At 34.1% G+C, this 115,343-nt stretch carries 96 protein-coding genes and 2 riboswitches (1 of these 98 running past the window's edge); of the genes, 38 read left to right on the forward strand and 58 right to left on the reverse strand.

Annotated elements, in window-relative coordinates:
- Positions 1-543: 543 nt before the first annotated feature.
- Positions 544-1,770: an ABC transporter permease gene (locus QLS65_RS09785; protein WP_282717699.1), complete on the reverse strand. Its 1,227-nt coding sequence runs from the start codon at positions 1,768-1,770 to the stop codon at positions 544-546.
- 112 nt (positions 1,771-1,882) lie between these two features.
- Between QLS65_RS09785 and QLS65_RS09790 the strand changes: the two genes are divergently transcribed.
- Positions 1,883-3,100, forward strand: a complete 1,218-nt coding sequence (locus tag QLS65_RS09790) for an exo-beta-N-acetylmuramidase NamZ family protein (protein WP_282717187.1) — start codon at positions 1,883-1,885, stop codon at positions 3,098-3,100.
- Between the two features lie 41 nt (positions 3,101-3,141).
- Here the strand turns inward: QLS65_RS09790 and QLS65_RS09795 are convergent, their stop codons facing one another.
- Positions 3,142-3,636, reverse strand: a complete 495-nt coding sequence (locus tag QLS65_RS09795) for a YkgJ family cysteine cluster protein (protein WP_121343258.1) — start codon at positions 3,634-3,636, stop codon at positions 3,142-3,144.
- Between the two features lie 92 nt (positions 3,637-3,728).
- Between QLS65_RS09795 and QLS65_RS09800 the strand changes: the two genes are divergently transcribed.
- Both QLS65_RS09800 and QLS65_RS09805 read left to right on the forward strand, forming a co-directional pair.
- Positions 3,729-4,445 (forward strand): class I SAM-dependent methyltransferase, encoded by a 717-nt coding sequence (locus tag QLS65_RS09800; protein WP_282717194.1) that lies wholly within the window; start codon positions 3,729-3,731, stop codon positions 4,443-4,445.
- Between the two features lie 16 nt (positions 4,446-4,461).
- Positions 4,462-5,004: a YfiT family bacillithiol transferase gene (locus tag QLS65_RS09805; RefSeq protein ID WP_282713083.1), complete on the forward strand. Its 543-nt coding sequence runs from the start codon at positions 4,462-4,464 to the stop codon at positions 5,002-5,004.
- A 72-nt stretch (positions 5,005-5,076) separates the two neighbouring features.
- Here the strand turns inward: QLS65_RS09805 and QLS65_RS09810 are convergent, their stop codons facing one another.
- The 7 genes from QLS65_RS09810 to QLS65_RS09845 form a co-directional block, all read right to left on the reverse strand.
- Complete coding sequence (locus QLS65_RS09810; RefSeq protein WP_282717195.1) at positions 5,077-5,709, reverse strand: 7-carboxy-7-deazaguanine synthase QueE; 633 nt, start codon at positions 5,707-5,709, stop codon at positions 5,077-5,079.
- A gap of 213 nt (positions 5,710-5,922) precedes the next feature.
- Complete coding sequence (locus tag QLS65_RS09815; protein ID WP_282713085.1) at positions 5,923-7,590, reverse strand: tetratricopeptide repeat protein; 1,668 nt, start codon at positions 7,588-7,590, stop codon at positions 5,923-5,925.
- Between the two features lie 16 nt (positions 7,591-7,606).
- Positions 7,607-8,530: a PstS family phosphate ABC transporter substrate-binding protein gene (locus QLS65_RS09820; RefSeq protein WP_282717198.1), complete on the reverse strand. Its 924-nt coding sequence runs from the start codon at positions 8,528-8,530 to the stop codon at positions 7,607-7,609.
- A 233-nt stretch (positions 8,531-8,763) separates the two neighbouring features.
- Positions 8,764-9,561 carry an energy transducer TonB gene (locus tag QLS65_RS09830; protein WP_282713088.1) on the reverse strand — a complete coding sequence of 266 codons (798 nt, stop codon included), beginning with the start codon at positions 9,559-9,561 and terminating at the stop codon, positions 8,764-8,766.
- 39 nt (positions 9,562-9,600) lie between these two features.
- Positions 9,601-10,149, reverse strand: a complete 549-nt coding sequence (locus tag QLS65_RS09835) for an ExbD/TolR family protein (RefSeq protein ID WP_282713089.1) — start codon at positions 10,147-10,149, stop codon at positions 9,601-9,603.
- Positions 10,150-10,168: 19 nt separating this feature from the next.
- Positions 10,169-10,768, reverse strand: a complete 600-nt coding sequence (locus QLS65_RS09840) for an ExbD/TolR family protein (protein ID WP_428831878.1) — start codon at positions 10,766-10,768, stop codon at positions 10,169-10,171.
- Between the two features lie 90 nt (positions 10,769-10,858).
- A complete protein-coding gene (locus QLS65_RS09845) occupies positions 10,859-11,677 on the reverse strand; it encodes a MotA/TolQ/ExbB proton channel family protein (RefSeq protein ID WP_282713091.1) in 819 nt (272 codons plus the stop codon).
- A 373-nt stretch (positions 11,678-12,050) separates the two neighbouring features.
- Here QLS65_RS09845 and QLS65_RS09850 point away from each other — a divergent pair, with 373 nt between their 5' ends.
- A complete protein-coding gene (locus tag QLS65_RS09850; RefSeq protein WP_282713092.1) occupies positions 12,051-13,571 on the forward strand; it encodes a helicase HerA-like domain-containing protein in 1,521 nt (506 codons plus the stop codon).
- A gap of 62 nt (positions 13,572-13,633) precedes the next feature.
- Positions 13,634-13,996 (forward strand): cupin domain-containing protein, encoded by a 363-nt coding sequence (locus QLS65_RS09855; RefSeq protein ID WP_282717201.1) that lies wholly within the window; start codon positions 13,634-13,636, stop codon positions 13,994-13,996.
- 60 nt (positions 13,997-14,056) lie between these two features.
- Here the strand turns inward: QLS65_RS09855 and QLS65_RS09860 are convergent, their stop codons facing one another.
- Complete coding sequence (locus QLS65_RS09860; RefSeq protein WP_099713560.1) at positions 14,057-15,394, reverse strand: FAD-dependent oxidoreductase; 1,338 nt, start codon at positions 15,392-15,394, stop codon at positions 14,057-14,059.
- A gap of 62 nt (positions 15,395-15,456) precedes the next feature.
- Positions 15,457-17,847 carry a penicillin acylase family protein gene (locus QLS65_RS09865; protein ID WP_282717205.1) on the reverse strand — a complete coding sequence of 797 codons (2,391 nt, stop codon included), beginning with the start codon at positions 17,845-17,847 and terminating at the stop codon, positions 15,457-15,459.
- Positions 17,848-18,009: 162 nt separating this feature from the next.
- Between QLS65_RS09865 and QLS65_RS09870 the strand changes: the two genes are divergently transcribed.
- Positions 18,010-18,651 carry a flavin reductase family protein gene (locus tag QLS65_RS09870; protein ID WP_121340897.1) on the forward strand — a complete coding sequence of 214 codons (642 nt, stop codon included), beginning with the start codon at positions 18,010-18,012 and terminating at the stop codon, positions 18,649-18,651.
- Positions 18,652-18,654: 3 nt separating this feature from the next.
- The gene (locus QLS65_RS09875) at positions 18,655-20,187 is read left to right on the forward strand and encodes a cryptochrome/photolyase family protein (RefSeq protein ID WP_282717207.1); all 1,533 of its coding nucleotides are present in this window, start codon (positions 18,655-18,657) and stop codon (positions 20,185-20,187) included.
- Between the two features lie 77 nt (positions 20,188-20,264).
- Here the strand turns inward: QLS65_RS09875 and QLS65_RS09880 are convergent, their stop codons facing one another.
- Together QLS65_RS09880 and kynU are read right to left on the reverse strand one after the other, a co-directional pair.
- The gene (locus tag QLS65_RS09880) at positions 20,265-20,687 is read right to left on the reverse strand and encodes a YMGG-like glycine zipper-containing protein (RefSeq protein WP_121340895.1); all 423 of its coding nucleotides are present in this window, start codon (positions 20,685-20,687) and stop codon (positions 20,265-20,267) included.
- A 101-nt stretch (positions 20,688-20,788) separates the two neighbouring features.
- Positions 20,789-22,063, reverse strand: a complete 1,275-nt coding sequence (kynU, locus tag QLS65_RS09885) for a kynureninase (RefSeq protein WP_282717209.1) — start codon at positions 22,061-22,063, stop codon at positions 20,789-20,791.
- A 180-nt stretch (positions 22,064-22,243) separates the two neighbouring features.
- On the opposite strand from kynU, the gene QLS65_RS09890 reads away from it, so the two are divergent.
- Entirely contained in the window at positions 22,244-22,978 is a 735-nt protein-coding gene (locus tag QLS65_RS09890; protein WP_282717211.1) for an SIMPL domain-containing protein, read from the forward strand.
- A gap of 325 nt (positions 22,979-23,303) precedes the next feature.
- Here QLS65_RS09890 and queA read toward each other — a convergent pair whose 3' ends face one another.
- The 10 genes from queA to QLS65_RS09940 all read right to left on the reverse strand — a co-directional run bounded on the left by queA (position 23,304) and on the right by QLS65_RS09940 (position 33,701).
- Entirely contained in the window at positions 23,304-24,353 is a 1,050-nt protein-coding gene (queA, locus tag QLS65_RS09895; protein WP_282713097.1) for a tRNA preQ1(34) S-adenosylmethionine ribosyltransferase-isomerase QueA, read from the reverse strand.
- Positions 24,354-24,539: 186 nt separating this feature from the next.
- Entirely contained in the window at positions 24,540-25,769 is a 1,230-nt protein-coding gene (gene aroA, locus QLS65_RS09900) for a 3-phosphoshikimate 1-carboxyvinyltransferase (protein WP_282717218.1), read from the reverse strand.
- 106 nt (positions 25,770-25,875) lie between these two features.
- Positions 25,876-26,202: a nucleotide pyrophosphohydrolase gene (locus QLS65_RS09905; protein ID WP_035668323.1), complete on the reverse strand. Its 327-nt coding sequence runs from the start codon at positions 26,200-26,202 to the stop codon at positions 25,876-25,878.
- A gap of 1 nt (position 26,203) precedes the next feature.
- The gene (gene dtd / locus QLS65_RS09910) at positions 26,204-26,656 is read right to left on the reverse strand and encodes a D-aminoacyl-tRNA deacylase (RefSeq protein WP_282713099.1); all 453 of its coding nucleotides are present in this window, start codon (positions 26,654-26,656) and stop codon (positions 26,204-26,206) included.
- Between the two features lie 36 nt (positions 26,657-26,692).
- A complete protein-coding gene (rsgA, locus tag QLS65_RS09915) occupies positions 26,693-27,670 on the reverse strand; it encodes a ribosome small subunit-dependent GTPase A (protein ID WP_282717225.1) in 978 nt (325 codons plus the stop codon).
- A 275-nt stretch (positions 27,671-27,945) separates the two neighbouring features.
- On the reverse strand, positions 27,946-29,028 hold the full coding sequence (locus QLS65_RS09920; RefSeq protein ID WP_282713100.1) for a bifunctional 3-deoxy-7-phosphoheptulonate synthase/chorismate mutase type II: 1,083 nt from the start codon (positions 29,026-29,028) through the stop codon (positions 27,946-27,948).
- 82 nt (positions 29,029-29,110) lie between these two features.
- Positions 29,111-29,968, reverse strand: coding sequence for a prephenate dehydrogenase (locus QLS65_RS09925; RefSeq protein WP_282717227.1), 858 nt, complete (start codon positions 29,966-29,968; stop codon positions 29,111-29,113).
- 75 nt (positions 29,969-30,043) lie between these two features.
- Positions 30,044-31,189: an aminotransferase class I/II-fold pyridoxal phosphate-dependent enzyme gene (locus tag QLS65_RS09930; RefSeq protein ID WP_282717229.1), complete on the reverse strand. Its 1,146-nt coding sequence runs from the start codon at positions 31,187-31,189 to the stop codon at positions 30,044-30,046.
- On the reverse strand, positions 31,186-32,013 hold the full coding sequence (locus QLS65_RS09935) for a prephenate dehydratase (protein WP_282717231.1): 828 nt from the start codon (positions 32,011-32,013) through the stop codon (positions 31,186-31,188). The genes QLS65_RS09930 and QLS65_RS09935 overlap by 4 nt, the downstream gene beginning before the upstream one ends.
- Before the next feature lie 434 nt (positions 32,014-32,447).
- Complete coding sequence (locus QLS65_RS09940; RefSeq protein ID WP_282717233.1) at positions 32,448-33,701, reverse strand: dicarboxylate/amino acid:cation symporter; 1,254 nt, start codon at positions 33,699-33,701, stop codon at positions 32,448-32,450.
- A gap of 148 nt (positions 33,702-33,849) precedes the next feature.
- On the opposite strand from QLS65_RS09940, the gene gldA reads away from it, so the two are divergent.
- Entirely contained in the window at positions 33,850-34,746 is an 897-nt protein-coding gene (gene gldA / locus QLS65_RS09945; RefSeq protein ID WP_282717235.1) for a gliding motility-associated ABC transporter ATP-binding subunit GldA, read from the forward strand.
- A gap of 69 nt (positions 34,747-34,815) precedes the next feature.
- Here the strand turns inward: gldA and metF are convergent, their stop codons facing one another.
- From metF to QLS65_RS10030, 17 genes are all read right to left on the reverse strand, one after another.
- On the reverse strand, positions 34,816-35,772 hold the full coding sequence (gene metF, locus QLS65_RS09950) for a methylenetetrahydrofolate reductase [NAD(P)H] (RefSeq protein ID WP_282717237.1): 957 nt from the start codon (positions 35,770-35,772) through the stop codon (positions 34,816-34,818).
- Between the two features lie 96 nt (positions 35,773-35,868).
- Entirely contained in the window at positions 35,869-38,547 is a 2,679-nt protein-coding gene (gene metH / locus QLS65_RS09955; RefSeq protein ID WP_282717238.1) for a methionine synthase, read from the reverse strand.
- Between the two features lie 82 nt (positions 38,548-38,629).
- Positions 38,630-39,631 carry a homocysteine S-methyltransferase family protein gene (locus tag QLS65_RS09960; RefSeq protein WP_282717239.1) on the reverse strand — a complete coding sequence of 334 codons (1,002 nt, stop codon included), beginning with the start codon at positions 39,629-39,631 and terminating at the stop codon, positions 38,630-38,632.
- Positions 39,632-39,946: 315 nt separating this feature from the next.
- A riboswitch (SAM riboswitch) is annotated at positions 39,947-40,066 on the reverse strand.
- A 92-nt stretch (positions 40,067-40,158) separates the two neighbouring features.
- Positions 40,159-41,211: an NAD(P)/FAD-dependent oxidoreductase gene (locus tag QLS65_RS09965; RefSeq protein ID WP_099713582.1), complete on the reverse strand. Its 1,053-nt coding sequence runs from the start codon at positions 41,209-41,211 to the stop codon at positions 40,159-40,161.
- A 107-nt stretch (positions 41,212-41,318) separates the two neighbouring features.
- Positions 41,319-41,900 carry a precorrin-2 dehydrogenase/sirohydrochlorin ferrochelatase family protein gene (locus QLS65_RS09970; RefSeq protein ID WP_099713583.1) on the reverse strand — a complete coding sequence of 194 codons (582 nt, stop codon included), beginning with the start codon at positions 41,898-41,900 and terminating at the stop codon, positions 41,319-41,321.
- Positions 41,900-42,676 carry a uroporphyrinogen-III C-methyltransferase gene (gene cobA / locus QLS65_RS09975; protein WP_282717240.1) on the reverse strand — a complete coding sequence of 259 codons (777 nt, stop codon included), beginning with the start codon at positions 42,674-42,676 and terminating at the stop codon, positions 41,900-41,902. Before cobA ends, QLS65_RS09970 begins: the two co-directional genes overlap by 1 nt.
- Complete coding sequence (locus tag QLS65_RS09980; protein ID WP_282717242.1) at positions 42,669-44,759, reverse strand: nitrite reductase; 2,091 nt, start codon at positions 44,757-44,759, stop codon at positions 42,669-42,671. Before QLS65_RS09980 ends, cobA begins: the two co-directional genes overlap by 8 nt.
- A 29-nt stretch (positions 44,760-44,788) precedes the next feature.
- Positions 44,789-46,033: a sulfate adenylyltransferase subunit 1 gene (locus tag QLS65_RS09985; protein WP_121340881.1), complete on the reverse strand. Its 1,245-nt coding sequence runs from the start codon at positions 46,031-46,033 to the stop codon at positions 44,789-44,791.
- Positions 46,034-46,179: 146 nt separating this feature from the next.
- Positions 46,180-47,079 (reverse strand): sulfate adenylyltransferase subunit CysD, encoded by a 900-nt coding sequence (gene cysD / locus QLS65_RS09990; protein WP_282713110.1) that lies wholly within the window; start codon positions 47,077-47,079, stop codon positions 46,180-46,182.
- Between the two features lie 109 nt (positions 47,080-47,188).
- Positions 47,189-47,890 carry a phosphoadenylyl-sulfate reductase gene (locus QLS65_RS09995; protein ID WP_282713111.1) on the reverse strand — a complete coding sequence of 234 codons (702 nt, stop codon included), beginning with the start codon at positions 47,888-47,890 and terminating at the stop codon, positions 47,189-47,191.
- 14 nt (positions 47,891-47,904) lie between these two features.
- Positions 47,905-48,807, reverse strand: coding sequence for a sulfite exporter TauE/SafE family protein (locus tag QLS65_RS10000; RefSeq protein ID WP_282717249.1), 903 nt, complete (start codon positions 48,805-48,807; stop codon positions 47,905-47,907).
- 117 nt (positions 48,808-48,924) lie between these two features.
- Entirely contained in the window at positions 48,925-49,335 is a 411-nt protein-coding gene (locus QLS65_RS10005) for an RrF2 family transcriptional regulator (protein WP_099713589.1), read from the reverse strand.
- A 189-nt stretch (positions 49,336-49,524) separates the two neighbouring features.
- Positions 49,525-50,697 (reverse strand): trans-sulfuration enzyme family protein, encoded by a 1,173-nt coding sequence (locus tag QLS65_RS10010; RefSeq protein ID WP_282717251.1) that lies wholly within the window; start codon positions 50,695-50,697, stop codon positions 49,525-49,527.
- Positions 50,698-50,763: 66 nt separating this feature from the next.
- Positions 50,764-51,189 carry an OsmC family protein gene (locus QLS65_RS10015; protein ID WP_282717253.1) on the reverse strand — a complete coding sequence of 142 codons (426 nt, stop codon included), beginning with the start codon at positions 51,187-51,189 and terminating at the stop codon, positions 50,764-50,766.
- Positions 51,190-51,340: 151 nt separating this feature from the next.
- On the reverse strand, positions 51,341-53,755 hold the full coding sequence (thrA, locus tag QLS65_RS10020) for a bifunctional aspartate kinase/homoserine dehydrogenase I (protein WP_282717255.1): 2,415 nt from the start codon (positions 53,753-53,755) through the stop codon (positions 51,341-51,343).
- A gap of 19 nt (positions 53,756-53,774) precedes the next feature.
- Positions 53,775-54,737, reverse strand: coding sequence for an alpha/beta fold hydrolase (locus tag QLS65_RS10025; RefSeq protein ID WP_282713116.1), 963 nt, complete (start codon positions 54,735-54,737; stop codon positions 53,775-53,777).
- 78 nt (positions 54,738-54,815) lie between these two features.
- Positions 54,816-54,953, reverse strand: a riboswitch (SAM riboswitch).
- 230 nt (positions 54,954-55,183) lie between these two features.
- On the reverse strand, positions 55,184-55,393 hold the full coding sequence (locus QLS65_RS10030) for a hypothetical protein (protein ID WP_282713117.1): 210 nt from the start codon (positions 55,391-55,393) through the stop codon (positions 55,184-55,186).
- Positions 55,394-56,152: 759 nt separating this feature from the next.
- On the opposite strand from QLS65_RS10030, the gene metK reads away from it, so the two are divergent.
- Positions 56,153-57,403 (forward strand): methionine adenosyltransferase, encoded by a 1,251-nt coding sequence (gene metK, locus QLS65_RS10035; RefSeq protein ID WP_121340876.1) that lies wholly within the window; start codon positions 56,153-56,155, stop codon positions 57,401-57,403.
- Between the two features lie 136 nt (positions 57,404-57,539).
- The gene (locus QLS65_RS10040; RefSeq protein ID WP_282717259.1) at positions 57,540-59,312 is read left to right on the forward strand and encodes a DUF4153 domain-containing protein; all 1,773 of its coding nucleotides are present in this window, start codon (positions 57,540-57,542) and stop codon (positions 59,310-59,312) included.
- A 53-nt stretch (positions 59,313-59,365) separates the two neighbouring features.
- On the opposite strand, the gene QLS65_RS10045 is transcribed toward QLS65_RS10040, so the two are convergent.
- Both QLS65_RS10045 and QLS65_RS10050 read right to left on the reverse strand, forming a co-directional pair.
- A complete protein-coding gene (locus QLS65_RS10045; RefSeq protein WP_282717261.1) occupies positions 59,366-62,068 on the reverse strand; it encodes a carboxypeptidase-like regulatory domain-containing protein in 2,703 nt (900 codons plus the stop codon).
- Between the two features lie 57 nt (positions 62,069-62,125).
- A complete protein-coding gene (locus QLS65_RS10050; protein WP_282717263.1) occupies positions 62,126-63,016 on the reverse strand; it encodes a GLPGLI family protein in 891 nt (296 codons plus the stop codon).
- A 114-nt stretch (positions 63,017-63,130) separates the two neighbouring features.
- Here QLS65_RS10050 and QLS65_RS10055 point away from each other — a divergent pair, with 114 nt between their 5' ends.
- Positions 63,131-63,922 carry a hypothetical protein gene (locus QLS65_RS10055; RefSeq protein ID WP_282717265.1) on the forward strand — a complete coding sequence of 264 codons (792 nt, stop codon included), beginning with the start codon at positions 63,131-63,133 and terminating at the stop codon, positions 63,920-63,922.
- The gene (locus QLS65_RS10060; RefSeq protein WP_099713600.1) at positions 63,922-64,536 is read left to right on the forward strand and encodes a deoxynucleoside kinase; all 615 of its coding nucleotides are present in this window, start codon (positions 63,922-63,924) and stop codon (positions 64,534-64,536) included. The genes QLS65_RS10055 and QLS65_RS10060 overlap by 1 nt, the downstream gene beginning before the upstream one ends.
- Positions 64,537-64,604: 68 nt before the next feature.
- On the opposite strand, the gene QLS65_RS10065 is transcribed toward QLS65_RS10060, so the two are convergent.
- The 5 genes from QLS65_RS10065 to QLS65_RS10085 form a co-directional block, all read right to left on the reverse strand.
- Positions 64,605-67,064, reverse strand: coding sequence for a sodium-translocating pyrophosphatase (locus QLS65_RS10065; RefSeq protein WP_282717271.1), 2,460 nt, complete (start codon positions 67,062-67,064; stop codon positions 64,605-64,607).
- 112 nt (positions 67,065-67,176) lie between these two features.
- A complete protein-coding gene (locus QLS65_RS10070) occupies positions 67,177-67,707 on the reverse strand; it encodes an inorganic diphosphatase (protein ID WP_282713125.1) in 531 nt (176 codons plus the stop codon).
- A gap of 106 nt (positions 67,708-67,813) precedes the next feature.
- Positions 67,814-68,416, reverse strand: a complete 603-nt coding sequence (locus tag QLS65_RS10075) for a DNA-3-methyladenine glycosylase family protein (protein WP_282713126.1) — start codon at positions 68,414-68,416, stop codon at positions 67,814-67,816.
- Between the two features lie 98 nt (positions 68,417-68,514).
- Complete coding sequence (locus QLS65_RS10080; RefSeq protein WP_282717277.1) at positions 68,515-71,001, reverse strand: DUF5686 and carboxypeptidase-like regulatory domain-containing protein; 2,487 nt, start codon at positions 70,999-71,001, stop codon at positions 68,515-68,517.
- A 134-nt stretch (positions 71,002-71,135) separates the two neighbouring features.
- Positions 71,136-72,116 carry a pyruvate dehydrogenase complex E1 component subunit beta gene (locus QLS65_RS10085; protein ID WP_091204253.1) on the reverse strand — a complete coding sequence of 327 codons (981 nt, stop codon included), beginning with the start codon at positions 72,114-72,116 and terminating at the stop codon, positions 71,136-71,138.
- Between the two features lie 290 nt (positions 72,117-72,406).
- On the opposite strand from QLS65_RS10085, the gene QLS65_RS10090 reads away from it, so the two are divergent.
- The 5 genes from QLS65_RS10090 (at position 72,407) to QLS65_RS10110 (ending at position 77,259) form a co-directional block, all read left to right on the forward strand.
- Positions 72,407-73,153: an electron transfer flavoprotein subunit beta/FixA family protein gene (locus QLS65_RS10090; protein ID WP_121340868.1), complete on the forward strand. Its 747-nt coding sequence runs from the start codon at positions 72,407-72,409 to the stop codon at positions 73,151-73,153.
- Between the two features lie 103 nt (positions 73,154-73,256).
- Positions 73,257-74,225 (forward strand): electron transfer flavoprotein subunit alpha/FixB family protein, encoded by a 969-nt coding sequence (locus QLS65_RS10095; protein ID WP_282717280.1) that lies wholly within the window; start codon positions 73,257-73,259, stop codon positions 74,223-74,225.
- A 145-nt stretch (positions 74,226-74,370) separates the two neighbouring features.
- Complete coding sequence (locus QLS65_RS10100) at positions 74,371-74,994, forward strand: bifunctional nuclease family protein (RefSeq protein WP_121343254.1); 624 nt, start codon at positions 74,371-74,373, stop codon at positions 74,992-74,994.
- A 125-nt stretch (positions 74,995-75,119) separates the two neighbouring features.
- Entirely contained in the window at positions 75,120-76,403 is a 1,284-nt protein-coding gene (locus QLS65_RS10105) for a metal-dependent hydrolase family protein (RefSeq protein ID WP_282717282.1), read from the forward strand.
- 31 nt (positions 76,404-76,434) lie between these two features.
- Entirely contained in the window at positions 76,435-77,259 is an 825-nt protein-coding gene (locus QLS65_RS10110) for a thymidylate synthase (protein ID WP_282717284.1), read from the forward strand.
- A gap of 25 nt (positions 77,260-77,284) precedes the next feature.
- Here QLS65_RS10110 and QLS65_RS10115 read toward each other — a convergent pair whose 3' ends face one another.
- Complete coding sequence (locus QLS65_RS10115; RefSeq protein WP_282713131.1) at positions 77,285-77,581, reverse strand: isoamylase early set domain-containing protein; 297 nt, start codon at positions 77,579-77,581, stop codon at positions 77,285-77,287.
- 237 nt (positions 77,582-77,818) lie between these two features.
- Between QLS65_RS10115 and QLS65_RS10120 the strand changes: the two genes are divergently transcribed.
- The 4 genes from QLS65_RS10120 to porT all read left to right on the forward strand — a co-directional run bounded on the left by QLS65_RS10120 (position 77,819) and on the right by porT (position 80,679).
- Positions 77,819-78,151 carry a 2TM domain-containing protein gene (locus QLS65_RS10120; RefSeq protein WP_121340865.1) on the forward strand — a complete coding sequence of 111 codons (333 nt, stop codon included), beginning with the start codon at positions 77,819-77,821 and terminating at the stop codon, positions 78,149-78,151.
- Positions 78,152-78,164: 13 nt separating this feature from the next.
- Positions 78,165-78,647, forward strand: a complete 483-nt coding sequence (locus QLS65_RS10125) for a dihydrofolate reductase (RefSeq protein WP_282717286.1) — start codon at positions 78,165-78,167, stop codon at positions 78,645-78,647.
- 573 nt (positions 78,648-79,220) lie between these two features.
- Positions 79,221-79,952 carry a bifunctional demethylmenaquinone methyltransferase/2-methoxy-6-polyprenyl-1,4-benzoquinol methylase UbiE gene (gene ubiE, locus QLS65_RS10130; RefSeq protein ID WP_282717287.1) on the forward strand — a complete coding sequence of 244 codons (732 nt, stop codon included), beginning with the start codon at positions 79,221-79,223 and terminating at the stop codon, positions 79,950-79,952.
- A gap of 22 nt (positions 79,953-79,974) precedes the next feature.
- Positions 79,975-80,679 (forward strand): type IX secretion/gliding motility protein PorT/SprT, encoded by a 705-nt coding sequence (gene porT / locus QLS65_RS10135; protein WP_282717289.1) that lies wholly within the window; start codon positions 79,975-79,977, stop codon positions 80,677-80,679.
- A gap of 4 nt (positions 80,680-80,683) precedes the next feature.
- On the opposite strand, the gene QLS65_RS10140 is transcribed toward porT, so the two are convergent.
- The gene (locus tag QLS65_RS10140) at positions 80,684-81,409 is read right to left on the reverse strand and encodes an RNA methyltransferase (protein WP_282717291.1); all 726 of its coding nucleotides are present in this window, start codon (positions 81,407-81,409) and stop codon (positions 80,684-80,686) included.
- 37 nt (positions 81,410-81,446) lie between these two features.
- Between QLS65_RS10140 and tamL the strand changes: the two genes are divergently transcribed.
- The 3 genes from tamL to accD all read left to right on the forward strand — a co-directional run bounded on the left by tamL (position 81,447) and on the right by accD (position 86,096).
- On the forward strand, positions 81,447-84,014 hold the full coding sequence (tamL, locus tag QLS65_RS10145) for a translocation and assembly module lipoprotein TamL (protein ID WP_282713136.1): 2,568 nt from the start codon (positions 81,447-81,449) through the stop codon (positions 84,012-84,014).
- Between the two features lie 60 nt (positions 84,015-84,074).
- A complete protein-coding gene (gene fbaA / locus QLS65_RS10150; RefSeq protein ID WP_099713613.1) occupies positions 84,075-85,142 on the forward strand; it encodes a class II fructose-bisphosphate aldolase in 1,068 nt (355 codons plus the stop codon).
- A gap of 99 nt (positions 85,143-85,241) precedes the next feature.
- A complete protein-coding gene (accD, locus tag QLS65_RS10155) occupies positions 85,242-86,096 on the forward strand; it encodes an acetyl-CoA carboxylase, carboxyltransferase subunit beta (RefSeq protein WP_099713614.1) in 855 nt (284 codons plus the stop codon).
- Positions 86,097-86,214: 118 nt separating this feature from the next.
- Here the strand turns inward: accD and QLS65_RS10160 are convergent, their stop codons facing one another.
- Entirely contained in the window at positions 86,215-87,465 is a 1,251-nt protein-coding gene (locus tag QLS65_RS10160; protein WP_099713615.1) for an ABC transporter permease, read from the reverse strand.
- A 198-nt stretch (positions 87,466-87,663) separates the two neighbouring features.
- On the opposite strand from QLS65_RS10160, the gene purH reads away from it, so the two are divergent.
- The 6 genes from purH (at position 87,664) to rodA (ending at position 94,886) form a co-directional block, all read left to right on the forward strand.
- Positions 87,664-89,190 carry a bifunctional phosphoribosylaminoimidazolecarboxamide formyltransferase/IMP cyclohydrolase gene (purH, locus tag QLS65_RS10165; protein ID WP_282717294.1) on the forward strand — a complete coding sequence of 509 codons (1,527 nt, stop codon included), beginning with the start codon at positions 87,664-87,666 and terminating at the stop codon, positions 89,188-89,190.
- Positions 89,191-89,243: 53 nt separating this feature from the next.
- Positions 89,244-90,272, forward strand: a complete 1,029-nt coding sequence (locus QLS65_RS10170) for a rod shape-determining protein (protein WP_035668436.1) — start codon at positions 89,244-89,246, stop codon at positions 90,270-90,272.
- A gap of 100 nt (positions 90,273-90,372) precedes the next feature.
- Entirely contained in the window at positions 90,373-91,197 is an 825-nt protein-coding gene (gene mreC / locus QLS65_RS10175; protein ID WP_099713617.1) for a rod shape-determining protein MreC, read from the forward strand.
- On the forward strand, positions 91,190-91,696 hold the full coding sequence (locus QLS65_RS10180; RefSeq protein ID WP_099713618.1) for a rod shape-determining protein MreD: 507 nt from the start codon (positions 91,190-91,192) through the stop codon (positions 91,694-91,696). Before mreC ends, QLS65_RS10180 begins: the two co-directional genes overlap by 8 nt.
- Positions 91,693-93,645 carry a penicillin-binding protein 2 gene (gene mrdA, locus QLS65_RS10185; RefSeq protein ID WP_282717314.1) on the forward strand — a complete coding sequence of 651 codons (1,953 nt, stop codon included), beginning with the start codon at positions 91,693-91,695 and terminating at the stop codon, positions 93,643-93,645. The genes QLS65_RS10180 and mrdA overlap by 4 nt, the downstream gene beginning before the upstream one ends.
- A gap of 5 nt (positions 93,646-93,650) precedes the next feature.
- Positions 93,651-94,886, forward strand: a complete 1,236-nt coding sequence (gene rodA, locus QLS65_RS10190; RefSeq protein ID WP_282717319.1) for a rod shape-determining protein RodA — start codon at positions 93,651-93,653, stop codon at positions 94,884-94,886.
- A gap of 115 nt (positions 94,887-95,001) precedes the next feature.
- Here rodA and QLS65_RS10195 read toward each other — a convergent pair whose 3' ends face one another.
- Both QLS65_RS10195 and QLS65_RS10200 read right to left on the reverse strand, forming a co-directional pair.
- Positions 95,002-95,850: a DNA/RNA non-specific endonuclease gene (locus tag QLS65_RS10195; protein ID WP_282717321.1), complete on the reverse strand. Its 849-nt coding sequence runs from the start codon at positions 95,848-95,850 to the stop codon at positions 95,002-95,004.
- A gap of 195 nt (positions 95,851-96,045) precedes the next feature.
- Positions 96,046-98,223 carry a carboxy terminal-processing peptidase gene (locus QLS65_RS10200; RefSeq protein WP_282717323.1) on the reverse strand — a complete coding sequence of 726 codons (2,178 nt, stop codon included), beginning with the start codon at positions 98,221-98,223 and terminating at the stop codon, positions 96,046-96,048.
- Positions 98,224-98,432: 209 nt separating this feature from the next.
- Here QLS65_RS10200 and surE point away from each other — a divergent pair, with 209 nt between their 5' ends.
- The 5 genes from surE to QLS65_RS10225 all read left to right on the forward strand — a co-directional run bounded on the left by surE (position 98,433) and on the right by QLS65_RS10225 (position 103,374).
- Positions 98,433-99,212, forward strand: a complete 780-nt coding sequence (gene surE, locus QLS65_RS10205; protein ID WP_282717325.1) for a 5'/3'-nucleotidase SurE — start codon at positions 98,433-98,435, stop codon at positions 99,210-99,212.
- Complete coding sequence (locus tag QLS65_RS10210) at positions 99,205-99,477, forward strand: hypothetical protein (RefSeq protein WP_282717327.1); 273 nt, start codon at positions 99,205-99,207, stop codon at positions 99,475-99,477. Before surE ends, QLS65_RS10210 begins: the two co-directional genes overlap by 8 nt.
- Positions 99,478-99,583: 106 nt before the next feature.
- Positions 99,584-100,696, forward strand: a complete 1,113-nt coding sequence (lpxB, locus tag QLS65_RS10215; protein WP_282717329.1) for a lipid-A-disaccharide synthase — start codon at positions 99,584-99,586, stop codon at positions 100,694-100,696.
- Positions 100,697-100,743: 47 nt separating this feature from the next.
- Complete coding sequence (locus QLS65_RS10220) at positions 100,744-101,265, forward strand: C40 family peptidase (protein ID WP_282717331.1); 522 nt, start codon at positions 100,744-100,746, stop codon at positions 101,263-101,265.
- Positions 101,266-101,334: 69 nt separating this feature from the next.
- Positions 101,335-103,374 carry a ComEC/Rec2 family competence protein gene (locus QLS65_RS10225; protein ID WP_282717333.1) on the forward strand — a complete coding sequence of 680 codons (2,040 nt, stop codon included), beginning with the start codon at positions 101,335-101,337 and terminating at the stop codon, positions 103,372-103,374.
- Here the strand turns inward: QLS65_RS10225 and QLS65_RS10230 are convergent, their stop codons facing one another.
- The 4 genes from QLS65_RS10230 to QLS65_RS10245 are packed head-to-tail and all read right to left on the reverse strand — an operon-like array spanning position 103,375 to position 109,419.
- On the reverse strand, positions 103,375-103,836 hold the full coding sequence (locus QLS65_RS10230; protein WP_282717335.1) for a thioredoxin family protein: 462 nt from the start codon (positions 103,834-103,836) through the stop codon (positions 103,375-103,377).
- A 47-nt stretch (positions 103,837-103,883) separates the two neighbouring features.
- Positions 103,884-105,689 (reverse strand): peptide MFS transporter, encoded by a 1,806-nt coding sequence (locus QLS65_RS10235; RefSeq protein WP_099713626.1) that lies wholly within the window; start codon positions 105,687-105,689, stop codon positions 103,884-103,886.
- Between the two features lie 4 nt (positions 105,690-105,693).
- On the reverse strand, positions 105,694-107,238 hold the full coding sequence (locus tag QLS65_RS10240) for a peptide MFS transporter (RefSeq protein WP_282717337.1): 1,545 nt from the start codon (positions 107,236-107,238) through the stop codon (positions 105,694-105,696).
- A 9-nt stretch (positions 107,239-107,247) separates the two neighbouring features.
- On the reverse strand, positions 107,248-109,419 hold the full coding sequence (locus tag QLS65_RS10245) for a S9 family peptidase (RefSeq protein ID WP_282717339.1): 2,172 nt from the start codon (positions 109,417-109,419) through the stop codon (positions 107,248-107,250).
- 179 nt (positions 109,420-109,598) lie between these two features.
- On the opposite strand from QLS65_RS10245, the gene QLS65_RS10250 reads away from it, so the two are divergent.
- Complete coding sequence (locus QLS65_RS10250) at positions 109,599-110,915, forward strand: hydroxymethylglutaryl-CoA reductase, degradative (protein ID WP_282717341.1); 1,317 nt, start codon at positions 109,599-109,601, stop codon at positions 110,913-110,915.
- 52 nt (positions 110,916-110,967) lie between these two features.
- Complete coding sequence (locus QLS65_RS10255) at positions 110,968-111,885, forward strand: GYDIA family GHMP kinase (protein ID WP_282717343.1); 918 nt, start codon at positions 110,968-110,970, stop codon at positions 111,883-111,885.
- Positions 111,886-111,994: 109 nt separating this feature from the next.
- Here QLS65_RS10255 and QLS65_RS10260 read toward each other — a convergent pair whose 3' ends face one another.
- Both QLS65_RS10260 and QLS65_RS10265 read right to left on the reverse strand, forming a co-directional pair.
- On the reverse strand, positions 111,995-114,091 hold the full coding sequence (locus tag QLS65_RS10260) for a peptidylprolyl isomerase (protein ID WP_282717345.1): 2,097 nt from the start codon (positions 114,089-114,091) through the stop codon (positions 111,995-111,997).
- A 108-nt stretch (positions 114,092-114,199) separates the two neighbouring features.
- A protein-coding gene (locus QLS65_RS10265) for a hemolysin family protein (RefSeq protein ID WP_282713151.1) crosses the window boundary here: on the reverse strand, positions 114,200-115,343 show its 3' portion. The gene runs 116 nt beyond the window's last position; 1,144 of the gene's 1,260 nt are visible here — the last part of the coding sequence; the start codon falls outside the window, past its right edge; its stop codon occupies positions 114,200-114,202.

Consider the following 115,343-nt stretch of genomic DNA (forward strand, 5'->3'; position numbering starts at 1 on the left):
TAACCTATCCTTTAACTCGCTGAAAACATGATTCTTGAAACACAAAGTTTTTTATGATAAACTGCCTTTTAACTTCCGATGAATGTGATTTTAAATCAAAACCACCTATTCCAATAAAGATGGGCAACTTTCAACTGCCTTTACCTTCTTTATAAAATCTTGGGGAATTCTGGTTTTTTGTCTTTTCTACAGCTCTTCGATGTGCTTTAATCCTCCAGAGGCTGCTTTCCTTACTAGTACGCTAACAAAAAAACTGCTCTGGATTAATAAAATGGTTTTATGCTATACCTTATATAATAACAAACTTCTCTTTTCTATTCTATCCTATATATTAAGGTCACAAAATATACATCAAAACAACAAAAAGCTCTACTTATCCAAAGTTCGCGTTAGGGATAGCAGCGAAAAGCCCACAGTCCCGCCTTTTTTTGGCGGAACGAGGACTTGTAGCACATAGCCCGACTCCTTAATATATAGAAAGGCGACTCTCCACTAAGAGAATCGCCTTTCTTTATATTAAAGAGGAACGCCAAAAAGAATTTCCTAATCGAAACGTATGGCTTTCACTGGTGATATTTTGGTTATTATATAGGAAGGAATTAATAATACCAAGAAACAAACCATCACCGTAAGCAGATTTAATAAAAGTATGTATCCCCAATTTAAGTATACTGGCGCTTGATTGACGTAATAATTCTCAGGAGGAAGTTGAATTATCCCGAATTGTTGTTGGATTAACAATAATGAAATACCTATTAGATTCCCCCAGAAGAGTCCTCTTACTATAAGGTAGAAGGCGTTGTAGAGAAATATTTTTCGGACTGACCAATTATTGGCCCCTAATGCTTTTAGGATTCCTATCATTTGCGTTCGTTCAAGTATAAGCACTAATAACGCTACTACCATATTTATTGTAGCAACAAGAATCATGACTACTAATATAACGATGATGTTGAAATCAAATAGTTGAAGCCATTCGAATATGTAGCTGTACTTCTCGATTATAGTTTTACTGTCTAATGTTGATGCTGTTTGCGCATATACTTGCTCACCCGTAGATTCTATAGTATTAAAATCGTCAACAAAGACTTCAAAAGCGCCTATTTGATCTGGCGCCCATTTATTGATACGCTGCATGTGACGAATATCTCCTATTATAAAGGTAGCATCGAATTCTTGAAAACCAGAATTAAAAATCCCAACAACATCAAAATTCCTCAAGTTATAACCATTCTCTTTCATAAAGAAAGTATTGAATGCGTCACCAACTTTCAAATTCAATCTATTTGCTATAAACTCAGAAATCACAACTTCTTCATTTAAATTCCCATTGACATTTGGAATTCTACCTTGAACAATGTATTCCTTTATATTATCCCATTTATAATCATTTCCTACTCCTTTGAAAATAATTCCCTCGAAAGCAGTTTCTGTTCTAATAATTCCGGCTTTACTAGCAATAGCCTGAATATGCTCAACTCCTGGAACAGATGTAAACTTTGGATAAAAATCTTGTTTTTTAGAAATGGGTGTGAGCGTAACTTCGGATTGATTGTTGTCGTAATTCGAAATAATGATATGTCCATTAAAGGCTGAAACTTTCTCTCGAATTTTTTGCTGTAGTCCAATTCCGGTTGCTACTGAAACAATCATCATAATCATACCAATGGCAATTGCCGAGATTGCAATTTTTATAATTGGCGCAGATATGCTACTTTTATAATCTTTAGCGGTTATAAGTCGTTTGGCGATGAAATATTCTAAATTCAATTTGATTGCTTTTCTAATTTGGATTTGCATCGCCAGTTTGCGTTGCAAAAGCCAAAAATACAGCTAAAACACGAATTACACTAATTGACATTAATTTTATTTGAACCACTATATGATTCCATTTTTAAGAATATCGATTAGTTTTATATTTTTAACAATCATTTCAACTTCCTGTTCTGCAAGGAAAACAAATGACAGCGAAAATATAAAACCAACTTTAGAAAACACTAAAAACAACCTAACTATCGAAATAAAGACTGGAGCTGATAATTACAACCATTATTTACCATTATTTAAGGATAAGAAAATTGGCGTTGTCACTAATCAAACCGGAATTCTATCCAATAAAACGCATTTAGTAGATTATCTATTAGAAAAAAACATTGCTATCCAAAAAATATTTGCACCAGAACATGGTTTTCGTGGAACTGCAGATGCAGGCGAACATGTAGTTGATGGGAAAGATTCTAAAACTGGACTTTCAATTATTTCGCTTTATGGCGATAACAAAAAACCGAAACCAGAACAACTAGCCGGAATTGACATTATGGTTTTTGATTTACAAGACGTAGGCGCGCGATTTTATACTTATATTTCTTCGTTACATTATATCATGGAAGCCTCTGCCGAAAATAATATTCCGCTTTTAATTCTAGACCGACCAAATCCAAACGTAAGTATTGTAGACGGGCCAATTCTTGAAACTGCAAATACCAGTTTTGTGGGAATGCATCCAATCCCTTTGCTTCACGGAATGACAATTGGCGAATATGCGCAAATGATAAACGGTGAAAAATGGTTAAAGAATGAAGTGCAATGCAAATTGACCGTTATTCCTTGTATTAATTACAATAGAAAAATGAATTATAGTTTACCTGTAAAACCTTCACCAAATCTTCCGAACGATCAAGCAGTGAATCTTTATGCGAGTTTGTGTCTTTTTGAAGGTACAAATGTGAGTGTGGGAAGGGGAACTGAAAAACAATTTCAGATTTATGGCTCTCCTTATTTACCTAAAAGTGACTTTAATTTTATTCCTAAACCAAATTTTGGCGCACAAAATCCTGTTTACAAAGGTATCGAATGTTACGGAGAAGATTTATCTACAGCTAAAAAAGTAAATCGATTAGAATTAAATTGGTTGATTAAAGCCTATCAAACTACAACGGACAAATCTAAATTCTTTAATCCTTTTTTTACCAAACTCGCAGGAACTAAAAAATTACAAGAACAAATAGAAGCTGGGACTTCGGAAGATAAAATCAGAGAAAGCTGGAAAAAAGGGCTAATCGATTTTAAAGAAATGAGATTGAAATATTTGATATATTAAAAGGAATAAAGAAACAAGAAGCAAGACTTGCTAATACTTAGTTACAAGGGCAATTTCTTCTTCATTTCCTCTACAATATTAAAAGCTGCCGGACAAATAGCTACGTTTTTCAACGTTAAATCTGTGATTTGCTGAAACTTTTTTCTATCTGTGTGTGGAAATTCTCTACATGCTTTTGGACGAACATCATAAATCATGCAGGCATTTTCATTATCCAGAAAAGTACACGGCACACTTTGTAACACATAATCTCTGTCTTCGTCAATGCGAAGATATTGCTCGATAAACTGTTGTGGTTTTTGTCTAAGATATTTTGAAACACGCTCAATATCCGCATCCGTAAATAATGGTCCAGTAGTTTTACAACAATTAGCACACGTTAAACAATCCGTTTTCTTGAATTCAGCATCATGCAAATCTTGCATCACGTAATCCAAATTCTTTGGTGTCTTCTTTTTCAGCTTATCGAAATACTTTTTGTTTTCGATATGCTTATCTTTGGCTTCTTTAGGAAGATTGTTTAAAATAGTGTTCATTCGTAGATTTGTTTTTTCGGTTATTCGATAAAACATTCCGCGAAATTACTTAAAACAAACCAACAAATCATCAAATTAACACATCAACTACAATGAAAGACCTTTTTGGCAAAGCCATACTCGATTTTCAAACTAATAATTTCCCGGAAGATTTAATAACGGAAACCTCCATTTCCGAAGAAGATGAAATGAGTGTTGAATATCTATTTCGTACCTATGACGAAATGCCAAAACTAGAGCAGAAAGCATTACAACTTGCGAAGGGAAAAGTTTTGGATGTAGGTTGTGGCGCAGGAAGTCATAGTTTGTGTCTACAAAACGAAAGAAATCTTGACGTTCACTCGATTGATATTTCTAAAAATGCAATTGAGGCCTGTAAATTACGCGGTTTAAAAAATACTAAAGTTCAGAATATTCTTGAAATGGACTCTGATAATCCTGAAAATAAATTTGACACCATTTTATTATTAATGAATGGTACCGGCATTTTTGGAACACTCAAAGAAACTACTATATTTTTACAGAAACTAAGAAGTTTGCTAAACCCAAACGGACAAATTCTAATTGATTCTTCGGATATAATTTATATGTTTGATAATGACGAAGATGGCGGAAAATGGATTCCAAGTAATGGATATTATGGCGAATTAACTTTTACAATACGTTATAAAAACGAAAAAGAAGACGAATTCCCTTGGCTTTATTTAGATTATAACACTTTGCAAAATGCGGCTTTCGCCAATGGATTACAAAGCGAGTTAATTCTTGAAGGGGAACATTATGATTATTTAGCCAAACTTTCAATTTAAAAGAACACATTTTAGCATGGAAAATACAGCATTAGAAAAATTACGTTATCCTATTGGGAAATTTATAGCTCCAGAAACCTATTCCAGCGAATATCTAACTAATAAAATAGCAGAGATAGCCAGTTTCCCTGAACGATTGAAAAAAGAAGTGATTCATTTAACCGAGGAACAACTCGAAACACCGTATCGACAAGATGGCTGGACTATTCGTCAAGTAATTCATCATTGTGCTGATAGTCACCTAAATTGTTTTATTAGAATAAAATGGACGCTGACCGAAGATAATCCAACAATAAAATTCTATCACGAAGATCGTTGGGCTGAATTACATGATAATTTAACTATGCCCATCCAACCTACACTTTCGTTTCTGGAAGGAATACACTTTCGTTTGGCGTATTTAATGAATAATCTATCTGAAGAAGATTTAGAAAAAACATTTATACATCCTGAGCATAACGCAGCATTTCAATTGAAAGAGATAATAGGAACTTATGCTTGGCATGGAAACCACCACTTAGCACATATCACGGAATTAAAGAAACAAAAAGGTTGGTAATTGTACGTTTGCACCATTTTCACCATTGATAAAAAATCCCAAATACAGTTTTCCATTTGGGATTTTTAAATTTTAAGGAATATTCAAATATTTATGTGTTTGTAAAGAAACGCGCCATTTCGGATTGTTCATCACATAATCTACAATCAGCGGAGTCATTTCTTCTTTTTTACTCCATTCAGGTTGTAAAAACAGAATGGCATTACTATTCACTTTTTCAGCTTGCTCTTCAGCAAAAATAAAATCGTGTTTATTATAAATGATAACTTTCAACTCATGTGCATTATCATAAACCGTTTGTGTAGGTAGTTTATTTTTCTTAGGAGACAGACAAATCCAATCCCAATTTCCAGTAAGCGGATACGCTCCTGAAGTTTCAATATGAACTTTTCTATTATTTTCTTTTAGCTTTTGCGTCAGCAAATTCATATCCCACATCAAAGGCTCTCCACCAGTAACAACAACAGTTTCTGAGTATTTGCTTGCATTTGTAACTATTAAATCGATACCTGTCGGAGGATGTAATTCAGCATTCCAACTTTCTTTAACATCACACCAATGACAACCCACATCACATCCTCCAATTCTAATAAAGTATGCAGCTGTCCCAGTATGAAATCCTTCCCCTTGTATAGTATAGAATTCTTCCATTAACGGAAGCATGGCACCTTTATTAACTTCTAATTGTATTTCTTTTGATAACATTATTTTATTTTAAAGTGCAAAGATAGTTAATTTGAAAATGAGTTAATTTGAAAACAGAAACTAAAACAATAAACTTTAAAAACAGAAATCTACGGCTCATAATGATTCTAAAAAAAATCAATACAATTGATAAAATTAAAATTTCAAAATACCATTAAACAAAAAAACCGATAGTTAAAAAACTATCGGTTTATTAAGTAAGAAACAAGTATCTTATTTCAATGTTTTCAATGATTCAGTTGCATAAGCATTAGCCGGATCAAGCGCTAATGTTTTTCTGAAATATTCGATCGCTTTAGCTTTATCAGTATTAGCATAATTAGCAGCGATGTTATTGTATGACTCAATAATTTTAGCTTTTACAGCAGGTTTTGCTGTTTCTTCAGCACCTAAAGCAGTAACTTTAGCTACATAATCCTCATAGTTTTTAGTCATAACATCATCTTTATCAAGCAATCTATTCGTTCTTGCTCTGTAAAGATAAGCTTCATGATATGTTGGCGATGCTACTAATACTCTTTCGAAAGCAGCATCTGCTTTTTGCAAAGCAATAACATCTGGTTTTACATCTTTACTATTATTAGCATAATAATTTGATAAACCATAATAAACATTATCATCAAGATACGTTTTAGAATCTGCAATATTAGCACCAAATTCAAAAATTGAAGCTGCTTCTTTATATAGTTTTTGCGTAAATAATTTTTTACCAACTTCGCTTAAATCTTGAACTGCCAAAGGCTCCATTTCAACTGCCTTTTTAATATCTACTAATCCAGCATTAAAAGCTGTTGCGTCAATTGCTAATCCATCAGCGCTAGTTCCTTTTTTAATTTTGGTTAAACCTAAATATAAATAATCTAGAGCGATAGCTTTATTTCCTGGAGCTGCGATAAAGCTTTCCAATGATTTGATAGCTACATCAACATTTCCGTTTTTATAAGCAGCATATCCTAAATAACGATAGATTCTTGGATTAACTTTATCTAATTCAATCATCTTATTTGCTTCAACTTCAAGAGCTGCATAATCTTCTACCAAGATAAGGAAGTCAGCACGACGCATTCTTGAGTGAATAGAATAATCCGTCAAAGACATATATTTATCATAATATCCCATAGCTGTTTTATAGTTTGCAGCAGCTTGAGAAGGTTTATTACGTGCTATTTTATAATATGTTTCAGCTAATTCTCTATAAACAGGACCATAATTAGGATTTATAGCAATAACTTCATTGTAAGCTTTCAAAGCTTCGTCATAAGACTTAGCACCTTTCAACAAAACACCTAATTGCATTTTAGCTCTCAACAAAGTATTATCAGCTTGAAAAGCACTTCTATAAGCTACATAAGCTTCATTTTGTTTACCATCACCATAATAAGCGTCTCCTAATGCTAGTTGTAATTGAGCATCTTGAGGATTGTTTATCACGGCACGGTTCAAGATAGCAATTGCACTTTTATAATCCGGTTTTGCGACATTCATGTAAGCTCTTGCTATATAAACATACTCTTGTACGTCTTTCTTTTTGATGTCTTTTGTAGCCAAAGCAAATTTAGCTTGTGCTCCAGTCACATCATTTTTATCTAAATCCATTTGACCTAAACCTATGTAATTTAATTTAGCTCCTTCAGATGTATTTAATCCATTTTGAAAATAAATTTTAGCAGAATCCTCTACACTTTGAGTAAGATACACATTCCCTAAAGTAAAGAAAGCTGCGCCATTACTTGGTTTTGCTTTGATAATCGATTTTAATATCGATTTAGCACTTTCAAATTGCTCTGCATCGATAGCCTTTTTTGCTTGATTTATATCTTGTGCTTGACTCGCAAAAGCGGAAGCCAACAATGCAACACTTAAAAATTTAAATTTATTCATTTTAATTGTAGTTAATTTATTTTTTATCATTTTGGTCTTTACCAATTATTGTAAACTTTCTTGTAGGAATACGAACCGGTAGCAATCCAGATTTTAAAATTATTCTTTGTCCGACATCTCCAGCAACAAATGAGGCAAAGCCCATTCCTAAACCAGAAAAACCTTGACAATTGATTATATACAAATCGCGTGCCAAAGGGTATTTTCCTTCTGCTATATTATTTTGTGATGGAATATAATAATTATCCCCTTTGAGTCCTTTTACACTTAAAGTAGTAACATCATCAACGTATTTCTGCATAGCTGGTATTGGTTGTGAAAGCCAATTAACTCCAACTACACCTATCATACCATCGTTTTCAGAGACATATTTTATAACTTCATCATTAGATTTAAATGAGAAAACACCCTTTTCAGGTATCGCTTTTATACCAGCTAAAGAATTCATGTAACGTAATGTACTTGAATTTAGGTTATCAAAAACTAATCCTTTGATTGATGTTACTGGCTTCCCTTGCATAAAACTTATAATATCTTTTAACGCTACTAGAGAATCTTTATTGCTTTTATTAGAGATAAAAGCTACTGCATCAGTAGCAAAAACAGTTATTTTAGGATTGATTTTTCTTTGCTTAAAAATTTTCAATTCTTCAGCAGACAAATTTCTAGACAAAATTGCAATAGCTGCCTTTTCTTTAAATAAAGAGTTGACTGTCTCCGATTCAGATTTAGCAACAAGCGTTACTTTGGCATTGTATTCATTTTCAAATACCGCAACTTGATCTTCAATAATAGGTGCTAAGGTTTCGTCTACATATATGGTAGTCGAACCTTTTAGAATAGTTTCCTTAGCATTTTTATCTGATATTTGATTACAAGCAAAAACCAATACTGCTACTAAAAACAAAATAAAAAGAGAAAGTTTAGAATAATTTTTCATGATCTAGTTGTTATTATCATTAATAATTCGGAAGAATCTAAAAGAAGCATAAACAATAAGCAATACACCAAAAGCTATTCTATAAGTAGGTGTCATTGCTAAAGGAAAATTCTTCATAAAGATAATAAATAAACCTAAAACAAGATAAACTAGAAAAAACAAAATTCCTAAAACAAGAAGAAATCGCTCTTTAAGCGATTTCTTCTTAATATTATTAAGTATGTTATTTAACATTATTCCGCAGATTGAATAGTAATAGGCAACGAATAAAGTACTCTCACTTTTTTACCATTTTGCTCACCTGGAGTCCATTTAGGACATTTTTTCAAAACACGGATAGCTTCTTTTCCTGTTCCATAACCGATATCTCTAATTACTTTAATATCAGTCAAAGAACCATCTTTTTCAACAACAAAAGTAACATAAACTTTACCTTTTAATCCTTCTTCTTCTGGAGTTTGATAGTTATTACCAACAAATTTGTAAAATTTATCGATTCCTCCTGGAAAATCAGGTTTAACCTCGATACCAGCAGTGTTGTAAATTTGGTTATCAACTTCCTCTACTACAGCTGCAGTTCCAGTACCTACCGGTTCAACAGTTAAAACAGCATCTGGATCTCCTTTTATAGTTTCAGCACCTAATTTTTTATCTTTAATTTCGACAGTTTTAGGTGGTTCTTCAGTTACTTCTTCCGCTTTTGCAACAACAGGCTTAACAAATTTTACCTGATCTACTTTTGGTGGAGGTGGAGGTGGAGGTGGAATATTTTTTTTAATTTCTTCTTTCTTAGGTGGCAATTTGATACTAACAATTTTAGTATCTAAAGTGTCATCACCATCTGAAGAATCAGGTAATAAACCTAAAATAAGTGGCATACTAACTGCTATAGCAAAAATAATTGCACCAAAGATAAGCGCTCTAACAGTAGTCTTGTTATTTGATTTTCTTAGCTCGTAAGCGCCATAAGCCTTGTTACGACCTTCGAATACAATATCAAGCCATTGGTTTGTGAATATATCTAATTTCATTTTTCTTAATTATTAGGTTATAGAGTAAATATGAAAATATTATTTACTTTCTAACAATTTTAGTTCTTCAGGAGAAAAATCATTTACGATTGCGTTTGTAGGAACCCCTACAATTGCCATCTCATCAAGTATGTCTACTAAATTACGGTAGTTTGATTTTTTACTTGGTTTTATAATTACAATTAAACCTTTGTCCTTATTTCCAGTGTATTCAACTACTGATTTTTTTCTTTTCAATAATTCCTTACGAATTCCTTCTTTACCATAAGAAATATCCGTAGGTGGTACTTTTGGAGAAGATAACAAACCCATGTAATATACCATCTTATCATTATCGCCTAACATAACCGTCATAGTACGGTTTTCATCAACTTTAATGTCCTTATTTTTAGTATCATCCTCGTCTTTATCTGGCAAACCCAAAGGCATCGATTGTGGTTTAGACAACGTAGTTGTAAGCATAAAGAATGTAATCAATAAGAACGCCAAATCCACCATAGCAGTTAAATCTACTTTTGAATTTGATTTTTTACTTCTTACTTTCCCACCTTTTTTGCCTCCACCGTCGCCAGTATTTAATTCAGCCATTTTAGTGTATTTTTTTTAGTTATTTTTCTGTAGCTCTTAAACCAGTAACTAGGTTAAAGCTATTGATTTTTTGATCTTGTAAAATATCCATCACTTGTTTGATAGCAGGATATTCTTCTTTCGCATCACCTTTTATGGCAATTTGCAATTCTTTATCATTTACATCAATATTTGCAATACGAGAATTGTAAATCCATTCTTTCAATTGATTATCTAGTGAATCCTTAGGAACCCCTGATTGTACACCAGGCTTACTTCTGTCAGCAGTTTTCATAGCAATCAATTGTTTAAGTCCTGAAATTGGAACACCAATACCTTCCATTAAACCAAAAGTTTCAGATTCACTTTCTGTAAATTCAACACCATATTTTTGTCCCATCAACTCAAGAGCTCTTTTTCTAACCTCTCTCCCTTTCAGGTCGTAGAAAACTTTTCCTTTACCAATAGTTATAGTAGCTAAATTATCTTCTGGCAACTTAGATTGAACCGTTGATGCAGGCGTATCTACTGGCAATGCTTCCGGTATCTTAGCCGTTGCTGTCATTACAAAAAACGACAACAAAAGAAAAGCGACATCACACATAGCAGTCATATCGGTAGACCCTGCTTTTTTCTTCATTTTTATAGCCATCAATATTATTTTTTATATTTACAAGAAAATAGGATCTTTCTTTTCAGACCACTATTTTCCTGTAAATTAAATTATTAATTATTTTTGTGTACTTCTGAAGTGTCTGTAAGTATTCACAATTGTATTACCAGCCTCGTCAATAGAGTAAGTCAAGGTATCAATTTTAGAAGTAAAAAAGTTGTAAGCGATAATTGCTAATGCTGAAGTAGAAATTCCTGTAGCTGTATTAATTAATGCTTCAGAAATACCATTTGCAAGCGCAGCTTGATCAGGAGTACCAGCAGCAGATAACGCACTAAATGCTTTAATCATCCCCGTTACTGTTCCTAATAATCCTGCAAGAGTTCCTAAAGATACCATTGTAGAAAGTACAGTCATGTGCTTCTCTAACATTGGCATTTCTAATGAAGTAACCTCTTCTATTTCTTTGTGGATAGTTTCAGCAGCAGCTTCGCTGTCTAAACCTTCTTTTTTTACTTCTTGGTATTTCAATAAAGCTGATTTTATTGGGTTTGCAACAGAACCTTTTTGTTTGTCACATGAAGCAATAGCCCCTTCAATATTACCTGCTTTAATATCTTTTTGTACACTTGTCATGAATTGATCAAGATTTCCTGTACCAGCTGCCTTTGAAATTACAGCATAACGTTCAAATGAGAACACAACAACCATTAACAATAATCCTAACAATACTGGTACTATAGGACCTCCTTTGTAAACCATTGCTAACATATTTCCTGGTAATGGGTGACCTGTATTAACACCGCCCTCGAAATTAGCGCCATTACCCATTATGAAATTCCAAATTAACCATCCAACAAAAATACATGCTACAATAATGATTCCTGAAATCATTCCTCCTCCGTTTGCACCTTTTTCTTTTTTAACGTTTGCCATTTTTTTTAATTTTAATAGTTTTAAATAAATTATCTTAGTTATATTAAACTTGTAGTAGAGCAAATTTATATTTTTAGTTTAAATAAAAAAACTTTTTTTAATTTTATTATAATTAAATTTATTTCAAAAACACATTTGCAATTTACTGCTTTGCATTTATATCAAAATACTCAAATAAATCGACTCTTTTACCAAAAAAAACGTATTTTTTTATGATATATTAGCACAATATTTCAAAAACTAACTCTCTTCTATCAAAACTAATATTTTATATTATTAACAGTAAAAAAGGAGGAAAACTGCAGTATACACTAAAATTTCAGGTTTTGTAAAAAAAATAATACCTTGCAAATGATTTAAATCTAAACTTATTATGAGCAGAAAAGAAGATTTCATACAACAAATTACAGACGGATATAGTTCTAAAAGAGAAAGTATTACTCTTGGCGGAGCCATATTAGACGGAGAAGCTTTACCCAATGCACATGTAAAAATACCGCTAAAAACATTAAACCGTCATGGATTAATTGCAGGGGCTACCGGAACTGGAAAAACCAAAACCATACAAGTACTGTCAGAACAATTATCATCCTTTGGAATCCCTGTATTGATGATGGATATAAAAGGTGATTTTAGTGGTATTGCAAAAGAAGGAGAAGAGAAAGCATTTATTACTGAACGACATGCTAAAATAAACATCCCTTATAATACGGCAAGTTTTCCTGTTGAATTATTGAGTTTATCAGAACAAAATGGCGTTCGTCTTCGCGCAACTATTTCTGAGTTTGGACCAGTTTTATTTTCTCGAATCTTAAATTTAAACGACACACAAGCCGGAGTCGTTTCTGTTATTTTCAAATATTGTGATGACAATAAAATGCCTTTATTGGATTTAAAAGACATCAAAAAAGTAATCAATTATATTACCGAAGAAGGAAAAGACGAAATTGAGGAAAGCTATGGCAAAATCTCCACTTCAACAACGGGCACCATCCTGAGAAAGATAATAGAATTAGAACAACAAGGTGCCGAACTATTTTTTGGCGAAATGTCTTTTGACGTTGACGATTTGATGCGCATTGATGAAAACGGAAAAGGATACATCAACATTTTGAGACTGACTGACATTCAAGACAAACCTAAATTATTTTCAACATTCATGCTAAGTTTATTGGCTGAAATCTATCAGCAAATGCCTGAAAAAGGAGATTCGGATCAGCCAGAATTAGTGATTTTTATTGATGAAGCTCATTTAATTTTCAATGAAGCCAGCAAAGCATTATTAGAACAAATAGAGACTATTGTAAAACTTATTCGTTCCAAGGGAATCGGGATCTACTTCATCACTCAAAACCCAATGGACATTCCAAGTGGTGTTTTGGCACAATTGGGTTTAAAAATCCAACATGCTTTAAGGGCTTTTACTGCCAATGATCGAAAAGCCATCAAACAAACCGCTGATAATTATCCAACATCTGAATTTTATAAAACGGATGAAATTTTAACTAGCTTAGGAATTGGAGAAGCATTAGTCACTGCATTAAACGAAAAAGGGATTCCAACACCACTTGCAGCAACAATGATGCGTGCTCCTATGAGCAGAATGGATATTTTAACTGAGAGTGAGATTCAAGAAATAAATAACAGATCTAAACTGGTAAAAAAATACAGCGAACTTATTGACCGTGAAAGCGCTTATGAAATGCTAAATAAAAAAATTACCATTATTGAAGAAGCAGCTGCAGAACAAGAACAGGAAAAAACATCTGAAAAAGAAGAAAGTAAAGGTCCGAGTACTGCTAGCGTAGTAGGGAAATCCGTTTTAAAAGTATTGACAAGTGCTACTTTTATTAGAGGTGCTTTTGGTGTTTTGACAAAAATGTTTAAAAAATAAAATTCTCCAATACCCTTTTAGAATTAAAACTCTAAAAGGGTATTTTAAAAGTAACATTAAAAATGAAAAAATATTTTATTCAAAAAGCTCCTTTTATAGTTCCAACAACTGACGGTAAACTAATCGAAGAGCATCACGGAATTGCTACCACTAACAATCCCGAAATTTCGATTGCACAAATGATTGCTCCTCCTAAATGGAGCGAACCTTTTCAAACACCTGAATTTGAAGAATACACTTATATCATAAAAGGAAAAAAGCAATTCATCATTGAAAATGAAATTGTGATTCTTGAAGCAGGCCAATCTATAAAAATTGAAAAAAATACTCGAGTGCAATATTCCAATCCTTTTGATGAGCCTTGTGAATATATTGCCATTTGCAAACCTGCATTCGATTTTACTAAAGTACATCGTGAGGAATAAATAGTGGCGATGGAAGTAAAAATCTATCGCAACTATATCGAAGCAAACAACTCGAAAAAATTATTGCAGTAATTCCAAGATTTTATTCTCTACCGTTTCAGTATCCCAAATATTCTCGATGTTTTCCATTTTCAAAACTTCCTCCATAATCGCATTTTGATAATCCCCAATAGCCAAAGCTTCGGCATAAGGACGATCACTAAAAGTTACTCTGCTGTAAAGCGGAATCCATTTTTCGGGATATTTATCTGAGAATGATTTTTCGATTTTCTTTTGCAACAAGAATTTCTCATCAGCTGTTTTAGAACTCATTTCCATAAAATTACGATAGGAAAGTTCCGCAATTGCATCAGCATTGGGTTTACGGGATTTTTGATATTCAGAGAAAATTGTTTTCCAGTCATCTCCGTATTCTTCAATCATTTCATAAAGAATTGAAATGTCCTCAAAACCCGCATTCATTCCTTGCCCGTAAAATGGAACAATTGCATGACAAGCGTCACCAATTAGTGCAATTTTATCTTCATAAGTCCATGGAAAACATTTCATGGTCACCAATGTACTTGTTGGATTTTTAAAGAAATCCTCAGTCAGTTTAGGAATTACATCAATAGTGTCCGGTAAGTTTTTCTCAAAAAAAGTTTCTACCTCTTTTTGGTTTTTCAAAGAAGCAAAAGAATTTTCTCCTTCAAAAGGCATAAATAAAGTACATGTAAAACTACCATCTAAATTAGGCAATGCAATCAACATATATTCTCCACGAGGCCAAATATGGAATGAATTCTTATCTAGTTTATGCGTTGCATCCGAGTTTGCAGGAATGTTTAATTCCTTATATCCAATAGGTAAAAATTCTTGTGAATAATCAAACATACTTTGGCGCTGCATGCGATGACGGATTCTGGAAAAAGCTCCATCGGCACCAAAAACCATATCATATTTCTTTTCTTCCCAAGCACCTCTTTCGGTTTCGCCGATGTGCAAAGTAGCATCATCTAAGGTTACATCCCAGATTTTATGTTCGAAAAAGAATTCTGCTCCTGCGGCTTCCGCCAAATCAATCATTTTTCTATTCAAAGTCCCTCTGGAAATCGAGTAAATAGATTCTCCTTCTTGTCCGTAATTTTGAAAATTAAGTTTATCAACAAGATGAATGGCCCTTTTATCCATTGGGATGGCAATTTCTCGCACGGCATCTCCTACTCCTACGCCATCAAGCGCTTTCCAACCTCGGTTAGACATAGCTAAATTAATAGAACGACCTGAAAACTGAATTTGTCTGATATCTGGGCTTCTATCGAAAACATGAACCGTATGACCCGCTTTGCGAAGATAAATAGCTAATAAAGATCCAACTAATCCAGAACCTACAACCGCTATTTTTTTGGGAATTTGCATTAATTTTTTATAAAAAGTTAAGCAAAATTACTGATTTTATTAGACTAAGAACTTTAAAACTATTAATTTTTACGTGGAATAAAAACCAATTTTGTTGAAGTTCTAACAATCTCCTCCTTATTCAGCATCATTCTTCTAAATTTTCCAGTATTATAAAGCTCCGCTTGATCACTGTAATGCGCACTTAAAGGGTTTCCTGATTGCCCTGTTGGAAGGATGCTCCAGCTGTTTTCGATATCCGAAAAATCAATAATCCTTCTTGTTGACGGACCTCCTTTTACGATATAATTTCCATCATCGGTAAAATCAAAAAACAAATTATTAATGACTTCTGTAGCACCCGAAACTTCAAAAGGTCCTACATTGAAAATCCTTCTTAGCGCAGCCACTTTACCCAATGGATGCTGATGTTCTACCGTATGAACTTTATTCCAAGTCCAATCAGCAACCGTAGTTCCCAATTGTTCTTCTAAAGCTACAATTGATTCTTTAAACGATTGTGATATAATTTTACTTCGGGTTTCTTTTTCATTTTTAGTACTTATATTATCCCACCAAGGCGACGCTGCATTCACAATTTGTTTTGCAATAATTTGTTTCATAATATGTGTTCCTAAAAATTGCTTGAAATGAACTGCACCAAGTTCATCTTCGAAAGTATTTTTTAAATAATTAAAAATCCATTTATTGTAAATTGTTGGTGCAACATCAGCAAGATTATTCGAGCCTTTCCATTCTTTCAAAACAGTCAAAGCTTCTTTCTCGTTTTCAGAAAGTGTTTTCTGATCAACATTTGAGATTAACTGCTTAACCACCTCTGGAGCAACTGATGACGTATTATCAAAAATCATTTCCCCTACCGCAGTTTTATCCCAATTTGATTTTGGTTCTAACAATTGCGTAATTCTTTTTGCTCTGTCCTCAGGAAGGTAATAACCTGGATATAAAAATCCATCTATGGGTTCCGGTTGATTGTTCGCAGAGTACACATAATTCCATTTTGGATTTACTGCCGACGGATTTTTGGAGAAATCCAAATATTCTTTAATATCATCTTTGCCACTGGCACCATCTAAAATAAAATTAGGATTTACGCCCGCATTATGCTTGTATAATTTCCCTGTTGCCCACCAAGCCACATTTCCTTTGGCATCGCCATACATCACATTCAAACCTGGTGCCGCTATTAAACTGACTCCTTTTTGAAAATCTGCTTTACTTTTAGCATGCGAAAGTTGATAAACAGCATCAAGAATTTGTATGGGTTGTTGTGTATAAATCCAGGACATTGCAACAGGTTTGTCTTGCTGCAAACCATCAATCAAGTCATTTACGACCGGGCCGTGGCGAGTCACTTTAATATTCAAAACCACATCAGCAGAATCTTTTACTTTTATAATTTTTTTTCGAATTTCATACGCGCTAAAACCATTTGGTGTCTTGTACATTTTTGCATCATTTGGATTATTCTCCTCTTGATACAAATCGATGTCATCATTTTCAAACATTGTCAAGCCATACGCATAGTCGCGATTGTGTCCCAATAAAGGATATGGAGTCCCAGCCAAATAACATCCGTACAATTCAAAATCTGGCGTTACTACATGTGCTTCATACCAAGTCCCGGGTTGTGAAAACCCAATGTGCGGATCATTAGCAAAAATGACCTTTCCATTTTTCGTTTTCTTTGGTGCAATAACCCAACTGTTACTACCTATAAAAGGAGAAATTGGAGACTGCTCTAAAATCGAAGCTACCGACTTTGAAATAGCAATATATTCTTGAGATGATTCTTTGGCATTTTTAATTCGGGTGGTATTAAACGAACCATCAATCCCAAAATCCTTGAGATACTCCATTCCGTATTTATTTCGAATATCAGTCAATAACGGATCTGATTTTTGAGCCATTGCAAAACTAAAAGACATGTAACCAAAAATATTGTAAACATCTTTAATCGTAAACTTCTCTTTTTTAACTCCCACCAAACTAAACTCTATTGGCGTTGTTCCTTCTTCTAAATATTGATTAATTCCATCCAAATATGCCATGGTCAATTGATAACTTGGGCTGTTTTTATCCAAAGCTGCAATTGCTTTTGCTGAAGCTTCTTCAATTCCAAGTCCTGCAAAGAATTTATCATTTTTTAGTGCCACTGAGCCAAAAATCTCCGATAATCGTCCCGCTGCAATACGACGCATCAATTCCATTTGCCACAATCGATCTTGGGCATGCACATAACCCAAAGCCATCATTGCATCCTTTGAATTTGTTGCATAAATATGTGGAACGCCAAACTCATCAAAATAAACTGTCGTTTCTTTTTGAATATTTTTCAGTTGCAATTTGCCTTCATATTTTGGCTTTAGATAAAATCCATAAATAATTAAAGCCACCACTAAAACTGCCACTACCGAAAGTAAAACGAGAAGAACTATTTTAAGTTTTTTCATATTTAAATAAATTGATAAACAAATATATACGATTTGAAAGTTATTTAAAATAATTTATTTAAACGAGTGTGATTCTGGTAAAATCGATTAAACACCATTATTTGTTTAATTTATTTTTAAATTAATTAAACAAAAAGTATATTTGTTCCAAATTAAAAAGATATGAAACACATTTCTAGAGATGATATTTCTCAAATGGAGAAAGTCGAAAGATTGAATTTAATTAATTCTTGCACCGGTTATAAATCAGCTAATCTTCTGGCTACAAAATCCCTTGATGGAAAATCTAATGTAGCAATTTTTAGCAGCGTGACCCATTTAGGAAGCAATCCGGCACTAATAGGATTTATCATGAGACCAACAACCGTTCCCAGAGATACATATAAAAACATAAGAGAAAATGGTTATTTTACCGTAAATCATATTACTGTAGATATGATTGAAGATGCGCACCATACATCAGCAAATTATGAATTAGGCATTTCTGAATTTGATAAAACTAATTTAGAAGAAGAGTACAAACCTAATATTGAAATCCCTTTTGTAAAAGGGAGCCCAGTTCAATTGTATTGCAAATATGTGAATGAATATTACATCAAGGAAAATGATACGATTCATATAATTGCCTCTATTGAAAATTTATTTTTTGAAGAAGAATTAGAACATAAAGATGGCTGGTTACAAATTGACAAAGGAAATGTTATTGCATTAAATGGTCTTGATGGATATTGTTTACCTAAATTAATAGACCGCTTTCAATACGCAAGAAAAGAACTTCCAACCACTTCCTTTTTTAAAAAATAAAAAATGATAAAACTACGGCTAATCCTTGGTGATCAGTTAAATTTAGAACATTCTTGGTTTCAGGAAAATGATGACAATACTATTTATGTCCTTGCCGAAATGCGTCAGGAAACCGACTATGTAAAACATCATATCCAAAAAGTGGTAGCGTTTTTTCTTTCGATGAGAAATTTTCACACAGCAATACAAGCACTCGGACACCAAGCAGTCTATTTTAAAATTACGGATGCTGAGAATCCACAGGATTTAGAAAAAATCATTGCCGTTTGTATTGAAAAATATAAAATAGAAAAATTTGAATACCAGTTACCTGATGAATATCGGCTGGATCAACAACTAAAAACGATTTGTTCCAATCTAAAAATCGAATTAGAAGCTTTTGACACTGAACATTTTTACACCACGCGTCATGAACTTTCTGATTTTTTTGAGGGAAAGAAATTGTTGTTGATGGAGAATTTTTATCGCAACATGCGTAAAAAACACCACGTTTTAATGGATGGATCAACTCCTTTGGGAAACCAATGGAATTTTGATGCCGATAATCGTAAAAAATACAAAGGTGAAGTTCCTGTGCCATCAGAAAAAAACTTTCACATAAACGTTTCTAAGATTATAAACCAAATCGAAGAAGCCGGCATAATTACTTTTGGAAACATCGATGAACATAATTTCAGTTGGCCTACTTCCCGTCAGCAATCTTTAGAGGTATTAGATTATTTCTGCACTAATCTGCTGAAACATTTTGGGGATTATGAAGATGCAATGCATACTGATGAAAAATTCCTATTCCATTCTCGTTTGTCTTTTGCTATGAACAGTAAAATGCTTTCGCCAAAAGAGGTAATCGAAACTGTCATTGCTTTTTATCATGCCAATGAAACTGAAATAACCCTTTCACAAGTAGAAGGATTTGTGAGACAAATTCTGGGTTGGCGTGAATATATTCGAGGAATTTATTGGAAAGAAATGCCACATTACGCTCAAATGAATGTATTGAAAAACGACAACAAATTACCGAATTTTTTTTGGACGGGTAAAACCAAAATGAATTGCATGAATCACGCTATCAATCAAAGTTTAGACGAAGCTTATGCACATCATATTCAACGGCTCATGGTAATAGGGAATTTTACGCTACTCACACAAATTAATCCTGACGAAGTAGATGCTTGGTATCTGGGCGTTTACATAGATGCTATTGAATGGGTCGAAATGCCTAACACCCGCGGTATGTCACAATATGCAGATGGCGGAATTATTGCCACAAAACCTTATGTTTCCTCAGGAAGTTACATCAATAAAATGAGTAATAATTGTAGCAAATGCCATTACAATGTCAAAGAAAAATTTGGAGAAAAAGCGTGTCCTTTCAATACGCTATATTGGAATTTTCTAGATGAGAAAAAAGAGTATTTTAAAGGAAATCAACGTATGGGAATGATGCTGAATTTATTAAATAAACTAAATCCCGAAGAATTATACAAAATCAAAGTTAAAGCCAATGCCATTATCCAAAATATGGATTCTTATTAAACTGAAACATCCGTAAATAAAAAGAGTGCATAAATTCGATACGAACTTATACACTCTTTTTTATTAAAAGAATAAATCTATTCCTTTTTACTTCCGTCTATAATAGCTCCTGTTCCCGCACCAATACCAGCACCAGCAACACCACCAATTATAGCTCCCTGAACTTTTTTCTTACTTATAATTGCTCCTGTTGCTGCTCCAACTCCAGCTCCAATTACGGCACCTTTAGCAGTACTGCTCCAACCTTTCTTTTGTGTGGTTGTTGTAGTGGTAGTGGTAGCCGATGGTTTATTAACAACGACAACTTCTTTTTGGGTTTCAATTTTGGTTTCCTCAATTTTAGCCATTTCAACCTGCATGGAATCAATAACTCTTTGTTTTTCAATTTCAACTTTCATCGAGTCTACAGTCGCTAGTTTTGCTTTTTCGATTTCCATTTTTCCTTGATTTTGACAAGAAACAACAACTGCAGCTATTAGTATAAAATATAATACTTTCATAATTTTAAGTTTTACGATTAATAATAATACAAAGAAACATTCAAACCTGTTAATATGCTTTATACAATTTAAACTATTTTTTATATAATTCTGTGTCTAAACTATTTTAAAATCCCGGATTTCAATATTTGTCCAAAGTGATACATGTCTTCAAACGAACAATACAATGGAACCGGTGCTAATCGAATAACATTAGGTTCGCGCCAATCCGTAATCACACCATTTTTCATAAGATAATCAAATAAACTACGTCCTTCCCCATGAAGTAACACTGATAATTGCGACGCTCTTTCTAATGGATTTGACGGTGTAATTATTTCGAAAGTACTATCGACTTCTTTGTCTATTTCGTGCAGAATGAATTCTAAATACGACGTAATTGCATCTCTTTTTTCAATTAAAGCGTCCATCCCAATTTCATCAAACATTTCTACAGATGCTAAATATGGCGCCAAAGAAAGTACCGGTAAATTGCTTATTTGCCAACCATCGGCTCCATGAATTGGATCAAAAGTGGGTTCCATCTTGAAACGTCGTTCTTTATTGTGTCCCCACCAACCTGCGAATCTTGGCAACTCCGAATTGTTGTGGTGTTTCTCATGAATGAAACATCCTGAAGCATTTCCAGGACCTGAATTCATGTATTTGTAACTGCACCAAGCTGCAAAATCCACATTCCAATCGTGCAATTCCAGTTTTATATTTCCTGCGGCATGCGCTAAATCCCAACCTACATAAGCGCCCGCTTTATGACCAGCAGCAGTAATGGTTTTCATATCAAAAACTTGTCCTGTGTAATAATTGACACCGCCTATTAAGACCAAAGCCAACTCCTCACCTACTTCTTCAATTTTGGCCAAAACATCTTCTAAACGAATGTTGTGTTCTCCTTCGCGACGCTTGATTTCAACAATCGCATCTTCCGGTTTGTATCCATGAAAATGAACCTGACTTTGAAACATATATTGATCCGAAGGAAATGCTTTTTCTTCGCAAATAATTTTATATCTGCTTTTTGTTGGTCGGTAAAAAGACACCATTAACAAATGAAGATTGACCGTAAGCGTATTCATCACCGTAACTTCACTCGGTAACGCACCTACAATTTTACTCAACGGATTTGCAAATCGTTCGTGGTAATCCCACCACGGTTTTTCACTATAAAAATGACCTTCAACAGCTAAACTTGCCCAATCATTCATCACCTCATCTACATAGTTTTTAGTACGTTTGGGTTGTAATCCCAATGAATTTCCCGTAAAATAAATTACTTTTTTTCCATTTACCCGCGGAAAAATAAATTCATCTTGGTATTTATGTAATTGATCTTGCGAATCGAGTTGTTTTGCAAATTCAAGAGTATTTTCGAATGCCATATTTTGTATTTTGTTTGTAAAAGTAGTAAAAAAAGGCTGATAGAGAAAAGACTTATCGCCGATTGACGACACATAAAATAGTTAAAATTCCGAATAAGAAAAAATAGTTCCCTAATACTATACTGAAATAAAAAACAACTCGTTATTATTAATATTCAATTGAATTTAAAATTCTTACCCATGCTCAAAAACAGTTTGAACGTTATTATTATTGCTATCGCCGTGGTAATCTCCTCGTATTTATTTTCGAATGCTTTTCAGAATCGAAATAAAAGTAATGATACCATAAGTGTTACTGGCTCCGGAAAAAAGGATTTCGTATCGGATTTGATTGTTTGGAACGGTTCTTTTTCTAAAAAAAGTGTGACTTTGAAAGAAGCGTACTCAGCATTGGACTCTGACAGAGAGAAAATAAAAAGCTATTTATCAGGCAAAGGAATTGCTCCGAATGAAATGGTATTCTCAGCAGTTAATTTTAATAAAGATTTTGAAACGACTTATAACGAAAACGGAACTACAAGACAGCAAATTTTCACTGGATTTACCTTAACCCAAAGCGTGAGTATCCAATCTAAGGAAGTAAATAAAATCGAAGAATTATCTAGACAGTCCAGTGAGTTAATTAATTCTGGTGTGGAATTTTATTCTTCTCCTCCTGAATATTACTATACAAAACTTGCCGAATTGAAAATAAAAATGATTGCCGAAGCGACAAAAGACGCGAGTATCAGAGCAAAAAGCATCGCTGAAAATGCAGATGCGAGCTTAGGAAATCTAAAAAAATCAGATATGGGTGTTTTTCAAATTACGGGTCAAAACTCATCGGAAGATTTTTCTTATGGCGGTTCCTTCAATACGCAATCCAAAAACAAAACGGCTAATATTACGGTACGACTGGTGTATCAAGTGAATTAGAATTTAGAATATATGTCAAGTCGAGCGCAGTCGAGACCCAACAAGGAGTCTCGACTGCGCTCGACTTGACAAAAAAACAGCTGTAATAAATTTATTCAGATACAAAATTGAGATGACGTTTTAAATTTATTTTCTCACACAAAAAGTCCTCACCTATCCAAAACGTATTGTGTGAGGGATGGAAGTGGCATCCTTTATTTTCTTTCTTTCAGAAAATAAAGATACAGCGTACAGCCCGACCCTTGGGGCACACCAAAAAAAATCCCGCCATTACTGACGAGATTTTGTTATTTAGAATATGATTATCTCGAAGTTTAGGGACAGATTAGATGATTAACATCGCATCACCGTAAGAATAGAATTTATACTCTTCTTTAATTGCTTCGGCATAGGCTTTTTTCATTAAATCATGTCCGCAGAATGCTGAAACCATCATTAATAAAGTTGATTTTGGCGTATGAAAATTAGTAATCATACACGTTGGAATCGTAAAATCATGTGGAGGAAAAACGAATTTATTTGTCCATCCATCAAAAGGATTCAAGGTGTTTTGTGACGATACTGAGCTTTCAACGGCACGCATAGAAGTAGTTCCTACGGTACATATACGTTTCTTTTTAGCTTTGGCTTCATTCACAATATCACACGCTTCCTGAGTAATTTTTAATTCCTCAGAATCCATTTTGTGTTTTGATAAATCCTCAACCTCAACTGGATTGAAAGTTCCCAAACCTACGTGAAGCGTTACTTCGGCAAATTTAATTCCTTTGATTTCCAGTTTTTTCAATAAATGTTTCGAGAAATGCAATCCTGCAGTTGGCGCTGCAACAGCACCTTCTTCTTTAGCATAAATGGTTTGGTAACGTTCCGCATCTTCCGGAGTTACGTCTCTAGAAATATATTTTGGGATTGGAGTTTCTCCAAGTTCTGTTAATTTATTTCTGAATTCTTCATAAGAACCGTCGTAAAGAAAACGCAATGTTCTTCCACGAGAAGTCGTGTTGTCAATAACCTCAGCTACTAACGAATCGTCATCTCCAAAATATAGTTTGTTACCAATTCTAATTTTACGAGCCGGATCAACTAAAACATCCCAAAGTCTTTGCTCAGAATTTAATTCTCTAAGTAAAAAAACTTCGATTCTTGCTCCTGTTTTTTCTTTGTTTCCATACAAACGCGCTGGAAAAACCTTAGTATTATTCAGAATTAAAACATCTCCGTCATCAAAATAATCGATAACATCTTTGAACATTTTATGCTCTATAGTTCCTTTCTTACGATCAATAACCATTAGACGTGCTTCGTCTCTGTTTTCAGCTGGATATTCAGCAAGAAGTTCTTTTGGTAAATCGAATTGAAAATGTGATAATTTCATTTGATAAAGTTATGAGTTATAGATTATGAGTTATGTCCTTCGTCTGCGCTCAGGATGACAATCTTAATCCGAGTGTGCAAATATACGATTGTGAGATAGGCGTTGTCAAGTGTTTTGCTGTTTAATTTAGTTTCAAAATTGCAAAGTAACAAAGCAGCAAAGCTTTAGCCCCGTAAACATTGAGAATTAAGATGTAATTTCAGATACATTAAAATCTAATTTTTTCATGTCTTCCCAAAAATCAGGGTATGATTTAGAAACTACTTCGGCATTTTCGATAATTATTGGCACTTTTAAAGCTAATGGGGCAAATGCCATAGCCATTCTGTGATCGTTATAGGTAGCGATTTTAATATTGTGATTGATTTCGTTTGAAGTCACAAGCGTCAAGCTATCATTAGTCACTGAAATATTGGCCCCTAATTTTGTTAACTCAATCCTAAGTGCTTCGAGTCTGTCAGTCTCTTTAATCTTCAGGGTATGAAGCCCCGTAAGATGACAGCCAATTCCTAATCCAAGGCAAGTAACTACAATGGTTTGAGCAATATCTGGCGTATTGTTTAATTCTAAGTTTAAATTTTCGGGTTTAAAATCCACTTGTCTTGTAAGCGTCATTTTGTTTCCATCAAAATGCGTTTCAACACCCATTTGTTTGTAGATTTCAACCAAAGCCGAATCGCCTTGCAAACTGGTTTCTTTATAACTTGTCAATGAAATCGTCGCATTTTCTGCCAAAGCTGCTAAACTAAAAAAGTAAGAAGCAGAACTCCAATCGGATTCTACGGTCATTACTTTCGATTCCACTTCTTGTTTTGGATAAACGGTAATTACATTCCCTTCGAAACTGGTTTTAATATCCAAATCATTCAACAAAGCCAATGTCATTTTGATATAAGGAACTGAAGTAATCTCACCTACTAAAGTGATTTCGATACCGTTTTCCAATTTTGGCGCCACTAATAACAATGCCGATATGTATTGACTGCTTACATTTGCAGGAATAGTAACTTTAGAGGCTGTAATTTTTTGTCCTTTGATTCGAATAGGCGGATAACCTGCTTCATTATCGTAGGATATTTTCGCACCTAATTGTTCCAAGGCTTCCACCAAAACTTTTATTGGACGCTCCGTCATTCGCTGAGAACCAGTCAAAACTACTTCTCGACCTTCGTTTACAGCAAAATAAGCCGTTAGAAATCGCATAGCCGTTCCCGCATGATGAATGTCAACTATTTCCTCGTTTCCTTTCAATGCTTTTTGCATTACTTCACTGTCATCAGAGTTGGAAGTATTAGCCAAAGTAATATTTGGAAAAAGTGCTTGTAACAATAATAGTCGGTTGGTTTCGCTTTTTGAACCGGTAACTGCAATTTGAGCTTGTAAATTAGAATGGGAAGTTTGTAACAGTAAATTCATGTTTTTAATTATGAGTTATGAGTTATAGCTTTCGCTTACGACTCAAAAAATTTAAGGACGCAATTTACCACTACTCATTTACAATTCATAATTTACAATTCACAAATTATTTGAGTTTTTCGTTGTTTTTGTGACGGTCTTTGTCTCGAATAGATTTTAAATCCATCTTTTTATCGAAAGCAGCCTGCAAATCGATTCCTGTTTGATTTGCTAAACATAATACTACGAAAACCACATCGGCTAATTCTTCACCTAGATCTTTATTTTTGTCGCTTTCTTTTTCAGATTGTTCGCCGTAACGACGTGCTATGATTCGAGCCACTTCGCCTACTTCTTCTGTAAGCTGTGCCATATTGGTCAATTCGTTAAAGTAACGAACGCCGTGTTCTTTTATCCAAGTATCTACGTCTAATTGGGAATTTTTTAGGTTCATTTTAATCTCTATTTTTACTGTCAATTACTATCGTTACAGGACCTTCATTCAACAAAAGTACTTTCATATCCGCACCAAAGATTCCAGTTTGTACTTTCTTTCCCAATTCCATTTCTATTTTTTTTACAAATTTCTCGTACAATGGGATAGCAACTTCTGGTTTTGAAGCTTTTATATAGGAAGGACGATTGCCTTTTTTGGTAGAAGCATGTAATGTAAATTGGCTTACCACAATAATATCTCCGTCAATATCTTTAACAGATAAATTCATGACATCGTTTTCATCGCCAAAAATGCGGATGTTAGTTATCTTATTAACCAGCCAATCTATATCTTCTTGAGTATCGGCATCTTCAATACCAACTAAAACCAACAGTCCTTTTTGGATATCGGCTACAGTTTTATTATCGATGGTTACGGAGGCGGAGGAAACTCTTTGAAGGACGATTCTCATTTTTGAAATTGAAATTGATTTTTGAAATTGACATTGTTATTCCCTCGTTTTATCACTAATAATTCTATCTTCATTATGGATATCAGTACGATAATGTTCATCGTCTCCTTCCAGAATTTTAAGATAACTTCTATAACGGGACCAAGCGATTTCATCTCTTTCTAATGCTGCTTTAATGGCGCAATGCGGTTCCTCTTTATGCAAGCAATTATTAAATTTACATTGGTCTTTCAATTTGAAAAACTCAGGAAAATAACCACTCACTTCTTCTTTTTCCATATCGACTATTCCAAAACCTTTGATACCCGGCGTATCGATGATTCTGGCATCAAATGATAAATCATACATCTCTGCAAAAGTCGTCGTGTGTTGTCCCTGCTTACTTGCTTCAGAAATTGTTTTTGTTTTTAGATGTAAAGAAGGTTCCATTGCATTTACCAAAGTAGATTTTCCAACACCGGAATGCCCAGAGAACATACTCACTTTTCCAATCATCATTTTTTTCAACTCCTCAATTCCTTTCATTTCAGTCGAAGAAACGCGCAAACATTTGTACCCTATTTCCTGATACACATGCTGCATGTACAATTGTTCGTCAAGCGTGGCATCATCAAAAGTGTCTATTTTATTAAAAACCAGTATCGTTTCAATTCTATATGCTTCGGCTGTAACCAAAAAACGATCAATAAAATTAAAAGTCGTTGGCGGATTATTAATTGTAACTAACAAGAAAACCCGATCAATATTAGACGCAATAATATGCATCTGATGTGATAAATTCACTGATTTACGTACGATGTAATTCTTCCTGTCATGAATTTTATGAATAGTTCCTGTAACTACATCTGATGTTACCTCGAGTTCATAATCCACAATATCACCGACAGCAATAGGATTGGTGCTTTTGATTCCTTTAATTCGGAATTTACCTTTCATACGGCATTCGATAAAATCCCCTTGTTCGGATTTTACGGTGTACCAACTTCCTGTAGATTTGTATACTAGTCCTGTCATTTAGGATTTTTGATTGAAGATTAACGATTTTAGATTTCTGATTTAAAACCTAAGACTTTGCAAAGATAAAGGATTTTTGATTGAAGACTAACGATTTTAGATTTCAGATTTAAAATCTAAGGCTCTGCAAAGATAAAAGATTTTCGATTTTTGACATAAGAAGACTCTAAAAACAAAAAAATCCCAAAACATAACGTCTTGGGACTTCATAAAATTTAAATTCTCATCACCGAAATCTAAAATCAGAAATCGTTAATCTACACTCCTAAATCATTTTAAGCGTTCAATACTTTTTCTTGGTGACCAATACTTTCCTGGTGAATCGCTTTGAACATTTTCAGTACAAACTCTTCCGTCAATCCTTTTTTCTCACCCTCTAAAATCATTTTTCCTAGAATTTCGTTCCAACGATTGTTTTGCAATACAGCAACGTTAGCATCTTTTTTCACCTGACCTATTTCGTCTGCTACTTTCATACGCTTCCCTAATAAATCCAATAAAGTAGCATCTAAAACATCTATATTAGCTCTTAACTTAGCCATTTTTTGAGTAAACTCATCCGATACATCATTTACTTTTCTAACTTTCAAATCAATAAAAATTTGTTTCAAAGCGTCTGGCGTAACTTGTTGTGCAGCATCACTCCAAGCATTGTCCGGATCGTAATGTGTTTCGATAATCATACCATCATAATTCAAATCCAAAGCTTCTTGAGTAACTTCAAGAATCATTTTGCGATCTCCTGTAATATGAGACGGGTCAATGATTAAAGGCAAATCAGGGAATTTATTTTGCAATTCGATAGGGATCTGCCATTCTGGAATATTTCTGTATTTTGTTTTCTCGTAAGTAGAAAAACCTCTATGAATTACTCCTAATTTTTCAATTCCTGCCATGTATAAACGCTCAACACCACCCAACCATAAAGACAAATCTGGATTTACCGGATTCTTAACCAATACGATTTTTTTAGTTCCTACTAAAGCATCTGCAATTTCCTGCATTGCAAATGGATTTACGGTAGTTCTTGCACCAATCCACAATACATCAATATCATACTCCAAAGCTAATTTTACATGAGCAGCATTTGCTACCTCAGTTCCCATTAACAATCCCGTTTGTTCTTTGGCTTTTTTCAACCATTTCAACCCTATTTCTCCTACTCCTTCAAATCCTCCCGGACGTGTTCTAGGTTTCCAAATTCCTGCTCTAAAAACACTTACATCTGAATCTTTCAATTCATGTGCAATTTTCAATACTTGTTCTTCTGTTTCAGCACTGCAAGGTCCTGCGATTACAAATGGATGAGTCAAATTGAATTCATTCAACCAATTTCTCATTTCTTTCTTGTTTTCCATCTTTTTTAATTTTTATTTTTTTATTGTGTTGTTCTTCTTCTTAAAACTGTTTTCTGAGACTGCGCCTGCCCCAAAAAACGGTCTATTTTTTTACATTAATTCCGTTTAATATTTCCTTTATTTTATTGACACTTTGCATTTCATTATAAATCGCATCGTAATCTTCCTTTTCTAATAATTCTTTAAATTTTGATAAATTAGAAATGTATTCATCCAATGTTTTCACAACCTGCTTCCTGTTTTGTTTAAAAATTGGAGTCCACATTGCTGGCGAACTTTTGGCTAAACGAACCGTACTTTCAAAACCGGATCCGGCCATATCAAAAATATCCTGTTCGTCTTTCTCTTTATTGATTACCGTTTTCCCCAACATAAACGCACTGATATGTGACAAATGCGACACATATGCAATGTGTTTATCATGTGATTTCGGGTCCATATAACGGATTCTCATTCCCATAGCGGTAAAAAGCTCCAACGCCTTTTCCTGTAATTTGAAAGTTGTTTTCTCTACTTCACAAATAATATTCGTTTTACCTTGAAACAATCCTTTTATCGCTGCCGAAGGTCCTGAAAACTCCGTTCCTGCAATAGGATGCGTAGCAATAAAATTTCTCCTTTTAGGATGATGGGCAACCGCTTCACAAATAGGAGTTTTTGTTGAACCTACTTCAAAAACAATCGTATTGTCCCCAACGACATCCAATACTTTTGGCAAAACAATCAATGCTACATCAACAGGAACCGAAACGATTACAAAGTCAGCATCAACTAAATCTTCAAATGTTGCCGCTCCATCAACAACTCCTAAAGTTAAGGCTTCCGCCAAATGACTTTCGTTGTTATCAATTCCATAAATTTTGGCTTCCGGATGCAGCGTTTTAATGTCCAATACCATCGAACCGCCAATTAATCCTATTCCTATTACAAATACTTTCATCGTTTTATTTTTATACCTACAATGTTTTAAAAACCTTGAAGGAAAATCTGAAATCTAGAATCGTTAATCAACAATCTAAAATCTATTTATAGCTTCTTGTATTTTTTCTTCTTTTACACAAAGTGCAAATCGAATATATCCTTCTCCATTAGAACCAAAAATGGTCCCCGGTGTAATAAAAATAGATTTGTCATATAAAATTTCATCAATGAATTTCTCTGCCGATGTAATTCCGTCTGGCAACTTTGCCCAAACAAATAATCCAACTCCTTCTTTGTACACTTTACAACCTAATTTCTCAGCTAGTTGTTCGGTAAGAATTCTGCGTTTTCTATAAATCGCATTCATCGATTCAAACCAAGTCTTGTCACTTTTTAAAGCTTCAATTGCTCCTTTTTGAATCCCGTAAAACATTCCGCTATCCATGTTGCTTTTTACTTTTAGAACAGCATCAATACAAGCTGCATTTCCTAAAACCATTCCAACTCTCCAGCCTGCCATGTTAAAAGTCTTACTCAAAGAATTCAATTCTAAAGCCACATCTTTGGCACCTTCCACTTGTAACAAACTCATCGGATTGTCATTTAAAACAAAACTATACGGATTGTCATTGACTAACAAAATGTTATGTTTTTTGGCAAAAGCCACTAATTTTGAAAACAACTCCAAACTTCCTCTTGCTCCTGTTGGCATATGCGGATAACCAATCCACATGATTTTCACTTTAGATAAATTCAGTTTTTCCAAAGCTTCGAAATCAGGTTCCCAATTATTTACTTCTTTTAAGTCATAATAAACAGGCACTGCCCCTACTAAATTCGTCACCGAAGTATACGTTGGATATCCTGGATTTGGAATAAGTACCTGATCTCCTTCATTCAAGAAAGCCAGTGAAATATGCATGATTCCTTCTTTGGAACCCATCAAAGGCAAAATTTCGTTAGCAGGATTCAACGCCACTTGAAAGTTATTCTGATAAAAATCAGCAATACCTTGTCGTAATTCCGGCAATCCTTGATAACTTTGGTATTGATGCGCATTTTCATCTTGCATTGCCATAACAACTGCACCAACAACTGCTTGTGATGGCTGTAAATCCGGACTTCCAATTCCCATATTAATAATTGGTTTCCCCTCAGAAGCCAATTGTCTTACTTCTCGCAGTTTTGAGGAGAAATAGTATTCTTCAATTATATCCAGACGTTTCGCTGTAGTAATCATGGTTTTGTATTTTTATATTCGCCTAAAACCTTAAAGTATTCCGCCATTATGGTCAGTAATGCTTTTGCTTTAGTATAATCTTCGTATTTTTCGAAAGTAACATCCACAAAAAAGGAATATTTCCAAGGCGTTTCTATTTTTGGTAACGATTGTATTTTGGTCAAATTCAATTTACAATCACTCATCACATTTAAAACTGCCGCTAAACTGCCGCGTTTGTGATCCAATTCAAATTTGATGGAAGCTCTGTTTATTTCGTTTTCATCAACAAATGAGTTCTCCTTTTTAAGAATAACAAATCGTGTCATGTTATTATTTATCGTCTGGATTTCCGGAGCCAAAATCTCTAAATCATACATTTCAGAAGCCGTTTTACTCGCAATTGCAGCAATTCCTTTCAACTGATGCTGATGTATTCTTCGTGCCGTTTCGGCAGTATCTTTATCTTCAACTAATTTTATGTCCGGATACTTTTTCAAAAACTCCATACATTGCAATAACGCCATTGGATGTGAATGCACTTCTAAAATATCCTCAATTTGTTGCCCTTTTAGCGCCATTAAATTTTGATGAATATCTAAATAATGCTCTCCAACAATGTGCAAGTTGTTTTTATCAATCAAGGCATAATTCGGAATAATTGGTCCTGCAATAGAGTTTTCTATAGCCATAACCGCCTGATCTGATTTTCCTGAAAGCAAACTATCCACTAACTCTTCAAAAGACAAACACTCATCTACCTCAACATTTTGATAGTAATAATCCTGTGCCACCTGATGATGAAAAGAGCCTTTTATACCTTGTATTGCAATCTTAGTTCTCATTCTAAGTTATTATTTGTTTCTATTTGAAAATGAAATTTTGATTCGTATTCTATCAATTTTCATTTATCTTATTTCAGTTATATTCAAAAAAAAATCCTGATTTTCATCAGGATTGTATATTAGTTTTATTTGTTTGTTTGTTTTCAAATAACCATAGCACAATCCCTTACTTCCTAAAGAAGAAATAATAAGTGTTGCTAAAATAAAAACGGTTATTAGACATTATATGTTCTGTGTTATATTTAATATTTACACTGCAAATGTAGGGCTTATTTCAAACCGACCAAAAAAAAATTATTGTTTTATGTAACAAAAAAAGAATTCTTTGTGAAAGCTGCTTATTATTGCAAAATACCTAAAAAAGAGACTTCTAACCTATCTCTTATTACTGATTTCTAAATGCTTTTTTCAACTAATTCAAACTAAAAAAGCGTTTAAGCTGCTAAATTAGCCGAAAGCCATTTTTTTCCCTCTGCAATTCGGGTAACTACCATCGCTGAAACCAAATCTCCATTTGCATTCAACAGGGTCGCCATAGGATCTACTAAGGTTCCTACAATCATCGCGGCTGGTAAAGCTTGCTCCATAGGAAATCCATAAACGGTTATCGCTAGAATTTCACCTATATAACCTCCATTTGGAATTCCGCCCTCGACTACCGAAACAATTACTGTAATTCCCAATGCCACTAGTAAATTATAAGGATCTGTGAAATCTTTACCAAACATGGCAAAAATAACCGCGATTTTTATAATGGACGACATACTCGAACCGTCTTTGTGCAAAGGTGCGCCAAGTGGAATAACTACATTCCTGATATGACTCGGGATATTCATTTTTTCGGCACCTTCGAGATTCGCCGGAATTGTCGCAATGCTGCTGCAGGTTCCCAATGCCGTTAATGAAGGCGTAATATTGTTTTTCCAAAATACTTTAAATCCTAATTTCCCTCCGGCGATAAAAGCATACAAACTAAAAAATACGACAAAGTAAAAAGCACAAACCGCATAATAAAGCCCTAAAGGTTTTGCGTAAGCGCCAAATAATTGCGGTCCGAAAATCCCAACCTGATACGCAAAATAAGCACCCAAACCTATTGGAGCCGTTTTCATAATCATGTGTAACAATTGCTTCATCACTTCATTTCCTGAATTTAGGAAGCGACTGAAATCTTTCCCTTTTTCTCCCGAATGCAAACTGGCAAATCCTATTAAAAAAGAAAATATAATAAGCGCCAACATATTTTTACGGGACAACAGTTCAAAAAAGTCACTTGCAGTAAGCAACTGGGTAATTTGTGAACCCGTAGAACTTTCCTGAATGGTTTCCAATGGAATTTTGGAAATGATAATATCTTGCTGAACAGGGAATAACAATACGCCAACAATCATCAAAATGGCCGAAATCAATACTGTGCTTAAAAATACGCCAATAACGATTACAAACAACTTCCCCAATTTCTCTGATTTTTCTAAATTGGCAATCGAAGATGCAATCGTAAAAAAAATCAAAGGGATAATTGCCGTGAACAATAAATTCAAAAATATATCGCCCAAAGGTTTAATGACTTCTACTCCTTTTCCAAAAACTAAACCCAATATACTTCCTGCCTGAATCCCGCCAAGTAGCAATAAAATACTTTTGTAGTTTTTCAGAAAACTGCCCGATTGTGTATTTTTCAAATTCATATCTATATAGTTTATGGTAAATATATAAATCTAAAATAGAATATCATCTCGCTTTGTAAAACTTTGACCAAGGACTTTTTAGCTATTGGGCTACAAAAAACAATAAATCAATACTTTTTCTGTTTACTTTTGCAACAAATAAAATTCCATGTCAATAGAAGTTACTAATATATCAAAAAGTTACGGTGCCCAAAAAGCACTGGATAACATTTCATTTTCCATTAATAAAGGAGAAATTGTTGGTTTTTTAGGTCCAAATGGAGCCGGAAAATCGACTTTAATGAAAATATTGACAACGTATATCAATGCCGATGAAGGTACAGCAATCGTAAATGGAAACGATGTAAACACACAGCAAAAAGCCGTTCAGCTTTCTATTGGTTATTTACCAGAACACAATCCGTTGTATTTGGATTTATATGTACGGGAATATTTAGCTTTTAACGCTGATGTCTATAAAGTAGACAAATCCCGAATCGAAGAAGTAATTCAATTGACAGGTTTAAGTACCGAAAGTCATAAAAAAATAGGACAATTATCCAAAGGTTACCGTCAGCGTGTAGGCCTTGCCAATGCTTTATTACACAATCCCGATGTTTTGATTCTTGACGAACCAACAACTGGTTTAGACCCAAATCAATTAATGGAAATTCGTAATGTGATTAAAAACGTAGGAAAAGATAAAACCGTTTTCCTTTCTACGCACATTATGCAGGAAGTTGAAGCCATTTGTGACCGCGTTATTATCATCAATAACGGCAAAATTGTTACCGATAAAAAACTGGACCACTTAATTTCCGAAGACAAGGAGCAAGTTATCGAAGTAGAATTTGATTATAAAATAGAGGAACAAGCTATTGCCAAAATCGAAAATCTAGTTTCTTACAAGAATACACACGACATGATTTGGGAATTGACTTTCAAAGCGGATAAAGACATGCGACCGGCTGTTTTTGATTTCGCTAATGCCAATGGTTTGAAAACACTTCAACTGAATCAGAAAAATAAAAACCTCGAGGCAGTATTTAGAGAGATTACAAAGTAGTTTACAACTAAAAAAGCTCGTTTAAATTTGATTTTAAACGAGCTTTTTTTATAAAATACGATTGGGGAATTAAAAAACCTTACTCGCAATTTGTCTAATATTCTCTGATTTTCCCATAGAATAATAATGCAATACCGGAACTCCTGCAGCTTTCAATTCTAAAGATTGTTGAATTGCCCATTCGATTCCTACTTCCCTGATATCAGTATTATTTTTACATTGGTCAACCGCATGAATTAAATCTTCCGGCAAATCAATTCTGAAAATTTGCGGTAATACTTGCAAATGTCTTTTTACGGCAATTGGTTTAATACCTGGAATAATAGGTACAGTAATTCCCATTTCTCTAGCTTTGGCAACAAATTCAAAGTATTTAGCATTATCAAAGAACATTTGTGTCACCACGTAATCCGCACCGGCATCAACTTTTTCTTTTAACCTTTTTAAATCAGATTGTAAGGATGGAGACTCCAAATGCTTCTCCGGATATCCAGCTACACCAATACAAAAATTGGCTTTATTATCAATATCCATTACATCGTGCAAATATTTTCCGCAATTCAATTGGTTGATTTGTTTCACTAAATCAACCGCAAAATCATTTCCTCCTTGTTTCGGAATAAAATATTGCTCGTCTTTCATCGCATCACCACGTAAAGCCATCACATTATCAATTCCCAGATAATGACAATCGACCAATAAATACTCGGTTTCTTCTTTGGTAAAACCACCGCAAAGCACGTGAGGAACCGTATCTACGTTGTATTTATGCTTTATCGAAGCACAAATCCCAAGCGTTCCCGGACGCATTCTGGTCAGTTTCTTATCTAATAAACCATTGCCTTTATCCACGTAAATATATTCTTCGCGAGAAGTAGTTACATCTATAAATGGTGGTTTGAACTCCATCAACGGATCAATATTATCGTATAATTCCTGAATGCTTTTGCCTTTTTGAGGTGGAATAATTTCGAAAGAGAATAAAGTTTCTCCTTTTGCGTCTTCAATATGTTGTGTTACTTTCATTTTCTTTAGTTTGAAGTTTAAGGTTTAAGGTTTAAGGTTCTCTCGAACAACTTTAAACTTTAAACTTTAAACAAAATTTCAACTTTAAACTATTTTCTAATCTGCTATATTTGGGTTCAGCCATTTCATGGCAACTTCTGTCGATACGCTTCTTCGTTTGGCATAATCTATAACTTGGTCTTCTTTTATTTTTCCAAGTCCAAAATACTTACTTTCCGGGTTTCCAAAATAATATCCAGAAACCGATGAAGCCGGCCACATCGCCATACTTTCCGTTAAAGTCACTCCTATTTCTTGTTCTACATTTAGTAATTTCCAAATCGTTGGCTTTTCTAAATGGTCAGGACAAGCCGGATAACCCGGTGCTGGACGAATTCCTTTATAAACCTCTTCAATCATAGCCTCGGTAGATAAATTTTCATCAGCAGCGTATCCCCAAATTTCCTTTCGGATTTTTTCGTGAAGGTATTCGGCAAAAGCTTCTGCAAAACGATCCGCCAATGCTTTCACCATAATCGAATTGTAATCATCTAAATCTCTTTCAAATTCAGCTGCCCATTCATCAACACCAAAACCGGTCGTTACACAAAACGCACCCATATAATCCGTTTTACCACTGTCTTTCGGAGCAATAAAATCAGATAAAGCGATATTTGGAGCACCTTTCGTTTTTTGTGATTGCTGACGCAGAGTCAAGAATTTCTCTAATACTTTTCCGCTTTCATCGCTCAATTCTATGTCATCATCATTCACTTGATTCGCTGGAAAAATTCCGTAGATTCCTTTTGCTGTCAGTTTCTTTTCTTTCAAAATAACGTCCAACATTTCCTTTGCATCCGCAAAAACTGAAGTAGCTTGTTCACCTACAACATTATCAGTAAGAATCGCCGGATATTTACCGAACAATTCCCATGTTCTAAAAAACGGTGTCCAGTCAATATACGGAACCAAAACATCCAAATCGACTTCGATTGTTTTTGTTCCAATAAAATTAGGTTTCATTGGATTGTAATTTTCCCAATCTAATTTCAGTTTATTGACACGAGCTTGCTCAATAGTCAAGAAATTTTTGTCGCGTGAACGATTCAAAAATGTCTCTCTAAAAGCATCATATTCTGCTCTGATGTCACTTGCATATATTTTTCTCTCACTGTTCAACAAATTTCCGGCAACCGTTACGGCTCTCGAAGCATCATTTACGTGAATAACAGTTTCTCTATATTGTGGTGCAATTTTTACGGCAGTGTGCGCTCGTGAAGTGGTTGCTCCACCAATCATCACTGGAATTTTTATGTTTCTTTTATCTAATTCCTTAGCCAAATACACCATTTCATCAAGTGACGGTGTTATCAATCCGCTTAATCCAATAATATCAACGTTGTGTTCTATAGCTGCAGCGATAATTTTCTCAGGCGCAACCATGACACCTAAATCAATGATTTCATAATTGTTACAAGCCAAAACAACTGAAACAATATTTTTTCCAATATCGTGTACGTCGCCTTTTACCGTTGCCATTAAGATACGACCTGCAAAACTTGAAACACCATCTTTTTCGGCTTCAATGAATGGCAATAAATAAGCTACTGCTTTTTTCATTACACGCGCTGATTTCACCACTTGTGGTAAAAACATTTTTCCCGAACCAAATAAATCTCCAACGACATTCATTCCTGCCATTAGGTTGATTTCGATTACTTCGATAGGTTTTGTTGCTGCCTGTCTCGCTTCTTCTACATCAATTTCTATAAATTCATCGACTCCTTTTACTAACGAGTGTGTCAATCGTTCCTGAATAGTTCCTGAACGCCATTCTTGAACTGCTTTTTCATTACTCTTGACATCTCCTTTTACATTTTCAGCAAAGTCCAACAATCTTTCGGTTGCATCATCGCGACGGTTTAGAATTACATCTTCAACGTGTTCTAATAAATCTTTTGGAATTTCATCGTAAATGGAAAGCATTTCTGGATTCACGATTCCCATAGTCATACCATTTTGAATCGCATGATATAAGAAAACAGAGTGCATCGCTTCACGAACCGTGTCATTTCCTCTAAACGAGAAAGAAACATTACTTACACCACCACTAATATGCGCATGTGGAAGATTCTCTCTAACCCATTTTGTTCCTCTAAAGAAATCCAATGCGTTTAAGCGGTGTTCTTCCATTCCTGTTGCAACAGGAAATATATTCAAATCGAAAATGATGTCTTGTGCAGGAAAACCAACTTTGTTTACCAAAATATCATACGAACGTTGGCAAATCTCAACTCTTCGCTCATAATTATCTGCTTGACCCACCTCATCAAAAGCCATAATAATTGCTGCAGCGCCGTAGCGCTTGATCAATTTAGCATGATGAATAAATTGTTCTTCCCCTTCTTTTAAAGAAATTGAGTTTACAACACTCTTTCCTTGCACTACTTTTAAACCCGCTTCGATAATGTCCCATTTCGAGCTGTCAATCATGATTGGCACTCTGGAAATATCAGGTTCTGCAGCGATTAGATTTAGGAATTTTGTCATAGCATATTCGCCATCGAGCATTCCTTCATCCATATTAATATCGATGATTTGTGCGCCACCTTCTACTTGTTCTTTTGCAATGCTAAGTGCTTCTTCGTATTTTTCTTCCTTGATTAATCGAAGGAATTTTCTAGAACCTGTAACATTGGTACGCTCACCAATATTCACAAATACGCTGTCTGGCGTAATGATTAAAGGCTCTAATCCCGATAATACAAGGTTTTTTCTAGTTTCTGCTTGTGCCATTTTTTATTTTTTTTTGCCCTAAAATCAATAATTACAAAGAATTCCTGGCTATAATTAAGACGCGATACATCGCGTCTCTACGTTACATTGTCGCTGTTGATACTCTAGGTTTATACTCCTTTGCGATATCAGCAATCAACTTGATGTGCTCTGGCGTTGTTCCGCAACAACCGCCTATGATATTTATTAAATTGTCGTCTAAATATTCTTTGATGAAAGCTTGCATCTGTTCTGGCGTTTCATCGTACTCACCAAATGCATTTGGTAATCCTGCATTAGGATGTGCCGAAACATTGAATGACGTATTATGCGCCAAAGTTTGTAGATATGGTTTAAGCAAATCAGCACCCAAAGCACAATTGAAACCTACGCTCAATAATGGAATGTGCGAAACCGAAACCAAAAAAGCTTCTACGGTTTGACCCGAAAGTGTTCTTCCTGATGCATCCGTAATCGTTCCGGAAACCATTATTGGAATATCGATATTGCGTTCGTCTTTGACTTCTTCAATAGCGAAAAGGGCCGCTTTTGCATTTAACGTGTCGAAAATGGTTTCTACCAAAAGCAAATCACTTCCTCCATCAATCAACGCTTCTACTTGTTGTTTGTAAGCAATACGTAAATCATCAAAAGTTACAGCTCTATATCCCGGATCATTTACATCTGGTGACATGCTGGCCGTTCTGTTTGTTGGTCCTATTGAACCGGCTACAAAACGAGGTTTATCCGGATTTTTGGCTGTGAATTCATCGGCTACTTCACGGGCGATTCTTGCTGATTCATAGTTGAGTTCGTATACCAAATCTTCCAGATGATAATCGGCCATTCCGATAGTAGTTCCAGAAAAAGTATTGGTTTCAACAATATCCGCTCCTGCTTCAAAATAAGCTCCGTGAACGGCACGAATCGCTTGTGGTTGCGTTAATGACAATAAATCGTTGTTCCCTTTTAAGGAATGTGGAAAATCTTTGAAACGTTCTCCTCGAAAATCTTCTTCGGAAAAATTGTAGCGTTGCAACATGGTTCCCATAGCTCCATCGAGTATGAGTATGTTTTTTTTAATAGCTTCTTGAATTGTTGACATCTTTTGTTTTATTCTCGCAAAACATTATAGTATTAAGCGCTTATTATTAATTCCAAAAGTTCAATATAATAGCTCTTTAGCCCCGATTACCTCACTTAATTACTATTTTCATAGGAGTTCGATGAACTACGTTTGCAGTGAAAATCCTTTCTCGTCCTGAACTTGTTTCAGGGTGAGAAAGATTGCAACGAAAAGCGGGAACGGTATTGACAAAAAAACGCCAATTGTTCGCTCCTGATACTGAAATAAATTCAGTAAGCTAAATATCGATATGTTGTCAAGAAAGGGTTTGAGAAATACTAAGTGAGTATTCGTGTGTTATCTATCTTAAATACTGAAACTGGTTCTGTATAAAGTAGAATGTAGCACCTTCTTTAAAGATAAAGGGTTGCTAAGGTTTCATTGGGTCTTTCCCTCCGCCTTTCGTGATAACTTTCAATAAATATATGAACAGTGCAAAGTAAAGACATAGCGCTAATACTTGCAAGTATTAGCGCTATATTTTTTAACTAGTTTGTATTATGTTGTTAAACTATGGCTTTCACCACGGCTTTTGGAGCTTCTTTACGGGTTCCGTCAAATCCGTCAACACCAGAAACTGTAGTGTATTTCAATACATATTTCTTACCTGGATTGATGATTTGGTAGGCTGCCTGACACATTAATGTGGCTTCGTGGAAACCACAAAGAATCAATTTCAGTTTTCCCGGATAGGTATTTACGTCACCAATGGCAAAAATTCCCGGAATGTTCGTTTGGTAATCCAAAGCATTATTTACTTTGATGGCATTTTTTTCAATGTCTAATCCCCAGTCTCCGATAGGACCTAATTTTGGTGTTAATCCAAAGAGTGGAATAAAATAATCCGTTGCAATGGTTCTATGTGCGCCATTTTCCTCAATATCAATTGACTCTAAATGTTCAGCTCCATTCAAGCCAACTACTTCTGCAGGCGTAATCATTTTTATTTTTCCTGAGTTCTTCAATTCCTGTACTTTTTCTACAGAATCTAAAGCCCCTCTGAATTCGTTTCTACGGTGAATCAAAGTTACCTCAGAAGCAACATTCGACAAGAAAATACTCCAGTCCAAAGCAGAATCTCCTCCTCCGGCAATCACGACTCTTTTGTCTCTGAATTTTTCCGGATTTTTGATAAAGTATTTAATTCCTTTATCCTCGTAAAATTCGATGTCTTCAATCAATGGTTTTCTTGGTTCAAAACTTCCTAAACCACCTGCAATTGCTACCACAGGAGCATGGAATTTTTTTCCTTTATTTGAAGTAACAATAAAACTTCCGTCTTCTTGTTTTTCAATGGTTTCTGCACGTTCTCCCAGTGTGAATCCTGGTTCGAATTGCTTGATTTGTTCCATTAAATTATCTACTAAATCTCCGGCTAATACTTCCGGAAAACCTGGAATATCATAAATGGGTTTTTTTGGATATAATTCAGATAATTGTCCGCCTGCTTGTGGCAAAGCATCTAAAATATGACATTTCAGTTTTAACAATCCTGCTTCAAAAACTGCAAATAAACCTGTTGGTCCGGCTCCTATTATAAGTATGTCTGTTTTAATCATTTTTTTATTCTTTATGTAATGTAATTATGCTAAACTATTTAATTGCAAATTAACGATTGATTTTTACGACTTTAAATGATAAATATCATTCGTTATTTTGCTCTGATTTATTCTTTATTTTTTAATGCTTCGGTGATTTCATTCATTTTTTGTACTTTTTCTTCGAAATTTCCTTTTAGTGTCTTGCGATATTCATTTAGGTTTTCGACCATTTTATTGATATCGTCTGGAATTATTTCTTCGAAAAACTCCCGTAATCTTTTGGCAGTTGTCGGTGATTTTCCATTAGTTGAAATAGCAATTTTGACATTTCCTTTGGTTACAATTCCACCCAAATAATAATCACACAAATCTGGTGTATCAGCAATATTGCAAATCAAATATCTTTTTCGAGATAAATCAAATACGCGTTTATTGACTTTTAAATCATCTGTACAAGCAATCACCATGTGTCGTTTCTTCAACATTTTTTTCTTGAACTTGGCTTTAGTCAATTTCACCGAAGGATGTCTTTCGACCAATTCTTCCAGTTCCGGCAAAAACCTTGGTGCAACCACCTCAACATTCGCATTCGGACTTGATTTCAACATGAAAGATAATTTTTCTAAACCCACGTTTCCTCCACCTACAATCAACACATTCAGGTTTTGTAGTTTTAAAAAAACAGGATATAATTCATTTCTTTCCATTATAATCGTATTTCGTTTGATAGAAATTCTTCGTAAAATCCTTTCAACTTATTACTTTCTTTGACTACTTCGCCAATAACAATTATTGCTGGCGAACTTAATTTATTCTCTGCCACAACTGCTTGAATTGTGTAAATCGTTCCAACTCCAATTTTTTCCTGTGGAGTAGTTCCGTTTTGAATAATCGCAACTGGAGTTTCTCCTTTGGATTCTTTTTGGAACAAAGAAACAATTTGTGATAATTTGCTCATTCCCATCAAAATAACAACTGTTGCTGACGATTGCGCTGCTAATGCAACATCATTAGACAAATTCCTATCAGAAGTTGAACCTGTAATTACCCAAAAACTTTCTGAAACACCTCTTTTTGTCAAAGAAATTCCTTGGTAAGCGGGAACTGCAATCGAAGATGAAATTCCGGGTACTACAAATGTAGGGATTCCAAAACTTTCTGCGAATTCTATTTCTTCACTTCCACGTCCAAAAATAAATGGATCTCCACCTTTTAATCGGACGACATTTCCGTACGTAAGCGCATTATCAACAATTAACTGATTGATTTGGTCTTGCGTATATTCATGGCAACCTTTTCGTTTACCCACAAATATTTTGATGGCATTTTTTGGCGCATGAATCATTATTTCATCATTGGCCAGCGTATCATACAAAACCACATTTGCTTCAGCAAGAGCTTTTACTCCTTTCAGAGTAAGCAAATCCGGATCGCCAGGACCAGCGCCTACTAAAGTTACTTTGGGTTGTATTGTATTATGCATTAGCTAAATCTTTTGCTCTGTATTTTTCTATGTTTTCAAAAAAGGCAACTCCTTCTTGAATGTATTTTTGTGCAAATTCCGCAGAAGGTTCGTTCGCTCTGATTTGGTATACTAAATCTTTGAACGTTGAATTCAACTCAATTTTATTGCTTTCGATGAAAACCGTGTCAAACAAATCGATAATTCCTGCATGGTGATTTGTTTTTTGGTTTTCAGCAAGTAATAATGCTTTAGCTCCATTTACAAATCCTGCGTATGCTAAATAAATTGCATCAGCCCATTTTCCTTCATCAAAAGCTTCTTGTGCGAAAGTCATTTTGTCTTTGGCTTCTAATATTAAAGTAGCTACTAAATCAATTACAACTCCAGCACATTCTCCTACTCCAACTGCTTTTACGTAGTTGTCAGCATTTCCCCAATCAACAAAATCAGCTTCAGTAAGATTAGTCAAATCGGCTAATGGTTTCAAAAATTCATAGAAGTATTTTTCGCCTTTGGCATCGTAATAATTCAAAAATGATTGTCCGTTTCCGTTTGTTTCAAAATCATTTAAGATGAAACGCAATGCATCAGGTCCTCTTCGGCTTGGAATTTTGATTACTTTATCAGAAAATCTTCCGTTTCCGTTTCCTAAATTTCCTCCACCTAATAAAACTTGTAACGCTGGCGCTACTAATTTTCCTGAATTGATAGACATTCCCTGAAAACCAATTTCGGCCATATTGTGTTGTCCACAAGCATTCATACAACCACTGATTTTAATCGTGATTTCCTTATTGTTGCTGTATTGTGGATATTCTGTTTCTAAAACTCTTTCTAGTTCTACTGCGATTCCGGTACTGCTTGCAATTCCTAAATTACACGTATCTGTTCCCGGACAAGCTGTAATATCTGAAATGGTATTGTAACCCAAAGCCACAAAATCTAATTTGGCTAATTCTTGGTAGAAAAATGGTAGGTTTTCTTCTTTTACGTGACGAATTAAAATATCCTGTCTCAAAGAAAAACGCAATTCATTCGCTGCATAATTTTTGATTAATTCTGCCAATGCTCTTGCTTTATCCGTATAAAAGTCACCCAATAAAACTTTAATTCCAATCGCTACATAACCGGCTTGTTTTTGAGCGATTACATTTGATTTTTTCCAAGCTTCGAAAGCAGCTGCATCTTCGATTACTACTTTTGGAACTTCCAATAAAGGAGCTGGAATTTCACCATCAAAAGCAGTCGTGTCGATTTCAACTGTTTGGTAAGACAAAGCTTTTTTCTCTTCTTCCACCAATCTTAAAAACTCGTCTCTTCCCAAATCTTTGATTAGGAATTTCATACGAGCTTTCAAACGTTTTGCTCTTTCGCCATAGCGGTCAAAAATTCTTAAAACACCTTCAGTTGTTGGGATAATTTGGTTTACCGGAATAAACTCCGATAATAATTCAGCATGACTTGGTTGTGAACCTAATCCTCCACCTAACATTACTTTGAAGCCTCTTTCGCCGTTTACAATTTTTGGAATAAATCCTAAATCATGCAAATAACTCAATCCTGTATCTTTATCTGAAGATGAAAATGACATTTTAAATTTACGTCCCATTTCCTGACAAACTGGGTTTCTCAAGAAAAACTGAAACAAGGCATGCGCATAAGGCGACACATCAAAAGGTTCTTCTCCATCGATTCCTGCCGTTTCACTAGCCGTAATATTTCTCACGGTGTTTCCACAAGCTTCACGAAGTGTAACATCATCTTTCTCTAATTCTGCCCAAAGTTGTGGCGTTCTGTCCAAACTTACATAGTGAATCTGGATATCCTGACGCGTTGTAATGTGCAAACGTCCGGTTGAATATTCATCAGAAACTTTAGTAATTCGCAACAATTGTTCGCTGGTCACTTTACCAAAAGGCAATTTGATACGAATCATTTGTACACCTTCCTGACGCTGACCATAAACTCCTCTCGCCAAACGAAGGCTACGAAAACGTTCGTCATCAATTTTTCCGTCACGGAATAAAGCAATTTTTCTTTCTAAATCGATAATGTCTTTTTGGACAATCGGATTTTCTATTTCGGTTCTAAAACTTTCCATCTGTGTGTTGTTTTTGGCAAAAGTTAGATTTAGTTTATAAATCCAACTCCAGCAGTTGTGTTGGTTGCAGCATCAATTAAAATAAAAGCGCCGTTTGATTTGTTGTCATTATAGGCATCAAAATACAAAGCTTTGCTTAATTTAATATTTACTTCGCCTATTTCATTTATAGCCAATTGAGTCGCTGGTGTAACTCCAGAATAATCTGTAGCGATTACGTTTTTCACGCTTTCAATTTTTGCCAAAACTCTGTTGGTATTGTGTTGTACCAAATATTTTGTTCCTGGAACTAACTTTTTGCTGTCCATCCAACAAATCGTTGTATTGATATCTTTTTCGATTTTAGGCAACTCATCCGATTTTACAATCATGTCTCCTCTTGTAACATTGATATCATTTTCCAATTCTAAAGTAATCGAAGAACCTGCTGTCGCTTCATCAAATTGCTGATCGAAAAAGTGAATATTAGTCACTTTAGATTCTGTCAAAGAAGGAAGAACCGTTACCGCATCACCCACTTTAATATTGTTTCCGTATAATTTTCCGGCATATCCTCTAAAATCATGATACTCTTCCGTTTTTGGTCTGATAACCGTTTGAACTGGGAAACGTGCTTTACCTGTTTCAAAAATATCTTCTGGCTCTAAAGCTTCTAAATGTTCCAAAACCGTTTGTCCTGTGTACCAAGGCATGTTCTCTGATTTATCCGCAACATTTCCTCCATTAATAGCACTCAACGGAATGTAACTTACGTTTTGCTCTTTGAATGAACTTTTGCTGTTCAACGCCTGAAAATCAGCTTTGATTTTATTGTATACTTCTTCCGAATAATCAACCAAATCCATTTTGTTTACCGCAACAATCACTTCTTTTACTCTCAATAAATTATTGATAAAAAAGTGTCTGTACGTTTGCTCAATAACGCCTTTACGAGCATCAATCAAAATAATTGAAACCTGTGAAGTCGAAGCTCCCGTAACCATGTTTCGTGTATATTCTACGTGACCCGGAGTATCGGCAATGATGTAACTTTTCTTGGCTGTCGAAAAATAAATATGAGCCACATCAATCGTGATTCCTTGTTCTCTCTCAGCAACCAAACCATCGGTAGCCAAAGAAAAATCAAGATAATCATATCCTTTTTGCTTGCTGCTTTTTTCTATTGCTTCAATCTTATCTGTAGTCAATGATTTTGTATCGTATAATAATCTTCCGATTAAGGTACTCTTTCCGTCATCTACACTTCCTGCTGTTGCTATTTTTAAAACTTCCATTCCTTGTTTTTTGTTTGAAGTTTAAGGTTTTCAAAACACCTTATGTAAACTTCTAAATTTGATTTTTTTATTTTAAATGTTGAATTATAAATTTTAAATGTCTCGGAACAATTCATAATTTATAATTCATACCTTATAATTGTTTTCTAAAAGTATCCTTGTTGTTTTCTTTTTTCCATTGCGGCTTCAGAACGTTTGTCATCAATTCTGGCTCCTCTTTCTGAAATAGTCGAAGATCTGATTTCGCCTACTACTTCTTGAATTGTTGCTGCGTAAGAATCAACAGCTGCCGTACAACTCATATCTCCAACGGTTCTAAAACGAACAATTCTTTCTTCGATTTCTTCATCTTCTTCTTGGTATACAAATGGAGAATGCGACCAAATCATACCATCTCTCAAGAATACTTTACGTTTGTGTGAAAAGTAAATCGATGGGATTTCGATTTGCTCTTGCTCAATATAACTCCACACATCTAGTTCAGTCCAGTTAGAAATTGGGAAAACACGAACGTTTTGACCATTTTCAATTTTTCCGTTCAGAATATCAAATAATTCCGGACGTTGGTTTTTCTCATCCCATTGACCAAAATCATCACGAACAGAGAAAATACGTTCTTTAGCTCTTGCTTTTTCTTCATCTCTACGCGCACCACCAATACAAGCATCAAATTTGAATTCTTCGATTGCATCCAAAAGTGTAGTTGTTTGCAAACTGTTTCTACTAGAATATTTACCTGATTCTTCTACTACTTTACCTTCGTCAATAGCATCCTGAACATTACGAACGATTAATTCCAATCCTAATTCAGCAACTAATCTATCTCTAAATTCAATTGTTTCCGGAAAATTATGTCCTGTATCTACGTGCAACAATGGAAAAGGAATTTTAGCAGGGAAAAATGCTTTTTGTGCTAAACGCACCAATGTAATCGAATCTTTTCCACCAGAGAAAAGTAAAACCGGCTTGTCAAACTGAGAAATAACTTCTCTAAATATGTATATCGCTTCGCTTTCTAAAGCGTTTGTTTTTAATATGGCACTCATTATTATTAGTTTAAAAGTTTAAAGTTTAAAGTTTAAGGTTGTTGGAACCTCATCTAAAATCTCTTAACTATTATTATTTTTCTTTTCTCTTTATTCTAACCTCTGTTTTCTATTTCTGATGCAAACCACATTCTTTATGACTCGATTCCCAAGACCATCTTCCTGCTCTGATATCTTCTCCAGGTGCAATTGCTCTGGTACAAGGTGCACAACCAATGCTTACAAAACCTTTTTTATGCAAGGTGTTTTGTGGCACATTATTATCGTCTATATATTTTTGAACCTCTTCTAAAGTCCATTTTAATAACGGATTGAATTTGATGATATCAAAATGTGCGTCATATTCAAAAAAAGCTAAATCATTTCTGTTTTCAGATTGCTCGGCTCTTAAACCCGTAATCCAAATGTCATTTCCTTTCAAAGCTTTAGTCAAAGGCGCTACTTTTCGAATGAAACAACATTCCTTTCTATTCTCTACCGATTCGTAAAAGCTATTTGGTCCTTTTTGATTCAACAAATTTTCTACTTCAGAAGCTTCGGGGAAATACGTTTTAATATCGATTTTATACTTTTTTAATGTTTTATGGAAAACATCATACGTTTCTTGAAATAATCTACCAGTATCCAACGTAAAAATGTTAATTGGCAAATTATTTTGACCAATTAAAGCTGTTATTACTTGATCTTCCTGCCCAAAAGAAGTAGAGAAAACCACTTTATCTTTGTATTCATTAGCTAAAAACGAAAGTGTTTCTTCAATTGAAAAATCCTTTGTTTTATCTAATAAAGTATTGGTTATTGCTATGCTCATAATTTCGTTTCTCTTTATAATAATTTAGACAGTGTTTTTAAACTCAAAATAACAATTAAAATCCCTACCAAAATCATCATAGGTTTTCTCTTTATTTTATTGACTAAAATAGCGGCAATTGGAGCGGCAATCACACCACCTAAAATCAACCCTATAATCACTTGCCATCCTTGTATTCCTCCAAAAAGCATAAATGTCACACCACTGGCAAAAGCTACTGCAAACTCGGCTGCATTTACAGAACCTATAGTATATCTCGGATTTCTACCGTTTCCAAGTAAAGTTGAAGTCACAATTGGTCCCCATCCACCGCCACCGACAGCATCCATAAAACCTCCGAAAGAAGCCAAAACACCTAATTTTTTAGTTTTCTTTTTAATGATATTTTTTTTCAATGCTTTTCTAATAATTATAATGGCCAACGCAATCATATACACGGCTATAAAAGGCTTTATCGCATCCCCGTCAATTACATCCGACAATAAATAAGCACCGGCAATAGAACCCAAAACACCCGGAATTAACAAATGTCTCACTAGCTTTTTATTGATATTCCCAAATCGATGATGAGAAATCGCTGAAGCTCCTGTAGTAAACATTTCAGCAACGTGAACTCCTGTACTGCTTATTGCGGGCGGAATTCCATACGCCAATAAAAAAGAAGTAGAAGTTGCTCCATAACCCATTCCTAAAGTTCCATCCACTAATTGCGCAAATATCCCAATACAGAAAAAGATTAAAAATTCCTGATTAAAACCAGCCAAAAAACCATTCCAAGAAAACTCAGCATAATGATTGTACACTAATGTCGAAAACAACCCTACCAACAAAACAACAGGAATTACAACCCATAACCGCTCTGCGAAAGTAGTTCCCGATTTTACGTTGATATTAACCTCTTTCAATTCTTTGCTCATGCTTTTAAAATTCAACTGTTTTTTATTATTCAAATCCATTACCCTATCGGAATAGTAGATTACTATGCAAAAGTAAAACTTTTAACTTAACTACAAAATTTTTTTGTGATTTATTGTCTAAAAAGCGATATCTGCCAGCGTATTGTTTTCCAATATCATAAGTGTATTGTCACGAACTTCTGTCATTAGTTTACGAACCGCGCAAGTGGCCTCATCCGTACAGTCGTCACAGGGCTCATAAAAATTGTGGCTGGCACAAGGAAGTAACGCAATTGGCCCCTCGAGAATTCTATAGACATGGGCCATATTTATTTCCTTAGGATCTTTTATCAAATAATATCCTCCACCTTTTCCTTTTTTGGCTCCTAAAAAACCTGAATGGCGTAACAGTAGTAAAATACTTTCCAAAAACTTAATCGAAATATGTTCACTCTTTGCTATTTCAGCAATTTGTATCGGCGTTTGATCTTTCTGGCGTGCCAAAAAAGTCAATGCTTTTATTCCGTATTTTGTTTTCTTTGAAAGCATTTAAAAGATATAAAATTGAAGATTAACGATTTTTGATTGCAGATTTCAAAGCTATCTGAAATCAACATTCTTTTTATATTGTAACAACAAAAATATACTTTTTGATTTAAGAATAGTGAATGAAGATTAACGATTTCTAATTTGTAGTTAATCTGCAATCAAAAATCGTTAATCTACAATCAAAAATCCTTACGAAAGTGCCTGCTCTAAATCAGCAATAACATCTTTAACTGTTTCCAATCCTACAGAAACACGCACTAAACCATCCGTAATACTTACCGCTAATCTTTCTTCAACAGTTAATTTACTGTGAGTTGTTGATGCCGGATGCGTAACAATTGTTCTGGTATCTCCTAAATTTGGAGACAACGAACATAATTTTATTTTATCCAAAAACGTTCTTCCAGCTTCTATTCCACCTTTAATTTCAAATGCAACGATGTTACCTCCTAATTTCATTTGCTTTTTGGCAATTTCGTATTGCGGATGCGATTTCAAGAAAGGATACTTCACTTTATTAACTTGAGGATGGCTTTCCAAAAACTCAGCCACTTTCAGGGCATTTTCACAATGTCTATCTAAACGAATCGCTAAAGTTTCTAAACTTTTTGATAATACCCAAGCATTAAATGGAGATAAGGAAGGACCGGTAAGTCGAGAAAACAAATAGATTTTTTGAATCAATTCGGCATCACCAACAGTTATTCCGCCCAAAACTCTACCTTGCCCATCAATTAATTTTGTAGCTGAATGTACTACTAAATGTGCACCCCATTTTATCGGTTGCTGTAAATAAGGAGTAGCAAAACAGTTATCAATTATTAAAATCAAATTATGCTTTTTGGCAATAGCACCTAACAGTTCCAAATCGATAATATCTACCGCTGGATTGGTTGGAGATTCTGCAAAAAGTATCTTTGTATTAGGTTTTATGAAACTTTCAATGGTTTCAGGCTTATCGATATCAAAATACGATGTTTCTATTCCCCATTTTGGAAAATAATTAATAAACAACGAATGTGTCGCTCCAAAAACACTACTTGCCGAAACAATATGGTCTCCTGAGTTCAACAAAGCCGCTAAAGTTGAATACACGGCTGCCATTCCAGAAGCAAAAGCAAAACCCGATTCAGCACCTTCCATTTTACAAATTTTATCTATAAATTCGTTTGTATTGGGGTTACTGTAACGGCTATAAATATTTCGATCCTTCTCCTCAGCAAAAGAAGCACGCATATCTTCGGCATCCTCAAATACAAAACTTGATGTTAAGTATAAAGGAACCGAGTGTTCTTGAAATTGCGTTCTTTCTAATTGGGTACGTATGGCTTGCGTTTCAAAACCAAATTCTTGTTCGTTCATTTTATTTTTAGTTTAAAGTTTAAGGTTTAAAGTTATTTGGATATTCAAATCCAATCTTTAATTAAACTATAATGGTTTATTGTTCAAAACCACTTTATAATGTATCGTTGCGGTTGGCTCTAATGTTTTAGAAACCGAACAGTATTTTTCGAAAGAAAGTTGTGCGGCTCTCGCTGCCTTTTCTTCATTAATAGGACCTTCCAAAAAGAATACTACTGTAATATCCTTGAATGGTTTTGCGTCTCCTACTTGTACACGTTCCCCTTCAACCTCTGCTTTGAAAGAAGTGATTTCCTGACGTTGTTTTTTCAAAATCGAAATCATATCAATGGCACTGCATCCCGCAACACCCATCAATACTAATTCCATTGGACTTGGACCTTTATCGTCTCCGCCAAATTCTGGTCGGCTATCAACATTTACTATGTGCCCACGTTCGTTTTTTAATTCAAAGTGAAAATTGTCGTTTACTCTGTTTAGTGTTATTTTCATTGTTATCTTTTTCCTCTCCCCGGCCCTCTCTCCAAAGAAGAGAGAACCGAAACTGGAGAATTTTTACTGTTTATTTTTTTTCAATCTTAAATCAAAAATCATTACCAGAGAGCTTGCTCGAACTGGCGAAGCAATCTGCAATCTTAAATCATTATCCTTTATCTGATAATCTCAAAATATCTCCAAAGACACCTCTTGCCGTTACTGCTGATCCTGCTCCTGCGCCTTGAATCACGATAGGTCGGTCTCCATACGATTCTGTGTAAATTTCGAAGAAAGAATCAGAACCTTTCAATCCGCCTAAAGCCGTATCTGATGGCACAGAAACTAATTTCACTTCCAGATTTCCTTTGTCATTTTGCAAATCGCCTGACAATTCGCCTATGTATCGCAACACGTGATTTGGTTTTTGTTCAGCTTTTATTTTAGCATAAATTGGATCAAACTCCGTCAGTTTATTTAGAAAATCAGAAACATCACCTTCCCGTAAATGTTCTGGGATTAAATTTTCAATATCAATTTCTTCAAACTCATTTTGCAAGTCTAATTCTCTTGCCAAAATCAATAATTTTCGACCTACATCATTTCCACACAAATCTTCTCTTGGATCTGGCTCGGTATATCCATTATCAATTGCTTCTTTCAATATTTCGCTGAACGGCGCGTCTTTAGCAGAAAAATTATTGAACAAATAACTCAATGTTCCAGAGAAAACACCTTTAATCTTCGTGATATTTTCTCCTGAAAGGTGTAATAATTTAATCGTATCAATCAACGGCAATCCGGCTCCAACATTGGTTTCATAAAGATAACTCTTTTGATTATCCGCAAGTACTTTTCGTAGTTTTTTATAAAAACTATAACTTAACGTATTGGCCACTTTATTAGACGATATCAAATCGAAACTGTTTTCTGCCAAAGAAATGTAATTCTCAACAAATGTGGCACTTGCGGTATTATCAATCGCAATCAAATTCTCCAAATGATGCTCATTTGCGTAAGCAATTACATCGCCAATAGAATAAGAAAAGCCATTGTTTTGAATCTCGTTTTTCCAATTTGGAGTAACACCATTTTTATTTAAAAGTACATTACTTGAATTGGCAATAGCAAAAACATTCAGTTTGATGTCTTTCCTTTTTTCGATGGTTGCTGCCGATTCCAATATTTGGTTAATCAAGGTTCCGCCCACTAATCCATGTCCGAAAATAGCAATGTTGATTTTCTTTGAAACTCCAAAAATCTCTCCGTGAATAACGTTTAAGGCTTTGTTCAGTTGCGATTTTTTTACAACCAAACTCACGTTTTTACCGGTAACGGTATTATTGAAAAGAATCGGAACAATTTTATTTTTTATCAAAGCCGTATATGGCTTGTGAAACGTGCTCAAATCCTGGCCAATGATAGAAATTACCGAAACATTATCGGTAACTGTGATTTTATTCACATCTTTTGAATAGAAATCATTTTCGAATTCTTTTTCTAATTCAATCATTGCTTTAGTCGCTTTATCAGCGGCAACGACCAAACCAATTCCTCTTTCTGAAGAACCTTGAGAAATGATGCTTACGCTGATATCATTGTCGCCCATCACTCTAAAAATACGGGCATCAACGCCAGTTTTTCCCAGCAATCCTCTTCCTTCAAGATTAACTAATGATACATTTTCAAGTACTGAAAGTGTTTTAATTCCTTCTTTATTAGAATTGGATGTGATTAATGTTCCTTTATTTTCGTGGTTGAATGTGTTCAAAATACGAAGCGGAATGTTTTTTTCCAACAAAGGAATAATGGTTTTTGCATGAAGAATTGTTGCTCCAAAATTAGCCAACTCATTCGCCTCGTTAAAAGTCAAATGGTCGATTTTCTTTGCATCAAGCACCAATTCAGGATTTGCGGTATAAATTCCGTCAACGTGTGTATAATTCTGTAATTCGTCAGCATTTAAGTAATTCGCAATCAGTGAAGCGGTGTAATTACTACCGTTTCTTCCTAAAGTGGTCGTGTCATTATTATTATTAGAACCAATGAAACCGGTAACAATATTCACGGTTGTTCCGTTATTTTGTTTGAAATAATTGATGACATTTTTCTTTGAAATTTGTTCCAAAGGTTGTGCATCACCAAATTTCGAATCTGTTTTTATCAATTCACGAGTATCGGCAAAACGAGCATTTATTCCATTTTCAACTAAAATAGCCGTCAGTAATTTTGCAGAAAGCAGCTCCCCTTTTGATAAAATCTGGTCTTTAATTTTATTGCTGTAATCGCCAATTAAGCTTACGCCTTCGAATAATTTTTCCAAAACATTGAATTCCTCAGATAAATCTACCTCTTGATAATCGTCTTGTTGGTATTTTTTAAAGTCCTCAAAAAGCGGTTTGTAATCTCCGTTTTTAGAAGCAATACCTAAAATTTCTTCTAATTCATCTGTAGCATTTCCACGTGCCGATACTACAATTGCAATTTCTTCTCCTTGATTTACTTTATCGGTAATAATTGCAACTACTTTATTTATTCCGTCGCCATTCGATAAAGATTTACCTCCAAATTTTAATATTTTCATTGTGTTGTGTTTTTTTGGCTTAGAATATATCCTGAAGCAAATTGTCTAATTGTTTGTATTCTATCAAAAAAGCGTCATGTCCGTGAATGGAAACTATTTCCTGATAGCTGACATTATTTTTATATTTTTTTAATTCCTCGTAAGTTGCCTTATTTTCATTAGCCGTAAAAAACAAGTCTGAATTGATTCCGATGATATGAATATCAGCTTCAATTTTTGACGTTATTTCTTCAAATGAATTGCTGTTTCTGGTAATATCTATCGTTTTCAACAATTGATTCATCATTTTATAAGACGAAATTTGAAAACGTTTTTGAAGCTTTTTACCATGATGACTCAGCCAGCTTTCTACATTGAAAATGGCTAATTCCTCATTAGTGGTTCTCTGAAATTTTGCAGTAAAAGATTCTGGAGTTCGGTAGCAAAGCATGGCATGAATTCGAGCATCTTCAATAGGTTTTGAAGAATTATTCAAAATTTGCTCCTGCAAAAAGCAATTGGCAATTAACCAGTCTGTCGATTTCCAATCGGTTGCAATAGGAATTAAATGTTGCGTAATTTTTGGTTCTAAAGCAACCAGTTCCCAAGCAATTCCTCCACCAACAGAACCGCCAATAATAGCATAAAGTCGTTCTATTTTAAGAAAACGAATGCCTTCAATAAAAATTCTGGCAATATCTCTGGTAGTAAAATCCGAATAATTTTCAATGATAGCATCATCAAAACCATTTCCCGGAACATTAAAAGCCAGTATCGTATATTTATTAGTATCGATGGTTTTGTGTTCACCAATTAAATCATTCCACCAACCTTTGTCTCCCACAACTTGGGAATTTCCAGTCAATGCATGATTTACCAAAACAATGGGAGCGGTATGTAAAACTGGTCCAAAAACTTGAAAACTTAAGTTTAAGGCAACATAAAAAGCCCCACTTTCGGTGGTGAAATTTTGTAATGTAATAGATGTTGGTTTATTTTCCAATTTCAAATCTTTTATGATTTTTGATTTGTGTCTGGAAATATTAGAAAGAAAGCTAGAAGTGAACTAGAAGAATTCTTTGTGTTATCTTTCCTTTAGATTCTGAATAATCCCGAGGCTTCGGGACAGAATAAAGGTAGAATGCAGCACCTTCTTCGATAAATCGAAGGGTTGCTAAGGCTTCATCGGGTCTAATCCCTCTGCCTTTCTTTATAACATTTCAATACGTTTTTGAACTTAAAGGCACAAATTAACTACTATTTTTTTAAACAACCAAATTTTTATCAAATTGGTTCTAATTGATTTATTGCAAATTGACTTGAAAAATCGCACGCATAATTATTATCCCGACAAAAGAGAAAACACCATATTAGGGTTTTATCTTTCGTCGAAATCATAATTTGAGATTTACCATCAAAGATTCAAAAGCTAAAACAACCATCACTTTTTTAAATAAAAAGTTCTTCATTTTCTTTTGAATACATTTGAAACAGCAATGAACTGGGCACTATTTTTTGTGCCAAAGGATCATTTTTTGAAATTTCAAATCTTGGATTAGTCAATTCATTTTTTGAATCGATTTCCTTTTTTGTTTTGGTTCTAAAACTAAAGCTTTTTAGTAACTGAAATGTCTTTGGGAAATGTTTTGATGTGCTCATAATCTTTTAATTTATGATGTTAGTTTTGTTTTAAATTATTTTTGAATTCTGAAATTCTCTATGTTTTTTAACTAATCTGAATGAAAAAACCCTTTTAGATGCGTATCCAAAAGGGTTTTTTAAGTTGTGTTATAACTTATACTTTTGGAATCAACAGACACGAACGCACATAATGGCATTGGCGCAAATCATATTTTTGACTTTAAAATTATTTGTATTCTGGATTTTCAGGTTATTCATTCTATGATTAATATTGTTTTATTTTCAGCTAAATAGAGTTCAAAAAAAAGCCTCCCATTTTCTTGGGAGGCTTTTGCTATATAAATTTGAATTTAAATTTAAGCAATACACGACCCACAGGACTTTTCCTGAATGGCTTTTGACATATTACACACATTAAATTTCATGTTTCTTTTTTTGTAGTAACAAATATGCTAACTATTTCTGAATTTTCCAAATAAGTTTTAAAAAAAATACAAAGAAAAACGAACCCAAGATTCCGTTTTGTATTTATATAAGTAGATGAAAAGATTTATAAGCAAAAAAAAGTTAAGATTAATTTGCAATTCAAAATGGTTTCATACATTTGCACCCGAATACAAGAGGAAAAATTTGAACTGATTGCAACCTCTTCATAATGAAATCAATTCATTATGGATACTGAAAATTTTTCAGTAGAAAAAATGCTAAAGCAGAAACTCTTCTTTAGTCCTTTTCAGCAATTATTTTTTCTCGCTTAATTTTAAAATAATAATTATTATGGCCTATTTATTTACGTCAGAATCTGTAAGCGAAGGACATCCAGACAAAATTGCAGATCAAATTTCGGATGCATTAATTGATAATTTTTTGGCATTTGATGCTGACTCAAAAGTAGCTTGCGAAACTTTAGTAACTACTGGCCAGGTAATTTTGGCTGGTGAAGTAAAATCAAATACATATTTAGACGTGCAACAAATCGCTCGTGATGTAATCAAGAAAATTGGTTACACAAAAAGCGAATACATGTTTGAAGCTAATTCTTGTGGAATTCTTTCTGCTATTCATGAACAATCTGCTGACATCAATCAAGGTGTTGATAGAAAAAATCCAGAAGAGCAAGGCGCTGGTGACCAAGGAATGATGTTTGGTTATGCTACTAATGAAACGGAAAATTACATGCCATTGGCACTTGATTTATCTCATAAATTATTGCAGGAATTAGCTATTTTAAGACGTGAAAATAACGAAATTACGTATTTGCGTCCAGATGCTAAATCTCAAGTAACTTTAGAATACAGCGATGACAATAAGCCAACTCGTATTGATGCTATTGTAATCTCAACACAACATGATGATTTTGACGAAGAAGCTACAATGCTTGCAAAAATCAAAAAAGACATCGTTGAAATTTTGATTCCAAGGATTATTGCAAAAAATCCAACACATGCTCATTTATTCAATGATGCAATCCAATACCATATTAATCCAACCGGGAAATTCGTAATTGGAGGACCACACGGAGATACTGGATTGACAGGAAGAAAAATCATTGTGGATACCTACGGTGGAAAAGGTGCTCACGGTGGTGGTGCATTCTCTGGAAAAGATCCAAGTAAAGTAGACAGAAGTGCTGCTTATGCTACACGTCATATCGCTAAAAACTTGGTTGCAGCGGGTGTTGCTGACGAGATTTTAGTACAGGTTTCGTATGCAATTGGTGTGGCTAAACCAATGGGTATTTTTATCGATACTTATGGAACTTCAAAAGTGAATTTGACCAATGGTGAAATTGCTAAAAAAGTAGAAGCTATTTTTGATATGCGTCCGTACTTTATTGAGCAACGTTTAAAATTAAGAAATCCAATCTATAGCGAAACTGCTGCTTACGGTCACATGGGACGTACTCCAGAAACAGTTACAAAAACTTTTTCTGCTCCAGGTGGAAACGAAAAAACAGTTACTGTTGAATTGTTTACTTGGGAAAAATTAGATTTCGTTGACCAAGTTAAAACTGCTTTTGGATTGTAACTTTGGCTTTAAAACCTTAGAAATTTAAATCTAGTTACATATCAAACCCCGAATTCTGTTAGTGCAGACTTCGGGGTTTTTGTTTGGCTATGTGCAGTATTATTCTTTACTTAGTAAAAAATAACTTACCAAAATAATGGCTAAATTCCCTTCTTTCCAAAGCGTATTGCAAGCTTCACAAAAAACCATTTTCAGGTTCCCGCTAGAAACCACACTAACGGTTTTAGGGACAGTATTCGCAATTTTACTCTCAGAAGAAAGAAATGCTACAATGGAGAATTTTTATACTAAAAGCATCATGTGTTGCTCACTGTGTTTGGTTTTATTTCTTTCCGTTAGTTTATATTTCTCAGCGACTCAGAAAAACAGTTGGATTCGATTTTTAACAAGTTTACTACTTGGCGGATTAGTAACTGCTTTTATATTTAGCTTTTCGAAAAAAATTACAGATGTAGAAGCATTGCAATTTTTAGTACTCAATATTGCTTTGCATCTATTGGTCTCATTTTCCGGTTTTATATCAAAAATCTACAACCAAGAAGAGTTTTGGGAGTTCAACAAACGGGTTTTTCTTCGTATTCTAACGGCTGGCTTGTATAGCGTTGTATTGTATTCCGGATTATCCTTGGCTATTTTAGCGGTACACCATTTATTCAATGTAGATTTTTATGGCAGAATATATCTTCACTTATTTTTCATCATCGCAGGGATATTTAATACGGTTTTCTTTTTATCTGGCGTTCCTGAAACCAACAACGAATCCTCTCCACTTATTTTAAAATATCCAAAAGGTCTTAAAAATTTTACTCAATATGTTTTACTTCCATTAATCAGCATTTACTTAGTGATTTTGATTTGTTATGAAACTAAAATCTTAGTCACACTTTCTTTACCTGTGGGCTGGGTTTCTAATCTCGTTTTGGTTTTTGCCATCTTTGGAATACTTTCTTTTTTACTCGTACATCCTATTGCCGAAGAAACTGGAAATCTTTGGATGCGAACCTTTAACCGTTGGTTTTATTATTTATTAGTTCCGTTATTGGGATTATTATTTTGGGCTATTTTATATAGAGTCCACTTATACGGATTCACACATGAGCGCTATTATGTATTGGCATTGTCAATCTGGTTAACCATTGTAGTAGCTTATTTTATAATCAAAAAAGAACCTAAAATAAAGTTCATCCCTATTACAATGTGCATAACGGCTTTGCTTACCATTCTTGGACCGCAAAGTGCAGATTCAATATCCAAAAACAGTCAGCTTTCCAGATTTGAATCCTATTTGCAAAAAATAGAAAAGGAAAAACTTACTTTCGAACAAGAGCAAGATTTAAGCAGTATTGTAGATTTTTTAGAAGAAAACTATGGCTCTGAAGTACTTCTTCCATTTACAAAAGACAAACTAACTGCTCTGATTAAAAAAGACAAAAATCCAAATTCTTCCCAAATCATGGAAGCGCTGGGGCTCGATTATCGCTCTACATACGACCAAAAAGAAAAAAACAACAAAGAATATTTTTATAATTTTTACGAAAATAACAATCAAAATATTGAAAACATTCAAGGGTATGATGTGTCTTTCTCCATCTTGAATAATGAAGATCTGGAATGTAACGAATGTGTAAAAATCGACAATAAGTCTTACTCCATTATTTCTACTAAAAAAGAATACGGAGTAGACTTACAAATTAATCAGGACATTGTTCCGTTGAAGATTGTGGATTTTGTAAACGAAACTCCTGCTTTCGACAAAAATGAAAATTGGAACCAAAAGATTACACAAAAAATTGAAACTCCTAAATACACGATTTTAATATACTATATAAACGTAAGTGGAGATAGAAAAGGGAATAAAAAAACGGTAAATCAGTTCCAAATCAAAGTGTTATTGGGAATTAAAAACTAAAAAAAGCCTTTGAAGAATGAACTTCAAAGGTCTTTTATCTTCAGATAAATCTACTACAAATTATACTTTAAAGAGAAAATTACATATCGTGGTTGAACAGTATATTGCGAAGTTCTGGTGGCAAACTGGCTGAAATTATCGTCATTTAATGAGGTTGTATTCAACAAATTAGTTCCACTTACTTTATATTCTAACTTGCTGCCTTTCTTTTGATAAATCAAACTGGCGCTCAAGAAATCATATTCATTATTGACCGTTTTCGTGTTGTTATAATAATGATAAAACTCATATTCAGCAACGAAAGAGAAACTCTTTAAAAAGAAATAATCCAGTCTCGAAAATGGCTTTTCGGTGTAAAAAGTAGTATTATTATAATCGTTGGTTACAATATTATATCCCAACTCTAAATTAGGCATATTCTTGTAATTTGTTGACGCTTTCAAAGTATAGCTTTGGGTAAAACTCTCGTTTGTTGATAACACATTATTCTGAATGTTATTGAATTTTGACCAATTCAAATTAGCTCCTAAAGATGCTTTGTAATTCTTTAAAAAAGAACGACCGTACGAACCATTTCCGGATAAAGTTTCATCGGCAAAATCAGAATTAAAAGGAGATGACGTCTGATTAACTCCGTTGAATATAGCACGGGTTTTTATAGCATCCACTCTTTTCGAATACGTGGCAAAAGCAGTAATATTTTCAAAATTAAACATGTTGTATTTAAAGTAGCGCAAGGAATGCACTTGTGCGGTAGCGTTTTCCAAAAGTCGGTTTCCTTTAGTCAAACTGTTGTAATTAGAGAAAACAAATCCTTCAGCAAGTTGATTGACATCAGTAAAATTATTGGTATACGAAAAATTATACGTTAGTGTTTCCGCTTTCTTGATTTGGTAAATCGCCAAGAAATCAGGTAATGCTCTGAAGAAATTTTGACTGTTACTAGTTCCTAATTGCTCATTTGTCATGTTGTAACTGTGTAAACTCACTCCCGGTGTAAAAGTAAATTTGCCACTCAAAATCTTATAATGCAATCCTAAAAATGTGTCATTGAAATTGTAATTTACATCATTTGTATTGGCAATATCATCTAAATTATTGACTGTTTCGTTATCCAAAATCTGAAAAATACTGGAGTTGAAATTTTGATGGGAATACGTATTTCCTAACGTAACATTGATGTTGCTTTTTGGGGTAACCATGTAATAATAATCCAATTTAGCGTCAATCTTACTGGTTTTAACAAAACGACTTTGGTTGATGTTATTTCTGTTTTGCCCAGCAATATAATCGGCTAAATTAAACGGTTGTGATTGTAAATTAGCATTATAAAAAGGATCTTCCTCTTGGTACAAATGTTGCATTTCGAAAGCAAAAATATTCTTGTCACTTTGTGTATAATACAAACTCAGGTTTTGATTTACCGAAATCGGGTCTTGTTTTTTTAATGTATTGATGTTTTCTGTATTCGAATTATTGTTGACAACAGATTCTCTTAACAGTGAATTATTCTCGTCTTGCTTTGATAATTTGGTTAAAACATCGTAATCAAATTGAAACCTCGCACTGGGTTTATAACTGGAACTCAATTTAAATAATCCCAAATTACTTTTTTGATTTGCAGTTTCCTGACGATTCTCTGTAGAAAGAATTTCAGAAGAATTAGGCTGTAAAATATTCGTTTGTGACTTTGTTTCTAAATCTGTTTCAGAAGAAGAAAGAATCCCAAAACCGCTTAAAGTCCACGCTTTGTTTACATTGTATGAAAAGTTTGTAGCTCCAAATTTAGTCTCAATTTCCTTGGCGCGATTATTCCTTAAAAGTGAAATCCCTAGATCATTCGAGGACACATTAAAACTGGAACCACCTTTTTGCATCATACCTCTAAAACCGCCCGTGAATTTAAAATAATCCTGAACTGTCAACGGCAATTCCCCGATATTATTGAAATTCGTAATTAAATTGATGCTGTATTTCGGACTGTAATAAAACAATTTTGGGTTGATCAAATAGCGACTTTCCTCGTGTGCAACTCCTATTCCTGCGGTCATATCTCCAAACCAGAAATTTTTCTTTCCTGATTTAAGTTTGATATTCATCGCAACATTATCCTGATTGTTCTCCACACCTTTTAGTGCGCCAATTTCGCTGTAGTTGCGCAACACTTGGATTTTATCAATGGCATCAGCTGGAATATTTTTGACGCCCAACTTGGTATCGCCATCAAAAAAATCTTTTCCTTCCACCATTAATTTGGACACTTTTTTTCCTTCAACTTCAATTTCGCCATCAGCATTGACCTCAACTCCGGGTAATTTTTTGAGAATATCTTCCAGTTTCCTTTCTGTTCCGGATTTAAAAGAATCCGCATTATAAACAATGGTATCTCCTTTTATCGAAACCGGCATTTCACGGACAATTTCAACTCCATCCAATTCGATTCCACCTTCTTCAAGGGCAATATTTTTAATGCTGTTTTCTGAAGTAGTAGTTATCTCTAGCTCTTTATTTTGCATTCCCAAATAACTGATTTTTAAGCTATACGTTGTATTTGGTTTTAGATTAAGAAGAAATTTCCCTTTATCATTTGTTATGGCGTAAGAATCCATCGCTTTTGTGGCTTTATTTACTGCCATTACATTGGCCATTTCAAGTCCAACTGTTTTTGAATCGGTTATGAGGCCTTCTAATTTAACGGATTGTGCAAAGGAAAATGAGGTAATAAAAAAGAGGGCAATTAGTATTGTATTTTTCATTTAGAAATTATGGATGAAATCTATAGTATTGATTTTAAACTCTGATTTGGCTTATTTTTATCCTCCAATTCTCATTCGCATTCCACCATTACCGCCACGTCCTTGATTCATCTCTCTGAACTCTTCCATTTTTTTTAAAACGGTTTCGTCAAATTCTTTCTGAGTAGTAACTTTTCCTTTCGTTGACGCTTTTATTTCGGTTTTAACTTTAGGATTCAGAACTACTTTCGAACATAAAATAACCGTTTTACCGTCATTTACTTCCAATATCAAACCTGGTAATCCCCAATAGTTCTCCGGCCCTTGATTCACTGGAATTTCCGGCGTATACCAAGCTGTAATTATAGTTTCTTTCGGCATATCCAATTCATCCATAAGATTAGTTTTCTTAGTACCATCTGCTGGTTTTGTTGTTGCGGCATCTTCTTTTTTGGGTCTGAAATTTCTAAAATCGGTTTTACTTGCAGGACGCACAGCAGTTGCCTTGAAGCAATTGTAACCACCAATAACACGGGTTTCACCTTCCATTTTCCATTTTAAATTAGGCAACGAATCTTTTACAAGAAACTCTTTTCCCATGAACTCTTTATCAACGGTATACGATTTCTCTTTTACGTTTTTATAATACGTTCCGCCACCGCCAGTCATAGACATCATCATTCTCATTCCGCCGCCACCTTGACCGGGAGTATCTAATTTTTCTTCTTCTTTGTATATCGATGCCGATTTATCAAAATTAAGAATAAACGTCTTTTCGAACATTTTCTTCATTCTTTCCTCTATCATTTTTTGCATATCCAGAGTCATCTCCTTATTGCCTTCCATTCGCGTTTTAAAATCGGAAGTACTTGTTTTCGATTCGTAAACTGCCATTCCTTGAAATTCCTGAGCGTGAAGTCCCATAAATGATGCGACTGCTAATACTAATGAGAAAATTACTTTATACATACTTTTGGATTTTAATAAATAAGACTGAAAAACACTATTTTTGTTACAAGTATTCTGTTAAAATAATAATAAGACAATCATAATTGTATATGGTTTAATCGTAATTTCGCTTTCATGAAGAAATTAGTATTTTTACTCTTTATCGCCTCTTTTTCAGTAGTATCGAGTCAGAACCAAAAATTGACTCCAACTAAAATTGACTTCATTCGTTTTGATGGAGATGCGTTTTTAGGATACGATTCGTTTGGTTTTTATTACACCATTAAAAACAATGTTTTTTCTAAAATTAGCAAAAGAGATACTTTAGAATATAAAAATATTTCTTTGGGTAAAATCACTACAGTTGACTTGCAAAATCCGCTTAAAATCGTATTATTTTACGAAAATTTCAACAGTGTTATTGTCGTGGACAATCAATTGAATGAAACTCAAAAAATCAATTTTTCAGACCATACGATTCCTATTGTAGCTTCAGCAATTGGAATAGCTTCTCAAAATCAATTGTGGGTTTACAATACTATGAATCAGCAACTGGGACTTTATGATTATTTAGGTAACAACTACAAAACCATTTCGGTTCCTTTTACAGAAAACATTAAAAATTATTCTTCGGATTTCAATGTCTTTCATTGGATTGACAATAAAAACAGCTGGTACGTATGTGATATTTTTGGAAAAATAATAAGTAAGGGAATAATTCCTGATTATGATTCTGTTACAATTATTAATGAAAACCAGTTTATCTATTCCAAGAACTCCATTTTGATTTTAGAAGATGTAGAAAAAGGCAAAAAAACTGAAATTGAAATTTCAGAAAAAACGTTTAAAAAATTCTGTTACAAGGACCAAATTTTATCTATTTTTACATCAGCAGGAATTACAAATTATAAAATCACAATACCGTAATGCACATAGCAATAGCAGGAAATATAGGTTCCGGAAAAACAACTTTAACTCGATTATTAGCGAAACATTTTAAGTGGGAACCGCATTTTGAAGATGTAGTTGACAATCCATACTTGGATGATTTTTACCATCAAATGGAACGTTGGTCATTTAATTTACAAATTTATTTCTTGAATAGCCGTTTCCGTCAGGTGATGCAAATTCGCGAAAGCGGTAAAAAAATCATTCAGGACCGAACTATTTATGAAGATGCGCATATTTTTGCTCCTAACCTTTATGCAATGGGCTTGATGACCAATCGTGATTTCCAGAATTATTCTTCTCTCTTTGAATTAATGGAATCTACGGTTAAAGCACCTGATTTATTGATCTATTTAAGAAGTTCTATCCCTAATTTAGTGGGACAAATACACAAACGTGGTCGTGAATACGAAAACTCAATTTCTATTGATTATTTGAGTCGCTTGAACGAACGATATGAAGGTTGGATTCAAACCTACGACAAAGGAAAATTATTAATTATTGATGTTGACAACATAAATTTTGTTGACAATCCTGAAGATTTAGGAAATATTTTTAACCGTATCGATGCTGAATTGAACGGGTTGTTTTAAAACCATTCCATCTTATAAACAAAAATGCCTCACAATTGCGAGGCATTTATTATTTACATGTGTTTTATTTATTTCAAAGAATCAATCTTAGCCTGTACTTCTTCATCAGTTCCTTCAAATTTTTGAATAGTAACTTTCCCGTTGATACTTGTTTTAATAGTAGCTTTTACTTTTCCATCAACATTTGTTTTTTCGATAGAAACTTCTTTAGAAACCATTTCGGTAGCTACTCCGGAAGCATTCATAAATTTACATGTTTTGCTGTCACATCCTTTTGCGAGACATTCTTCTTTAGACATTGAAGCACACATTTCAGTCGAAGCGCAACACGCTGCTTTATCAGAAATTGTATGACTTCCATTTCCTAAAATTGGGGCAATCACCAAACCTATCAAACACGTCAATTTAATCAAAATATTCATTGATGGTCCAGATGTATCTTTGAACGGATCACCAACAGTATCTCCGGTAACGGCCGCTTTGTGCGCATCAGAACCTTTATACGTCATTTCACCATTAATCATAACTCCTGCTTCAAAAGATTTTTTGGCATTGTCCCAAGCACCACCGGCATTGTTTTGAAAAACAGCCCAAAGTACACCAGAAACGGTAACTCCAGCCATATAACCTCCAAGCATTTCTGCAATTAATTGGTTGTTATCCGCATAAACTAATTTCCCTAGTAAAACAATCGCAATTGGGAAACCAATAGTCAAAATTCCCGGCAACATCATTTCGCGCAAAGCGGCTTTGGTAGAAATATCAACACATTTAGCATATTCCGGTTTTCCAGTTCCTTCCATAATTCCTGGAATTTCCCTGAACTGACGACGCACTTCATACACCATATCCATAGCAGCTTTTCCAACAGAATTCATTGCCAAAGCAGAGAAAACTACTGGTATCATTCCGCCCACAAATAACATGGCTAAAACAGGCGCTTTGAAAATATTGATTCCGTCAATTCCCGTAAACGTTACATACGCCGCGAATAAAGCCAGTGACGTTAATGCCGCCGAAGCAATTGCAAATCCTTTCCCGGTTGCTGCAGTTGTATTTCCTACTGAATCCAAAATATCGGTTCTGGTACGTACTTCTTTTGGCAATTCGCTCATTTCAGCAATTCCACCAGCGTTATCCGATATTGGTCCGAAAGCATCGATTGCCAGTTGCATTGCCGTTGTTGCCATCATAGCCGAAGCCGCCAAAGCCACGCCATAGAATCCTGCAAAAGCGTACGATGTCCAAATCGCAGCTGCAAATAATAAAACGGTTGGAAATGTAGAAATCATTCCTGTAGCCAAACCTGCAATTACGTTTGTTCCTGCTCCAGTACTTGATTTTTGTACAATTGCCATAACTGGTTTTGTCCCCAATCCTGTGTAATATTCCGTAACAGATGAGATAACGGCTCCAACCACTAATCCGACGATTGTAGCATAGAAAACGCGCATTGACGAAATTTCTTTAGTCCCTTCACCAAAGAAATCCATTTTCATGGTTTCCGGCAACATATATTGTACTAAAAAGAAACAAGCGATAGCTGTTAAAATAATTGAAACCCAGTTTCCTATATTCAATGCTTTTTGAACTTGTGCTTCCTTTGCATTATCATCTGTAATTTTCACTAACATCGTTCCGATGATAGAAAATAAAATTCCAAAACCAGCGATTGCCATTGGTAATAAAATAGGTCCTATTCCGCCAAAAGCATCTTGAATATTTCCGCCCATATCTTTGATTACATAATTCCCCAGAACCATAGCCGCTAAAACTGTCGCAACATAAGAACCAAATAAATCGGCACCCATTCCGGCAACATCACCCACATTATCTCCTACGTTATCTGCAATTGTAGCCGGATTACGAGGATCATCTTCGGGGATTCCAGCTTCTACTTTACCTACTAAATCAGCACCAACATCAGCAGCTTTGGTATAAATTCCACCACCAACTCTAGCAAACAAAGCGATAGATTCTGCTCCAAGAGAAAACCCAGCTAATGTTTCCAAAACAATAGTCATGTCTTCCGTTGAAGTCCAAACTCCATTCATAAAAAAGTGAAAGAAGAAAATAAAGAAAGTGGTCAACCCTAAAACGGCTAAACCTGCAACTCCTAATCCCATTACGGTTCCACCGCCAAAAGAAACTTTTAATGCTTGTGGCAAACTTGTACGGGCAGCCTGCGTGGTTCTAACATTTGTTTTTGTTGCTATTTTCATCCCCATATTCCCCGCTAAAGCAGAGAAAAAAGCTCCAAAAATAAAAGCAACTACTATTAATATATGTGTAGTAGGGACGATAAATGAAATTCCGGCTAAAACAACGCTTGCTCCAATTACAAAGAAACTCAATAACCTATATTCTGCTTTCAAGAAAGCCAAAGCTCCTTCGTATATGTAATCTGAAATCTCTTTCATCTTACCGTCACCCGGATCTTGTTTTAAAACCCATGCACGTTTTGTAAACATAAATGCCAGTCCAATAAATGCCATGGCTATTGGCAAATAAATCATTATTGTATTCATAATTTTGGTTTGGTTTTTGGTTAATATTAATAGTGTAACAAAACGAATTTAAACAAAAAAGCAATACTCTTAACAGAATATTGCTTTTTTTGTAAAAATGTATGATGTAAAATTACTTAATACTAAATAATCCCTCTGGTTTATTTTCAATTTGATTAAAACGCTCGGTACATTCTTTAATAATTGCGTACGCTTCATTTACATCTCCCCAACCTTCAACATCTACTTTTTTATTTTCAAGATCTTTGTACACTTGAAAGAAATGTTCAATCTCTTTTAATAAGTGTGGATTAATATCTGAAAGGTTTTCCAATGAGTTCCAGATTGGATCTGAAACTGGCACACAGATTACTTTTTCATCTGGTCCTTTATCATCTGCCATGTGGAAAACACCGATTGGTTTTACTTCCATTACACATCCAGGAAAAGTTGGTTCGTTTACTAAAACCAAAACATCTAATGGATCTCCGTCCAATGCTAATGTCTCAGGGATAAATCCGTAATCAGCCGGGTACATCATCGAAGAGAATAACATTCTGTCAAAACGCATTCTTTTTATTTCGAAATCATATTCGTATTTATTTCTACTTCCTCTTGGTATTTCGATTAAGACATCGAAAGTTGTTAATTTGTCTGCAGTCATTTTAGTTTTTCTTTTCTATATTTATGGGTGCAAAAGTAAGGAAAGTATCCCTTTTTACAATAAAAAATTCATGTTATCTCTTGATTAAATTTTAACAGTGAGTACTTTAGTAAACCACTGTCCTATTTCGTTTCTTTAAATAATGATGCCACAAAAGATAGGTTGCATAAGAACGATACGGACTCCATTGTATTGCATGAATTTCCATGGCGTCTTTGTCGTGAATATCCAGCAATTCCTTTATGGTATTTACGACCGCAATATCTCCTAAAGGCAATAAATCCGGAGATTGCAGACAAAACATTAAATAAATATCGATGGTCCAGTTTCCTATCCCTTTGATTTTGATAAGTTCTTCGCGCACTTGCTGAGCAGTTTTGGCTGGCAAACTTTCTAAATCTAGCTCTTTATTTAATATAGCTGTAGCCAAAGCTTTTATATACGATGTTTTTTGTCGGCTTACGCCAAGACTCCTAAATTCCTCGTCTGATATGTGAAGAAGAATTTCCGGTGCTATGGCTTTTTGACTGGCTTTTATTTTTAAAAAAGTAGCTTTAGCAGAATCTATAGATACTTGTTGTTCCAAAATTAACAATACCAAAGTCTCAAAACCTTGCGGTCTTTTGGGAATAGTTGGCATTCCGTATTCTTCAATGATTGACTTGAAAATGGTATCTTTTTCTAAAAGGTAGTCGATAGCTTCTTGCATAATCTGATGTTTTTTAGCCCAGATGGAAACGACATCCTTTTTATAAGGCGATTTTTCTTCGCCTTATAAAAAGATATAGTGTACAGCTGGAATAGCTCCTAAAAATTAAACCCGAACGATCCTTTTACAGTAAAACGATTCGTGTCAGGCGTATTGAGATAATTGCCTCGCCAAGCGAAATCGATGCGGAATACTTTGAAGATATTCCCAATTCCGGCGCTGTATTCCCAATACACTTTTTCTGGTGCATTGTATATTAAACCCGAAGCATTAATCGCTCTATTTTCATCAGAAATGGTTCCATAAACCCCTTTTACGGATACAATTTCTCTCCAATTGAGTTTACGCATAAACGGAATTCTGGAAAAAATTCGACCATTGAAATTGTGATTCCACTGCAAAGTAGCATACTGGTCTGACACAAATTCATAGAAATTTAGGTTGCTGAATGTGTTTTCTATGGTGAAATAAGTTTGATTCCCGGGAATAACACTCAGTAATCCTAACGGCACTTTCCCGAAGGTTTTCCCCACTTCCATAATAATATTGGTTCTTCCTAAAGGTCCTATAATTATGGGTTGTTTGTAATACAATTGTAATTTATCATATTTGAAATCACTGTTTAAAAGCCCTTTGAATCCATGACTGTAATTGACAAAAAAGCGACTGAACGGACTGTCAACATTGCTTCTTTCAACTCCAAAACCTATGGTTTTTCTCTTTGGCGAATATTCAACTTGGAAATTAACTTCAGATTGTTTTACTTCACTTTCTGTAATCGAATTTGCTATATCCGTATAATAATCTAAGCTAAACGTAGTAGAAGCGGACTCTAGTGTACGATACGAAAATCCCGTTTGAAACGTTAAATTTTTAATGGGCTCTATTTCTATCGCAACGTTAGTCAAATTGATGTTAGTCAATTTCCCGTTGCTACCAGACGAAAATACGGAGGACGAAGCAAAACTTCTGCCCAAAACATCGTTTGTGGTGGTTAAACTGGCGCCTATTTGTTCAATATCACGCCTATTTCCTCCGGACAAAATGATTCGGTTTTTCTTGTCAACCATCCATTTCCCCGAAAGTCCATATTTGAATTTATCATCATCAAATCCATACGCTGTATAGGCTTGAATACGCCAAGGATCGTTAGGTCCAAAATAAGTTCTTCCTCCTACTCGCAATCGCACTCCTTCAACTTCATTATATCCAAATGTGGAAAAAACAGGTCCGTAATCGAAGTTTTTAAATTCTACATAACCGCTTCCAAGTATCGAAACCAAACTATACAATCGCTTAAACTTATCTACGGTTTGCAATGTGTCGAGCATTTTATAAACGCCCAATTCATCCTTGCTTAGGTTTTCAAAACGGTTTTCATTCCAGTATTCATCGGATTTATTATAGACTTCGTCATCCATATAATTGACCTCATCTTTATAAAAAGCGACTGGTTGCTCCTTATTAAATTGATGATTTCTATAAAAACTGGTTCGTTTCCCGTAAACTCCTTTAGAATTTTCTTTTTTGTTTAAAGCAAAGTCGGACATTAGATAATCCTTGGTCAATAAGAAAACAGAATCACTGACCACTTCAAATTCTTGCTCTAAGTAAATATCTTTTACCCAGTTAATATTGGCGCTTTTGGTAACTGCCATATTGATTTTCTTGATGGCATATGTAGAATCATTCACCCAAAAATCTCCTTTGAAAGTCAATTCGTTTTTTCGCCTTGGATAAAAAACAATATTATAACACCATTTATTGTCAATATATGCACTGTCTTTCAATACATAATTATAGACATCAATTCCTGTTTTAGACAACGGACTGGTAAAGCTTTTGTCAAAAAAAGTCAAGTAATTGTTGTAGATATTATAATCTGAATACAAGTCTTTCACAAAGGATAAAATCTGTTGGTTTCCATTAAACCCAGACGTTTTATTGGCCTTTATTTTCTCTTTTACTTTCTTTAATTTATTATCTCCATAAACATCATTGAGCGATTCATTTATAAAAATAGGCAAATAGGTTTTCCCAGTTACTCTGGAAGTATCCATTTGATTAAAAATAAACTCCATCCCTTTGAAAAGCTTGCTTTTCATGAAAGTGCTGTCAATAGAATTCATGTCAAATTCTATTTTTTCATACTTTTCCATCTGGTATTGGTCAAACAAATAGAGTCCGTTTTTGCGTTTTCTTTCCCAAATTTTTTTAAGAATATCTAGCGCAGGATTATTTTTTTTAGACGTTTTTCCGGCAAAAACAACTACTTCGCTTAGGCTTTCGGCTTCACTCAGCTGAATTTTGAAATTGTAATTTACAAGTTTGTCCAAAATAATTTCTTTCTCAGAAAAACCTACTGAAGATATCAGCAAAATGGAGTATGATTTTTGGGATTCAAGATAAAACTTACCGTCTTCATTAGTCACAATCCCTTCACTGGAGCCTTTAAAAACTACATTCGCAAAAGGAATAGGCTGATTTGATTTGTCTACCACAATACCGCTCACTTTAGTTTGTGCAAAAACTGCGCTTGCAGAAACCAACAGAAAAAACAAGAGAAATAAGAGATTCTTTTTCATAATCATTCAAAAAAAAAACTTCATCAAATAAATAATTGATGAAGTTTCAAATATAGGTATTTAGACATCTAGATTATTTGAAATTTAGACCATCGACTGTTAAAGTTTATCTAAAAATCAAATTCTAAAAAAATCTATTTTTTATACATTACTTTTTTAACCGCTTTTACCACATCACCTGCATTTGGCAACCATTCTTTCAGTAATACTGGAGAGTAAGGCGCTGGAGTATCTGCAGTTGTGATACGTTGAATAGGAGCATCCAAGAAATCAAAAGCGCGTTCTTGAACAATATAGGTAATTTCAGAAGCAACACTTGCAAAAGGCCAAGCTTCTTCAAGAACCACTAATCTGTTTGTTTTTTTAACAGATGTTAAAATCGTCTCATAATCCATAGGACGTACTGTTCTCAAATCGATAATTTCACAAGAAATTCCTTCTTTGGCTAATTCGTCAGCAGCAATATGCGCTTCTTTGATAATTTTTCCAAAAGAAACGATAGTTACATCAGTACCTTCACGTTTGATATCAGCAACTCCAAGTGGAATAGTATATTCACCATCTGGCACTTCTCCTTTATCACCATACATTTGTTCTGATTCCATGAAAATCACAGGATCATTATCACGAATAGCTGCTTTCAACAATCCTTTTGCATCATAAACCGTAGATGGAACTACCACTTTAAGACCCGGAGTATTCGCAAACCAGTTTTCTAATGCTTGTGAGTGAGTCGCTCCTAATTGTCCTGCCGAAGCTGTTGGACCGCGAAAAACGATAGGTACATTAAATTGTCCACCAGTCATCTGACGCATTTTGGCCGCATTGTTTATAATCTGGTCAATCCCTACTAAACAGAAATTGAAAGTCATGTATTCTACAATAGGTCTACATCCGTTCATTGCTGATCCTACTGCAATACCAGTAAAACCAAGCTCAGCAATAGGAGTATCAATTACTCTTTTCTCACCAAATTCAGCAAGCATTCCTTTAGATGCTTTGTACGCACCATTGTATTCTGCAACTTCTTCACCCATTAAGTATATGGACTCATCGTGACGCATTTCTTCACTCATCGCTTCGCAAATGGCCTCTCTAAATTGTATCGTTCTCATATTATATGTTGTATGTGTCTAATTTTTGAAAAGCAAAAATAAATATTTTATATCACTTAAAAGCATAAATTACTTTAAATTAATCATGATTTATAGTGATAATTTTCAGGAGCTATTTCCGGCTATCCGCTGTATCTTCCTGTGGCTAAAGGAGCCACAGGAAGGATGCCGCTGCTATCCGGGCTACGAAATCGTAATAGTATTGAAAAATATTATGCATGCATAGTATATTATTCGAATTATTATTTTAAATTTGTCAAAGCTTTTTAGAAAAATCAAAATATATACTTATGAAAATATTAGTTTGCATCAGTCACGTTCCTGATACTACTTCAAAAATCAACTTTGTCAACGGTGATTCTGAATTTGACACCAATGGAGTACAATACGTAATCAATCCAAATGACGAATTTGGTTTAACGCGTGCCATTTGGTTTCAAGAACAACAAGGCGCAACTGTAACTGTTGTAAATGTTGGAGGACCAGAAACCGAACCAACTTTAAGAAAAGCATTAGCAATAGGCGCTAACGAAGCCATTCGTGTAAACGCAAATCCTACTGACGGATTTTTCGTTGCCAAACAACTTGCTGAAGTAATTAAAAACGGAAGTTACGATGTAATTATCGCTGGAAAAGAATCTTTAGACTATAATGGTGGAATGGTTCCTGGAATGATAGCCGGAATTTTAGGATACAACTTCCTAAACTCTTGTACTAACCTGACTGTTGACGGAACAAATGTAAAAGCTGTTCGTGAAATTGACGGAGGAAAAGAAACCGTAGCTACTACTTTACCATTAATCATTGGTGGACAAAAAGGATTGGTTGAAGAAAAAGACTTGCGTATTCCAAACATGAGAGGAATTATGACGGCAAGAACCAAAGCCTTGACAATTCTGGAGCCTGTGGATGCAACTGTAAACACAAAAGCAGTGAAATTTGAAAAACCAGCTCCTAAATCAGCAGTGAAATTAATTTCTCCTGACAATTTAGATGAATTAATCAATTTACTACACAACGAAGCGAAAGTAATCTAACTCTCATAAAGTCGAATGTCGAAAGTCAAAAGGATAAAAGTTTTACACTAATTTCTCTTTATGGCTTTAGACTTTAAAACCTTAAGACTAAAATAAAAAAATCATGTCAATATTAATATACGCGGAATACGCAGAAGGAAAATTTAAAAAAGTTGCATTCGAATTAGCTTCTTACGCAAAAAAAGTAGCGGAAACTTTAGGAACTACCGTTACGGCTGTAACAGTAAATGCAGGAGATGTTTCAGAATTGTCAAAATACGGTGTAGACAAAGTATTGAAAGTAAACAACGATAAATTATCAGGTTTTACAGCAAAAGCATACGCCGATGTTATCAAACAAGCTGCTCAAAAAGAAAACGTAAAATTAGTTTTACTTTCATCAACTACAGATAGTATTTATCTTTCGTCACTTGTTGCAGTAGCTTTAGAAGCTGGTTATGCGTCAAATGTTGTAGGATTACCAGTTTCAACTTCGCCTTTTCAAGTAAAAAGAAATGCTTTTTCAAACAAAGCTTTTAACATCACTGAAATTGCAACAGACGTAAAAGTTCTTGGCCTTGCTAAAAACTCTTATGGTGTTTTTGAAAATGCATCTACATTAACTCAAGAAGATTTTAACCCAACTATTGGAGACAATGATTTTGGTGTAAAAGTAGAATCAGTAGAAAAAGGTTCTGGAAAAGTTTCTATTGCTGATGCTGACATTGTAGTTTCTGCTGGTCGTGGATTAAAAGGTCCTGAAAACTGGGGAATGGTAGAAGAATTAGCTACAGTTCTTGGAGCTGCAACTGCTTGTTCAAAACCAGTTTCTGACTTAGGATGGAGACCTCACGGAGAACACGTAGGACAAACTGGAAAACCGGTGGCTACTAACTTATATATAGCGATAGGGATTTCGGGAGCAATACAACATATTGCGGGAATCAACTCTTCTAAAGTTAAAGTAGTAATCAACAGCGATCCAGAAGCACCATTTTTCAAAGTAGCTGACTACGGAGTTGTTGGAGATGCTTTTGAAATTGTTCCTAAATTAATTGAGAAATTTAAAGCTTTCAAAGTTCAGAATTCCTAAACAACAGGAAATCATTAAATCGATTTAAATGCTACTTAAAAACAAGATATTTGTATCTTTGCTTTTAAGTAGCATTTTTTTTAACAAAAAATGAAACTTGATTTTCATCAAAAATAAGTACGCTGTACTTACCCATTTAAGAATTATGAGCTTAGTTAAATTATCCATAAAAGGAATTTCATACAGTCAAACTCAAAACGGAGCCTATGCTTTGATATTGAACGAGGTTGATGGCGAAAGAAAATTACCCATTGTCATTGGTGCTTTTGAAGCACAATCAATTGCTATTGCATTAGAAAAAGAAATAAAACCACCACGTCCTTTGACTCATGATTTATTTAAAAATTTTGCAGAACGTTTTGATATTGTGGTAAAACAAGTCATTATTCATAAGTTAGTTGATGGTGTTTTTTACTCGAGTATCATTTGCGAAAGAGATAAAATAGAGGAAATTATCGATGCCAGAACATCCGATGCAATTGCGTTAGCGTTGCGTTTTAATGCTCCTATTTTCACCTATAAGAACATCTTGGACAAAGCAGGAATATACTTGAAAGCAAATCCGTTGGAAGCCAATAAAGACTCTCAAGAAATTGACGATGTGTTGTCTAATCCAGAGACTTTTGGTCATGAAGAAGAAAGCAATCAGTCTGGAGAAACCTATTCTAAACACAGTTTACAGGAATTAAATGAACTGTTAGACCAAGCGGTTTCACATGAAGATTATGAAAAAGCAGCAAAAATTAGAGACGAAATCTCGAAGAGATAACTTTATCTTGATTTTCATTATTGCATTATTTGATACATAAACGATTAACCTCGTAAAAAATGCAGCTATATTTAATGCTGCACTTTTTTATATATTTTTAGTAACATCTGTTATAAAACTAATCTATGAAAACAAAATTTCTCCTTATTGCCGTAACCTTATTTATTTCTACAGTCGCATTTTCTGAAGACTATTATTTACACTGCGGAAAAATTCTAAACACTCAATCTGGCAAAGAATTATCGAACCAAACCATAGTAGTTTCTAAAAACAAAATCATAAAAATACAAGATGGGTTTGTATCTAAATCCAAACCCGAAGACATTGAAATCGACCTGAAAAACAAATATGTATTGCCTGGTCTTATCGATTTACACGTGCATATTGAAGGAGAGCATGATACTAAAAGTTACATGTCGAAATATTTAGACAACGAGGCTGACGTTGCATTTCAAGCAGTTCGTTGTGCCGAAATCACCCTTCTGGCCGGATTCACAACCGTACGTGATTTAGGAGGAACCGGCGTTAATATCTCCATAAGAAATGCTATTAACAAAGGAATCGTAAAAGGTCCAAGAATATATACTGCAGGAAAATCGATTGCCACAACAGGTGGACATGCTGACCCAACCAACGGAAGCAACCGAAAACTTGTAGGCGATCCAGGCCCACATGAAGGGGTAATCAATTCTCCGGAAGAAGCAGTAAAAGCAGTAAGAGAACGCTATAAAGAAGGAGCCGATGTTATTAAAATCACAGCTACAGGCGGTGTTTTAAGCGTAGCAAAAAGTGGTAAAAATCCTCAGTTTACTTTAGAAGAAATTAAAGCTATTACTACAACTGCCAAGGATTATAATATGCTTACTGCCGCTCATGCCCATGGTGATGAAGGCATGCAACGAGCCATATTAGGCGGTATAAAAACCATTGAGCACGGCACCTTTATGAGTGAAGAGACAATGGAATTGATGAAAAAATATGATGCTTATTTAGTTCCTACCTTGACTGCTGGAAAAGAAGTTGAAAAAAATGCAGAAATTACTGGTTTTTATCCTGACATAGTAGTTCCAAAGGCCAGAGAAGTTGGTCCACAATTGAAAGCTACTTTTGCAAAAGCATATAAAAAAGGAGTCAAAATTGCTTTTGGAACCGATGCCGGAGTTTTTGCTCATGGTACAAATGCAAAAGAATTTGGCTATATGGTTGAAGCCGGAATGCCTGCATTAGCAGCTATACAATCAGCTACAACAACGAATGCAATGTTATTAGGCATTGGAAATGAAGTAGGACAAATCAAAGAAAACTTTTTGGCAGACATTATCGCCGTAGATGAAAATCCTTTGAATACTATCAAAACGCTGGAAAAAGTCGTATTTGTAATGAAAGACGGAAAAATATATAAAAACTAAACTCGCTTACCGCAAATAGAATAAAGATACAATGAAGCAATATTTAGACTTAGTGCAACACGTAATGGAAAACGGTTGTCAAAAAGGAGATCGTACCGGAACAGGAACAAAAAGTGTATTTGGTTACCAAATGCGTTTTGATTTGAATGAAGGTTTCCCAATGGTTACCACTAAAAAACTCCACCTAAAATCTATTATCTACGAATTGCTTTGGTTTTTAAAAGGGGATACAAACATCAACTACCTTCAAGAAAATGGAGTTAAAATTTGGGATGCCTGGGCTGATGCCAATGGAGATTTAGGACCCGTTTATGGACACCAATGGCGCAACTGGAATAGCGAAGAGATTGACCAAATCTCAGAACTTATTAAGGAATTAAAAACCAATCCTAACAGTCGCAGAATGTTGGTTTCGGCATGGAATCCTTCGGTTCTTCCGGACACTACAAAATCATTTGACGAAAATGTAGCCAACAATAAAGCCGCTTTGCCTCCTTGTCACGCATTCTTTCAGTTTTATGTTTCTGACGGTAAGTTATCGTGTCAATTGTACCAGCGAAGTGCTGATATTTTCCTAGGTGTTCCTTTTAACATTGCTTCTTATGCATTACTCACAATGATGATTGCACAAGTTTGCGACTTGCAACTAGGGGAATTCATTCATACTTTTGGTGATGCACACATTTACAACAATCATTTTGAACAACTTGAATTGCAATTGTGCCGTGAGCCAAAACCATTACCAAAAATGATTTTGAATCCTAATGTAAAAGATATCTTCGCATTCGATTTTGATGATTTCACTCTCGAAGGCTACGAACCACATGCCTTGATAAAAGGCAGTGTTGCGGTCTAATCCAATAAAAAAAACGGTGTTTTAGTTAAACTACTAAAACACCGTTTTCATTTCCTGCAAACTCATTCCATTTAAAAGAATCTGCGTCTGGCTCATTTACAAATGTACCGTCTATAACGTATTTGAATTCATAAGCTGCATCTTTGTTTACATCAAATACACCTTTGAAAGTACCGTTTTTTAATTTACTCAAAGCTCCTTCAGCAACACTCCAATTATTGAAATCTCCAACAACGGAAGCTTGACTTGCCTCTTTTGCAGCTACCGAAAAAGTAACTTTGCAAACTGGTTTTGTTTTAACGAATTGTTTCTTGATTGCCATAACTATTTCATTTATAGATTTATAAGACAAAGGAAATAAAAGAATTTGAACTTTCAACAGAGACCTAAAGATTTAATAAAATAGCCCAAACTATGTTAATTTATGAATAATTCAATAATTATAGGCAGGCTAAATTTACTATTCAAAAATCAGAAAACGTTTTCATTCTAAATAATCTACAAGCAAAATAGTGACTTTCCAAAATAAATTTTACCTTTATAAACAAAATTTTGATCAATGGAAAAAGAACTACACGAACAGTACGAGTATGCAAGGAGAAGAATTAAACAAAAAAAAAGACTGTATTTTCATTTTGTTCTTTTCGTTTTAGGGAGTTTACTTTTATTTATTGCTAATAAATTTTTCGAAATTGCCGTAGATTCTCACTGGTCAATTTGGGTTATTACTATATGGTTGTTTCTCTTTATTTTACATTTTATAAAAATTTTCATCACGGATCGTTTTATGAATAAAAATTGGGAAAGAGAACAAATAGACCGACTAGTTGCTTTACAACAAAAAAAACTAGATCAATTACAAACACAGGTTAACAACGACGACCTTAAATAACAGCAAATCAATTATGATAATAATGATTGCGGCCGTTGCCGAAAATAATGCTCTAGGTAAGGACAACGAACTGGTTTGGCATTTGCCAAATGATTTCAAAAGATTTAAATCCCTTACCTCCGGACATCATATTATAATGGGAAGAAAGACATTTGAAAGTTTTCCGAAACCATTACCAAACAGAACCCACGTTATAATCACCAGACAGAAAGAATATCAAGCCGAAGGTTGTATCATAGTTGACAGTATTGACAAAGCATTAGCAATTTGTCCAAAAGACGAAGACACATTCATAATTGGCGGTGGTGAAATTTATACTTTAGGACTACCTTTTACTGACAAAATAGAAATAACTCGTGTTCATCACAACTTTGAAGGCGATGCTCATTTCCCTGAAATTAATGACGATGAATGGGAAATAACAGTTTCAGAATTTAATGAGAAGGATGAAAAACATCTCTACGATTATTCCTATCAGACATTCATTAGAAAATAAAACAAAAAAACATCCTTTTTACGGGATGTTTTTTTTAACCATTGATCAAAGAGATGACCTACTCTTGAAAGAGTATTTGATAACATAAAATAAAAATTACAAATATTAGTAATACTCCAGAAATGAAGATTATAACATTTGAAGTTTTCTGAGAATACATCTCAAAAAAGCCTTTAATACCAAATACCACGAAGGTACTAAAGACGAAAAAAATTAAAATTTCCAAAAACAAATTTAATCCTAAGAACGTATGTTGCGCTTTAACAACAACACTGCTTTGTAAAACAGTGTTTTCAAAACAGCTAACAAGAACAAATGAGATAAAAAACGCTAAAATTATCCACTTGATTTGGTTGATCGGTTCTCTTTTAATCATTTAATATGGTTATTTTCCTGAATAACAAATTTGTACAATTAAATCTTTAGTTACAATACCCACTTTTAGTGATATTTCAAATAAAGTGAATTCTTGATTTTAAGCTATTTTAAAAACTAAAAATAAAACTTGTTTCTAATTTTTGAAACCCATTTTAAGTTCGTCAAGTTTGTATTATATTTGTACAAATTAAAAAAATGTCAGAAAAAATAACACCCTATAAAGATTCAGCTCTAGGTAAAAAAGAACAAGTTGCTAAAATGTTTGACACCATTTCTGGAAATTATGACAATCTGAATCGTGTCATTTCTTTCGGTATTGATATAAAATGGCGTAAAAAAGTATTACAAATAGTTTCAAAGTCAAACCCGAAGGTTATTCTGGATATTGCAACCGGAACCGGTGATTTGGCAATTTTGATGGCGCAAACAAATGCTGAAAAAATCATCGGACTAGATATCTCTGCAGGAATGCTGGAAGTAGGCGTAAAGAAAATTGCTTCAAAAAATCTTTCTAATACTATTGAAATGATTTTAGCAGACTCAGAAAACATGCCTTTTAAAGACAACTATTTTGATGCGATAACCGTTGCTTTTGGAGTACGTAATTTTGAAAATTTAGAAAAAGGCTTAGCTGAAATTTTAAGAGTCTTAAAACCTAACGGAATATTTGTGATTCTAGAAACTTCGGTTCCAGACAAAACACCTTACAAACAAGGATATAATTTTTACACTAAAAATATTCTTCCATTAATAGGCAAAGTTTTCTCTAAGGATGATGTTGCTTATGGATATTTATCTGAATCTGCTGCTGCATTTCCTTATGGAGAAGCATTAAACAATATTTTAAGAAAAATTGGGTTTATAGATGTTGTAGCCTTACCACAAACTTTTGGTGTAGCTACCATTTACTCAGCTTCTAAAAAATAATACTGAAGATTTCAGCATAAACATGAGAAAAATAATTGTCTTACTATTTTTTGCTTTTATTATAAAAGGATACGCTCAAAAGTCTAAAAATATATTTAGCAGAGACCCTATTATTAATTTGGAAAATTTTCAAAAAAAGAGAATGTACTACGGGTTTTATCTGGGATTCAACTCGTATGATTTCAAAATAGACTATAAAACGGTAGGACCTGATATCCTTATAAAAAGAACTACCGGATTTAATGTGGGAATCGTCGCTGATTTGAAACTTCAGGAATATATTGACTTGCGATTTGAGCCAGGTCTTTATTATACCAAAAGAGACTTATATTATCCAAATTTCACAAACAGTGCAGATGCGCTTAGGGAAGTGAATAGTACTTACATCCATTTTCCGTTATTAGTGAAATTCTCCTCACTTAGAACAGGGAATATTCGTCCTTATTTAGTAGGAGGCGTATCCGCAACGCTAAACTTATCCAGCAATTCTAAATTAATTGATGACAATTTAGAACAACGCTTTAGAGTAAAAGCGTGGACAACTAATTATGAATTGGGTTTCGGAATTGATCTTTTTTCAGAATATTTTATATTTTCCCCTTCCATAAGAGGTGTTTTTGGAATGAATGACGAATTAATCCGAGACAAAGACCCAAACAGTCCATGGACAAGCAATATAGAATCCTTGAAAACCAGAGCAGTCTTCATTAATTTTACTTTCCATTAAAGACTTACCCTCTACAAAACTCGCTTAATACTATAGCGGTAGCGGTGGCAACATTAAGGCTTTCTGTTTTTTGAAGATCTCCAAAACGAGGAATTGTGAGTCTGTTTTTTACTAATTTTTCAAGTGCTGCAGAAACTCCATTAGCTTCATTACCCATAATAATTATTCCTTCTTTGGGCAAAACCGATTTATAAATATTCTCTCCGTCCATAAAAGTACCAAAAACGGGTAGTTGTGTTTGTACAATAAAAGCATTAAGATCAATATAATTTACGTTAACTCTGGCTATAGAACCCATAGTTGCCTGAACAACTTTTGGATTATAAATATCAACAGTCTCCTTGGAACACAACAACTGTTTAACACCAAACCAATCACACAAACGCAATATAGTCCCTAAATTTCCTGGATCTCGAATTGCATCAAGCGCTACTATCAAACCGGTTTCAATAATTGGTTTTTCCAATGGCATTTTAAAAACTCCCAAACAAGTATTTGGAGTTGCTAATGCACTTATTTTTTTTAAATCATTTTCTTGAATAATCGTTTTTTTAGCTGCTGAAACTTCTTCAAAATCATTTTGGGTGGTATACAAATGTTCCAATTCAAAATTAGACTCCAATAGTTCATGAATCCCTTTTACGCCCTCGGCAAAAAATAATTTATTGGCAATTCTATATTTTTTTTGCTGCAAACTCGTTATAAGCTTTATTTGGTTTTTACTAACCATAAAATAATGTACTTTTGAATTAAATATTTTAAAACACTTGAAAAAAACTTCCACAAAAATAACTGCATTTATTCTAATTGCAATACTAATTTGCGCTTGTAACGCTGTAAAAAGAGTTCCGGACGGAAAACTACTGCTTACAAAAAACGAAATTACTGTAAATGACAAAACAATTAAGGATGAAAATGTTTTTAATCAACTGTATCAAAAACCAAACAGCACCTTACTTGGATACCGTTTAAGATTGAATCTTTACAATCTTGCCAACCTAAATCCAGATTCAACCTATCAAGCCAAGTTTACAAATAATCCTGAAAAATTTAGAAGAAAATCAAAATGGCTGTCTGAAAAACAAGTTAATCGCCTTGGAAAATCGTTCTGGTATCACGGAATCCATGATTTCTTAAAAAAAACTGGAGAACCACCTGTAATTATTGATAAAGACCGAGCGGACAAATCTTTGTTGCGTTTGAAATACTATTACTTCAACAATGGTTTTTTTAATGTAAATGCCAATTACAAAATAGACACTTTGAGTATCAAAAAGGGCAAGATAAAATACGCCATTACTCCTGGAAATGCTTATTTTTTAGATTCCTTGAGAACTACTATTTTAACTCCGGCATTAGATTCTTTATATGAGAGCAACAAGTCAAACACTTTTATCAAATCAGGAAATCAATATAAAACAGAAGATTTTGAAAATGAAAAAAACAGAATCACCACTCATTTCAGGAACAACGGAGTGTATTATTTTCAACCTAATTATGTAACTTTTGACATAGATACCATTAAAAAAGTTAATCAGGCTAATATAAACCTGATGATTAATAATTATTCGTATCAAAATGGTGATTCAACCCAAACAGAACCTTTTAAAATTTACAAAATAAGCGATGTAAATATTTACACTGATTATTCTCCAAGCAATAACGGTATAAAAATTACAGACAGCACTACTTACAATAGCTTTAATTTATACAGTCAGAGCAAATTAAGATACAAACCACGAGCAATCACCAATGCTATCTTCATAACAAAAGGAGGATTATTTGCTGATTATAAAACCGTTCTGACAACTCGTTATTTAAACAATCTTAAAATTTTCAACTATCCGTCAATACAATATGAAGTTGACCCAAGAGATTCCACTGCACAATCATTGATCGCAAAAGTGTACTTAACACCTAGAAAGAAATATAGTTTTGGGACAACATTAGATGTAACTCATTCTAACATACAGGATTTTGGTATAGGCTTAAGTGTTTCTGAAACCATACGAAATGTTTTCAATGGAGCCGAAACACTAGAATTAGCTGTGCGTGGTAATATTGGATCTTCAAAGGATTTAGCGAATCCAAAGAATAATTTCTTTAATGTTTCTGAATATGGTTTGGATTTAAAGCTTAACATACCACGGATTTTCATGCCTTTCAGCACTGAAAAAATCATTCCCAAAAGCATGATTCCATTTACACTAATCACAATGGGTTTTGCTAAACAACAAAATATTGGTTTAGACAAAGAAAATTTCACAGGAGCATTATCCTATAATTGGACTCCAAAAAGAAACAATACCGCCAGATTTGATTTGTTCAACACTCAATTTGTACGAAACCTAAATCAACAGAATTACTTTAATGTTTACGGTTCTTCCTATAATGCGTTGAATGAAATCAGCAAAGAATACAACACAAACCCATCCTATTATAACAATGACATTGATAAAAATTTGCTTATTGAAGAGGGAACCGCTGGCTTTACTAAGGATGTGCTCACAGGCAACGCTAACTTTTTGAAACCATTAGAAGCCGAAGATTTTCAATCTGTAAAAAGCATTGAAGAGCGAAGACTTAGGCTTACGGAAAATGACTTTATTTTGGCGACCAGTTTTACTTTCTCAAAAACAACCAAAAAGGATTTAACAGACAATACATTTTATCTTTTTAAAACAAAAATAGAATCGGCTGGAACCATTTTATCTGCTATTGCAGCAACAACAAATCAGAAAAAAAATTCAACTGGTAATTATGAAATATTCAATTTAGAATATTCAGAATACATAAAAACAGAATTTGACTACATTAAACATTGGGATTTATCCAAAGAAAAAATATTTGCCTTTAGATCGTTTTTCGGGATTGCCATTCCATTTGGAAATTCAGACTACATTCCCTTTTCAAGAAGTTATTTTTCAGGAGGATCAAATGACAACAGAGCGTGGCAACCGTATGGTTTAGGACCGGGCAGCAGTGGCGCATTAGACGATTTTAATGAGGCAAACATGAAAATTGCCATTAGCGGAGAGTATCGCTTTAAAATATTAGGCAGTTTAAAAGGAGCACTTTTTGCCGATGCAGGAAATATTTGGAACGTATTGGACAATGTAGAGGATGAGAAATCGACATTTACACAATTTAAGGACTTAAAAGATATCGCATTAGGCACTGGATTTGGGCTTAGATATGACCTGAGTTTTTTTGTAATTCGTTTTGATTTAGGATTTAAAACCTACAATCCAGCCAATGAAACCAACAAAAGATGGTTTAGAGAATACAATTTTGCTAACTCCGTTTTAAATTTTGGAATAAATTATCCGTTCTAATGCTAATTAATTCTTATTTTTGCAAACTAAAAACTAAATAAAATAACTAAAAAAATTACAATGGCACACAACATAAAACCAGGCGTAGCTACAGGAGATCAGGTTCAGGAAATTTTTAATTATGCTAAAGAAAAAGGATTTGCACTTCCGGCAGTAAATGTTACGGGATCAAATACGATCAATGGTGTACTTGAAACTGCAGCAAAACTTAATGCTCCGGTTATCATTCAATTCTCTAATGGAGGAGCACAATTTAATGCAGGAAAAGGACTTTCTAATGCAGGTGAAAAAGCAGCAATCGCTGGTGGAATTGCTGGTGCATTACACATTCATACTTTGGCGGAAGCTTACGGAGCAACCGTAATTTTACATACTGACCACTGTGCAAAAAAATTATTGCCTTGGATTGACGGTTTATTAGATGCTTCAGAAAAACATTTTGCTGAAACTGGAAAACCATTATTTTCTTCTCACATGATTGACTTATCTGAGGAGCCTATCGAAGAAAACATCGAAATTTGCAAAGGATATTTAGAAAGAATGAGCAAAATGGGAATGACACTTGAAATCGAACTTGGAATTACTGGTGGTGAAGAAGATGGTGTTGACAACTCTGATGTTGATAGTTCTAAATTATACACACAACCTGAAGAAGTTGCTTACGCATACGAAGAACTTTCTAAAGTAAGCCCTAAATTTACAATTGCAGCTGCTTTTGGAAACGTACATGGAGTTTACAAACCAGGAAATGTAAAATTGACTCCAAAAATCTTAAAAAATTCTCAAGATTTTGTTCAAAATAAATTCAATACAGGACACAACCCGGTAGACTTCGTTTTCCACGGTGGTTCAGGTTCTACATTAGAAGAAATCAGAGAAGGAATAAGCTACGGAGTAATAAAAATGAATATCGATACTGATTTACAATTTGCTTTCACGGAAGGTATCCGTGATTACATGGTAAAAAACATCGATTATTTGAAAACTCAAATTGGAAACCCAGAAGGTTCTGATGCTCCAAACAAAAAATATTACGATCCAAGAAAATGGTTGCGTGAAAGTGAAGTTACTTTCAACGCAAGACTTGAACAAGCATTTGCTGACTTGAACAACGTAAATACACTATAATAGATTAAGTTTAATTCCAAATCCCGATGTAACTATCGGGATTTGAAATCTAAACCATAAATTACAGGAACTGATTACTGAACACTGAATACTAGAAAAATGGCTTGGTTTAAAAGAAAAGAAAAAGGGATTACTACTGCTACCGAAGACAAAATGGACATTCCAAAAGGGCTTTGGTACAAATCTCCAACTGGAAAAATTATTGATGCCGATGAACTAGCTCGTAACTTATTTGTAAGTCCCGAAGATGGTTTTCACGTTAGAATTGGAAGTACAGAATATTTTCAAATTTTATTTGACAACAATGAATTTGTTGAATTAGATAAAAACATGACTTCTAAAGATCCTTTGCATTTTGTTGATACAAAAAAATATGCAGATCGTTTGAAAGATGTTATGGAAAAAACCAAACTTAAAGATGCAGTGCGTACCGGAGTTGGTAAATCAAAAGGGAAAGATGTTGTTATCTGCTGTATGGATTTTGCCTTTATCGGAGGTTCTATGGGAGCTGTAGTGGGAGAAAAAATCGCAAGAGGAATCGATCACGCCATCAAAAACAAGCTGCCTTTTGTAATGATTTCAAAATCAGGTGGAGCAAGAATGATGGAAGCTGCATATTCATTAATGCAATTAGCAAAAACATCAGTAAAACTGGCTCAACTTGCCGAAGCAAAATTGCCTTACATTTCGTTATGTACGGATCCAACAACTGGAGGAACAACTGCTTCTTACGCCATGTTGGGAGATATTAATATTTCTGAACCAGGCGCATTAATTGGCTTTGCCGGACCAAGAGTTGTAAGAGACACAACAGGTAAAGATTTACCGGAAGGTTTCCAGACTGCTGAGTTCTTACTTGAACACGGCTTCTTAGACTTTATTACACCTAGAAAAGAATTGAAAGACAAGATCAACTTGTATATCGATTTGATTCAAAACAATACTATTAGATAAATGAAAATCCCGATTGCTCGGGATTTTTTATTTTTTAACTATTTCACTACAAACAAAAACAGCTTTCAAAATTATCTGAAAGCTGTTTTTTTTATTTCTTTAATAAAGTTCGTATAATTTACATTCCTGTTCTAATCGCTTCCACAGGATCAAGTTTCGAAGCAGAAATGGCAGGAAGTATTCCGGATATCAATCCAATTACAGCAGCTAATCCAGTTCCCAGAATAATATTACCAGCGCTTAAAACAAATTCGAAATCTAATGCTTTTGTCAAGATTACAGAAATTATCCAAACCAGAAAAAGTCCAATCATTCCGCCAATCACTGAAAGTATTATGGCTTCAAACAAAAACTGAAATAGTATAAATCTGTTTTTGGCTCCTAATGATTTCTGAATTCCAATCAAATTAGTTCGTTCTTTTACCGAAACAAACATAATATTGGCAATCCCAAAACCTCCTACCAGTAACGAAAAACCACTAATTATCCAGCCTACAACATTCATTTGTCCTAAAATCCCATCTATAAGATCCGTAAAACCAGAAAATACATTAATAAAAAAATTGTCTATTTCACCTGCTTTCAAACCTCTAAAACTTCTTAGTTTTTGAGAAATTTCACTTTTATAGGCATCCATATCCACTCCTTTTTCTGGTTTAAAAATAATAACATTAGTCAAGGAAGTATTGTTGTCTCCATACAACTGACGAACAAAATTTACTGGAATATACGCTGATGTATCATTACTGTCTCCAAACAAACCTGAACCTTCTTTTTTAATGACACCAATAACCGTAAAACGCTTGCCATACAAACGAACATTTTTTCCGATAGGCTCAGACTCTTCAAATAAGGATTTTGCAATTTCATTTCCCAAAACAATAACTGTTGCACCAGAATTAGCTTCAGATTCATTATAAAATCTCCCTTTATCAAATTCAAGGCCTTGAATATCTATAAATTCATGTGAAACAGGAACAATATTGATGTCACTTACTGTTTTCGATTCATATTTAATAGTCTCTCTTCGAGTAAATATTTGATATGCCATCTGGTCCGTATTAGTCATAGCACCTTTCATGAAATTGTACTCATCGTACTTCACATTAGGAAATTGCTCTCTTTTCCATTGTGGAATCTCTGAAGGTCCAAAAGAAAATTTCATTAGATAAATCGTATTTTTATCTAAACTACTCAAGTCTTTTGTAATTTTTCTGTCCAAAGAGTCAACAGCAGCAAGCACGGCTATAATCGAAAAAATTCCAATAGTAACTCCTAACAAAGAAAGCAATGTTCTTAACTTGTTGTTTCGCAATGCATTCATTGCAAAGCCCAAACTCTCTTTTAATAATCGAAGGTAAACTAGCATAAAAATTTTTTTGTATTAAAGTAAAATTCCATAAATATTAATCAAAAACCTAATGAAAAATGCATTCGTTGCCGTGTGAATCAATTATTTTACCTTTGCCAATGAAATAGGAGTAAAAATTACACATTATCTCATTTTCAAATGGCTTAATTTTCACATTAAAAAACTATTTTTGCACTTTATAACTATAACTACATAATGAACACAACAAAAACAATTCAATCTGCATTAATCTCTGTCTTTTCAAAAGAAGGATTAGAACCTATAGTAAGACAACTAAACAGTCAAAATGTTACACTTTATTCTACTGGAGGGACTGAGGATTTTATAAAAAATTTAGGAATACCTGTAATTCCTGTTGAAGATGTTACTTCCTACCCTTCTATTTTGGGTGGTAGAGTAAAAACATTACACCCAAAAGTTTTTGGAGGAATCTTAAACCGCCAAGACAACGAGAGTGATGTACAACAAATGATAGAGTTCAACATTCCACAAATAGATTTAGTAATTGTTGACTTATATCCTTTTGAAAAAACAGTAGCTTCCGGAGCTAGTGAATCAGATATTATTGAAAAAATAGATATTGGTGGAATTTCTTTAATACGTGCTGCCGCAAAAAACTTCAAGGACACTGTAATTGTAGCATCGGTTGACCAATATGGTTTGCTTTTGGACTTGATTACAGAGCAAAATGGAGCTACAACATTGGAAGACAGAAAATTATTGGCTACAAAAGCATTTCATGTTTCATCTCATTATGATACTGCAATTTTCAATTATTTCAACACTGACGAAACAATATACAAACAAAGCATTGCTAACGGTCAAGTTTTAAGATACGGTGAAAACCCTCATCAAAAAGGATTTTTCTTCGGGGATTTTGACGCAATGTTCAACAAAGTTCACGGAAAAGAATTGTCTTACAATAATTTATTAGATGTAGATGCTGCCGTAAATTTGATTAATGAATTCAAAAATGACGGTCCTACATTTGCTATATTAAAACACAATAATGCCTGTGGTTTAGCGTCAAGAAATACCATTAGTGAAGCGTATCTTGCGGCTTTGGCCTGCGATCCTACTTCAGCTTTTGGGGGTGTTTTAATTTCGAATACAAAAATTGATGTTGCTACTGCTTCAGAAATAAACAAATTGTTTTGCGAAGTTGTAATTGCTCCAGAATATGATACTGAAGCCATTGCAATTTTACAAGAAAAGAAAAACCGAATTATATTAATCCAAAACGAAGTAGAATTACCACAAAAACAAGTTCGTACTTGCTTAAACGGAATTTTAGTTCAGGAAAGAAACAACATAACCGACAATAAAGAAGACTTAAAAACCGTTACTATAACTGAACCTACTGAACAAGAAATTCAGGATTTAATTTTTGCTTCTAAAATTTGTAAAAACACAAAATCAAACACGATTGTTTTTGCAAAAAACGGTACACTTATTGCGTCAGGTACAGGACAGACATCAAGAGTTGATGCCTTGCAACAAGCAATAGAAAAAGCGAATAATTTTCACTTTGATTTGCATGGTGCAGTAATGGCAAGCGACGCGTTTTTCCCTTTTCCAGATTGTGTAGAAATCGCTAAAGAAGCCGGAATAACTGCTGTAATTCAGCCAGGAGGATCTATAAAAGACGAATTGAGTATTAATTATTGTAATGAAAATAAAGTTGCAATGGTATTTACAGGAACTCGTCATTTTAAACATTAATTTGTTTAACTTTGCCCGTCACAAATTTATAACTTTTAACCCTTAAAAAACTTATGGGATTTTTTGATTTCATGACCGAGGATATTGCGATAGACCTTGGTACCGCCAACACTTTAATCATACATAATGATAAAGTTGTCATAGACAGCCCTTCGATAGTTGCTCGTGATAGAGTTTCAGGCAAAATCATCGCTGTTGGTAAAGAAGCCAACATGATGCAGGGAAAAACACATGAAAACATTAAAACGATAAGACCTTTGAAAGATGGTGTAATTGCTGATTTTGATGCTTCAGAAAAAATGATCAGTATGTTTATAAAAAGCATACCGGCATTGAAAAAAAGAATGTTTACTCCCGCATTAAGAATGGTTGTTTGTATTCCTTCAGGCATTACTGAAGTGGAAATGAGAGCCGTAAAAGAATCATGCGAAAGAGTAAATGGTAAAGAAGTTTATTTGATACATGAACCTATGGCAGCAGCAATAGGTATTGGGATAGATATCATGCAACCAAAAGGAAACATGATTGTTGATATAGGTGGTGGAACAACTGAAATTGCAGTAATTGCATTAGGCGGAATTGTATGTGATAAATCAGTAAAAATTGCTGGTGATGTATTTACAAATGACATTGTTTATTACATGCGTACACAACACAATCTTTTTGTTGGAGAAAGTACTGCTGAAAAAATCAAAATTCAAATTGGTGCCGCTATTGAAGATTTAGAAACTCCTCCAGAAGACATGTCTGTTCAAGGTAGAGATTTACTTACCGGTAAACCAAAACAAGTAGAAGTTTCATATAGAGAAATTGCTAAAGCATTAGACAAATCAATCCAACGAATTGAAGATGCAGTAATGGAAACTTTATCACAAACACCTCCTGAATTAGCAGCCGATATTTACAACACAGGAATTTATCTTGCAGGTGGAGGATCTATGTTAAGAGGTCTTGATAAAAGGATTTCGCAAAAAACAGATTTACCTGTTTACATTGCAGAAGATCCATTAAGAGCAGTTGTTAGAGGAACTGGTATGGCACTTAAAAACATTACAAAATTTAAAAGCATTTTGATTAAGTAATTCGTTTTTGTTACACTTGCCAGCCTTCAAGCTCAAGTCAATTTACAACAATTAGATTACAAAAAAAGACATACAGTTATTTACATTATACCGTTAAGAAATGCAGCAAATATTTAATTTTATTTTTAAAAACAGTAATAGATTACTGTTTTTGCTGCTTTTGGGTATCTCGTTATCGCTAACTATCCAATCCCATTCTTTCCACAGGAGTAAAATAATTAGTTCCGCAAACTTTTTAAGTGGCGGAGTGTACGAAAAGGTGAATAACCTTAACGAATACTTGAATTTAAAAACTCAAAATGATGCACTTGCTCTTGAAAATGCAAAGCTAAGAAGCCTTCTATTCAATCGTAAAGATACTACTGCAATAAAAAAACTAGACAGTATTAAAGGGGTAAAACCAGACGATATTGTTGTTTCCAAAGTAATACACAACTCCTATAATGTCCATGAAAATTACTTAACCTTGAATTCAGGAGAATTGCAAGGTGTAAAACCAGATATGGGGGTAATTAACAGTTTAGGAATTGTTGGAATCATAGAGAATACATCGCCAAAATATTCTACTGTAATCAGTATTCTGAATAAAAAATCTCAAATCAATGCCAAAATCAAAAAGTCAAATCACTTTGGGTCACTTGTTTGGGACGGAAAAAGTACTGGATTTGTTCAATTGGTAGATGTTCCTAGATTAGCAGCGATAAGAAAAGGCGATACAATTGTAACTGGCGGACAATCTGTAATTTTTCCAGAAAATATAGGAATAGGTACTATTGAAAATATCTATACTGAAGAAGAAACTAATTATTATAAAATAAACGTCAGACTATTCAACGACATGACAAACTTAGGTCATGTCTATATCATAAAAAGGAAAGATCGTGAAGAAATCATTAATTTAGAAAAAAGAGAAAAGGATGAATAGCGCATTGTTAGTCAATATTTTTCGATTTATTCTGTTATTGGCAGTTCAAATTATCATATTCAACAATATGAATTTTTTGGGTTATATAAGTCCTTTCCCTTATATATTGTTTATAATACTTTACCCTGTAAACGGAAACAAATCTGGTCTTGTAGTGGCGAGTTTCATACTTGGACTTATTATGGATATGTTTAGCAATTCAGGCGGAATACATGCCACTGCATGTTTAGTTCTAGCCTATTTTAGACCCGCTATTTTTAAATTTGCTTTTGGTCTAAGTTATGAATATCAAACTGTAAAATTAAATGACGTTTTGACACCTGAAAGATTCTCTTTTATATTACTTTCTGTTGTTATACACCATTTTACGTTATTTTTACTGGAAGCATTCCAGTTTAGCTTTATTTTTGATATACTAATTAGAACATTATTAAGTACTGTATTCACAATCATTATTTGCATTATCATAATATATCTTATTAAGCCGAACAAAAGATGAGAAAAGTCTTGTTGCCTTCTTTAATCATTATAGCTACATCTTTGCTTGTAATGCGTATCTTTTATTTGCAGATTGTTGACGACACTTTAAAACTAAAGTCTGAAAACAATGCCATTAAAAAAAAGTATGAATATCCTGAAAGAGGATATATGTATGATAGGAAAGGAAAGTTATTAGTTGCTAACCAAGCATCTTATGACATCATGGTCATTCCTAGAGAAGTCAAAAATACTGATACTTTAGAATTTTGTCAATTATTGAATATCACAAAAGAAGATTTCATTAAAAAAATTGAAAAAGCTACAGTATACAGTCCGCGCTTGCCATCTGTTTTTTTATCTCAATTGAACAAAAGTGAATTTGCTGCTTTTCAAGAAAAAATAAGAAAATATGAAGGTTTTTATTTTCAAAAACGTTCCCTTCGTGATTATGAAGTAGATTTTGGAGCCAATATTTTTGGATTCATCACACAGGTAAATGAAAAACTAGTCGCTAAAAATCCGTATTATAATAGTGGTGACTTAATTGGAAGACAAGGAGTTGAAGAAAGCTATGAAGATCTTTTACGCGGAGTGAAAGGTGTAAAATACATTCAAAAAGACAAATACAACAGGGAAATAGGTTCTTATAAAGATGGGAAATACGACACTATCGCTGTTCAAGGAGAAGACATAAATCTGACCATAGATGCTGAAATTCAAAAATATGGGGAGGAATTAATGATTAATAAACGAGGTGGAATTGTAGCAATTGAACCTAGTACCGGTGAAATATTGGCGCTTGTAACTGCTCCATCGTATGACCCCGGAATATTAGTAGGAAGACAACGATCTAAGAATTATACTGAATTATATCGTGATTCCATAGCAAAACCACTTTATGACAGAGGTTTACTGGCTGAATATCCACCGGGATCTCCATTCAAGATTTTAACTGGACTTGTAGCATTACAAGAAGGAGTAATTGATGACAATACTACTGTTTTTTGTAATCGAGGTTTTAGCTATGCAAGAGGACGTTTTATGGGATGTCACTGTCATGGAGGCGCACTTCAATTACACCGAGGTATCTTTGAATCTTGCAACTCCTATTTTGCAACGGCTTATATGAAGACTATAAATAAATATTCAAAACCTGCACAAGCGGTTGATATTTGGAGCAAACACGTGAAAAGTTTTGGTCTTGGACAATTCATGGGATATGATTTACCAACTGGTAAAAAAGGAAACGTACCCGATTCAAAAACATACAAACGCATTTATCCTAACGGTGGCTGGAGAAGTACTACTATTGTTTCTAATTCAATTGGACAAGGTGAAGTTCTAATGACTCCTATTCAACTGGCGAATATGATGGCAACAATAGCTAACGAAGGTCATTATTATACGCCTCATATCATCAAAAAAATTGAAGGGCACAAAATTGACGAAAAATTCACTACCAAACATGAAACCACAATTGATAAAAAACATTTCAAACCAATTATCAGCGGTTTATTTGATGTTTACAACTTAGGAACAGCAAGATCCCTACGAGTGGAAGGAATTGATATTTGTGGAAAGACTGGAACAGCAGAAAATTTTGCTAAAATTGGAGGAGTACGCGTAAAAATGGAAGACCATTCAATATTTGTAGCTTTTGCACCAAAAGACAATCCAAAAATTGCAATTGCAGTTATGGTTGAAAATGGTGGATATGGAGCAACTATAGCTGGACCAATTGCCAGTTTGATGATAGAAAAATATTTAAGACAAAAAATCACCAGAGTAGACCTGGAAAAAAGAATTCTTGCAACAAGTTTACAAAGTCGATATGCTAAATTAGGAGGACTGTCAGAAGCCGTAAAATTACAATTAAGAATTAGCGACTCTCTTCTAAAAAAGAAAACAACTATTCCAACAGTGAAAGCAAAAACAGATACCACAAAATCGAATAAACAAGCTATTTAATTCAGATGAAAAACCAAAGCATAACAAATAACATTGACTGGATAAGCATAATAATCTATGTTTCATTAGTTATTTTGGGTTGGCTAAATATTTATTCGTCTTCTCTCTCATCAATGGAAGACACTCATGAGAAACAGCTTATATTCATTATATTAACCATTCCATTAATTTTCATTGTGCTTTCTGTTGACGGTAAATTTTATGAAAAATACGCAAGTATCATTTTTGGAATTTCCTTACTTACATTAGCGGGATTGTTTTTATTTGGTAAAACCATAGCGGGTCAACGTTGTTGGTATGCAATAGGAAGTTTTACAATTCAACCTTCTGAATTTGCAAAAGCGGCCACAGCCTTGGCATTAGCCAAATATTTAAGTGACACCCAGATCAATTTAAAAGAAGTCAATAGGCAGGTACAAGCTCTTGCAATAATTCTTTTGCCTGTCATCCTGATACTTCCGCAACCTGACCCCGGAAGTGCTTTAATATACAGCATATTCATCATCGTTTTATACCGCGAAGGGCTACCGTCATGGTATGTTTGGACAGGATTTATTACCATCCTTTTATTTGTATTAACACTGATATTAGAGCCACAGTACGTAATTCTTATAGCATTAGTTACATTAATATTAGTTCATTTAAAATCAAGATTAGCCGATAGAAATATTGTTCTGAGCAGCATCCTTTTAGTGGTTATTTCTGGATTTGTACTGTCTGTAAACTATGTTTTTGAAAATGTATTTAAACAACATCACAGGGATCGTTTTAATATACTTTTAGGCAAAACCGTCGATCTGAAAGGAATCGGTTATAACACCAATCAATCCGAAATAGCCATTGGTTCGGGAGGTTGGTTTGGAAAAGGGTTTCTTGAAGGAACACAAACCAAAGGCGGATTTGTTCCTGAGCAACATACAGATTATATATTCACAACAGTGGGTGAAGAATGGGGATTTGTTGGCTCTTTAGTTGTTATCGCCCTTTTTTCAGGTTTATTTCTTAGAATAATATACTTGGCAGAAAGACAAAAAACAAAATTCAGCAGGGTATATGGATATTGTGTTGCAGGGGTTTTATTTACACATTTCTTTGTAAATATAGCCATGGTAGTTGGTATTTTCCCAACTATTGGGGTTCCGCTTCCTTTCTTTTCTTACGGAGGTTCGGGACTTTGGGGCTTTACTATATTGTTGTTTATATTTATAAAAATGGATGCCAATAAAGTAAATGAATGGTAATTAAATAGGCCTTAATTATCAAGATTTTATTCTTGTTTATTGTTTTATTTCAATTATTTATACGCTTACCTCTTTGCAAAAACAGAAACTTTAAAAATTCTTATTCCCAGTAGAGTTAATTAAAACTCCAATTTTTATAATCTGTCCTTTTTTCCAATTGATTTTCAATGTTGTCATTCAATTTTGGAAAGAAGTTAATTCCGGTCATTTTTTCGATATAATCAACCGAAACCACAAAACTATATAGTGGTTTATCACTTTCTGAATTGGGAATCAGAAAACCAATCATTTTCATGTTGCCACCAGAATTATCCAATAAAATTTTATAAAAAAACTTAGGAACCGAAACCTTTTCTTTACCTATTGTTATTAATGAGGATTCTAAAACTCCACCCGTAATCACATAAATTCCATCATATTTTACAGCCCAATAACGTACTTTTTGTTCTAATCTATTCCAGACTCCGTTATTAAAATTACGCACTTGAGGAGAAATATTTGAAGTGAAAAAAGTTTCGTTATAAGCATCTAAAGCAAACTCCATATCACCTGCAGGACAAAGATGACCTTTATCATATATTGACTTTTTATAATTTCTCCAATCAGCAGAACCCGTTTTTACTTTGGTATCCTCAATAAAAAAAGGACGCTTAAAGTTATTATTCTTAATATAGTTTTTCTTCAGCTCATAAGCCACCCATTCTGCCTGTTCATGAGCTTCATTATAGGACAAAGTGTAATATTTATGTCTGACAACTTGATTGGTTCTAGATGAGGGCAAAAAATCAAAATTTCCCACTGAACTTACAGCACTATTCTCAGCACTGACAACCTGAATTAAGTCTCCTTCCTTTCTCCCATTCGATGCATCTGGATTTCCTGCATCCAAATCCTTTTTACAGGAAGAAAAAAGGATCCCGTAAAGAATAATAAATATCAAAGTGAATAATTTTCTATTTTTCATTGCTAACTATATATAAGGATTCTTCTGTTTTTAAAATCAAAACAAGCAGTCTAAATTGACTAAAAAAACATCTTAAAGCTATTTTAATTAATTAATAATTCACTCAAACTAAAAACGCTCCAAAAATTCAATGAGAATTTTTGGAGCGTAATAGTTACTAATACTTGTATGTTTTATGAACTAACAAATTCTTTATTAAGATTTCGCTAATTTATTTTTTTTCATTTTAACAGGAATATCTTTTTTCGAAATTGATTTAGGTTGCAAATCATCCAAAACATTAATTGCCTCTTCTACATAAATATCTTTAGCTAAAGATTCATGCCAGATTTCTCTTTTTTCTTTCAAAGAAGCATCTTTACTCATCACTTCAGCTTCATAAGGTAAAGAAGTAAATGTCAATGTGTTTTTGTAATTTACGATTGGCTTATATTTTTTAGCCTTCTCTTCAATTTCGGCTTGAGCAATCTTAAATTTGTCAATATTCAAGCTATAAACATTCTCTTCACTTCTACTATCAATCCATTTTGCATTTTCCTCAATTAATTGGAACTGTGGATTTTTACTAATTCTGTTTTTACTATTGGCAATTGCTTGATTAAAGTTGGCATTATTATTCCAAACACTATAATCAGCCTGATCAATTTTATCCCAAGGCATTGCATTGTCAATGTCACGTTCGCCCATTTTTAAATAAGCATATCTGTCCGGCATAACAATATCACTTTGCACACCTTCTAGTTGAGTAGACCCACCATTTATTCTATAAAATTTTTGTGTAGTGGTCTTTATGGCACCCAAGTCCCCTACTGCACTATTGCGTACAAAAGTATTCAAGTCATATACATTTTGCACCGTTCCTTTACCGTAGGTTTGCTTACTTCCAATGATAATTCCTCTTTTATAATCCTGAATTGCAGCAGCCAGAATCTCTGAAGCCGAGGCTGAGAAACTATTTACCATAATTACTAAAGGACCATCCCATTCAATTTTTTTATCTCTGTCATAAAGAACTTCTTTTTGTCTTCCTGCTGATTTAATTTGCACAATTGGACCTTGTTCAATAAACAATCCTGCAATATCAACAACAGTAGACAAAGATCCACCACCATCATCACGAACATCAAGAATAATTCCGTTTACACCAGATTTTTTTAATCGGTCAACTTCTAATGCAATGTCTTTTCCTGCATCTCTTCCGTCTTTATTTTCAAAATCAATGTAGAATTTTGGCAAATAAATCACTCCGTATTTCAGTCCATTTTTGTCTACAATACTGGATTTTGCATACGTTTCTTCTATTTCAACAATATCTCTGATGATAGAAATAATCTTAATGGTTCCGTCCACTTTTTTCACAGTAAGACGAACTTCTGAACCTTTAGGCCCTTTAATTTTCTTCACAACATCATCCAAACGCATCCCTACAACATCAACCGCTTCGCCATTACCTTGAGCTACTTTCATGATCAAGTCTCCTGCTTCTAGCTGTTTTCCTCTCCAAGCTGGACCACCAGAAATAAGTTCAGAAATCTCGGTAAGATCATTTTTCTTTTGCAAACGAGCTCCAATTCCTTCTAATTTACCGCTGATACTTTGATCAAAACGTTCTTTATCCTCTGCTGCTAAATAATTAGTATGCGGATCAAAACGCGCTGTTATAGAATTTACATACACTGAAAACCAGTCATTTCTATCTAAATCTTTAATGAAACCAAAATACTCATCTAAAGATTTTGTAGAACTTTCTCTAGTTTCTTTTTCTAAAGCATCAAAAGATTTAACTTGATAAGTGGCATCATTTTTCTTTTTATCTTCTTCTAATTTTTGTTTGTCAACAAGAGATGAAAGGGTAGATAATTTGATTTGTTTACGCCATTTGTCACTAAGTTCAGCAACATTTTTAGAATAAGGTGCTTTTTCATAATCAATATTGAAACTTTCTTCAACTGAATAATCAAAAGGCTTGCTCAAAACATCTTTGTAAATCTTTTTGCTTTCTTCCATACGCTTAATTAAACGCTCGTAAGTCAAATTGAAAAAAGTCAAATCCTTATTCAATAGCTGATCGTCTAATTGCGTTTCAAATTTTGAAAATTCATCAATATCTGATTGCAAAAAGAATCGCTTAGAGGGATCTAACGCTTCAATATAATCTTTATATATACCTTTAGAGAACGTATCATCAATTGTGGCTGGGCTATAATGCCCCTTCTCAATAACAAACGTCAATAACTCTAAAAGCAATTTATCTTTTTCGGGATCGGATGATTGTTTCGCATTCATTTTGAACGCAAATAATGTCACCGAAAGGCATACAACTACAAGAAGTATTTTATAATTTCTTTTCATAAAGTTAATAATAGTATTCATGAATCTTTTAATGTAAGTTACGGTAAAAACTATGCCAACAGTGGCTAGGCCTCCATAAATTTTTGTTAAAGATATAAAAATGTTCTTTTGTTTTAAGTTAAATGAATCAACATAACATATTTTTATCTTTTGTTTACACATTCCATTCTGTGTTATTACATTTGTCTTCAAAATTATCAATAATCAATCCCTTTTTGAAATATAAAACAATGAAAAAAGACAGACCTTTAATTTTAATAACCAATGATGACGGTATTTCGGCACCCGGACTTAGAGCATTAATTGCCGTTATGGCAGAAATAGGCGAAATCGTTGTGGTAGCGCCTGACAATCCTCAAAGCGCCATGGGTCATGCCATTACCATAAACAGCACTTTATATTTGAATGAAATTTCTAAAGAAAATGACCCATTTAAAGAATACAGCTGCTCTGGAACACCAGTAGATTGTGTGAAATTTGCAGTAAATGAAATTTTGAAACGAAAACCGGATTTATGTGTTTCCGGTGTCAATCACGGATCAAATTCTTCCATAAATGTGATTTATTCCGGGACAATGAGTGCGGCAATTGAAGCAGGTATTGAAGAAATTCCTGCCATTGGTTTCTCTTTATTGGATTATGATTGGAATGCCAATTTTGACAATATAAAATCTTTTATTCGAAAAATATCCTTAGAAGTTTTAGAAAACGGACTGCCGGAAGGAGTTGTTTTGAATGTGAACTTTCCAAAATTAGAAGAGAAAGAGATTAAAGGAATCCGAATTTGTCGTCAAGCGAAAGCGCTTTGGGTAGAGAAATTTGACAAAAGAAAAACACCTCAAGGAAGGGATTATTACTGGCTTGCCGGAGAATTTGTAAACCAAGACAAAGGCGAAGACACTGATGAATGGGCTTTACAAAACGGATACATATCCGTTGTTCCTGTTCAATTTGACTTGACAGCGCATCATGCAGTTCAACAACTTAACACCTGGAAATGGAATGAATAAAACAGACTTGTTTATCGGATTTTTAATTGGATTTTCCACAACCCTGCTTGGGAGTTATATTTTTATAACTTTTTTTACGGAATTTAATTTCATTGCTGGAATTCAAATTATGCAATCACAGGGGAATTTAGGCAAAATCGTAACATTGGGTTCTATTCTTACACTAGTAGCATTTGGTGTTTTACTCAAAATGAACAAAGAAACAATGGCTCGCGGAGTGGTTTTAGCCGTGATAATTATGGCAATTCTCACTATGTTTATTTAAGAAACGTTATTAGTTTATCTTTGCAAATTGAAAAAACAGATTATTAAAAATAAATATGATTTTATACGTTTGAAATCCAAATTTATAAACTCCTAATCAAGAAAGCATGAAATATTATATTATAGCGGGTGAAGCTTCAGGCGATTTGCATGGTTCAAATTTGATGAAAGAACTGTATAAAAAAGATCCAAATGCTGACATCCGATTTTGGGGTGGTGATTTGATGAAAAATGTTGGCGGTACTTTAGTGAAACACTATCGGGAATTAGCGTTTATGGGTTTCATCGAAGTGATTTTTAACTTAAAAACTATTTTGAATAACATCAAAATATGCAAAAAAGACATTCTTGAGTTTCAGCCCGATGTTCTTATTTTCATAGATTATCCAGGTTTTAATTTGCGTATTGCAAAATGGGCCAAATCGTTGGGCATGAAAACACACTATTATATTTCCCCTCAAATCTGGGCTTGGAAAGAAAGCAGAATTACCGACATCAAACACGATATTGATAAAATGTATGTGATTTTACCTTTCGAAAAACAATTCTACGAGGATAAACATCATTTTCCGGTTGAGTTTGTTGGGCATCCGCTGATTGATGCTATTCACAATCAACCCGCAGTTGACCCTGTCCTTTTTAGAAAAGAAAATCAATTAGACGAAAAACTAATTATCGCTATTTTACCGGGAAGCAGAAAACAGGAAATCACTAAAATGCTATCTGTAATGTTGAGTGTTGTCAATGATTTTCCCGACTATCAATTTGTAATTGCCGGCGCTCCAAGTCAGGAATTCTCTTTTTATAAAAATTTCATTTCTCATGAAAACATAAAATTCATCTCCAATAAAACGTATGACTTATTGCGAAATTCAACTGCCGCATTAGTGACTTCAGGAACTGCAACTCTGGAAACGGCACTTTTTAAAGTTCCGGAAGTAGTGTGCTACAAAGGCAGCTGGGCTTCCTACCAAATTGCGAAACGAATCATCACACTTAAATACATTTCATTAGTAAACTTGATAATGGATGAAGAAGTAGTAACCGAATTAATTCAGGAGGAATGTACCACAAAACGCATTCGTGAAGAACTGAAAAAAATCCTGGAATCCAATCATCGCAATACGCTTTTAGAAAAATATGCGTTATTAGAAGACAAATTAGGAGGCATTGGCGCCAGTGAAAAAACCGCTAAATTCATTGTTTCTGATTTACAATAGTTTACAACTAATTTATTACTATTTAAATTCATCAAAAAAATATTCTTTTGAAACATTTCGCATTTCTATTATTGATTCTTATTTTTTTTACAGCTTGTAAATCGACTTCCCCAATAGTTACTTCTAAAAAATCAGACACCAAAAAAGAGAAATTAACGAAATCCGATAAAAGAAAAACAAATCGTCTTGCAGAAGAATTGATTGATGCAGCTGCTGAAAATCTTGGCGTAAAATACAAATATGCAGGTACAACAAAAGCAGGTTTTGATTGTTCCGGTTTGATGCATACCATTTTTAGTTCACATAATATAACCCTTCCCCGCAACTCTTATCAACAGTCAAAAATAGGTGAGGTTATCAATACAGAACGCGAAGAGGCGCAAAAAGGAGACTTAATATTTTTTAAAACCAACAAAAATTCACAGATAAATCACGTAGGAATCGTCATTGAAGTCAATGATGATGAGATAAAATTCATTCATTCTTCTACTTCAAAAGGAGTAATTATTTCCTCTACAAAAGAACCCTATTATAAAAAAACCTTTGTACAATTAAATCGGGTGTTATAGTCAAGCTAAAAAGCTATATAACTTTTAAAAATAAAGTTTTTTCTTGCTAAAAATGTGTACTTTAGATACATGAAAGTACTCCATTTTCCTTTAGCGAGAATAACAATTGGATTTATTTCAGGAATCCTTTTCGCCTACTACTTTCATCTACCGCTATCATTACTATTTATTTTACTTTCAATATCCATTAGTATTTTTGGAGTGTTGTATTTTTTATTCAAAAACAAAAGCAAGAAGATCTTCTATTTTGGTTTGACAACATATCTTCTGTCTTTTCTTATCGGAATTTCGACCCAAGTAATTCACATTGATCATTTTCAGAAAAGCAATTATATTCACAATACGACTATTTTTGAAAAACCGCATTCCATTTCCATAATCATTCGCGAAAAGCTAAAAAGCTCTCCGTTTAGCGACCGCTACATTGCCATAATAAACCGTGTAGATGAAAAAAAACAAACAGGAAGGATCATCCTAAACATTCAAAAAGACAGTTTGCATCATGAATTTGAGATTGGGACACCTTTACTTATTAAAGGGATTTTATCAAAAAACAAACCTCCTAATAATCCCAATCAATTTGACTACAGCAAATACCTTGAAAACAAACAAATCTATGCGCAACTGTATGCTGATGTTGATGAAATCAAAATTGGAACGAAAATCGAGAAAAACATCTGGTATTATTCTTCTAAATTAAGAACAAGAATTATTCATAATTTAGAGAAAAACAACTTCAACAAAACCGAATTAAATGTCGCTATTGCTTTAATAATGGGACAGCAACAGGATATTTCACCGGAAATCATTCGGGATTATCAATATGCCGGAGCAGTACATATATTATCGGTATCAGGACTGCATATTGGATTCATTTTAATTTTTGTCACTTTTATTCTAAAGCCTATTCCTAATACTAAACGGGGTTCATTTATAAAACTACTCATCATTCTCGCCTCTTTATTCAGTTTCGGAATCATAGCGGGATTAGCGCCTTCGGTGGTGCGTTCCGTAACCATGTTTTCGTTTGTTGCCATTGGAAATCACTTACGAAGAAGCGACAATATTTACCACACTTTATTAGTTTCCGTATTACTGATTTTGCTTTTTGAACTATCTTTTCTATTTGATGTTGGTTTTCAGCTAAGCTATTTAGCGTTGTTTTTCATTATTTGGCTGCAACCGCTTTTAGCCTCAATTTGGTTACCAAAAACTAAAGTTTCAAAATACATTTGGGATATTCTCACGGTTTCTTTTGCTGCACAATTAGGAACTTTACCATTGAGTATTTATTATTTCCATCAGTTTCCGGGTTTATTTTTTGTGACCAATTTAATTATCATTCCGGTATTGAGTATCATTATGATTTTGGGCGTTATAGTAATGCTTTTAGCCGCATTTAACAGCATTCCCATCTTCCTTTCACAACTATTAGAATGGAGCATTTATTACTTGAATAAAATCATTAATAGGATTGCATCTTTAGAACAATTTATAATTCAAGATATTCCATTGCATTTTTATTTATTGCTTAGTAGTTATTTACTATTATTTACTGCAATTATTTGGCTCAAGAAACCAAGTTTTAACAGATTAGTAATGGCACTGGTTTCAATCATCATTCTTCAAATCTCATGTCTGGATATTCAATGGAACATTCAAAATGAACAGGAATGGATTGTTTTCAATATCAAAAGAAATACATTACTGGCAGAACGAAAAGGGGAAAATATTACGGTCTATGCCAATGACAGCATTTTGAAAACTGCTCAAAAAAACAATACATTAAAGTCGTATCGAATAGGGAATTTAAGCAGTCTTAGAGAGAAAAAAGTACTGCAAAACCTTTTTTATTTTAATGGAAAAAAGATTTTCATTTTAGACAGTTCGGGTGTTTTTCCAAAAAACAAACATCCGGATATCATTGTACTGACACAATCTCCCAAAATAAATCTTGAACGCTTGTTGCAGGCTTTAAAACCAAAGATGGTCGTAGCCGATGCATCTAATTACAAAACCATTCAAAAACAATGGAAGGCAACTTGTATGAAACAAAAAATCCCTTTTCACGCTACGAGTGAAAAGGGATATTATAAATTGCATGACTAATTATTTCTTCTGAAGAAATCCATTTGCAACAGCTAACCATGCAGATGGTCCGCCAGCAACATATCCGGTACTTCCCAGACCTTGAAAATTCACTTTGCCATCTACAGTTGTAACATTAGCAAAATGTACTGTAGGGAATCCTTGAATAGCAAAAACTTGCTGCAATTCGTCATTTTGTTTTTTAATCTCAGGAGTCTGTGGTGCTTTTCTAGGATAATCTAATTCTACCAGAACCACATTTTCTTTGGCCCAAGCAGCAAATTCAGGAGTTTTCAAAACCTCTTTTTGTAACCTGATACACCAACCACACCAATCGCTACCGGTAAAAAACAATAACATTGGTTTTTTTGTTTTATTAGAAACGTCCATAGCCTTAATGACATTGGTTTCCCAAACTAATTCTTGTGCTTCAACGGCAAATGAACCCGCAAACAATAACAAAGCAACTATTATTTTCTTCATATTTTATAATTTTTAATTATTGACAAATCAAAAACAATGCCTAAAATTTATCGAACACCATGCATTAATTTCTTAATTACCGGTCCCATCAAAATTGAGAACAAAGCCACTACAATAGATATTATTGCTAACATCCAAAAGAAATAACTCAATCCGTGTTCATTGGCAATTTTATCAATATTTTCTCCAAACATACCAGCTCCTTTCATTCCTATTGCAACTGCAAGATACCAAACTCCAAACATAAATGCAATCATTCTAGCAGGAACTAATTTACTCACATAAGACAATCCTACCGGCGAGATACACAATTCAGCCATAGTATGGAAAAGATAGACCAAAATCAACCAAATCATACTTACAGAAGCTGTTTTTGCACCCGCTTCGATTCCGCTTGCGCCAAAAGCTACACAAGCCATACCAAGCGCTAATAATCCCATTCCGATTCCGTATTTTAAATTAGCTGCAGGATTATATTTACTTTCCCACCATTTTGAAAACAATGGCGCTAATGAAATAATAAACAAGGAGTTTAAGGTAGAAAACCACGTGGCTGGAACTTCGGTTAATGCAGTAGTTACTTTATCAATTTTCAATGCTTGTAAGGTTTCATCAGACAATGATAAATATCCTGCAGTGTAATAATCTTTAGCCAACATCCATATTGCTATTGCCCAAATAATTATAAAACTAACACTTAAAATAATATTTGCAATAGCGTACAACTTGAATGTTTGTTTGAACAACAAAATCAATACCCAAGTAATAATTACTAATGGTAAAATAGTAATCAATGAATTCATTACTAAGAATACTACACTCCAATTACCTGTTAAAACTCTATCCGTATAATCATTCGCAAAAATGGTTAAACTGTTTGGAGATTGTTCGAAAATCGCCCAAAAGAAAATAGTCAGGAATGCAAAGAATGTAACTGCTATTAATTTTTCTTTAGTGATTTTAGAATATTGGGTAAATCTGTATATCAATAATATAATAAACACAACCAATGCTGAAACTATAGCAATCGAATTACCATTTGGTCCTAAGAAAGAAAAAACATTTACTTTTCCTCCGGATATTTTGGAAGCAGGATCATTTAAAAGCCATAATAAAGCTAATAATGATGAAAATGCAATAGCCGCTAATTGTATTGGTGAAAAAGGATTTCTTTTATCCGTATCCAAAGCTTCTGCTTTCGCTTTGCTTTCTTTGTTTGGTTTTAAACCAATGTCTCCAAAGATATTTTGTGACAACCAAAACTGTAACATTCCAAAGAACATAAAAATTCCAGCAAGACCAAAACCATACGTCCAACCCACTTTTTCTCCTAAATAACCACAAAGTAAAATACCAAAGAAAGCCCCGGCATTTACACCCATGTAGAACAACGTATAAGCACCATCCTTCTTCTCAGGACGGTCTTTGTACATTTCAGATACAATTGATGTCATGTTTGGTTTAAAAAAACCATTCCCAAAAACCAACAATACTAATCCTAAATAAATAGAAAATTCTGTTTCAACAGCCATAGAAGCGTGTCCTAAAGTCATCAAACTGGCACCTACAACAACTGCCCATCTAAAACCTATCACTTTATCGGCAAAATAACCACCTAACATTGTGGATAAATAAACCAATCCTACATAGGATCCAAATAATGCAGAAGCATTTTCACGAGTCCATTCCCAACCACCATCTGTAAAAGAAGCGGTTAAAAATAATATCAATAAAGAACGCATTCCATAGAATGAGAATCGCTCCCACATCTCTGTGAAGAATAAAACGAATAATCCCGCTGGATGTCCTAGAACGGTACTTTTAAAAAATTGATCTGTAGTATTTTCACTCATGTTATTAATTGTTTAATTCTTTGTCTACTCCGTGCATTAATTTTTTGATTACTGGCGATAGTAACAATAACAGTAATCCGAAACCAAGTCCTGTATAAAATAAATATTCAAAAAGTACTAAGTAACTCTGTTTTGCTAAATTTAAATCCGGTGCTGTACCATTTGAAGTATCTACAGAAGCGATATTAGCTAAGATGGAAGCGATAAATTCTGAACTGGCTGTTGCTAAAAACCAAACACCCATCATGAATCCCACGATTTTTGCTGGAGATAATTTAGTCACTGCAGAAAGTCCTACCGGTGACAAACTCAATTCTCCGCATGTATGCAAAAGGTACGCTAATATTAGCCAAATTGCCGCTACTTTTCCTGTACCAGAAAGATTTATTCCCATAACTAATGCTCCAAAACCTAAACCGACTAAAGCTAATGCTAAAGCAAATTTTACGGCTGTATTAGGATTGTATTTTCCTAAATTTGGCCATATCCAAGCAAAAACTGGAGCTAGCAAAATTATAAATAAGGCATTAAAACTTAAGAACTGTCCGGCAGAAATTTCATAACCAAATATAGTTCGGTCTAAAATCCTGTCAGCAAATAAATTCATCGAGGTATATGCCTGTTCAAACAATGCCCAGAATACAATTGTAAATACAATCAGAATGGTCAAAGCAATCAATTGGTGACGTGCTTTTCCATCTAACTTTGTAACGGCATAATAAACAATATAAATAAAGGAAATACCACCTGCAATTTTTAAAGCCCATGAAACCGCATTATGATTTTGAACCATCTGCCAAAACAACAATGTCGACAATATGCTTCCAATATAAATTAGCCATTCATTTTTAAGTCCAAACGATTTTTTTTCTAATAAAGAAGCATTGTTTGATTCGCCTTTTCCCATCAATAGTTTTCTACCGGAAATGAAAGTCAACAATCCAAAAAACATTCCGACTCCAGCTGCACCAAAACCATAACTCCAACCATACGTTTCTCCAAGCCAAACACATATTAGCGTAGCCATAAAAGATCCTAAGTTGATTCCCATGTAAAACAAAGTGAATCCAGAATCTCTTCTTTTATCGCCTGTTTCATATAATTCCCCCACTAATGAAGAGATATTGGCTTTTAGAAAACCAACTCCAACAATTATTAAGGATAATGAAAAGTAAAATATTTGCAAGGCGGTTTCGTCTCGTGTAATTTCGCCAGTAATAGATTGAGTTGCGGCATTCCCTTCATAAGCCATTCCTACATGACCTAACACCAGCATAATACCTCCAAAAACAATGGCTTTTCTAAATCCCAGATAGCGATCCGCTATAAAACCACCTAAAACCGGAACAGCATACACTAGAGCAGCATAGCTTCCAATAAGTAAATTTCCAGAAGTATCCGAAAACAAATGGTACTTTGTCAGATAAAAAATCAACAATGCTTTCATACCGTAGAACGAAAACCGTTCCCACATTTCGGTAAAAAACAATATAAAAAGCGCCTTTGGATGTCCAAAAAATTCTTCCTTATTCAATGAGTCGTTTGTCATAAAGCGCTGTTATAAGTTTCCTTTGATAAAATTAGTCATTTTTGTATACAATTGAATTCTGGTTTTTCCACCATAAATCCCGTGATTATTGTCTGGGTAAATTTGGGAATCAAATTGTTTATTAGCCTGAATCAAAGCTTCCATCATTTGCATGGAATTTTGAACATGAACGTTATCATCTCCTGAACCGTGAATCAAAAGAAATTTTCCTTTCAATTTATCCACATGGTTTATTGGTGAATTATCATCATATCCGCTCGCATTTTCCTGCGGTGTCGTCATGTAACGTTCCGTATACACACTGTCATAGAATCTCCAGTTTGTAACCGGAGCTACAGCAATTGCCATTTTAAAAACATCGTTTCCTTTCATGATACAATTAGACGCCATAAAACCACCATACGACCAGCCAAATATACCAATTCTAGATTTATCAACAAATGCGTAATTTCCTATTACTTTGGCGGCATCAATTTGATCTTCCACTTCGTATTTCCCTAATTGCAATTGAGTCACTTTTTTGAAATCAGCGCCTTTAAAACCAGTTCCGCGTCCGTCAACACAAGCAACAATGTAACCTTGTTGTGACAACATCATAAACCAATAATCATCCGTACTGTTCCATTCGTTATTCACTTGTTGCGAACCCGGACCAGAATATTGGTACATAAAAACAGGATATTTTTTTGTTGGATCAAAATCTTTAGGTTTAATCATCCAAGCATTTAGTTCATTTCCTTTTGCCGTTTTTAAAACAAAAAACTCTTTAGCAGGCAAATTATAGCTTTTTAGTTTCGAAGCCAATGATTCATTGTTCTCAATAACCTGAACTTGTTTTCCAACTTTAGCTTCGTTCAACGTATATGTCGTAGGTTGTGACGCACTAGAAAATGTGTTGATATAGTATTGAAAATTCGGGCTGAATGTCGCTGCATTCGTTCCTGTATTTTGTGACAAACGCACTTTGTTTTTTCCGTCAAGACCTATTCTGTAAACATCTCTATTAATAGATCCATTTTCTACAGACTGATAGAAAACCGTATTTGTCTTTTCGTCTAAACCATAATAATTAGTTACTTCCCATTTTCCTTTGGTCAGTTGGTTTTTCAATTTTCCGTTTTTATCATATAAATAAATATGATTAAAACCGTCTTTTTCGCTGGTCCAAATAAAACTGTTGTCTTTCAAGAAAGTCAAGTTATCCGTAACATCAACATAGGCTTTGTCTTTTTCGTTCAAAACTACTTTTGAAGTTCCTGAATTACCGTCGATAAACAACAAATCCAAATTATTTTGATGACGATTCAATACCTGCGCAGACAATGTATTCGCATCATTCGTCCATTTCATTCTGGCGATATAAAAATCAGTGTAATTCCCCAAGTTTACATTTTTTACCCCATTCGAATTTACATCATAAATATGTAAAGAAACTAGAGCATTCTTTTCACCGGCCTTTGGATATTTAAACGTTTGCATCATTGGATACAATTCTTTACCAAACATTGACATCGAAAATTCCGGAACCTGACTTTCGTCGAAACGAATGTAAGCCACTTTTTTGCTGTCAGCACTCCAATCGAAAGCTTTTACGAAAGCAAATTCTTCCTCGTAAACCCAATCCGTAATACCATTAATAATGCTGTTTTTTTGTCCGTCTGTAGTAATTGGAGTCGATTTATTAGAAGCTAAATCATATACATACAGATTATTTTCTTTGGCGTATGCTATCTTTTTTCCATCAGGTGAAAAAGTAGGTTCCTGAACCTGAAAATCAAATAGCTTTTTTAATTTTTTACTGGCTATATCGTACAAATAATAATCAGCAGTAAAGGAGTGACGGAAGATTTGATTCGTATTGCACGCCAATAAAATCATTTTTTCTGAAGCATCAAATGTGTAACTATCAATCCCGTTTGAAAGTTCTTTATGGGATTTTGTATCTATAAGTGTAACTACTTTCTTTAAAGTTGCAAAATCATACAAATCGATTTGCATACTTCTGGACTGGTTGTCTAAATTCAATACAGTGTATTGATTTGTATTTTTCATGGACTGTAATTCATCCATTCCTTGAGCACGAAAAGTGCCGTTGTAAATTTCATCAATTGTGATTTTTTGTTGGCCAACAACAGTAAAACACAGGAATAAAAATAATGCAATAATTTTTTTCGAATACATGATATTTATTTAAATATAAAAACCGTCAATTTTAGTGAAAAATTTACAATAATTTCACATTCGATGTGTTAAATGTTAAAAACAATATTCTAAACACCCATTTATTGAGGATATTATCATAGTAAACAAAACAGCTAAAAGCGTATCTTTGCACATATACATACTATAATCTATTGAGAATGAATAAGGCCATTAGCGGATTTTCTAAATTATCCAAAGAAGAAAAAATTAAATGGATTGCCAATCAATATTTTTCAACACCTACAGAAGCCATTTCCTTGCTGAAAAACTACTGGAATTCTGATGAAAAAACACAGAAATTACACGATGAATTCATCGAAAACACGATAACCAATTTCTACATTCCACTCGGAGTTGCTCCTAATTTCCTGATTAATGGAAAATACAGCACGATTCCTATGGCAATTGAAGAAAGTTCTGTGGTTGCCGCTGCCGCAAAAGCTGCTAAGTTTTGGTCCACGCGCGGCGGATTTAAAACAAGCGTGATCAACACCGAAAAAATTGGCCAGGTTCATTTTATCTATAAAGGAGATGTTTCAAAATTGAATTTGTTTTTTGCCCAAAACAAAAGCAAATTTTTCGCAGAAACAGAATCGATTACAACAAATATGCAAAAACGCGGTGGCGGAATTTTAGACATCATCTTAAAAGACAAAACCGATTTATTGCCCAATTATTTTCAGCTGCATGCCACTTTTGAAACCAAAGACAGCATGGGAGCTAATTTCATCAATTCGTGTCTGGAACAATTTTCCAAAACATTAAAAGAAGAAGCACATAATTATGACTTGTTCACGGAAACGGAGAAAGACATTGAAGTTGTAATGAGCATCCTTTCGAATTATGTTCCAAATTGCATCGTAAGAGCCGAAGTTTCTTGCCCAATTACTGACTTAGAAGAAAAACACATTCTAAATCCTCTAGAATTTGCCGAGAAATTTGTACAAGCTGTTCAAATAGCTGAAGTCGAACCATACCGTGCCGTAACGCATAACAAAGGAATCATGAACGGAGTGGATGCCGTAGTTCTGGCAACAGGAAATGATTTCCGTGCTGTCGAAGCCGGAATTCATGCCTATGCTTCCCGAAACGGAAAATACTCCAGTCTTTCCCATGCCAAAATAGAAAATGGCATTTTTACTTTTTGGTTAGAAATCCCTTTAGCATTAGGAACTGTTGGTGGTTTAACTTCCTTACATCCATTGGTGAAATTATCATTGGAAATGCTGGAAAAACCATCTGCCAAGGAATTAATGCAGTTTGTAGCCGTAGCCGGTTTGGCCCAAAACTTTGCCGCTTTGCGCTCTTTGACCACAACAGGAATTCAGGAAGGACACATGAAAATGCATTTGAACAATATTATCAACCAGTTTGAAGCCAATGATGAAGAACGTATTTTAATCCTAAAATATTTCAAAAAGAATACCGTTTCGCATAGCGCCGTGGTTACTTATATTGAAAGTTTAAGAAAATAATTTTATCTTGAAGCAACAAAAAAACAAGGTTGCTTCGTTCCTCGAAAAGACAATGAAAAAAACATTCTACAGTAACGGAAAACTTTTAATCACAGGAGAATACCTGGTTCTTGATGGCGCAAAAGCATTTGCATTGCCTACAAAAATGGGGCAAAACCTCAATATAGAAGAAGGGAAAAACAAGGAAATCATCTGGAAAAGTTATGATGCGGACGGAAGCATTTGGTTTGAAGACACTATTTTATTTTCTGATATTTCAAAAGGAGTTAATCCTGAAAATGAATCGGTAAAAACAACTCTTACGACCATTTTACACGAAGCTTTAAAGTTAAATCCTGATTTCATTTTAAATTCAAACGGATACCGTATTACTACTGAACTTGGATTTCCTAAAAGCTGGGGTCTGGGAACGTCATCGACTTTGATAAACAATATTGCCCAATGGCTGCAAATCGATGCCTTTATACTGCTTAAAAACAGCTTTGGAGGCAGTGGTTATGATATTGCCTGCGCACAGAACAACACTCCTATCCTATATCATCTGGAACAAGGGAATCCCATTGTTGAAAAAGTAACCTTTAATCCAGAATTCACACAAAACCTATACTTTGTATACCTTAACAAAAAGCAAAGCAGTAAAACCGCAATAGCGGCATACAACATAAATAAAAAAAACAATCTGGCAAAAACCATTGCTTTAAATGACAGCATAACTTCAGAAGTTTTGAATGCCACTACGATTCAATCTTTTGCTACAGCAATACAAAAACACGAAGTACAAATGAGTATTATTCTGGAAACACATACCATAAAAGAATCTTTATTTCCTGATTTTAATGGCGTGATAAAAAGTCTTGGCGCTTGGGGAGGTGATTTTGTTATGGCGATTGCAACTGAAAATCCAACTGACTATTTTGTTTCAAAAGGATATAAAACTATCGTTCCATATAATGAAATGATATTGTCTTAATGTTTCATAATTAATCCACGCTTACAAATAAAACTTCATTAAAATAAAAATCCCGATACATTCAATATGTATCGGGATTTTTTATTTTGATTAATTACTTTTTCGAAAATTAGTAATTGAAATCTATTCTGTTGTCTTCAATTTTAGCGTTAGCTTTCAATGCAGGAATTACTCTACTTGCATCTGAAGCGCTTTGTGCTTTTAATTTAGTCACATAAGCTGCGTGGCTTTTTAAAGCTGGTGCTTTTACTGTGCTTGTGTTTTTCACTACATAAACTCCAGTATTTCCTTCAATTGGAGCAGACAATTTATTAGCCGCTAATGCGAATGCATTTCCAACTACTTTTGGTTCTTGACCAACACCTGGCAACATAGTGTTTTCCATAGTAAGACCAGTCGCTTGTTGTACCGTTCCTCCTACTGCTTTAGCAATTGCTTCAAGAGAAGAACCTGACATTTTAGCTTTGATAAGTTCCGCTTTTTTCTTGTTTTTAAGAATTGGCTCCACATAAGGTCTAACTACTGAAACGGCTACTAAACCAGAATCGTCAATACTTTTCAGTTTTGCAATTACGTGACCTACATTAGCTACTTCAAATCTTTTTACAGATCCTACTTTAACTCCATCTTCAAAAGCCCATCTTACGATTGTTCTTTGATTGCCTAATGTTCCAAAGTTCTCATCCATTCCTTTTACAGAAACAGCTGGTGTAACTTTAAGTCCCATATCTTTTGCAACTTTATTAAAATCTTTATCAGCAGCATCCATTTCTAATTTAGTTGCCTGAGTAAATATCTTATCAGAAGTTGCTTCTGAAGCTTCGATTTTTTGAGCTACAGTAGCCAAACGAATTCCGTCTTGTTTGTCCGTTATTTTAACAATATGAAAACCAAAATCAGTTTCTACTAAACCAACTTTACCGATACCATTATTAAAAACAAAATCATTAAATGGTTTTGGCAATTGGTTTGGACCAAAATAACCTAAATCACCACCTTGTTGCGCTGACTGATCTTCAGAATTTGTGAAAGCCAACATCATGAAGCTATCCGGATTTGCATTAACCTGAGCTAAAATAGATTCAGCTTTAGCTTTAGCTTGCTCTTTTGTTCTTTTCTCTTTTTGATTTTGAGCTTGAGAACCTTCATAACCTATAACAATATGACTTGCTTTAGTATTAACTCCTGATTTCATTCCCATAGATTTTGAAATACAGTAGTATTTTCCAAACATGTATGGCCCATAAACTACACCTGGAGCTAGGTTGAATAATTTATCAGCATCTACAGCCGGTAAATCTTTTTTAGCAATGTAAGTTGAATCATAAGGAACATCTGAATTTGAATTCACAAAGTCAATTGTGTTCGTAGTTGTTCTAAATCCTGGCAATGTATCGTTTTTACCAGTAGCTTGGTTGTAAACCACACTTCCTGTCAACAATGAATTTATTTTTGTTTTTACTTCAGATTCGTCCTCAGCAGAAGCTTTGTCTTCAATCAAAACATATTCTACTTCACGAGACTCGTCAGCTTTGTATTTTTTTTCATTTTTCTTCATGAATTCAACAATCTCAGCATCAGTAATTTTTACTTCACTATCTTTAATTGTAGAATACAAACCTGCAACGTAAGCAAAGTTTACTTTGTTTGCTTCCATTTCATATTTCAACTTTCCTTCGCTTTCAGTTGTGTAAACTGATGCTTTAATCAAAGTATTATACATTTGATATTTAGCATTCAAATCAGCATCTTTCTCTCTATCTTTCAAGAATTGAGCTTGTGCAGGATTTGCTTTGAAGTATTCTTTGAATTTTACAACATCAAAAACACCGGCAGCATTCAAGAACAATGGATTTCCACCAATATTTTGATCAGCTTTCAAAACTTCCAATAAGTGTTTTTCACCAACTCTAAGTCCTAATTTATCAAATTCAGAAGTTAATAAAGCTATAGAAACTTCTTGTTCCCAAACTCTGTTTGCTGCTTCAGTTGACGTAATCCCTTGACCACTTTTTTCAACATTACTTACTTTAACTCTAAAATCTTCGAATGAAATATCTTTTCCATCAATGCTTCCTACATCTTTTGATGTACTGCTGAAACCACCGCTATTGAATATATCACCTATGATAAATGCTAATAAACAAAACCCGATAACGAGTATCAGAAGAAGTGAACGTTGTCTAATTTTTTGTAAAACTGCCATTTTATTGTTGTTAATTTTTATATTCAGTTTGCGAAAATACAATTATCTAATTAATAATTATACTAGTAGCGTTTTATTTTGCAAGAAATTTTATTTTCCTAAAAAAAATCAGTCTTGTACGGTCATTTTTACTAATTCTATTTTCTTATTTGTGGCTTCTTCAATTATAAAATGATAGCTGCCTATGGAAATTGTATCGCCTTTTTGAGGAATTTCTTTTGTAAAATCTACTATAAAACCGCCAAGTGTTCCGTAAGAATCACTTTCAGGAATGTCTAACTTATAAGTGTCATTCAAATATTGGACATCAAATCGAGTTGAAAAAATAAAGACTCCTTCTCCTAATTCTTTTTCTATCAATTCTTCGTCTGAATCGTGTTCATCTTCAATTTCGCCAAAAAGCTCTTCTACAATATCTTCTATGGTAATAATTCCTGAAGTTCCTCCGTATTCATCCAATACAACGGCGACGCTTTTTCGCTTTTTAGTAAGCAAATTCATAGCGTCCTTTATGAATATAGTTTCCGGAACAAACTCAACCGAAATTACAATTTCCTTGATATTATTTGGTTTTTTAAACAAATCAAACGAATGAACATAACCAATGATATCATCAAGAGAATTTTGATACACCACAATCTTAGAATACCCAGTTTCTATGAATAATTCTTTGAGATTTTCAATTGAATCGAATACTTCAACTGCAATAATTTCCGTTCGGGGGCTCATCACATCTCTGGCTTTCACACCGGAAAATTCTAATGCATTTTGAAACATTAATATTTCAGAATCCACCATTTCATTATCCTCAACACTACTCATTTGTTCGGTAATGTAATTTCCGAGTTCTATTTTACTGAAATACAACTGAATATTATCCCCTTCCGTTTTGAAGAATTTCTTCAAAATGAAATCAGAAATCCCAATAAAAAAGGTAGAAATAAAATAGAAAAACTTATAAAAAACATAAGCCGGAACAGCAAAAATCTTAATTAACGAGTTGGCGTAAATTTGAAAAAAAACTTTAGGAAGAAACTCAGCCGTTATCAATATGACTAGTGTAGAAACCAGAATCTGAAGCACTAAACTTAGCCCATCTGAAAAATGATATCCAAACACAGCAAACCAACGCATCACTAATTCGCCCATAAAAAAACCATACACCACCATCGCTATAGTATTACCAATAAGCATGGTTACTATAAAGTTAGTTGGTTTTTCAGTAAGCTTTGTAAGTATTTTTGAAACGAAA

It is taken from the genome of Flavobacterium algoritolerans (genome assembly GCF_030010385.1).
Taxonomy (GTDB): domain Bacteria; phylum Bacteroidota; class Bacteroidia; order Flavobacteriales; family Flavobacteriaceae; genus Flavobacterium; species Flavobacterium algoritolerans.

What these genes read in the sequence shown, in the direction of transcription:
- QLS65_RS09790 (WP_282717187.1), top strand. Translation starts at nt 1,883, where the DNA reads ATGATTCCATTTTTAAGAATATCGATTAGTTTTATATTTTTAACAATC.
- QLS65_RS09795 (WP_121343258.1), bottom strand. Translation starts at nt 3,636, where the DNA reads ATGAACACTATTTTAAACAATCTTCCTAAAGAAGCCAAAGATAAGCAT.
- QLS65_RS09800 (WP_282717194.1), top strand. Translation starts at nt 3,729, where the DNA reads ATGAAAGACCTTTTTGGCAAAGCCATACTCGATTTTCAAACTAATAAT.
- QLS65_RS09805 (WP_282713083.1), top strand. Translation starts at nt 4,462, where the DNA reads ATGGAAAATACAGCATTAGAAAAATTACGTTATCCTATTGGGAAATTT.
- QLS65_RS09810 (WP_282717195.1), bottom strand. Translation starts at nt 5,709, where the DNA reads ATGTTATCAAAAGAAATACAATTAGAAGTTAATAAAGGTGCCATGCTT.
- QLS65_RS09815 (WP_282713085.1), bottom strand. Translation starts at nt 7,590, where the DNA reads ATGAATAAATTTAAATTTTTAAGTGTTGCATTGTTGGCTTCCGCTTTT.
- QLS65_RS09820 (WP_282717198.1), bottom strand. Translation starts at nt 8,530, where the DNA reads ATGAAAAATTATTCTAAACTTTCTCTTTTTATTTTGTTTTTAGTAGCA.
- QLS65_RS09830 (WP_282713088.1), bottom strand. Translation starts at nt 9,561, where the DNA reads ATGAAATTAGATATATTCACAAACCAATGGCTTGATATTGTATTCGAA.
- QLS65_RS09835 (WP_282713089.1), bottom strand. Translation starts at nt 10,149, where the DNA reads ATGGCTGAATTAAATACTGGCGACGGTGGAGGCAAAAAAGGTGGGAAA.
- QLS65_RS09840 (WP_428831878.1), bottom strand. Translation starts at nt 10,768, where the DNA reads ATGAAGAAAAAAGCAGGGTCTACCGATATGACTGCTATGTGTGATGTC.
- QLS65_RS09845 (WP_282713091.1), bottom strand. Translation starts at nt 11,677, where the DNA reads ATGGCAAACGTTAAAAAAGAAAAAGGTGCAAACGGAGGAGGAATGATT.
- QLS65_RS09850 (WP_282713092.1), top strand. Translation starts at nt 12,051, where the DNA reads ATGAGCAGAAAAGAAGATTTCATACAACAAATTACAGACGGATATAGT.
- QLS65_RS09855 (WP_282717201.1), top strand. Translation starts at nt 13,634, where the DNA reads ATGAAAAAATATTTTATTCAAAAAGCTCCTTTTATAGTTCCAACAACT.
- QLS65_RS09860 (WP_099713560.1), bottom strand. Translation starts at nt 15,394, where the DNA reads ATGCAAATTCCCAAAAAAATAGCGGTTGTAGGTTCTGGATTAGTTGGA.
- QLS65_RS09865 (WP_282717205.1), bottom strand. Translation starts at nt 17,847, where the DNA reads ATGAAAAAACTTAAAATAGTTCTTCTCGTTTTACTTTCGGTAGTGGCA.
- QLS65_RS09870 (WP_121340897.1), top strand. Translation starts at nt 18,010, where the DNA reads ATGAAACACATTTCTAGAGATGATATTTCTCAAATGGAGAAAGTCGAA.
- QLS65_RS09875 (WP_282717207.1), top strand. Translation starts at nt 18,655, where the DNA reads ATGATAAAACTACGGCTAATCCTTGGTGATCAGTTAAATTTAGAACAT.
- QLS65_RS09880 (WP_121340895.1), bottom strand. Translation starts at nt 20,687, where the DNA reads ATGAAAGTATTATATTTTATACTAATAGCTGCAGTTGTTGTTTCTTGT.
- kynU (WP_282717209.1), bottom strand. Translation starts at nt 22,063, where the DNA reads ATGGCATTCGAAAATACTCTTGAATTTGCAAAACAACTCGATTCGCAA.
- QLS65_RS09890 (WP_282717211.1), top strand. Translation starts at nt 22,244, where the DNA reads ATGCTCAAAAACAGTTTGAACGTTATTATTATTGCTATCGCCGTGGTA.
- queA (WP_282713097.1), bottom strand. Translation starts at nt 24,353, where the DNA reads ATGAAATTATCACATTTTCAATTCGATTTACCAAAAGAACTTCTTGCT.
- aroA (WP_282717218.1), bottom strand. Translation starts at nt 25,769, where the DNA reads ATGAATTTACTGTTACAAACTTCCCATTCTAATTTACAAGCTCAAATT.
- QLS65_RS09905 (WP_035668323.1), bottom strand. Translation starts at nt 26,202, where the DNA reads ATGAACCTAAAAAATTCCCAATTAGACGTAGATACTTGGATAAAAGAA.
- dtd (WP_282713099.1), bottom strand. Translation starts at nt 26,656, where the DNA reads ATGAGAATCGTCCTTCAAAGAGTTTCCTCCGCCTCCGTAACCATCGAT.
- rsgA (WP_282717225.1), bottom strand. Translation starts at nt 27,670, where the DNA reads ATGACAGGACTAGTATACAAATCTACAGGAAGTTGGTACACCGTAAAA.
- QLS65_RS09920 (WP_282713100.1), bottom strand. Translation starts at nt 29,028, where the DNA reads ATGGAAAACAAGAAAGAAATGAGAAATTGGTTGAATGAATTCAATTTG.
- QLS65_RS09925 (WP_282717227.1), bottom strand. Translation starts at nt 29,968, where the DNA reads ATGAAAGTATTTGTAATAGGAATAGGATTAATTGGCGGTTCGATGGTA.
- QLS65_RS09930 (WP_282717229.1), bottom strand. Translation starts at nt 31,189, where the DNA reads ATGATTACTACAGCGAAACGTCTGGATATAATTGAAGAATACTATTTC.
- QLS65_RS09935 (WP_282717231.1), bottom strand. Translation starts at nt 32,013, where the DNA reads ATGAGAACTAAGATTGCAATACAAGGTATAAAAGGCTCTTTTCATCAT.
- QLS65_RS09940 (WP_282717233.1), bottom strand. Translation starts at nt 33,701, where the DNA reads ATGAATTTGAAAAATACACAATCGGGCAGTTTTCTGAAAAACTACAAA.
- gldA (WP_282717235.1), top strand. Translation starts at nt 33,850, where the DNA reads ATGTCAATAGAAGTTACTAATATATCAAAAAGTTACGGTGCCCAAAAA.
- metF (WP_282717237.1), bottom strand. Translation starts at nt 35,772, where the DNA reads ATGAAAGTAACACAACATATTGAAGACGCAAAAGGAGAAACTTTATTC.
- metH (WP_282717238.1), bottom strand. Translation starts at nt 38,547, where the DNA reads ATGGCACAAGCAGAAACTAGAAAAAACCTTGTATTATCGGGATTAGAG.
- QLS65_RS09960 (WP_282717239.1), bottom strand. Translation starts at nt 39,631, where the DNA reads ATGTCAACAATTCAAGAAGCTATTAAAAAAAACATACTCATACTCGAT.
- QLS65_RS09965 (WP_099713582.1), bottom strand. Translation starts at nt 41,211, where the DNA reads ATGATTAAAACAGACATACTTATAATAGGAGCCGGACCAACAGGTTTA.
- QLS65_RS09970 (WP_099713583.1), bottom strand. Translation starts at nt 41,900, where the DNA reads ATGGAAAGAAATGAATTATATCCTGTTTTTTTAAAACTACAAAACCTG.
- cobA (WP_282717240.1), bottom strand. Translation starts at nt 42,676, where the DNA reads ATGCATAATACAATACAACCCAAAGTAACTTTAGTAGGCGCTGGTCCT.
- QLS65_RS09980 (WP_282717242.1), bottom strand. Translation starts at nt 44,759, where the DNA reads ATGGAAAGTTTTAGAACCGAAATAGAAAATCCGATTGTCCAAAAAGAC.
- QLS65_RS09985 (WP_121340881.1), bottom strand. Translation starts at nt 46,033, where the DNA reads ATGGAAGTTTTAAAAATAGCAACAGCAGGAAGTGTAGATGACGGAAAG.
- cysD (WP_282713110.1), bottom strand. Translation starts at nt 47,079, where the DNA reads ATGAGTGCCATATTAAAAACAAACGCTTTAGAAAGCGAAGCGATATAC.
- QLS65_RS09995 (WP_282713111.1), bottom strand. Translation starts at nt 47,890, where the DNA reads ATGAGCATAGCAATAACCAATACTTTATTAGATAAAACAAAGGATTTT.
- QLS65_RS10000 (WP_282717249.1), bottom strand. Translation starts at nt 48,807, where the DNA reads ATGAGCAAAGAATTGAAAGAGGTTAATATCAACGTAAAATCGGGAACT.
- QLS65_RS10005 (WP_099713589.1), bottom strand. Translation starts at nt 49,335, where the DNA reads ATGCTTTCAAAGAAAACAAAATACGGAATAAAAGCATTGACTTTTTTG.
- QLS65_RS10010 (WP_282717251.1), bottom strand. Translation starts at nt 50,697, where the DNA reads ATGAACGAACAAGAATTTGGTTTTGAAACGCAAGCCATACGTACCCAA.
- QLS65_RS10015 (WP_282717253.1), bottom strand. Translation starts at nt 51,189, where the DNA reads ATGAAAATAACACTAAACAGAGTAAACGACAATTTTCACTTTGAATTA.
- thrA (WP_282717255.1), bottom strand. Translation starts at nt 53,755, where the DNA reads ATGAAAATATTAAAATTTGGAGGTAAATCTTTATCGAATGGCGACGGA.
- QLS65_RS10030 (WP_282713117.1), bottom strand. Translation starts at nt 55,393, where the DNA reads ATGAGCACATCAAAACATTTCCCAAAGACATTTCAGTTACTAAAAAGC.
- metK (WP_121340876.1), top strand. Translation starts at nt 56,153, where the DNA reads ATGGCCTATTTATTTACGTCAGAATCTGTAAGCGAAGGACATCCAGAC.
- QLS65_RS10040 (WP_282717259.1), top strand. Translation starts at nt 57,540, where the DNA reads ATGGCTAAATTCCCTTCTTTCCAAAGCGTATTGCAAGCTTCACAAAAA.
- QLS65_RS10045 (WP_282717261.1), bottom strand. Translation starts at nt 62,068, where the DNA reads ATGAAAAATACAATACTAATTGCCCTCTTTTTTATTACCTCATTTTCC.
- QLS65_RS10050 (WP_282717263.1), bottom strand. Translation starts at nt 63,016, where the DNA reads ATGTATAAAGTAATTTTCTCATTAGTATTAGCAGTCGCATCATTTATG.
- QLS65_RS10055 (WP_282717265.1), top strand. Translation starts at nt 63,131, where the DNA reads ATGAAGAAATTAGTATTTTTACTCTTTATCGCCTCTTTTTCAGTAGTA.
- QLS65_RS10060 (WP_099713600.1), top strand. Translation starts at nt 63,922, where the DNA reads ATGCACATAGCAATAGCAGGAAATATAGGTTCCGGAAAAACAACTTTA.
- QLS65_RS10065 (WP_282717271.1), bottom strand. Translation starts at nt 67,064, where the DNA reads ATGAATACAATAATGATTTATTTGCCAATAGCCATGGCATTTATTGGA.
- QLS65_RS10070 (WP_282713125.1), bottom strand. Translation starts at nt 67,707, where the DNA reads ATGACTGCAGACAAATTAACAACTTTCGATGTCTTAATCGAAATACCA.
- QLS65_RS10075 (WP_282713126.1), bottom strand. Translation starts at nt 68,416, where the DNA reads ATGCAAGAAGCTATCGACTACCTTTTAGAAAAAGATACCATTTTCAAG.
- QLS65_RS10080 (WP_282717277.1), bottom strand. Translation starts at nt 71,001, where the DNA reads ATGAAAAAGAATCTCTTATTTCTCTTGTTTTTTCTGTTGGTTTCTGCA.
- QLS65_RS10085 (WP_091204253.1), bottom strand. Translation starts at nt 72,116, where the DNA reads ATGAGAACGATACAATTTAGAGAGGCCATTTGCGAAGCGATGAGTGAA.
- QLS65_RS10090 (WP_121340868.1), top strand. Translation starts at nt 72,407, where the DNA reads ATGAAAATATTAGTTTGCATCAGTCACGTTCCTGATACTACTTCAAAA.
- QLS65_RS10095 (WP_282717280.1), top strand. Translation starts at nt 73,257, where the DNA reads ATGTCAATATTAATATACGCGGAATACGCAGAAGGAAAATTTAAAAAA.
- QLS65_RS10100 (WP_121343254.1), top strand. Translation starts at nt 74,371, where the DNA reads ATGAGCTTAGTTAAATTATCCATAAAAGGAATTTCATACAGTCAAACT.
- QLS65_RS10105 (WP_282717282.1), top strand. Translation starts at nt 75,120, where the DNA reads ATGAAAACAAAATTTCTCCTTATTGCCGTAACCTTATTTATTTCTACA.
- QLS65_RS10110 (WP_282717284.1), top strand. Translation starts at nt 76,435, where the DNA reads ATGAAGCAATATTTAGACTTAGTGCAACACGTAATGGAAAACGGTTGT.
- QLS65_RS10115 (WP_282713131.1), bottom strand. Translation starts at nt 77,581, where the DNA reads ATGGCAATCAAGAAACAATTCGTTAAAACAAAACCAGTTTGCAAAGTT.
- QLS65_RS10120 (WP_121340865.1), top strand. Translation starts at nt 77,819, where the DNA reads ATGGAAAAAGAACTACACGAACAGTACGAGTATGCAAGGAGAAGAATT.
- QLS65_RS10125 (WP_282717286.1), top strand. Translation starts at nt 78,165, where the DNA reads ATGATAATAATGATTGCGGCCGTTGCCGAAAATAATGCTCTAGGTAAG.
- ubiE (WP_282717287.1), top strand. Translation starts at nt 79,221, where the DNA reads ATGTCAGAAAAAATAACACCCTATAAAGATTCAGCTCTAGGTAAAAAA.
- porT (WP_282717289.1), top strand. Translation starts at nt 79,975, where the DNA reads ATGAGAAAAATAATTGTCTTACTATTTTTTGCTTTTATTATAAAAGGA.
- QLS65_RS10140 (WP_282717291.1), bottom strand. Translation starts at nt 81,409, where the DNA reads ATGGTTAGTAAAAACCAAATAAAGCTTATAACGAGTTTGCAGCAAAAA.
- fbaA (WP_099713613.1), top strand. Translation starts at nt 84,075, where the DNA reads ATGGCACACAACATAAAACCAGGCGTAGCTACAGGAGATCAGGTTCAG.
- accD (WP_099713614.1), top strand. Translation starts at nt 85,242, where the DNA reads ATGGCTTGGTTTAAAAGAAAAGAAAAAGGGATTACTACTGCTACCGAA.
- QLS65_RS10160 (WP_099713615.1), bottom strand. Translation starts at nt 87,465, where the DNA reads ATGCTAGTTTACCTTCGATTATTAAAAGAGAGTTTGGGCTTTGCAATG.
- purH (WP_282717294.1), top strand. Translation starts at nt 87,664, where the DNA reads ATGAACACAACAAAAACAATTCAATCTGCATTAATCTCTGTCTTTTCA.
- QLS65_RS10170 (WP_035668436.1), top strand. Translation starts at nt 89,244, where the DNA reads ATGGGATTTTTTGATTTCATGACCGAGGATATTGCGATAGACCTTGGT.
- mreC (WP_099713617.1), top strand. Translation starts at nt 90,373, where the DNA reads ATGCAGCAAATATTTAATTTTATTTTTAAAAACAGTAATAGATTACTG.
- QLS65_RS10180 (WP_099713618.1), top strand. Translation starts at nt 91,190, where the DNA reads ATGAATAGCGCATTGTTAGTCAATATTTTTCGATTTATTCTGTTATTG.
- mrdA (WP_282717314.1), top strand. Translation starts at nt 91,693, where the DNA reads ATGAGAAAAGTCTTGTTGCCTTCTTTAATCATTATAGCTACATCTTTG.
- rodA (WP_282717319.1), top strand. Translation starts at nt 93,651, where the DNA reads ATGAAAAACCAAAGCATAACAAATAACATTGACTGGATAAGCATAATA.
- QLS65_RS10195 (WP_282717321.1), bottom strand. Translation starts at nt 95,850, where the DNA reads ATGAAAAATAGAAAATTATTCACTTTGATATTTATTATTCTTTACGGG.
- QLS65_RS10200 (WP_282717323.1), bottom strand. Translation starts at nt 98,223, where the DNA reads ATGAATACTATTATTAACTTTATGAAAAGAAATTATAAAATACTTCTT.
- surE (WP_282717325.1), top strand. Translation starts at nt 98,433, where the DNA reads ATGAAAAAAGACAGACCTTTAATTTTAATAACCAATGATGACGGTATT.
- QLS65_RS10210 (WP_282717327.1), top strand. Translation starts at nt 99,205, where the DNA reads ATGAATAAAACAGACTTGTTTATCGGATTTTTAATTGGATTTTCCACA.
- lpxB (WP_282717329.1), top strand. Translation starts at nt 99,584, where the DNA reads ATGAAATATTATATTATAGCGGGTGAAGCTTCAGGCGATTTGCATGGT.
- QLS65_RS10225 (WP_282717333.1), top strand. Translation starts at nt 101,335, where the DNA reads ATGAAAGTACTCCATTTTCCTTTAGCGAGAATAACAATTGGATTTATT.
- QLS65_RS10230 (WP_282717335.1), bottom strand. Translation starts at nt 103,836, where the DNA reads ATGAAGAAAATAATAGTTGCTTTGTTATTGTTTGCGGGTTCATTTGCC.
- QLS65_RS10235 (WP_099713626.1), bottom strand. Translation starts at nt 105,689, where the DNA reads ATGAGTGAAAATACTACAGATCAATTTTTTAAAAGTACCGTTCTAGGA.
- QLS65_RS10240 (WP_282717337.1), bottom strand. Translation starts at nt 107,238, where the DNA reads ATGACAAACGACTCATTGAATAAGGAAGAATTTTTTGGACATCCAAAG.
- QLS65_RS10245 (WP_282717339.1), bottom strand. Translation starts at nt 109,419, where the DNA reads ATGTATTCGAAAAAAATTATTGCATTATTTTTATTCCTGTGTTTTACT.
- QLS65_RS10250 (WP_282717341.1), top strand. Translation starts at nt 109,599, where the DNA reads ATGAATAAGGCCATTAGCGGATTTTCTAAATTATCCAAAGAAGAAAAA.
- QLS65_RS10255 (WP_282717343.1), top strand. Translation starts at nt 110,968, where the DNA reads ATGAAAAAAACATTCTACAGTAACGGAAAACTTTTAATCACAGGAGAA.
- QLS65_RS10260 (WP_282717345.1), bottom strand. Translation starts at nt 114,091, where the DNA reads ATGGCAGTTTTACAAAAAATTAGACAACGTTCACTTCTTCTGATACTC.